We start from the raw sequence: 115,343 nt of genomic DNA on the forward strand, positions 1-115,343 counted from the left end.
AGGGCGGGGCGTCGACCCGCCGCCCTGGCATGTCGCCTCAACGCGGCGACCTACAGCGGACGCGTGCGGAGGGGTATTGGATCAAAAACGAATAATGGTTCGCGCCCATTCCACTCCTCGCAGGACAGTGTCGGTTCCGAGGCAGCGCTAACCCGACGATCGGTTCGAAACATCGCGAACCAATTCAAGACCACCGGTGAAGGAGTTCGAAGGCTATTCTAATAAGGATTCCTAACCCTGACCTCCAGACGGATTAATAAGTTTTCCGCATCGCCGTCTCCGCGCAATTTTAGCGGGCAAGCATGCGTAACGCCCCTTGCCTACCATGCTTCCAATTGCCGCCGTACTACTCGCCGTCGTATTCCTCGTATCCATTCTAGCCCTACTGGTGCTGATATGGTCGATTTCCTCCGGACAGTTCTCCATGGGACCCGGAAACTCTTCCGTCATCTTCCACCGCGACGAAGCCGGAAAGGTGGAAGATCCGGCGTCCACGCACCGAAAACGCGACCAGCTGCAGCAGCTCCTAGTCGGCTCATCGCGCTACACGACACCGCAACCTCCACCGGAGGAGGACGATCCCAATTCCCGTCGTCAGAGCGACGAATCGACCGCTCGCGCCACCCGCTACCTTCTCGGCTCCGCCTGTTTCTGGCTAGTGCTCGGCTCATTCTTCGGACTCGCCGCCTCGCTGAAATTCAATTTTCCGGACTGGCTGAACCAGGACTACGAATTCACTTTCGGAGTCTTCCGTTCCCTGCACCTGAACCTCGTCATCTACGGCTGGGTTTCCATGGCCGGCATGGGCGTCTGCCTCTGGCTCATTCCACGGCTTCTGAAAACCACGCTTGGCAGCGACCGCTTCGCTCTCATGGGGGGACATCTTTGGAACGCCGGGCTCGTGCTGGGCTCTCTAGGCCTGTTCGCAGGCAAGAGCGACGGGATCGAATGGCTGGAGTTTCCTTGGAAAACGGATCTTCTATTCGCGTTTGGCGGAGCCTTGATCGGACTTCCGATTCTGTCCGCGATCAAGCGGCGCAAGGTTAAACACTTGTACGTTTCGGTCTGGTACATCGGAGCGGCGTTCGTTTGGTTTCCTTTTCTTTTCATCGTCGCGAATCTTCCGATCTACGACGGAGTGCAGCATGCGATAGTGAATTGGTGGTACGCCCACAACGTACTTGGATTATGGATAACTCCTTTCGGCCTAGCAGCAGCGTACTACTTCATTCCAAAGGTGATTGGAAAACCGATACACTCCTATCAGCTTTCGTTGCTCGGCTTCTGGGCGCTCGCTTTGTTCTACAGCCAGGTGGGACTGCACCACCTCATCGGCGGGCCGGTACCGACCTGGCTGGTTAGCCTCTCTATCGTTAGCAGCGTCATGATGATCGTCCCCGTGGTCGCGGTCGCCATCAATCATCACAAAACCATGTGGGGACATTTTGCGGCTCTGCGGCTATCGCCGACCTTGCTCTTCGTCGTCTCCGGAGCCATCATGTACACTCTGGTCTCGCTGCAAGGATCCCTGCAGTCGCTGCGGGCCGTCAACACCGTCACCCACTTCACGCATGCGACTGTGGCCCACGCCCACCTCGGCGTGTATGGCTTCGCCTCGTTCGTGCTATTCGGATCGATCTACTTCATCTTCCCGCGCCTTAGCGGCAGAAACTGGATCTCTCAGCGCCTTATCAGCCTTCATTACGCTCTGTCTCTGATCGGCATACTGCTTTACGGCGGAGTCTTCTTCTACGGGGGCGTCATCCAAGGCATGCAAATGCAGGATGCCAGCGTCCCCTTTTCCCAAATCGTAGCGGACACCAAGCCCTACCTTTGGGTACGCACCGTGGCTGGCGCCCTGATGACCTTGGGGCATCTCGTCTTCGTGGGCCATATCTGGTGGGTTTGGTACGCTCCCAAGTCCAAGCGAAGCTTCGTTCCCATCGCGAAGGAGGAGGTGGCGCGATGAGGAGAACTATCGGATTCATCGTGGCGGCGATCGGCATTCTGGCCTATGCTACACTTCTCCTCGTAGGTGTTCCTTCACTACAGCTCGACGATTTGGAGCTACCGGTAGAACACCCCTCGAACGACGAACAGGTGAATCGTGGGCGAGAAATCTACATTCAGTCCGGTTGCATCTACTGCCACACGCAGCAGCCTAGAGACGTCAACTTCGGACCTGATCAGGAACGCAATTGGGGTCGATTCTCGATTCCAGCTGACTACGTGGGGGATCGTCCCCATTTGCTGGGCACGATGCGCACAGGTCCCGATCTGCACAACATCGCAGCGCGACAACCGAGCGAGGACTGGCACCTGATTCACCTATACCAACCACGAGCGGTTCTCCCAAATTCAGTGATGCCGTCCTATCAATACCTTTTCACTCACGTGAACGAGGTTCCTCTAGGCTCCAAGGAGGTCAACGTACCCAAGAACTGGCTACCTGAGGGAGCGAAGGTCATAGCGACGCAAGAAGCGCTCGACCTGGTAGCTTATCTGAAGTCTCTCGATCACACCTACTCGGTCGAGCAGGACAGCTCGCAGATGCCATAGAATGTTCGAGGACAAAGAGGAAATCCTAAACCGCGAAAAAGCGGATCCTAACGAAGGAGATCGACCTTGGCCGCTCGCCATGTGGCTTTTCGTTCTGACGATGAGCTGTTTCGCGTTCGGCTACCTGCTTGTTTTCTCAGGCGATGGCAAGGTGGGAGCTGGCGACTTCAGGGCGAACCAGCTCGCGCCTTCGAACCAAGCGAGCGGCACCTCCCAGCCCATCGAAATCGATCCCGCCGTCGCCTTTTTCGAGCAGGGCCGCAAGACCTATCAGTCGCTTTGCGCCGCCTGCCATCAAAGCAACGGGGCCGGCATCCCAGGAGCGTTTCCCCCGCTAGACGCCTCCTCCTGGGTAACCGGCGACGCGTCTCTCCCCGCCCGCATCGTGCTGCACGGGCTCTCGGGACCGATCGAGGTCAAGGGCCAAACCTACAATGGAGTGATGCCCGCATTCGGATCCCAACTTTCAGATCAGGAGATAGCCGCGGTGATTTCCTACATCCGCGGTTCCTGGTCGAACGAAGCCAGCCCTGTGGATGAGGAAACCGTAGCCTCCCTTCGCGAGGCGTCGGGAAACCGCCCAGCATGGACCGCTGATGAACTCCTCGCCCCCTAGCCAACTCTATCAGGTGACCGGGCTCTGGTGCACCTCCTGCGCCCACGCACTGCAACGAGCCGTGTCGCGACTACCTGGCATCTCCGACTGCTCCGTCGATTTCGCCACCCACACCTTGAAGGCGACCGGCAGAGATTCCCGTTGCTTCGACAAATTGCAAAGCCTCACCCGTGGACTCGGCTACGAGCTCGCGCCCTATCGCGATGTTCGGGAAACGGTCGAGCGCAGCGCGACCCAGCTGAACGCTGAGTTCCAGCGCGCTTGCGTGCTCACATTTTTCGCGACTTGGACCATGGGACTCGCTTTGGTCGACTACACTGAAGCTGCAGGCCCGCTCGGCTTTCAGGAATTCCGATGGCTCGCCCTTGCGTCCGCTTTCTTCTCGGTCAGCGGCATTGTTTTCGGAGCAAAAAAGGTATACACCATCGGCCTCATCGGCCTGGTTCGGGGCAAACCAAGCATCGATAGCCTACTGCTGATCACCTCTCTCGGGTGCCTTTCGCTGTCCTTCCTCAACCTACTTCACGATCGGCGCGAGCTATATTTCGACTCGGCCATCATGGTGCTGACTGTCGTGGCGTGGATACGATTCGCCTCAAGTCGCCTAACACACCGACAGCTAAACGTCATTTTCGAGTCGCTACACACCCCGGACGAACTGCTGCGTCTACTCGATGAAAACGGAGTCTACGAGAACAAGCCGATCAGTTCAGCTCGCGTCGGATCTAAGATTCGTGTGGAGGCCGGAGAAACTGTTCCAATCGATGGATACGTCGAAGCGGGAAAAGGAAGGCTGCAGATCGCTCTCTTCACGGGTGAATCAGATCCCTTGCCCATTTCAGCCGGGAACAACGTTGTCGCAGGCGAAACGCTCGTTTCCGGCTCGATCGATATTGTGGCCACGAAACCGTACGGAATGCGCTACATCGATCAACTGAGTCGCGAAACCATCGAGTCGTTTCACGATCAAAAAAGCGAAAGCAGACTCGAGAAAACGCTGGGTTACTCAGCGCCAGTCCTGCTCGTGAGCGCCGCGCTTTTCCTGCCGTTCTCTCTCGGCCTCACCGGCTCTCTTGAGGTGTCTCTTGTATCCACATTTTCTTTACTCGTCGTTGCCTGCCCTTGCGCATTGTTTTTCGCAGCCAACATACCGCTTATCCGATCACAGGAGTGGGCAAGGGAAAGCGGCATCATCGTCTACAAACCTCGGTCCCTAAGAAAACTCGACGAGATCGACACGGTAGGACTTGATAAAACCGGCACACTCAGCCATCGGGCGCCTTGCTTGAGCCTAGCGAAAAACGACACAGACATCCCCGAGCATCGGCTTTGGGCCGTACTGGGAGCGGCGGAGAGAAACTGCCACCACCCCATCGCCAACGCGGTGGCGCAGCGCTGCGCCGAAGTGGACGGACCGCCGGAGAAGGTTGAACGGGTGAAACTTGAAGCCCGCGCCATTCGCTTCGAATGGAGCGGTCAGCCATGGCGATTCGGGGAGTCGAACCAGCCGGATCGAAGAGACCAGCTTCAGTTGGTTTCTCTGCAGGACCCTTCACTGACCGCCTTCTTCACGATCGAAGAGGAGTCTCCCAAAACGGTGCATGACCTAATCGCGGCCTTCCGACAAAGAGGCGAGCTCCACCTGCTTAGCGGCGATTCGGCATCTCGCGTTGACGCGTTCGCAAAGCGCCACTGCATCGGATCCGCCCGTTCGCGATTGAGTCCAGAAGACAAGGCCAACCATCTCTCAAGCCTTCACCGAAGAGGCCGTTCAATCTTGTATTTCGGTGACGGATACAACGACATCCCCGCTCTAAAAGCTAGCCAGTTCGGGCTCGTACCTCCGCATGCAGCGCCTGCGGTGAGATTGGCCGCAGATGCTCAACTGCTTAGAAACGACGCAGAGGCATTGAAGCGACTCTTCGCAATCGGGCGAACCCTCACCATTCGCGTACGGCAGAACGTCGTACTAGCAGCGGGCTACAACCTAATCGCAATCCCTGCCGCAATCTCAGGTCAACTAACGCCAGGACTAGCTGCTGCCGCCATGGCAAGCGCCATCGGAGCTGTGGCATTGAACTCCATGCGAGCGTAGGGCGAGCCGGGTGGACATTCAGTCCGCTAGCTTTCCCGTCGCCCAGTCGATGAAGCTTTGCATGTTGCTTCGGTCTTCGTGACCACCCCGGTGCTGTCTCCAGGCGAGTTCGCCTTCCAGCAGTCCTACTGCTACCGGCGGCATCTGGGCTGATCTCCATGTATCCAACTCTCCCATACCTTCCGCGCCCAGCAATTCGAAAACCGGCTGAGCCGCTACCGTCGCCATGTAACTGCCTTGCTGATCCAACCAAAGAGCGTCGCCTTGCTCCGGGATGCCGTAGCTCACAAAGGTCAGCCGCGGAGCGCACAATGCGAGCAACTGATGCGAATCGACGGGAAGATCGCTCGCATCCATACGGCCGTAGGCCCCCGTTTCCGCAGCGTATTTCAGATAGTTGCCCGCCATCCAGTGATAGCCGCCGCCACCTGTCAAATTGGAGACCTGCTCTCCAAAGCGCCTTCGATGCAGCGCGACGCCACCTTTTCCCGATGAGCCAATCAACCCCATGACAAAACGCGGCTCGAAGGCCAGGGAGACCAAGGCTGCCTTTCCATAACGAGATACTCCTTCGATGCCAGCTCGAGTGACGTCGACCAACGATTCATCCTCCAAGTAGTCCAATGCCCGAGAGGCTCCCCAACTCCAAGCCCGCAAAGCGCCCCATTGATCTGGCTGGCGCGGCTGGCCCCTGTTTACCAGTCCGATAATCCCCTTGGTCAACCCAGCTCCGTTGTCGGGCTGAACGCTGCTCGTATTCAAAAAAACATACGCCCATCCGTTACGAATCAGTGTGACAGGCGACGGTGGCACATCGGTCTCCGGCATCGGCCATGGCATCTCCGGGATGAGCAATCCTTGGGCGTTAGGCAAATCCCATTCGAAGGGAGTTAACATGATCAGCACCGGAGGCGCTTTCGAAAGCCCTTGGGGCACGACGAGACTCATTTCAATCGCCACATCGATCTCGTCGAACTCCGAGTTGTCGACGTGGCCACGTAGCCGTTTTCCAAACACAGGGATTCCATCCACCACTCCCGAATCGCTGGTCTCGAGAACCTCCCACCTCACTTCCGGCACGTTTTCGGGGATTCTTCCGTACACTTCCCTTTCAAACAGTTCAACGATCTCCGGACGCCGCTGGATCCACCAGATGCTCGAATTGGTCACCGGCTTTCCACTCTCAAGCACGAGTGGATCTGGCAGTTCCGGAAACGGGTTCGCCAGTTCCGGATCATAGTTCGCCGCGCCCGGTTCTCCTTCCTGAGCCCATCCATCTGCGCCGGGACGCAGCTCGGTGATGCCAAGCTGCTGCATCATGTTTCGGTGATCGTCCTCGGTCGTCCAGTTGGAGGTATCCGCCGCATGAAGAAAGGGCATCAGAGCTCCGGCGACGATCAGGCGTAAGAAGGAAAGGAACGAAATTGGTGCAAGCAGTCGGGCGTTTTTCATCAGGGTAATTTTCAATGGCAATCGTATCCAGATCGAGGCTCCGGGCGCAAGGCGCCAATTAGCGCTAAACAGTCCTCACTATAGCCAGCTGCGCCGCTTCCACTAGAGGAAATCCGTGAAACGGATACACCTCGACGCTGAAAGACTGGGAGAGCTCTTTCTGAAACCATCGCCACTGCAGGGTCTTGTTCAACGGGTGTTCAACGCGGTCTAAGAGGAAAAATCGCCCTGCTCGACACGTATTCTCTTTCTACTGACGGTCGTTGCGCCTAGTAGATTTATCGATCCATCTCTGCGTCCCTTTTTCTCCCAGCCCATCCATGAATCTGAAACCTGACATAGTGGTTCTGCCCCCGTCCTGGTACGTCGGTCTGCAAACGCGTTTCATCGCCACGGGCACGGAGCAAGCGAACACCATGATCGTCCTGCCGGAGCTCTGGAACGAATTTTTCCGGAGGGCTAGCGAAATCTCCAGCATAGCGGCCGACGGGGCGTTTTTTGGCCTGAGCGACACGCCGGAGTCTCGCCAGCTCGAAAGACGTCATCCGGACGAAGGGATCTATCTCGCCTCCGCTCAGACCTCTCAGGGCGCCCACCTTCCGCCTGATATGAATCGATGGTCCATCCCCGGTGGCATGCACTTGAAGTTCGAACACCATGGACACGTCTCGAAACTCAGCGGCACCATCACCCGTATTTACGACGAATGGTTTCCCAACAACACCGCTGAGCGAGCCCAAGCTCCTACTATCGAGCGCTACGACCATCGATTCGATCCCTTCAGCGACAATAGCATGCTGGAGATACTGGTGCCCATTCGCATGGGCTGAAACGCTTCGCGCGTCGAAGCGTGAGCGGATAGCCAAAAAGGCGCAAATGATCAAGCGCGAGCCGCTTCGAATGGGTTAGTATTCGTTCCATGCATACAGTTCGCTCCATCCAGAAATCTCTCGACTTGATCGAAGAAAGGCTCGCCGAGCCAGTTTCCCTGCCTGAACTTGCCCAAGTCGCCGCCATGTCGCTGCGACACTACCAGAGAACCTTCAGCGCCTTGGTGGGCGAACCGGTGGGTCGCTACCTGCGGCGCCGACGCATCGCCGCGGCAGCGAAGCGTCTCTTCGACCATCAAGGGACGCTGCTGGATCTCGCGTTGGAGTTCCAATTCGAATCGCACGAAGCCTTCACGCGCGCGTTCAAGGCGGAACTTGGCGTCACGCCCAGCGACTGGCGAGAGGGGCGCGGGTCCATCCGGTTTCCCCGGACTCCGGAAGCGCTCAGCTCCGAAAGCCTCCACCAACGCTCCACCGCTATGACCTATCTGCCAGAAATCGTGCCGCTCCCACCGCGCGTCTTCATCGGCCTGCAGTCCCGTTTCATCGCTTCCGGAAGCGACGAAGGAAACCCCATGCAAGTCATTCCGCAGCTCTGGGACGACTTCGCCCAGCGCATCGGCGAACTCCCCAACGCCGAGGCGGGAGCGAACTACGGTCTGGGCGACGTCCCGGAGGCCCACGGGCTGGAAAGGACCCACCCAGACGAGCTTCTCTACCTGGCAGCGGCGCGGGTGGACAGCGACGTCGAGCCGCCGGAAGGGATGACTCGCTGGCGTTCCCCTGGCGGGTCCTTCGCTAAATTCGAGCACCATGGCACCTCCTCGACCATCGGCGACACCATGGCCTACATCTACGGCGAGTGGTTTCCCCAAAGCGATTACGATGGTTCGGAGGGACCGGACTTCGTACGCATCGACCATCGCTACGACCCAACGCGCGTGAATTGCATGATGGAAATCTACGTCAGTTTGCAGAAACGACCGCCCGAGCGGCGACTCGACAGTTGATTCGCGGGAATCGGACGGCGAAACTCGTTTCCCTTTCATGAGGAAAACGAAGCAACGCCATCCGACCCACTCCCAACAGACCAACGCAAGGCGATGGCTGTACCTGAGTCTCAGCGCGGCATTCCTGGGGATTGGGCTCGTCGCAGGGGCGGCGCTCTACCCGGGGCCTTACGATTGGCAGTACACCGTGGTGTCCGCCTTGGCATCTTCGAAACACAACCCGCAAGGCGGGGTGTGGTTCTCGAGCGCTCTGGCCGTGTCGTTCGGATTTCTTTGGCCATTCGTGAGCTCCATCCAAACCCAAGCAGGCTCCGCTCCTCGACTAGCCCGAATCGCTAAAATCTCCTTGCGGGTGGGCATCGTGTGCGGCGTCCTGATGGGCATCGAGTCGATCTCCACCTCGGTCCTCCCGGAGCGTTGGGAAAAGACTCACGAGGCCTTGGCGCTGTTCTCCTTTCTCAGTTTCTACCTCGGCTTGCTGGCGCTCTCCAGCTCGCTGGCCTCCAAAAGCAAACCCGCCTTGATCGCCGCCCTGGCCATCGCTCTCCCGCTGCTCTGCATCGGAGCGAGCCAACTCGCCCTCTACCTCGACCAACGCGACCTGGGCTGGGTCGACCAAAGCTGGCGCGACCTGGGCGTGCCGCTCTGGAAGAGTTTCGCCTTTTGGCAGTGGATCGCCTTCCTGTCGCTCTGGCCGAGCTTAGCTGTCCTTGGAGCGAGTCGGTTCGCCGAGCCGCCAATGACGCCGCCACTCTGCCAAAGCTGCGGCGACCCGCTAGCGGAAGCTAATCGTCGCTTCGGCTTCTGCGATCGCTGCGCCACCGAATCCAGCTCCGCCTGCTGCTCCATCGATCGCTCGTTTGGCCCGGACTGAACAACTCCGCTCGGGTACGGCCCCCGATCGCTCTATCGTGAGAGCGCCTCCGGATCCGATTTCAAATTGACCTCTTGCCACCGTGGCGGGAGAAGAAAATCGAGCTGCGGCCTAGCCCGGGCCACCCCTAGCGGTATCCCTCTTACCTAGCGCAAAGCGCTCCCTACCCCAGAACCCCTTTCCCCTTCGCTCCCCTGAAAATTCCTAATCTTCGCGTTTTACAATCGACGAGTTTTGCGTTAAATCATCGAACTTTCCCTAATACAGCCCCTTTCACGAAGACAATTATGGACTCCCCAAACATAACACGGCTTAGCAGTCGTCGCGCGTTCCTGAAAAAAGGCGCCGCCGCAGCAGCGACCTTGTTCGCAGCTCCTATGATTCTTCCCGCTGCCACCTTGGGCCGCGGCCAGATCGGCCCGAACAGCCGGATCAACATCGCTTTGATCGGCAACGGCTTGATCATGCAATACCACCGCGAGTACTACCGCAGCCGCCCCTATACCAACGTCGTGGCGGTGTGCGACGTTCGCCGCGAGCGAGTGATCGCGGGCGTCGAGGAGTGCAGCCAGGAGTTTCCCGACTGCAAGGGCTACGAGCACTACGAAGAGGTCCTGGCCCGTCCGGACGTCGACGCCGTGGTCATCGCCACTCCCGACCACTGGCACGCCGCCATCACCATCGCCGCCATGCGAGCGGGCAAAGACGTCTACGTGGAAAAGCCCATGACGCTGACCATCGAGGAAGGCAAGGCGGTGGTGGCCGCCCAGAAACGCTACGCCCGCATCGTTCAGGTCGGTTCGCAGCAACGCTCCGAGCACGCCTTCCGCAAAGCGGCCGAGATCGTACGAAATGGCTGGATCGGCAAGATCAAGGAGGTCTATTGCGGACTGGGCTCCTTCCCAGCGCCCTCCGTCTATCCAGAGCAGCCCATTCCGGAAGGCTTCAACTACGACAAGTGGCTCGGCCCAGCTCCATGGGAGCCCTACAACCACGCTCGCGTAGAGAGCAACTACAGCGGCGGCTGGAGAAATTTCTGGGAATATGGCTCCCGCAAAAACGGCGACTGGGGGGCCCACCACTACGACATCACCCAATGGGCCTTGGGCATGGACGACAGCGGCCCGGTCTTCTTCGCCCCCGTGGACTACGACCAGCCCTATCAGTATTTTGAATACGCGGATGGCGTGCGCGTCATTCGCGATTGGGGCGACCGCAAAGGTCACATGATTCGCTTCGTCGGCGAAGAAGGAGAAGTCATGGTTAGCCGCGAAGGCCTCATAGACACCACACCGGTGCCGCTCGCAGGGAAGCCTTTGGGACCAGGGGACATCCGACTATACAAGAACTTGGACCACCGAGGAAACTGGATCGAGGGCATCTACACCCGCAAGCAGACCATCTGTCCGACTTCCATCGGGCACCGCTCCGCGACCGTTTGCCAGCTCGCGGGCATTTCCGAACGACTCGATCGCCCAATAAAATGGGATCCGAAAAAGGAGGAAATCGTCGGCGATCCGCTCGCCGCGCGTTGGCTGGACCGTCCGCGCCGAGCGGGATACGAACTGCCTGCCTGATCCGTCACGAAAAAACGAATACAAGGATTCAGAATATGAAAGATTTCCTCAACAAGACAACGATGGCCTTAGCTTGCGGGCTCGCTCTAGCCGGAGCGCAACTCGCGAACGCCCAGATCCCCGAGCAAGCGCTCGAAATGATAATCGACACCTTGGAAGCCGAGGACTACTCGGCCCGGCACGCCGCCCGCATGGAGCTACAGGACTTCGTTTCGGAGGCCAGCGCGCCTGGAAACGAGGCCCAGCGTTCCGCGGTGCAAGCCCAGTTGCTCGACCTCCTCGACGATGACCTGGCGGTGACCACTCGCTTGTGGCTGCTTCGCCAGATCGTGTCCATCGGCGATGAAACCGCCGCGCCCTCCGTCGCGGCCCTGCTTTCCCATCCAAATCCGGAACTCGCGGACGCGGCTCGCATGACCCTTGGCGAGCTCCGCTCGAAAGAGGCGATCGACCTGCTCATCGAGAAACTGTCGAACGCGACGGACAGCGAGGCGCAGCGAGGTCTCATCGATTCGCTCACTCAGCTTGGCTCTGCGAAGGCGATTCCCGCAATTTCGAAGCTGCTAGCCAGCGACGACGAGGCCGTTGTTTCCGCGGCCGCGAAAGCCCTTGCCAAGATAGGAGGCTCCAAAGCGGAAAAGGCCCTTTACCAAGCGCTGGACTCGAAAGCGACCAGCATTCAACTCGCCCTCGTGGAACTTAGCGGAAAACACAAGCGGCTTAGCCAAGTGGCGCTGGAAGGCTCCAACCGAACCGTTCGATCCGCCGCCCTGCAGAAATGCGTGCAGCTGAACGCCAGAAAATCGGCCGCGTTGCTCGAAACCCTTCTGCAGGACGCCAACGCGGAGCTGAAACTCGACCTCTATCGCATCGCCCTCGAATCCGAGTCTCCGCTTCTGGCGAAGCCTCTTCTCGACGGGCTCGCGAGCGCAGATCCGGAACTGCAGGTGGTGATCCTGGGAACGCTCGACTCACCCGCCTTCCGCCCTCTCGAACCGACGGTCATCGCATTGGCAAGCAGCGAAAACGAGCAATTGAAAATCCAAGCCATCGACGCCTTGGGACGCATTGGCAGCATCGACTCTCTGCCAGTCCTGCTCGAAGGCATTCAAGCGAGAGGAAGAGACGTTGCGGACGCCGCGGCGGACGCGATCGCCAGCGCCCCGGATTCCGCCATCGACGATCAGCTTCTCGCCTCCGTCAAGGCTGGCGAAGAGGAGGCCCGCATCGTGGCCATGCAAGCCCTCGCCATCCGGGCCAGCGACGGAGCTCCGGAGCTCGTGACCGCCCTAGCCTCCGACCATACCGAATCGATCGCCATTCGCGATGCCGCCATCGAAGCCGTTGAAGAGATCGGCACTACCGACGCCCTGCCCGTGCTGGTTTCGCTTATCGTGGAAACGGACAACTCGAAGCTGCGTCGAACCGCCCAGAAAGCGATGAAGCGCATCAGCCTGCGACTCGAGGACAACGAAGCCACCTGGAACGCTTTCGCCGACGGTTTCGAAGCCGCGCAGGGCGATGAGGAAGCCACGCTCGCCTTGGTGAGGATTCTCGACTCCGCCGCTACGCCTGAGTCCATCGCCTACGCCAAAGAGCTTTGGAAAAATGGAGACGAAAAGCTCCAGAACACGGTTATCAAAGTGCTCTCTTCTTGGAGAAACTGGGACGGCGGGTTCGCCCTGCTCGAAATCGCGAAGGCTGAGTCCGACGATCCGAAAACGGTCGATCTCTGCTTCTCAGGCATTGGACGGCTCATCCTCGGCAGCGACTACAGCTACGACTTCCAGCAGAAATTCGATTTGACCGATGCCGCTCTGAAGCTCGCGACCACGCCGGAGCAACGAAACGACGTTATCAATGGTTTCCGTTACTCGACCTGGCGCGAGATGGTGCACGTGTCGGAAAACAAGGTGGATCCGCAACTGAAGGAGGCGGTGCTGAGATTCACCGGCAGCTGAGCTGCAAACGCCTTTCGAACGAACCAGCCGCGGCCTTTGGCCGCGGCTTTCTCGTCGGGAGCCCCAGCGCTTCCTGCCTTCGCTCGTCGAACAAAAGGCTCGGCTAAAGTATCCTGTTTTTCCATACTTCGACGATATGCTGCGCCTCTTCCATCGCTGCCTCGCCCTTTTGAGCTTCGCGACGGCCCTAGCCGGCGAGCAGACCGTCTTCACTCCCCCAACAGCCGCCGAACGCGTCGAGGCCATCGGCGAGCTCTCTGCACTGCCGGAGGAGATCTGGCCTGCCTTCCTGAACCTAGACGCTTTTCAGCCGCTTCCCCGCCCCGGCCCGATGGACTGGCTTTCAGTGCGCAAGGAAAGCGGCCAAAGCGTCTCGCAGTACCTGAACGACCCGAACGTCACCCTCCCGAGCGACGAATGCGGGCTCATCTATATCCAGCCCATCGGAAAAGAAGTCGAAAGCTCTATCGAACTCCCGCTTCTTTCGAGCTATTGCACCCAGTTTTTCAATACAGAAGCCAAGCTTCTTCCCATGATCAATTGGGAAGACCGCTCGATTTCTACGCGCACGGGGCCTTTTGGCGACGGGACGCAATTGAACGCCAGGGACATTCTCCAAGCGTTGAACGCGGAAAGGCCGGCCGACGCCTACGCGGTGATCGGCATCACCATGATGGATCTCTATCCGGACGATAGCTGGAATTTCGTATTCGGACTCGCCAATACGCGCAGCGGCGTCGGCGTCTTTAGTTTCGCCCGCTACGGAAGTCCTGCTGCGAACCAGACGCTCGTTCTGGAGCGAACGTTCAAGGTGATGACGCACGAAATCGGCCATATGTACGGCATGAAGCATTGCATCTACTTCCATTGCTTGCTCAACGGATCAAACGGACTCTCCGAGACGGACGCCGCGCCGCTACACCTTTGTCCTGTATGCCTGAGAAAACTACACCTCGCGACCAGCTTCGACCCCCTCATACGCTACGCGACGCTGAACAGGTTTTACGTCGAGTCAGGACTGGAGTCGGCGGCAGACTTCACGAGCGAGCGGATGCGCTGCCTGCTTCGACCGGCGAAGTGAAGCCATGACCACCATGGTCGAGGGCTTGTCGCCTATTTCGATTCTCGCCAATCGACCAGCTCGATCTGAAGGGCTTTTTTGCGACCGAAGGTGTTCCACACCAGCCTGTATGCGATATCTACATACCGATCTGTAGGGGGCATCCGATCCGCCATTTTCCAAGCGACGCCCGAGATGATCTGCCCGTACTTGTTGCTCAAGGTGAAGCGGAAATGGATATCTTTGAACACGGTGGTCTTTCCGGTGAATCGAACGCGCTTGGTGCCGAAAACTGGCTCCGGGTTCCCCTGTCCAAAGGGCTCCATCTTGCCCAACTCGGCCATCAGCTGGGCGTTGATTTCTTCGATGGTCAGCCAGCTCGAAACCTCCAGAACCTTTTCGACGTCGTGCGTGGCGAGGTAGTCGCGCATGGCGTTTTCAAAGAATTCGGAAAACGCCTCCACCAGCTCGACCTTCATGGAGATGCCCACCGCCATCGGGTGGCCGCCCCAGCTTTCGAGCTTGTCGGAGAACGGGGCCAGCACCTCCACCAAGTTCACCCCCGGCACGCTGCGGCCGCTGCCTTTTGCGAGCTCTCCCTCGCGGCCGAGCACGATCGCGGGACGATTGAAGGCCTTGGAAACCCGACTCGCCACGATACCGACCACGCCCGGATGCCAGTCGTCTCCGTAAACCACCAAGCCATGGGCCTCGCCGTGGCGCGAGCGAATCTGCTGCATGGCGCTTTCCGCCATCTCCCGTTCGATATCCTGACGCTCCCGGTTGAAGGAATCCAACTGCAGCGAGGTTTCGATGGCGAAGGACTCGTCGTCGCTCAGCATCAGCTCCACCGCTACGGCGGCGTCAGCGAGACGTCCGCTGGCGTTGATGCGCGGACCGAGGCGGAAGGAAACGTCGATCGGATTCACGCCTTGCTGAGGCGACACGCCCGCGACCTTCATCAAGTTTTTCAGGCCGATGCGACGGGTCTTGGATAGGACCTGCAAGCCGATGCGGGCGAACGTTCGGTTTTCCTTCTTGAGCGGGACCATGTCCGCCACCGTGCCCATGGAGACCAGATCGAGGAAGCTGCGCAGCTTGATCTCGTAAGCCCTCGGATCCTTCTCCTCCCGGCGCACCTTGAGCAGACCATGGGCCAGCTTGAACACCAGCCCAACCGTGCAGAGCTGGCAATGGCAGTCGTCCTCGCGGTCCTCCACATGGGGATTGACGAGTATGACCCCGTTCGCCTGCCGCTGCTTGGCTTGGTGGTGATCGACGATGATCACATCGCAGCCGCTATCGATGATGTGCTGGGCCTCTTCGACGGAATTGGTGCCGCAATCGAGAGCGATGAAGAGATCCGGCGAATTCGCCTTGTCCAAGGCCCGCTCCACCGCTTTCTGCGACAGACCGTAGCCCTCCTCCAGGCGTAGAGGCACGATGTACGCCGGGTACGTTTCGAACTCCTGCAGAATCGCCACCAGCAAGGCGGTGCTCGTGACCCCGTCCACGTCGTAGTCGCCGCAGATGACGATGCGCTGGCGATTGCGGATGGCCTGAGAGATGCGCTGAGCGGCATCCTTCAAGTTGGGGATCTCGAACGGGCATTCGATTTCCCCCAGACGCGGCTCCAGAAAGCGCTTGGCTTCGTCGATCGATTCGAAGCCAAGCCGAGCGAGCAATTCGGCGACAGTCGGACCTACTCCGAGTTCTTTTCGATAGTCCCTAGTAAGTTCGGCTGGGGGCGGATTGTATCGCCACTTCGTCAAAACCTTCCCTATTCCGCTGTTGAACTAGAGGAGGTGGACACTTTCGAAGACGCCTGCCAGTCGTACTCCGGAGCGGTATCGTGGCTGGACTCCACGCTGCGACGGTCACCCTTGTGCCAGAAGAAGAAGACTGGGCTGGCGATGAAGATCGAAGAGAAGGTACCGGTGATGATACCGATGGTGAAGGTGAAGGCGATGTCGTTGATCACGCCCTTGCCGAAGATCATCAGCGATAGCGACGCCAGCAAAGTGGTGATACTGGTGAGCAAGGAGCGGGAGATCACCGCGTTGATTGCGATGTTGATCACCTCGCGCAGCTTGCTGGTCGGTCGCAGCGTCAGCTCCTCGCGGATACGGTCGAAAAGCACGATGGTATCGTTGAGCGAGTAACCGACGATCAAGAGGATCGCTGCCACCATCGGAGCGGTAAACTGATGCCCGGGCACCAGGACGAATACGCCCAGGGTCAGCAAAATGTCGTGAATGGTCGCGACCACGGCGCCCACTCCGTATCCGATCTCGAAGCGGAAGGCGATGTAGAGCAGAATGAGGCCCAAGGAAATGCCGATGGAGAGGAAGGCGTTTTTCTGGATTTCAGCTCCGACGGAAGGCCCGATCTCGTTTTTCCCGACCACTTCGAAACCGGCTTCGGGATGGGCCGACTGCAAGGCCGCAACCACCGCGTCTCCTTTGTTGAAGCCTGCCTGGATGCGCAGCACTTCATCCGCGCCGCCGAGCTGGGTCTGATAAAGCGGGATAGACTCGCCAATGTCCGCTGCCGCCAACGTGTCGCGCACTTCCGCTTCGTCCAAACGGTCCTGGAAACTGAGAATCACTTCGTCGCCACCAGTGAAATCGATGCCGTAGATGCTGTCTCCCTTGGTGGCAAGAACCACCACGCCGATGATCACCAAGGTCCAGGAGGCGATGAAGGCCGGTTTGCGGAACTTCAGGAAATCGATCTTGGGATCGTTGAGAATGGATAGCGTGGTGAACTTCTTCAGGGCCCCGCTTTCGAAGATCAGCTCCATGAGCACTCGGGTCACCACCAGAGCGCAGAACATGGTGCTCGCCACACCAATCGCCAGAGTCAATCCGAAGCCCTTGACGGGTCCGGTACCGAAACCGAGCATCACGATCGAAACCAGCAAGGTGGTGACGTTCGCGTCGAAGATGGTGGAAAACACCTTGGAAAAGCCGCCTTCGACCGCGGTCTTGAGCGTCTTGCCATTTCGCAGCTCTTCGCGGACACGCTCGAAAATCAGGATGTTCGCATCCACCGCCATGCCGACGGTGAGGATGATACCGGCGATGCCCGGCAGGGTCAGCGTCGCGTTGAAGCTCGCCAGCACGCCCAGCACGATCAGAATGTTGAGGACGACCGAGACCAGAGCGACCAAGCCCCCGACGAAAAAGTAGATGATCATGAAGCTGGCCACGGCCACCACGCCGATCTTGGAGGCGGTGATCCCGGACTCGATGGAGTCCTGCGCCATGGAGGGTCCGACTTCATACATCTCCACCACTTCGAGCGGAAGCTCCAGAGGGTTGTTGAGCGTGTTCGCCAGATCGATGGCCTCGCGTTGCGTGTAGCGACCAGTGATGCTGGCGCTGCCGCCGCGAATCTCCTCGCGCACCGTGGGAGCGGATTGTAGTTCCCCGTCCAATACGATAGCCAGACGGCCGGGCGCGCCGCCGCCGTCAGCCTGAGCGGCGAGTTCGCGAGTCACGTCTGCGAAAAGGTCCGCTCCTTCGTCGGTCAAGCGGAGGATCACTTCGATACCGCCCATTTCGGTAGAGCGAGGAAAAGCGTCGGCCACGTACTTTCCGGTCAAGGAAGGAATGCGCTTCACGTACAGTTCCACCTCGTACTCCTGTCCGCTGGATTCCTGGATCATGGTCATCGCTTCGTAACCCACGGGACGTGGATCCACGCCGGGACGAGCGGTCGGGTGGACTTCGCGGAAGTCGAGGCGGGCTGGCTTCTTCACCGTATCCAAAAGATCGGGATTGTCCTTGGTGTTCACCCCAGCGAGCTGCAGCTCGATACGATTTTCGCCGATGGGGCGAACGATCGGCTCGGTGACGCCATAGCTGTTGACGCGGCGCTCGATGATGTTGATGGCGTCGGCCAACTTCTCGTTTCGCTCCGCCTGCGGCACTTCCGCCAAGGCGGCGGGATCGACCTCGAAAGTGACCGAAATGCCTCCTTGGATATCGAGACCGCGCTTGAGGTTGGACTTGGATTCCTCCAGCAGCACCGGCAGCAGAATGTTGTTGCGCTTCTGCACGTTGGTCAGGTTCGCTTCCAAGCGCATATCGGGGAAGTACTGGCTCAAGTCGATGCGTTCCTCGTTGGCGATGCGCTTGAGCGCCATGTAGACGCTGAGCGGGGTCTCGCTCGTTTCCGAGGCTTCGACAGCTCGATCCAAGAGCGCGTGAAACTCGCTCGATTCGGTGCGTTCGCGCATGGCCTCCGCAAAGTCGGTGTCCTCCAGCGGGATCAGGTAGGAGAGGCAGAATGCGACGAGAATGCCAGTGATGGCCAATTTCCAGATATGCTTACCAGACATCAGGATGAGGGGTTAAGAGACGGTCTTTTATAATAGCGATGCCACGCCCTCGCAGGCGTGGCTCAAATTCAGTGAAAACGCTTCTTTTCGGTCGACGAAGCTCCTAGGAATCGGAAGAACTCACTACGCTCGTCACGGCCGACTTGAGAATTTCGATTTTCGTATTGTCGGCGATCTTAAGAACGAAGCGATCGTCCTTCACGTTGGTGATGGTTCCGTAGATCCCCCCCGAAGTGATGACCTCCGCTCCGCTCTTGAGCTCGGTGATCATTTTTTGATGCTGCTTTTGCTTCTTGCGCTGGGGGGCGATGATGAGAAACCACATCGCGGCGAAGATCAGAATGAAAGGCAGGAATTGCTGCCAGCCAGGTTGGGCTTGGCCTTGAGCGGCCTGAGCGAGAACAGTCGTTACAAAATCCATCACAGAATCGAGAATATAGCTCCAAAAGGGTTCTTGAAATTAGAAGGGGCGTACTCAATCTAGCGGCTTTTCAAAAAGCAAGCCAGAACCTAAAGCCCCATTTACCATTGAGCAGCAACGCGAAATCCCGGTGGACCATCTCTGAAGCGGAACGACTTTACGGCTTCAACCGCTGGGGCAGCCCCTACTATTCCGTCGACAAGGAAGGCTACGTCTGCGCCCATCCGGCAGCGGACGAGCGCACGGTCCGCATCGACGACGTCATCAAAGAAGCAGCCACCAAAGGCATCAAGGCCCCCATGGTGATTCGGTTTCAGGATCTGCTGCGTCACCGCGTGGAACGCCTCAACGAGGCCTTCGCAAAGGCTATCGAGGAAGAGGAGTACGCCGGCAAGTACCGAGGCGTCTTCCCGATCAAGGTCAATCAGCTGCGCGAGGTCATCGAGGAAATCCAGGACGCGGGCAAGGACTATGGCTACGGCCTCGAGGCGGGCAGCAAACCCGAGCTGCTGATCGCCATGGCCATGCATCAGTCCTCCACCGGATTGCTCATCTGCAACGGATACAAGGACGAGGACTACATCCGCCTCGCCCTGCACTATCGCCGCATCGGCAAGGACATCATCATCGTGGTCGAGCAGCTCAGCGAGGTCGAAAAGGTGATCGAAATTTCGCAGGAGCTCGGGGTGGAGGCTCTGGTGGGCTTGCGGGCGAAACTGGGCACGCGCGGCGAGGGCAAATGGGCCATGTCCACCGGCGATAACGCGAAGTTCGGCTTGACGCCTACCGAGATGCTGGAGGCCTGCCGCTTGCTGGAACGAGCCAAGATGCAAAGCAGCCTGCGGCTGCTGCACTTCCACATCGGCTCCCAGGTCCCCAATATCATCACTTTGAAAAACGCGGTGGTGGAGGCGACGCGCTACTATTGCCAGCTGCAGAAGCTGGGCTTCCCCATGGGCTACCTGGACGTAGGCGGCGGACTCGGCATCGATTACGACGGCTCACGCTCCAACTACGAAAGCTCCGCAAACTACTCGCTGGAGGAATACGCCCGCGACGTGGTGTACAACGTCAAGCAGATCTGCTCCGCCATGGAGGTGGACAGCCCCGACATCGTTTCGGAAAGCGGACGAGCCATCGCGGCGCCGCACAGTATTCTCATCACCGAGGTCTTCGGACGCATCTCCAAACGGGAGTCGCTGCTGACCGTGAAGAAGGACGAGATCAAGGACCAGGTCGTCGCGGATCTTCACGAAATGCTGCATGGCCGAGTGCGCTACGGCCAGCTCGAGATGTACCACGACGCCTTGCAGAAGAAGGAGGAAGCGGACTCGCTCTTCAACCACGGCTACCTCGACCTGCGCGGCCGAGCCCAGGCCGATTCCCTGTTCTGGCAGATCTGCAACCGGTTGGAGAAGAAAACGCAGACCACCCGCGGCTACCAGCCCGAGGAGCTGATCGGTCTCTCGGAGATCCTAGCCGACCAGTACGTCTGCAACTTCTCGGTCTTCCAGTCCTTGCTCGATCACTGGGCCCTCGACCAGCTGTTTCCCATCACCCCGCTCGCTCGTCTCAAGGAACGTCCTTCAGTGAACGCCATCCTGGTGGACATCACCTGCGACAGCGACGGAAAGGTCTCCAAGTTCATCGATCTGGAGGACGAAAAGGAGTACTTGCCGCTGCACCCGCTCAAGAAGAACGAGCCCTACTACCTCGGCATCTACCTGGTCGGAGCCTACCAGGATATCATGGGGGACAACCACAATCTGTTTGGCCGCGTGAACGAAGTTCACGTCTTTCTCGACGAGGACGAGGAGGACGGCTTCTACATCGAGGACACCATCCAGGGCTACCGGATGAAGGACGTGCTCGAAGGGGTGCAGTATCGAGCCGAAGGTCTGTGCCAGCAGATGAAAAAGCAGATCGACCGGGCGACCAAGAAGGATCTGGTGAAACCGCGCGACGGGGTGCACTTCATGGAAATCTACGAAGCCCAGATCCAACAGAAATCGTATTTGGCGATCGACTACAAGCGCAAGCGGCGGACCGCTGCCAAGCGGGCGAAAAAGCCCTAGAAATACGAATCGGACCAGCGGCGCTCACCCCTCGTCGCGGACCCAACGCTCCTTGGGGAAGTGGAGGGAAAACGTCGAGCCCTGGCCCAACGCGGAGTCGATGGTCACGCTGCCCTCGTAGTGCTCCATGATCTTCTTTACGATCGCCAGGCCCACGCCTGTGCCCTCCTTCTTCGTATTCAACCGTTTGAACACCTGAAAGATTCGTTCCTGCTGTTCGATCTCGATTCCCTCGCCGAAGTCCCGCACGAAAAGCGTCACGCCGCGGACGTCGCTCGCAGATCCGATCTCGATTCGCCCTCCATTTCCGTTCTCGTTCGTTCCATACTTCAAGGCGTTCGAAATCAGGTTTTGCAGCAGCTGCCAAAGCCGCTTGCGATCGACCCGCAGCACGGGAAGATCCTTGCCAACGACGACCTCCCAATTCGAGTGACCGGTTTTCGTCAGGAGACCTTGTAGCACGTCTTCCACGACATCGGCGCTTCGCACGGACTCGATGTTTTCGGATGCGTGGCCCACTCTGCTCATCTCGAGCAGGTCCGTGATCAAGTCCCCCATGTGGCTGGCCAGTCGATCGATCCGTTGCACGAAATCCTGGTTGGGATCCCCGTCCGCGCCACCGCGGGCCTGAAGGATCTGGATGAGGCCTCGAATGGAAACCAGCGGAGACTTCAAGTCATGCGAGACCGCGTACATCATCTCCTCCATCTCACGATTCTTGGCCTCCACCGCTTCCTTGGCCGAGCGCACCTGGTCCTCCGCATCCTTGCGAAACTGGATGTCCTGCATCGAGCCGATCATCGAGGTCCTACCGGCCGCCTTGTCGTGGACCGCCACTCCCGCTCCGTAGAACCAGCGGTATCGCCCATCCTTGCGCTTGATGCGATAGTCGATCGCGAAGGCGTCCTCGCCAGCTACGCAGCGCGACACCAGGTCGAAGGTCCGCTCGCGGTCCTCAGGATGCAGCAGCTCGCGAAAGGTGTCCGCATGAGCTTCGATTTCCCCCACTTCGAAGCCGAGGACCTGATAGAACGAGTCCGACCACCATTGCTCAGGACTCTCCACGTCGATCCAATGCCAGATGCCGACCCGGCCTCCCTTCACCGCCTGCTGGAATCGCAGCTCGCTTTCCTCCAAGGCCCGGCGCGCGGCGATGCGTTCGCTGACGTCGAGCACGGAGGCGATCACGAATCGACCTTCCGGGGTCTCGAAAGGATTCAAGCCCACTTCCACCGGAAACAGGCTGCCATCCTTGCGCCTGCCCTCCAGCTGGCGTTCCGGCCCCATTGCCCGCGTCTGAGGGTGGGCGTGGTAGTTTTCTCGCAAGCCCTGATGACCGGAGCGCACCTGTTCCGGCACGAGCATTTCCACGCTCCGACCGACCAGCTCGGACTCCGCGTAGCCGAAGATCAGCTGCAACTGGGTGTTGGCCTGCACCATCTTTCCCTGGCTGTCTACGATCAGCATCCCGTTCGCTGCGGCCGAAATGGCCGCTTGCGCCCGGGCCGCGTTGATGTCGCTGCGCATCAAGGCCTCGCTCGCCTTCTCCTCGAGACTTCGCTTCAGAGCCGCCTCGGTCTGATAGATCTCCGTGCGGTCGAGGTAGAAAAGCACGAAAAGGCTCTCGGTGGGGGCCAGGCGAAAACTGAAAAACCGCTCTTTGCCCTCCTCATCGGCGAACAAACGGTCGCCTGCGATGGTCCTGCCGGTGCGCGAGGCCTCTTCGAGATCCGCCTTCAAGGCCAAGGATCTCGCGAGCGGCATGGCCAACTCGATGTCCATGCCGGAAGCTTGTTCTCGATCCACCGCCAGCTCTTGGGCCGCCACTTCGTTGAACTCCGAAAGCAGGTAGCGCGCAGTGTCCCCTTCACCCCTCTTCTCGATGGTCAGAAACCCGTCCACGCCCGCCTTCAAAATGGTTTCGTAGAGCCGCTCGCGTTCTCCCAACCGATCCTGCACCGCCCTCATTTCCTTCGGGAGCGGGATACGCAGCAGCTGCGGCATGGCCCGGATCAGGTAGATCGCAGTCGCCACCGAAACCAATCCCGTGGCCAGCTTCATCATGCCCGTCAGCCGGTAGGCCCCTTGCCAGACGCTGTAGATTTCGAGCAAATGCGTGCAGCCGCAGAAAAAGATGAACAGGCTGAAGAGCCAGAACGCTCCGCGAAACCGAAGCCCCCTGCGACGCTTCACGAGAAAAACCAGACAGACCGGGATCGCGAAATAGCTCAGCGTCACCAACGAGTCCGATATCACGTGCAGCCAAAGAATGTCCGGCCTCCACATATAGCAGTGCCCATGTGGCATGAAATCAGCATCGAACAGCTGCGAAAAAAACGAGCGGAATGCGTAGAGAACGATCAGGACCAGAGCGGTCGCCGACACGAACAGGCCGGCTAGAAGTACTCGTCTATCGTGGCGGGGAGTGTCTGCGTCCATTCGCGGGCAATCAAACGTATCCCCAGCTCGGGAGCAAGCGATGGATCCGATTTGCCGCCAGCTCGCTAAAATTTGTTGAAAAATGCAACCTTCGCAAACGCGTCACATTCTTCACGAAACCTTTTTCGTAACGAATTGGAAAAACTTCGCTATCTTCCGGCTTTCCGGAGTCGCCGCGAATTGCATTGCTGGCGAGCTATGCTACCTTTCGCCTCCAAGTTCAACCGCGCAACATCAAGAAAAATAGCAGCCAAGCCTCGCCACCTTGCGTCTGATCGAACACCTCGCAGACTATGCCATTCAATCCAAGCTTGGAACGGATTCTTCCCAAGTCCGATTCACGATCGGTCCTGCTCGTCGAGGACGACGACATACATTTCGAGCTGGTCAACCATGCCGCTCACGCCTCTCCCCATCTGAACGTACAAATCGAGCGCGCCGTTTCGCTGGGCGAAGCCTTCAGCGTTATCGAAAGCAGCCCGCCGGACATCATCGTGCTCGATCTGGGCCTACCTGAATCGGAGGGACTGCAGACCTTGGAGACGTTTCTCAAACGCGGGATCCCCATCCCCGTCATCGTGCTCACCGCCATGGCCAATCTGGAGCTGGGGGAACGGGCCATCCAGATGGGCGCCATGGATTTCCTCGGCAAGGACGAGATTTCCGACCGCTCGCTAGCCCGCTCCATTCGCTACTCGATCGAACGCTGGAAGCAGAAGACCACTCTCGACGCCACCATCGCGGATCTGGAGCGGTTTGGGAACGCCGCCGCCCACGATCTGGTCTCCCCCTTGAACGCCATCCAGGGCTTCACTCGCCTCATCGAAATCGGCTTGGAGAATACCGAAGTGAGCAAGGACATCCACGAGTGCCTCCATCTGCTGGAAGTGAGCTCGCAGAGAGCGGCAGACCTGGTGACCGATCTGCATAAATTCGCCAAGCTGGGGCGACACTCCATTTCGCGGGAGGAGACCGACCTGAGCGAGTTGATCGAGGAAGTGGAATCGTCTCTGCAACCCATGATCGGCGAGCACGAAGGTTCGCTGGTGGTAGGCAGTCTGCCGAAACTGAACCTGGACCGCGGCCTGTTCGTGCACGTTTTCCAGAACCTCATCAGCAACGGCTTGAAATACCACCGCAAAGGCACCCCGCCCATCGTGGCCATCGACAGCTGCACCGTTGACGGCCGACACGTCATCAACGTGCGAGACAACGGCATCGGCATCTCGCCCTCGGACCGACAGCGCATCTTCGCGCCCTTCGAACGCGTGAAGATCGACAAAGCGGTCGACGGCACCGGCATCGGCTTGTCCATCTGCAAGCGCATCATAGAAGCCCACGACGGCGTCATCTGGGTGGAGTCCGAAGTGGGACGCGGATCGGCCTTCAATTTCTATATCAACGAATAGGGATCGCCACTCCGCGCCACTAGCGCTGGATCAGGTATCGGTCTTTCATCAGACGAGGCATCCCCTTGCGCATACGAATTTCGGCGAAGGCTCTACCGAGCCAGTCGCCTCGTCGAGCGAAAGCGCTTTGGATCCCGGAGCTAGACCCGGGCGAAGCAAAACAGCTGCCACCGCCCGTTCGAGAGCCTATTCCCATTCTCGCGGAGCTGCGACCTCTAGTCTTCGAAGACCTCCGAGCGATCGGAGAAGCAGATAAGCCGAAAGTCTCCCGCGATGCGTGATGCCCGCCTGACATGCGTTTTGCACGACTCTGTAGCCGAATCTCTTCCTAGGATGCGTAAACCTGGCCGGCATCGGAAGCTGGCGCAACCTAAGCAGTGTCCGGGGCGGAGGAAAGTGATTATGAATTTTAGACGAATGCTTCTCATCGTTTCGCTGTCCGCGCTCTGCGGGCTTTACCAAACCGCCATCAGGGCCGCCGAATCGACCCAGGACAGCGACAAGTCCGACTCGGTGATCGGGGCCGAAGTCGTAGGAGAGGAAGGCTATTCTCGGATCGGAACGGTTGTCGGCATCGCCCGCGGCGGCGAGGGCGGCCCGGCTAAGCTGTACGTGGTGAAGTCCAACGCGCTTTTCGGCGGGCACGGCCTGATCCCGCTTTCCCACGTCATGGACGAGTTCAAGGTCCCGAACAAAGACGGGAGCCAATCCTATCGCATCAAGGTAGCGATCAACAAGGCGACCTTTCGAAACATCGCGAACTGGGACCACAGGAACGAACCCATCTCCGTCTACCTGAATCGAATGGAATCGATCTTCAGCACCCTCTTTGGCCTCGAGTCCTCCACCATCGAATCCTTCGCTCGCAACCTCGTGGTGGACCACGGCTCCGGAGCAACATCAGACGAAGCGGAAGTGGCGAAGCTTTAGCCTGCCCTGCGACTCTTGGCCAGCCTTTACGTAACTAGCGTGCTGTCAAGGACCGCCATTCGCCACTCCTTCGCCACGCGAACGTTCCACACGTTCTCCAGAAGTGGCAGCCTCGCAGGGATGGGCGCCTGCGGCTTTGTCGTCGCTGCGCTCTTCGGAACGAACCCCTTCGGGTCTTCTCGTCCCTGCTCTAAGTCAAGGACCGCCGTTCGCCACTCCTTCGCTGCGCGAACGTTCCACACATTCTCCAGAAGTGGCAGCCTCGCAGGGATGGGCGCCTGTGGCTTTGTCGTCGCTGCGCTCCTCGGTACGAACCCCTTCAGGTCTTCTCGCCCCTGCTCCTAGGTCAAGGACCGCCGTTCGCCACTCCTTCGCTGCGCGAACGTTCCACACGTTCTCCAGAAGTGGCAGCCTCGCAGGGATGGGCGCCTGCGGCTCTGTCGTCGCTGCGCTCCTCGGTACGAACCCCTTCGGGTCTTCTCGTCCCTGCTCTAAGTCAAGGACCGCCGTTCGCCACTCCTTCGCTGCGCGAACGTTCCTCACGTTCTCCAGAAGTGGCAGCCTCGCAGGGACTCGAACCCCGACAGATGGAACCAGAATCCATAGTGCTACCATTACACCACGAGGCTGTCAGAAAGCGGCACGTTACGATGTCGTTTCCGGAAATCAATGATAATTCCACGCTTTTTTCGGTTTGAGACGCCAGCTGCCTGACCGGAGGTTTTCGCAGCTCGAAACTAACGCTTCAACCCCAGAACGACGGCCTCGCGCAGCGCTGCAATCATGGAGCCGAGTCGATCGGACGGTGCTTAAAATCCGGCTTGCGCAAGCGCTGGCGCCTGAAATGGTCACCTACGTGAGCGATCGTATCATCCCAGAACACTTCCAGTACTGCCCGAGTTGCGGTACCGACCAGATTTCCATTTCGGCCCAGCAGGAAAACAAGGTGGAATGCGCCGCCTGCGACTTCACGCTCTACTTCAACCCGTCCTGCTCCGCTGGAGCTCTGATCTTCGACGGTCAGGGACGGCTTCTGGTCGTCGAGCGGGCCCGTGAGCCGTCTAAGGGAAAGTTTGGCATTCCGGGCGGCTTCACCGATTTCGGCGAGCGCCTCGAGCACGTGGTGGTTCGCGAGGCGAAGGAGGAAACCAATCTGGACTTGGAAAACGTGCGCTTCTTCGCCTCCTTTCCCAACCCCTATCACTACAAATCCGTGATCTATCCGGTCACCGATACCTACTTTCTCGCTTCTGTCGATTCCTTCGATCGGATGGAAGCGGAGAAGAGCGAAGTATCCGGTATCCATTTCGTGGATCCGAAGGAAGTTCCTGAGGAGCAGTGGGCTTTTCCGTCGCTGCGAAACGTGATCAAGCTCTACCTCTCGACCAAGGCCTGAGGCCCTACTTCGGAAAACGGATGTCCATCCAGACCGGGCGATGGTCGCTGCCGCGGAAGAAGTCCTCATGCCAGTACACGCCTCCGTTCAAGACGGCGACCGCCTCTAACCCCGGAGAAACGAGGAGGTAGTCGATTCGCGAATACTCCGCCCCCTTCTCGTAGAAGTGAGTCCAAATCTGCTTCTGGTGGTCGCTATGATCCTGCAAGCGACTGATCTGCACCTCGCCCTTGCTGAGAAAGCGCCTCACTGCGGAGGAGTGAGGACCATCATTCAGATCCCCCGCGATGACAAACATGTTTCGCGACGGTTCAGAGCATCGACGCAATATCCGATCTCGAGCCGCTTGCGCCTCGCCCGCTCGTCTGAGCGAGGACTGCGGGTCGCGCTCGTCGTCGGTGTATTTGCTTTTCAAATGCAGAGCGAACAAAGCCAACTCCTGATCGGTCGACGCTATCCGCACGCGCAGTTCGAGCATGCCCCGCTTCACTCGGCTCGCTTCGCCGAAAATCGTGAAATCGAGATCGACATGCTCCAGCGACTCCACCGAAAAGCCTCGGTCCTCGCGCCAAAGAGCTCCCACCATGCGGGATTGGTCTTCGCCCCGAACAAGGGCCATTCCGTGATAGACCAACCCGTCACGAGCCAAATCCTCGCGCAGCTCTCGTAGAAAGTCTTGGGATCCGACTTCCTGCACCGCGAGCACATCGGCTTCCAGCGCCAGGATCGTCTCCCGCACCACCGCCTTTTCAATCTCCCGTTTCGGATAATCGAGCCGATATCGGCCCTCCACCAGACGATCCATGCTAAGGTAGTTGCGGAGATTGTAGGTCGCCACCCGCAATCCCTCCTTTGGGGGCGGTTCAGGCAGCTCCTCCGGGCGCAGAACAGCGACGAGAGAGAGGCAGAAAAGCCAAGTCAGCCTACGGAACCGTTTCATCGCCCACGCGCCAGGATCTCGTTCGCTCAGTCCCCTCTCATCGAATGCTCGCGCTCCAACAAGGTCGGATGGCTGTAGTGGAAACCGCTGTACGCAGGGTGTGGCTGCAGATTGCTCAGGTTCTTTTCGCTCAACTGGCGCAAGGCCCGGCTGAGAGGTTTCCAGGACCCCACGATGTCGCGAGCGAAGGCGTCGGCCTCGTATTCATGTTTTCGAGACATGACATTGAAGATCGGGGTCAGCCAAAACGTGAACAGTCCGCCGATAAGCCCGAAGAGGAGGAAGGCGATGCCGATGTCGGCGCTTTGCGGATCGAATCCGAAATCGGAGAAGAACCGTTCGCTGCGAGCGAGGTAGCCGACGATCCAGAACCCGGCGAGCATCATCAGCCCCGAGGTGATCAGCATTTTCGGGATATGCCCCTTTTTGTAATGTCCGATTTCGTGAGCCAGCACAGCTTCGATCTCCTCCTCCCCGAGCTGTTCGATCAACGTATCGTAAAGCACGATACGGCGGAATTTTCCGAAGCCTGTGAAGTAGGCGTTTGAGTGGGCCGAACGCTTGCTGCCATCGATGACCTGGATGGCGTTGCACTTGAAGCCAGCCTTGTCCGACATGGCCATCAACCGCGTTTTCAGCGGCCCGTCCTCCAGGGGCGTCAGCTTGTTGAAGAGAGGGATGATGAGCATGGGATAGAGCACCATCATGACGAGTTGGAAGACGAACATCACGCCGAAGCCGACCGCCCACCAGAGCGGACCGATCCAGTCCACAAGGCTGATGAGCACCCATAGTAGCGGAAATCCTATGATCAGACCCACCAAGGTCCCCTTCAGCTTGTCAGCGAGCCAAAGCCCCACGCTGCTGCGATTGAAGCCAAACCGCGCCTCGATCTTGAACTGAGACCAGTAGTCGAATGGAAGACTGGGTAGCCCAGCGACCACCATCGCCACTACCAGAAAAAGGGCCGAGCTCCAGGCCGCGTTTCCAAAGGTCGCCGACCACGTCTCGAAGGCCGCAGGCAGCACGCCGGAAAGCACGATCGCCGCCACCACCAGGGCGTCGAAAAGAAGCTCCCAGGATCCGAAACGGCTTTTCGCGAGGGTGTAGCGGTTGGACTTGTTGAAATTTTCCTCGCTCATCACGCCCTCCAGCTCGGCAGGCAGCTTGCTGGAACGCTTCGCCACGTGGGCGCGGTTCAGGGCTTCGAGGACCAGTTCCGCCCCGAGTTTCGCTAGGAGGGCGACTAGAAAGACCACTTCAAGGGGTGTCATATCCCCAAGCCATCTCTAAGATCCGAGGGCCTGTCCAGCGCGGAGTTCCCTGAGGGTGGATCGGGGCGATGCTGAAGCTCGGTCCACCTGAGTGCCCCGGTCTGCGTCGCGCGCCGATTTCGTGCCTTGAACTCCAAGCCGAGCCTCGCATAGTGCACCCTTCGTGAGCGCCAAGAAAAAGGAAACGATCGCCAGTTTCGAAGAGGGACTGGAAAAGCTGGAAGCCATCGTGCAGGAGATGGAGGAAGGAAAACTGCCGCTGGAAAAGCTGATCACCCACTACGAATCCGGTTCGAAGCTGCTCGCCGAATGCGATCTCAAGCTCAAGGAAGCGGAAAAGAAGATAGAAATCCTGCGCTCGAAAAACGCGGAAAACCCGGTCTTCGAGGATTTCGATCCCGATCAGTAGCCGTTTATAGACTCAAAACGATGGACAAGAGCGAGGCTTTGCCCTCAGCTACGCGCCTCTCATTTTACGCCTTGAAAGACCAGTCACAGAAATCCTCCTCGCCCGCCGGCAGCGCCTATCCTCTCCTCAGCCAGATCAAAGGGGCTTCCGACCTAAGAAAGCTAAGCAGCGTCCAGCTCGAATCGTTGGCCGAAGAAATCCGACAGCGCTTGATAAACGTCACCTCGGTCAACGGTGGCCATCTGGGGCCGAATCTCGGCGTGGTGGAGCTGAGCATCGCCCTGCACCTGGTGTTCGACACTCCCGCGGATCAGTTCGTCTTCGACACCTCCCACCAGGGCTACGTGCACAAGCTGCTCACTGGTCGCAACGGTCCCGACTTCGAAGGCATCCGCTCCTCCAAGGGTCTGAGCGGATTTCTCGCTCGCGACGAGAGCGAGCATGACGCGTTCGGGGCGGGTCACGCCGGCACGGCGCTTTCCGCAGCTCTCGGCATGGCGACGGCCCGCGACGTCCTCAAGTCCAAGGATCATGTGGTGGCGGTCTGCGGCGACGCTTCCTTCACCTGCGGCATCACCATGGAGGCGCTCAACAACGTGGCCGCCTCCACCCAGCGCCTGATCATCGTGCTCAACGACAACGAGTGGTCCATCGCCAAAAACGTCGGCGCCATATCGAAGTACCTCAATGAGCTCATCACCAACCCGATCTACAACCGCTTGCATCACGACGTGGGCACTCTGCTGAAGAGCGTGCCGGGCGGCGACCAGCTGGTGAAGCTGGGCAAGACCGCGGAAAAGGGCTGGAAGAGCATGGTGCTGCCCTCCTCGCTTTTCGAAAAATACGGCGTGCGCTACCTGGGGCCGATCGACGGCCACGACCTTCCGCTGGTGAGGCGCTACCTGGAGTTCGCCAAGGAATCCGACGAGCCGGTCATCGTGCACGTGGTCACCAAGAAGGGCAAGGGCTACAAGCCCGCCATCGACCATCCGGAGCGTTTTCACGGCACAAGCCCATTCGCCATCCCTTCCGGGCTTCCTTCAAAGAAGACGAAAACCCCGCCACCCGCCTATCAGGACGTCTTCGGCAAAGCCATGGTTCGCTTCGCCAAAGCCAATCCCAAGATCGTCGGCATCACCGGGGCCATGCCTTCCGGCACCGGCCTGATCCACTTGAGCGACGAAGTTCCTGAGCAGTTCTACGACGTGGGCATCGCGGAGGAGCATGCCGTCCTATTCGCCGCGGGCATGGCCACACGCGGTCTGCGGCCAGTCTGCGGCATCTACAGCACCTTTCTACAACGGGCCTTCGACCAGATCATACACGACGTCTGCTTGCAGAAGCTCCCGGTGGTCTTCTGCATGGACCGAGCCGGCTTGTCGCCAAACGACGGCCCGACGCACCACGGCCTTTTCGACATCGCCTACCTGCGCATGGTGCCCAACCTCATCTTCATGCAGCCCAGCAATGAGGACGAGCTGGTCGACATGATGCAAACCGCGTTCAGCCAAAACCTGCCGGCGTTCATCCGCTACCCGCGCGGCTCGGGCGTCGGGGTTGAAATGAAGACCGATCCGCAGGCCTTGCCGATCGGCAAAGCGGAAGTCGTGAAAAACGGCAGCGAATTGGTTATCTGGGCCTTGGGACCGATGGTTCAGGACGCTTTGCAGCTCGCGCAGACGCTGGAAGCGGAAGATGGCGTCAAGGTCGGCGTGGTCAACGCCCGCTTCATCAAACCGCTCGATCGGAGCCTCTTGCTAGAACAGGCCGACACGGCCACGCTGCTTGTGACCATGGAGGATGGCGTGCTTTCCGGCGGTTTCGGCAGCCTGGTGGCGGAGACCCTGGTCGACAACGGTCTCGCTACGCCCTTGCACCGCATCGGCTGGCCGGATGAGTTCGTCAGTCACGGCGACAGCGTGGCGGAGCTCCGAAGCCGCCACGGCCTCTCTCCCGACGATATGCTGCGAGGTATCCGCTCAAAGCTGAAGACGCTACACGCCTAGCGTTTTCAGATCCTTGACGAGAAGCCCGCCCATTTTGCAGACCGCCTTGAAATGCTGAAGCTCGACCGGCTGGATCGAGAGTCTTTGCCCACGCTTCACCACCAGCATTTCCTCGAGCTCGGGCGTTTCCTTCATCTCCTTGAGCGAGACCAGACGCTTGAAGGGCAGCGCATACTTGAAGTCCACCATCAGCCAGCGTGGCTCCTCTGGCTTGGACTTCGCATCGTAATAGTCCGACTTCGGGTCGAACTGCGTGTGGTCCGGATAGGCTGACTCGCTGACGACCTCCGCCAAGCCGACAGCTCCGCTTTGCGGACCGGCGTTGGAGTGGTAGAACAACGCGATGTCCCCCTTCTTCATGCTGTCACGCATGAAGTTTCGGGCCTGATAGTTCCGAATCCCATCCCAGTGCTCGGTCTGTTTCGGACAGGCCTTCAGGTCGTCGAAGGAGAACACATCCGGTTCACTCTTAATCAGCCAAAGATTCTTCGCCATGACCTCACCAAGGGTACAAGCTGGACCCTCCTCAAGCAAAAACCGAAGGCTACTCCCAGCCCTCAAGCCCCAGGCCGAAGCCGGGCCATGCGCGCGTTCAAATACAATTTTTCGTCAAACGCCTCACCCCGCATCAAGAATCTCTGAGAGTCGTCGAATATCGAGTCGGAGGGCTTTCGATCTCCTTCCGCCCACGAACAATCGCCCACGACACCCCATGCTCAATCGACTAAGCCTCAATCTGCGTATCACTTTTCTGGGCACTGCCGTCATCCTGGCATTCTCGCTGGTTTCCGCCGCATTGTATCCGAAACTGAAAACCCAGTTCTTCGGAGAGAAAAAGGCCAAAACCCAAAACCTGGTGGAAAGCGCCGCGGGTATCATCGACTTCTACGTCAACGAAAGCCAAAGCGGCCGCATGGGAAAAGAGGCCGCCCAGGAAGCCGCCAAGGCGATGCTGGCCACCCTCCGCTACGACAACAGCAACTATTTCTGGGTGAACGACCTGCATCCGAACATGATCATGCACCCGATGAAGCCTCAGCTCAACGGGCAGGACCTCAGCGAGCTCGCAGACCCCAATGGCAAGCGGCTTTTCGTGGAAATGGTCAAGACGGTGCAAAAAAACGGCAGCGGATTCGTGGACTACGACTGGCCCAAGCCAGGCAAGGAAAAGCCTGAGCCCAAGATCTCCTTCGTCACCCTCGAACCGACTTGGGGTTGGGTCATCGGCTCGGGCATCTACGTGGACGATGTCTACGCGCAGCTCCGTTCGCTGTTCCTCTTCCTCTATGGAGCGATCGGCATCCTCGCCATCCTCTCCACCATCGCCTTCCACTACCTCGCTCGCAGCATATCGACGCCAATCGACCGCACCATACATTTGATCGAAAAGGGCTCGCGCCAGATCAACGGAGCCACTGGACTCGTATCCAACAATTCGACACACCTCGCGGAAAAGTCGACCGAGCAAGCGAGCTCCTTGAACATGACAACCGCCGCGATCGAGCGGATGCGCGATTCCACTCAATGCAACGCCGACAACAGCGTGCGAGCCAACGAGCTGATGACTACGAGCAACCAAATCCTCGTCGAAGCGGAGCGCTCCATGCAGCGGCTCACCGCTTCCATGAAGGATATCACGCAGTCCAGCCAGGAGACCTCCAACATCGTGAAAACCATCGACGAAATCGCCTTCCAGACCAACATCCTAGCCCTGAACGCCGCAGTCGAAGCAGCCCGGGCCGGCGAGGCTGGAGCTGGTTTCGCAGTGGTGGCTGACGAGGTCCGCAGCCTCGCCCAACGCGCCGCAAAAGCCGCCCACGACACCGGAGTGCGTATCGACGATACCGTGGCCAAGATCAACGAAGGCGCGGCGCTCGTCTCCCACACCTCCAGCTCCTTCAATCTGGCTACGGAAAAGAGCAACGAGCTGAAGGAATTGCTCTCGGAGATCAAGGACGCCTCTCAAAGCCAAGCCGATGGTATTCGCGATATCGATACATCGATAAGCAGCCTCGACCGAATCACGCAAGAGAACGCGGCCAACGCGGAGGAATCCGCTGCCGCAGCCCAGGAGCTTGGCGCCGAAGCGCAGCACCTGCTTTCACTCGTCGACGACCTCACCGCCATCGTGGACGGCGCGAAGGCGATCGCGAGCCAGCCAGTCCCCCAGCCCTTTCGTGCATCGGCTCGTGGCGATTTCGATTCCATCTCACGAAAGGGAAAAAGCGTCTCCACCTCGCCGCAGGACTGGAACAGCTTCAACTAGCCGGCTCCCGAAGCAGCCGTCAGCGCTGCGAACCGACGCTGTCTGGCAAAGAAGCCATGGCGACCACGCCGAGCCCGGAACCCTGGCAGGCATCGAGCACCGCGACCGTTAGGCTCATCGGCACCGCATCGCTCACCTTCAGCCGCGTCGAGGACACCCCGCGAGCTGCCGCCTTCTCGATCGCCAGAGTCAGTTGAGCAAGATCCGTCGCCTACCCATTGACCGTCACCATGCGTCGCGAGTCGATGACTAGCTCCAGGGCCTCAGGCCTGGCATCGACCTCCCCGGAGCTTGCGGTGGCCGCTTCCAATCCAGTCTCCTCCACGAAGATGGTGGTCACCACGAAAAAGACCAACAGGATGAAAACCATGTCGATCAGAGGCGAGATATCGATGCGGGCCTCCGCCATGCACCGCTTGTATTTTTCGGAACTCTTCATGTCCTACACTTGTAGTACTTTTATCGAATAGTCAAACGCGGGCGCCCTTTCTGCTGTCAGCCAACGCTTTCAGGCGGAGCAGTGGAAACATAGTCTTGATTCGCCGGTCATTCGACGGTGTCCTGCAGCCTTTCCCGCCAGCGTTTGCCTGGCTCCGTTTGCCAAATCCCACAACGATAACAACCATTTATGAGCAGCTGGTCTGAACGCGTCAGAAACGAAGTCGGAAAAGCCATCCTCGGACAGGAGGAGATCGTGGAACGCATGCTGGTCGCCCTTCTGGCGGACGGTCACGTGCTTCTTGAAGGAATGCCGGGTCTGGCCAAGACCCTCTTGATCAAGAGCCTCGGCACCGCCCTCGGACTCGAATTCGAACGCGTGCAGTTCACCCCTGACCTTCTGCCCAGCGACGTCATCGGCACCATGGTCTACCAGGCTCAGTCGGGACAGTTCGAACCGCACAAGGGTCCGATCTTCGCCAATCTGGTGCTTGCGGACGAAATCAACCGCGCCCCGGCCAAGGTGCAAAGCGCCTTGCTGGAAGCCATGCAGGAGAAGCAGGTCACTCTCGGCCCCACCTCGCACAAGCTTCCCAAGCCCTTTTTCGTCATGGCGACGCAGAACCCGGTGGAGCAGGAAGGCACCTACCCGCTGCCCGAAGCGCAACGGGACCGCTTTCTCTTCAAGCTGCTGGTCGACTATCCGAGCCACGAAGACGAATTCGAAATGATGCGACGCTGGGGACAAGTCACCGAAAAGCCGGAGCTACGACCCGTGGCCTCTGGCGAGGAGCTGCTGCAGCTGCGCAGCGAGGTGGACGCAGTTCACGTGGCCGAGGAGATACAGGTCTACATTCTGGAACTGGTCCGCGCCACCCGAGAGATGGCTCAGTCGGGCCGACCCGAGGATCGCCTGCTTTCCTACGGCGCCTCGCCTCGCGCTTCCATCAGCCTCTATCAAGCCAGTCGAGCCCTCGCTTGGCTGCGCGGCATGGATCACGTTTCTCCCAGCATCGTGAAGGACATTTTCCTCGACGCGATGCGACATCGCGTCGGTCTCAGCTACGAAGCGGAAGCTGAAGAGATTTCCGCAGACGAAGTGCTGAAACGCATATTAGACTCCACACCCATGCCATCAGGCCGCGTCGCCCACCGCTAGAGCGGTCTTCCGGCGATCGAGCGTCCAGCTTCGCCGCGAGGCCGCCATCGTTCGCCTTCAGGCTACCGTTTCCCATGTCACCTTCATCGGACAACTCCAACCACCTTTCCAACCTTTCGGCGACCGTCGCATTGCTTCGGCGACTCGAATGGCGGGCTCGACTGGTGGTGCAGAGCGCCCTCGGAGGCGAGTACAAATCGAGCTTCCGCGGCAAGGGCATGGAATTCGACCAGGTGGTGAAATACGAGTTCGGCGACGACGTGCGCGACATCGACTGGAACGTCACCGCCCGCCTTGGCGAAGCCTATAGGAAAAAGTTCGTCGAGGAGCGCGAGATCACCCTTTTCCTGCTTTTCGAGGATACCCCGTCCCTCCAGTTCGGCTCCGGAGAAACGAGCAAACGCGACGCCCTGCTGGAGCTTGCGAGCTTGCTGATGCTGCTCAGCGCCGTCAACGGCGACCGCATTTCCCTGCTGCATGCCACGCCACAAGGCTATACGCTGAGCAAGTCCGCCACCGGTCGTGGGCGCATCATGAATACAGCGGCAAACCTCATGGGACATCCCGCCCCGCCAGCCCTCGGCGAGCAGCAGGCCCAGATACCCTGGCGCTACCTTACCAAAGCCGCCCCGCGTCACAGCATTTTCATTTGGCTAGGAGACTTTCCCGCCCGTCCCGCTCCGGAGGCCTGGCCGGTTCTGCGGCGACGCTATCAACCGGTGGGCTTCCGCATCTCGGATCCATGGGAAATGCAGCTTCCGAAAACGGGCCGTCAGCCAGTCTACGATCCGGTCAGCGGCGAGCTGTTCACCCTAAATGGCGGCTCCGCCTCCCAAAGAGCGGCGCATGCCGATTGGAAGGAAGCCCGCGATCAGGGATTTCAAGCGCTCTTCCCGCAAAAGAGCGATCGCCTCACCCTCGTCGCTGGACACGACGCCATCGAGGCCGTCACCGAATTCTTTCACCAACGCATGAAACGGTTCGCTAGGCTATGATCGAGATTTTGAATACGCTCAGATTCGAGTCTCCCTATTGGTTTCTGGCCCTGCTGCTGCTGCCCTTGGTGGCTTGGCTCAGAGGTCGACGTTCCGTGGCCGCTCTCATCCTTCCTTTCGCCGGTTCCTGGAAACGACAGACCTTCGTCGGCAGTTCCAAACTTCCCACGCTTTTCGCCTTCCTCACTGCCCTGGGAATCATCGTCGCTCTGGCCCGTCCCCAAAGCGTGGCTACGGAAAAGCACTCCAAGAGCCTTGGCTACGACATCATTCTGGCCATCGACCTATCCGGTTCCATGGAGGCTGAGGACTACGTGGTGGACCGCCAGAGGGTCAACCGGCTGCAAGCGGTCAAACCAGTGCTCAGCGCCTTCATCAACAAGCGGGAAAACGATCGCATCGGCATCATCGCTTTCGCAGGACGGGCCTACACCGTCGCCCCCTTGACCTTCAATCACGAGTGGCTGGGAAAGCAAACCGAGCGTTTACAGATCGGCTTGATCGAGGATGGCACCGCCATCGGCGACGCCATCGCCGTGGCCTCCTCCCGCTTGCTTGAAGGAGCAAAGGAGCGAGCGGGCGAGCGCGAAGGCGCTTTCATCGTCTTGCTAACCGACGGCGAGAACACCGCCGGTATGATGGAGCCGATGGAGGGAGCGAAGCTGGCCAAAGATGCCAACATTCGCGTCTACACCATAGCCGCTGGAAGAAATGGATACGTGCCCTTCCCGCGTCGCAACCAGGCAGGAGAACGCATCGGAACCACCCGCCAGCTGATGCGTGTCGATATCGAAACCCTGCAAAAAATCGCCGGTGAGACAAATGGCGAGTTCTTCCGTGCCGAAGATTCGGATACCATCGAGAGCGCCTTCAGCAAGATCGACGAATCCAGCAAGATCGAGTTCGAGGTGCAGCAGTATTCCGTCGTGACGGAGCTCTTCCCATTCGTGCTGATGTTTTCAGGAGCATGCGCGGTACTTTCAGTGGCGACGAGCGTTCGCGAGTCGAAGGAGGCCCTAGCATGAGTTGGGGCAGCGAACATTGGCTCTGGGGGCTCGCGCTGCCACCCCTGGTTTTGCTGTGGGACCTCTTTCGTCACAGCCGCTCCGCCTCGAAATCCAAACACGGGAAAGCGCTTTACGCGAATACCGCCTTCGGGGGACTGCAACTGAGCAAACGTCGACACAGCCGTCCGCGCAAGGTCCTGCTCTGTCTCGCCCTTTCGCTCCTCGTCGTATCCATGGCTCAACCACGCTGGGGCAGCGAAAAACGAACCACCTTCGAGCGAAGCCGCGAAGTCATCATCGCCATGGATCTCTCAAAAAGCATGCTCGCCGAGGATCTGAAGCCGAACCGCTTGGAACGAGCCAAACTTGTTGTATCCAGCATGCTCGATACGCTCAATGGCGAAAGCGTTGGACTGCTGGTTTTCGCCGGCACCTCCTTCCTGCAAAGTCCGATGAGCCCTGACTACCAGATTCTGCGCAGTTTTCTAAAGGACTTGAACCCTGACTTCATCCCCCAAGGTGGCACCGACTACGCCGCAATGCTAGAGACGGCTCTCGAATCCTTCGAGCAATCCGATGGTAGAGCAGATCGCTTTCTCATCGTGATCAGCGATGGCGAGAGCCTGGAGTCGAATTGGCAGGCCGCAGCCGAAAAGCTGCGGGAAGAAAACGTGCAGGCGATCTGCCTCGGATTCGGCACCCAGGAAGGCGGCTTCATCCCAGATGGTTCCGGCGGATTCCACAAGGACCCGCAAGGCGCCGTGGTTCTCAGCAAGCTCGAACGTTCCACCTTGGTCGAGCTGGCCCGCATCACCGGAGGAGTCTATCGAGAGGCAAACGTGTGGATCGACCTCGCTCAACTGGTCGAAGATACGGTGAAGAAAGGACAAGCCCGCCTCAAGGAGCGTGAACGCGAGGAAAGCGAGATCGAACGCTACCATTATTTTCTCGCTCCCGGCCTGGCCCTGCTCCTGCTCTCGATCTATTACGAATTCCCCACCATGCCAAGAGCGAGGAATCTCAAAGGAAAGGCTGCAGCATGAATCGTATCCATCTTTTCACTTCGATCGCTTTGGTGTCATTCGTTTCGCTTCTGCCCGCTCAGGATCAAGTCTCCACGGAGTCGCCCAAAGCCAAGGAAGAGGGACAAAGCTATCAGGATATCGTATCCGAAATCGCGAACAAGGACGACCGCGACGCTCGCGACTATGCCATCTTCGCTGCTTCGACTTGGGAGCTGGGACGCAGAGCCAAGCAAAGCGGCGAGGCCATTCCCGACTCCTCGATCCACGACGCAATCGACGCTGTCGAGGAGGGACGCCAGCTCGATGCCGCGGAGACGGACTGGGACAAGCTCCGCGAGGAACTCGAAGCTTTGCTGGTAAAGCCAGAGCAGCAATCTCAACAGCAGCAGGACGCCCAAAACCAACAGCAGCAGCAAAACCAGGACGGCCAGTCCCAAGAAGGACAGCAAGGACAAGGAGAGCAACAGCAGTCCCAAGATCAAAACGGAAATCAGCAGCAACAGCCCAACTCTGACAAGCAACAGCAATCTTCGCAAAACGCCGACCAGCAGTCAGACCAGGAACAGCAAGCAGGCGAAAAAAGCCAGGAGGCTCAATCCGATCCACAGCAAGGCAGTGACGGCGACGCGTCCGAGCAACGTCAAGATGGGGCGCAGATGGGCGATCTTTCCGAACAGATCGATCCGCAGAACCTGAACTTCGCGGATGGTGGCGAAGCCTCCGCCGACATGGATCAACCGCAAAACGAAATGCAAACACTAGGCGGTCAACAAGGCGAAAAGCAGAAGGTCGACGCCGACAAGGCTGCCGTGATGCAAATGCTCGATCAGCTGCGCCAGCAAGACGATCCAGGGAAACTCTTTATGATCCTCCAGGAAGCCCAATCGGGCGAAAAGAAACAACAGCAACCCAACGCCAAGGATTGGTAATCATGCGTTCGACTTGCCGGCTCCTCAGCTTCATCACCGTAATCCTTTCTATCTGCGTATCCACGACTTGGGCGCAGAACGTATTCTGGAGCCCTAGCGGCGGGACCTTCCAGGAGGGCAAGGGAAATTCGCTCGATTTGGTCTTCGACGGATGCGAGCCCGCTGGCGAGCTTGCGCCACCCGATGTGGACGGGCTCAGTCTCACCTTTCGCGGCACCTCCTCATCTACCAACATCGTAAACGGCAGGGTCACACGAAAGGTTATCTATTCCTACCAAGCGGTGCCAAACCGCCGCGGCAGCATCGAAATCCCAAGCTTCACCGTCGATACGGACAAGGGCGACGTTCAGGTCCCGCAAGCTCGCTACACCGTCGTGGAAGCCACCGTAGGATCTTCAGGAGCCAAACCGGAAGACGTATTCCTATCCAGATTTCAACTACGCGATGGCGAGATCTACGCAGGCGAAGTTTTCGAGCTCGACTACTACGCAGGAGCGAAACAGGACTACCAGCTAGTCGATCTTTCTCCCCCCGAGTGGGAGACCAAAGGCCTGGTCACGAACGGCCTAAAGGAAGTGCAGGCGGGCAGCCTGGACCTCGAAGGTCAGCGCTACACCGCGAAAGCCTACAAAGCTCGAGCCATGGCTACCGAAAGCGGCATCCTCGAATTGCCGGGCACCAAGCAGGAAGCGACAATCGTGGTCGGACGAAGGCGCGATTTTCTCTTTCAGGAACCAGTCTACGATTCCTTCGCTATCGAGTCGGAGCCATTTTCCCTGGAGATCTTGCCGCTGCCTGACAACGCCCCGCCGAATTTCTCTGGCGCAGTGGGAGACTTCGAACTGGAATCCCGCGTAGTGCCCGATCAAGTACAAGTCGGCGAACCAGTCACCTGGACGCTGAAGCTGAGTGGCGAAGGCAACTGGCCGGAGGGCATCAGCGTTCCTCAGCGAACGGTTTCCAACAAGTTTCGAGCCATTCAGCCGGAGATCAAAACGGAGTTCGAGCAAGGCGACCTCTTCAAGGGCAGTCAAAGCGAAGATATCGTGCTCATCCCGACCGAAGAAGGCGTATTCAATTTCGGCCCGCTGAGCTTTTCCTATTTCGACCCAAAGCAGGGAGAGTATAAAACCATCGAGATCCCGTCCCAGCGCATCACCGTTTCGCCCGCGGCCGGCAGCCCCGCTCAACCAAGCGCGCCCTCTCCAGCTGGTGACGCCGCATCCACCTTCGCCCCACCCAGCGGAGCCGAAACCTACGACTTCAATCTGGCTGGCGAAAACACCGCTAAGCGCGCTCCCGAGCTGCCCCAGGAACCGCTCGCGAGCAAAACGACGCTCCCCGCTCCGAGAGCTCACTTGTCACTCCTTCCCTACACTTTGGCCGCAATACTAGCCCCGCTCGGAGTCTGGTTCATTTTGGCCATGATCCGCAGTGTAGTCGACGATCCACTACGCCCACGACGCCAAGCGCTCCGAAGATGGAGGAAGCTGACCGATGAGGCGACCGCGAAAGGTGGCGACGCTCTGATCGAGCTGCAGCGGCCGTGGCGACAGGCCCTCGCTGGCTACCTCGGTCTGCAAAACACCGAACCGTCCGCAGAAGAAGTGCGCCTTGCCGCTCTCCAAGCCGGGAACGACGAATTCGCCCGCGAATTTCAATCCCTTTGGACGCTCTCGGACCAGCTTCTGTACGGGGCGAAAAAAACCTCCAGCAGCGATTGGGCTGCCTTGGCGAAGCGATTGGCCAACGCCGCGAAATGCCCGCGCTATCGCCTCGGGCAACTGTTCACTCGCCAGGCTTGGATGGGGGCCGCGGCCGCGCTTTGCCTGCTGCTGGCGCCAGCGACGGAGCTGAGAGCGGACCAGGGAGCTGACGCCTATGAGAGCGGCGATTTCGCGACGGCTGAACAGGCTTGGGTTTCCAGCATCAACGCCGAACCCTATGTATTCGAGCACCGTTACAACGCGGGATTGGCTGCGGCCCAACAACAGGATTGGGGAAGGGCATGGGCCTATTGGGTGGGAGCGTTCTGCCTGAATCCTCACGAACCGCGACTGGAGTGGAACCTGAAGCTCGCCCACGGACATACCGACGCGTACGATCCTGTGCTGCAATCGCTTCTCGAAAAGGATGGCATCCACCGGGTCATCCGCATGCTCTCTCCGGCCGGTTGGCAGCGCCTCGCGATCGGTTCGCTCTGGTTCGCCGGCGGCTTTCTGACGCTGGCAATCCTGACGCTTCACCTCACGCCGTCTCGCCGGTCCTCTTTCCTGCTGTTTCTCGCCTTCGCCCTGTCCGGCACAAATGCCTACTTCAGCAAATGGGCGAGCTCCGAGTACGGCTCCCTATCGGATACGGATGCCCTGCTGGTGACCGCTAGCGTGCCGCTCAATTCCATTCCATCCGAGCTCGACGCCGAACAGATCAGCTCCGCGATCAGCGCCGGAACCATCCTGCGTCCCACCAGAGATTTCTTGGGTTGGCTTAAGGTTACCCTCCCCAATGGCGATATCGGATGGATAAGGCGGGAAAACGTCATGCCTCTCTACGGTCCTATCGATTCCGCTCCCTCCGAGCAGTAGACGGACCAAGGGGACTTTTAGCGCATTGAAGCGCTTTAGGCGTAATTACGCGAAATCACCTCCGTAACAGAGCCGTTTCTCAGGCATACCCAAACGAAACGTATGGAATTTCTAAAGCGACATTGGTCTACTCTCATCCTCATTGTCATATTGGCAGGCTGGCTGGGCATTCGCATGGGCACCGACCGCTGCCCGAGCTGCGTGGTGACTGACATCGCCCAGGACGCGGTCGGAGACGAGGGAAGCCCTGCCGCAAAGTCGGAAGTCTCTCGCCTGCCGAAGCTTGCGGACTGGACCGCGATCGATACCGATGGCGAAGTGGTTGGCAGCGAGTCTCTCAAAGGCAAGGTCGGCGTGCTGGTCTACTGGGCGACCTGGTGCGGCGGGTGCAAAAAGGAGATCCCTGATCTGGTCGCTCTTCGCGAAGAGTTTCCAGAATCAAAAGTGGAGATTATCGGTCTCTCCGTGGACGAGGCCCACAAGGATCTGGAGGCATTTGCCAAGGCTGCGGGCATAAACTACCGAATCGCCCGCGTAACTGAATCAGTCGACAAGGCGATCGGCCCCGTCGATTCGATCCCCACGATCATCCTGATCGATCAGGACGGTCGCGTGCAGTTCCGCCACTCCGGTCTCGTGGAAAAGGAAGCTCTGGCCGAGCGCGTCAGGAGCCTGCTGGTGGAAAAGCCGAGCAACTACGCAGGAATCTAAGCGACCGACGCAAGAGCCACCTCCTTCGATTCACGCCTCGCGGCGAGGCGCCGCACCTATTCCGTCGATAGCGAATCGAAGGCCATCCTTAGTCCGTCAACTTGAGCACGAGGTCCGCCGACTTGCTCATGGCCCCGTCGCCTGCCGCTGTATCAGCGATGAAGATACGGCTAGACTCGATCTCACCGTCGTCGGTGAGAGCTTTCTTAACTGCCAACATGCGCTCGTGACCGAGCTGCCTGATCCACTCCGGATCGAGTTCCAATCGATCTAGACGCTCCAGTACGTAAGCGAATTTTTCCTCAGCGGTGGGTTCCGGCTCCTCTGTCGGCTCCGGAGCTTCGCTGGTTGGCTCGGCCTTGGCGGAAACGGCCTCGCTCGCTTGGGCTACGCCACTATCGGCTTGATCGCTTTTCTGCGAATCATCGCCTCGTTTCAGGCCGATCAAGCGGGCCAAGCGTGTGAGTAGGTTCACCTTTTCCCTCGTTTTCAACGCTTCGTCTGCATCCGCCTTGCTCTTGGGATTCACCTCCGGCTGCTCCGTCTCGATCTCGCTACGCGAATCAGCGATCTGCTGTTGCGCCTCCTGCTCCTTCAGCTGGTCGTAGGAAAGCTCCAAGCCCGCTTGAAAAGCGCTTTGATCGTAATCCGCCAACAAGTCCACCACGCTATTCGGCTCGAAATCCGGATTCGCCAGCACATGTCGGGCGTAGCGCTTTTTTAGATACGCCGACTCCTCATCCATTTTCGTATTTTCAATCAGCTCCAGCCGTAGAGCTGGTCGCTGATTGAGGATTTTCACCAACGAATCCACCTTGCTCCGAGTCTCCCCAGAAATAGCAATGGAACCCGGGTCGAAATGAATCGTGTCCAAATCCTCGCTTCCGCCAACCATGCCAGCGAGGAATTTGAAAGGTGAGGTGGCCGCTTTGAGGACCAAGTTTCCAAACGTCTGCAGAATCAGACCGCCGATGCTCACGTTGGGACTGGAGAGATCCCCGCTGACCCTAAGCCCGTCATAGGAAATCATACCGCTAGGATCCTTGAGGAGACTGATAGCGAAGCCCACAGGCAGATTGATCGCTTCCGAGCTTTCCACGCGATCGCCCAAGGTAAGCTGATCGATTCGAAAGCTATTGGTTCCTTCAAGTTGGCTGTTTCGTATCTTATAGGTGGATACGATTTCAAACTGGCCTTTAGCAAGCTTGCGACCAAGGTAGGTCTCCCAGTACGGACTGATCGCGGTCATGTCGAATCCGTTGACGGTGAGCGACAGATCGCTCTGAGCTTCGGGATCCGCCAACTGGAAGGCACCCTCACCTTTCATCCGGCCTCCTTCGTCGACCTCCGTTGAAATGGAAAAGTTAGCCACTTGAAGCGGATCGGTCGAAAGGTTCTCCACCAGCAACTCGAAATCCGTCAACCGCGTGCGCAGCGTAGAAACCAGTGTACTGTCGGAAAAGTTCAAACCGCCCCCTCTTACAAGAAAGCGATCGAGGCGAACGCTCAGATCTTCTTCTCCAGTGGTCTCGCGAGCGACTTCCACCTGTTTTTCGAAATCCTCCTGTATCCGTTTTTCAATTCTATACAGGTTCAAATCCTCCTCGTCCTGCCAGACGCTGAGACCTGGATCAACCACCTCGACTTCCGCGACCGCCAACTCCTTGCCATCGAAGCGGGCAGATTTTATCGAAAGGCTGGCAAGATTGAAGAACTGCCTTTCCTCATCGAGATGGGCAACCTGGAGATCGGTCAAATCCGCATTGCTCGTCACCGTGATCGATCCCTTCAGGTCGAAGCTCCCGGTAGCGTCGAAGCGAATACGGCCCTTTTCCAGCAAGGCGTTCGCGGCTTCGCTGACATAGGGCTGAAACTGGGAAACATCCAACCCGTTCGCGGAAACGCTGAAATCCCCCCCTTCTTCGAGAGACGCGAGGGCGCCGGAGAGCGACAAAGAACCGTCGAAGGCGCTCAGGTCCACCTGGGCCAAAGCGGAGGCCGAGAGCTCTTCTCCGCGCATCATCGCCGATATTTCTCGTATCGAAATTTCAATGTCACGAAACTCAGTCGAAAAACTGCTCTCCAACGAGCGGTCTTCGAAACGCGCCGCTCCCCCTTCGGCGTTGAATTCCGCCAGCTTGAGGCTGAGGTTGCCCGCTTGGCCTCCGGCTCCGCTTGAGCTAGCCGTCGCGGCGGTAGATGTCTTCATCTGAGGCAAAACCGGAGTCCCTTCTTCGCTCAACGTCAGATCGAGAAACGGATCGAGCAAACCGATGCGGGCGATTTCGATCTCCATCGAGCTGAGTCGCGCCATCAGTCCGCTGAGCGAAAGCGATTGGAATCTAAGGTGTTCCTTGCTCTCGTCGCGCAGCGAAAACCTCCCCAGCCGCGCTTCGCCAGTGACGACGATCTCCGGCGCGGTCTCCCCTTCCGCGGCCATAGTGACATCTACGGCCAGATCGAAACCGGCTTCTCCAGCAAGCTCCGCTAGCATGGTCTCCGAAACGTACGGCTGCAGGCTGCTTAGCTGGACGCCTTGCAGCGAGCTGGAAACCGATAGCGACCAAGGCTCCAAAGACAGGGCTCCGCCCTCCATTTGAAGGCTTCCTCCCGAAGCGATTCTCAGCAAAGCGTCGAAGGTCCAATGATACGCTGAACCATCGCCTCCTACGCCCTCGGTCTCAAGCTCCTTCATTGGCACCGTGCCGAGATTCGCGCCGGTGAGCGACTCGAGCACAAGCGTCTCCTCGTAGGGCGCTTCCAAGCTAAGGTCGCGAAAGTGGATCGTCACGTTTCTGATGTCCGTATCGGAAATTCTTATACGCATCGGTTCACCGCTTGGCTCCGTTTGCTCCTCCTCACCGGACATCTCAGACAGCGAAGCCAGCACATCGTCGAAGCTCATGCTTCCGCCTTCCGTGATCGCGACTCGGGCAGTCACGTCGGAAAGCTCCACTGACTTGATTTCGATTTGTCCGAACACGCTGACGATTTGCGGATTGACTGAAGCGCGTCCGACTTCCAGCAGGGGCTCACCATCTCCCGACACCTGCAGACCATAGAGTCGGGTTTCCAGCGTTAGCGGATTGAAGCTCGCCTTCTCCACGGCGACCTCTCGCCCCAGCATTGCAGGTCCGCGCCTTTCCAGCTGCGATTTCAAGATAGCGGGAACTCCCCAAATGCCAAAGCACAGGTAGAGCGAAAACAGGACCAGCGCGGTCACGATCACGCGTTTCAGCCAAGGACGTTTTACAAGAAAGGAAGCACTCATGTCTCGGGAACAACCTGTTCCAAAGCCCGAATTTTGGCAAGGATTGGGGTTGAGATAAGCTCGCTTTTCCGTCTCAACCCAAAGCGTGATTTCAAATCAGACCTTCGACGCGGTTGTCTGGGACATGGACGGCCTTATCTTTGACACGGAGCGACTGTCCTTTCTGGCGTGGCAGCACGGGGCCAAAGCGCTTGGGCAGACCATCGACGAACCGATGTTCATCCGCCTCATCGGCATGAATGCGGCGCGCATCAAAGCGTGCTTGAAGGAATGGCTTGGATCCTCGGTGGACGTCGAGGAGCTCACCCTCGAAGCCAGTCGGCGCTACGACGAGCTCATCGCCAATGGACCACCCTTGAAGCAAGGCGCCATCGACTGCCTCAGGTTTCTTAAGTCGCAATCCGTACCGCAGGCACTGGCCACCTCCTCCTCGCGGCGCTACGCGGAGCGAAAGCTCGGACACCATCAGCTTCTGGATCTATTCGACACTCTCGTCACCGGCGACCAGGTCGCCCACGGCAAGCCCGATCCAGAGCCTTACCTGACCGCGGCCCAGCGTCTTGGCGTCGATCCCGAGCGCTGCATCGCCTTCGAGGATTCGGTCAACGGAATCCACTCCGCTCACACTGCCGGCATGTTCACCATTCTCGTGCCGGACATGGCGCCGCACGACCAAAGCTCGCTCTCAAAGGTGAAAAAGCAGTTCAGCTCGCTGAGCCACGCCTTGCCCTTTCTGCAGGAGCTGTTCACGCCCTGAACGACACGGCCGGCGAAGAACGGCTAGCGCAGGCGATCCGCTAGCGGGTGCCCCATCTCGCGCAAGGCTCCTGCAAACAGCTCCGCATGAGCCCTAGCCCCCGCCTCGTTTAGGTGGGTGTCATCGCTCTTGCCGTCCGGATAGTTCTCATGCTCTCCCGGCTCCAGATGTAGAAACAGCTTTCGGGATTTCTCCGGTCCGAGTTCGAGCAGCATGTCTCGCGTCAGCGCCTCCATATCGATGTAAGCCGCCTCTACATCCCTAGCCACAGCCTGAGCCGCGTCCGGATATTCCCCATGCGTATCCTGAAGCGTGCCGTCCTCGTTGAACTTGCGGCGGCAAATCGAGCTCAGAATGATCACTTCGGCCCCTTTGGCTTGGGCTTCTTGAGCGAAACGGCGTAGATTGCTCGCATAGCCGTCCCAAGGAGCGGCGTAGCGCGAGGGATCGTGGCTCTTCTGGTCGTTGTGGCCAAATTCCACTATCAGAACGTCGCCTGCTTCAAGCTCCCCCAACGCCTCCTGCCAACGACCTTCGTCGATGAAGCTCTTGCTGCTGCGACCGTTGAGGGCTCGATTCGAAACGGAAACTCCGTCTTCGAAAAACGACTGCAACGCTTCGGCCCAACCGGTTTCGGGACGCCGATCGGCCTCTTTCTGGGCAGCGGTGGAATCACCGATCACCACAATGGAAATCGGATCGGCCTGCGGCTTGGCCTGAAGACCTTGGACGCCCATCAAGCACAATGACGCAGCGAGGAGAAAAACGAACCTGAGCAATGGCATGAGCGATAGCTTGGCAGGCTTTTCCCCAACGCGCCAGCACATCGTTAGAAAACGAAACAGGCGCGGCTGACGCCGCGCCTGTTCACTACGAATGAATAGAATCTATAAAAGACCTACTAGAACAAAAAGTCGTTGATGATCTGTTCGTAGCGTTCCTGCTTGCCGCTGATGAGCTTTGGCTCGCCACCGTTTTTGCCGATCTCGTAAACGTCTTCCAAGGTGAGCTCGCCCTTTTCGAAAGCGGCGCCCTTGCCGGAGTCGAAGCTCGCGTAGCGTTCCTTGCGCATGCCCGGAAGCTTGGAATCGTTGAGCACCTTCTCCGCGATCAGGGCAGCGCGAGCGAACGCGTCCATGCCTGCGACGTGAGCGATGAAGATATCTTCGAGATCCGTGCTGTTGCGACGGGTCTTGGCGTCGAAGTTCACGCCACCGCCTTGCAGACCGCCAGCGCGGAGGAATACCAACATCGCTTCGGTGAGCTCGTTGATGTTCATGGCGAACTGGTCAGTGTCCCAACCGTTCTGGTAGTCGCCGCGATTGGCGTCGATGCTGCCGAGCAATCCAGCGTCCGCAGCTACCTGCAGCTCGTGCTCGAAGGTGTGGCCAGCGAGGGTCGCGTGGTTCACTTCGATGTTGATCTTGAAGTCGTCGAGCAAGTCGTACTGACGCAGGAAGCCGATCACGGTTTCGCAGTCGAAGTCGTACTGGTGCTTGGAAGGCTCTGCTGGCTTCGGCTCGATGAAGAAGGTTCCCTTGAAGCCGTTCTTGCGAGCGTAGTCGCGAGCGAGCGTCAGCATGCGAGCAAGGTGCTCCTTCTCGCGCTTCATGTCGGTGTTGAGCAAGGACATGTAGCCTTCGCGGCCGCCCCAGAAAACGTAGTTTTCACCACCGAGAGCGATGGTCGCGTCGATCGCGTTCTTCAGCTGAGCGCCTGCGTAGGCGACCGTGGCGAAGTCCGGATTGGTGGAGGCGCCGTTCATGTAGCGCGGGTTGCTGAAGAGGTTGGCGGTACCCCAGAGCAGTTTCACGCCAGAAGCGGACATCTTCTCTTTCACGTACTCGACGGCAGCCTTCAGATTGGCTTCCGACTCGGAGAAGGTCGCGCCCTCTTCCACCATGTCGACATCGTGGAAACAGAAGTAGGGAGCTCCAATCTTCGTGATGAACTCGAACGCGGCGTCGGCCTTGTTCTTGGCGCGCTCCACGGCGTTTGCGCCTTCAGACCATGGGAAAACCTTGGTGCCAGGGCCGAAGGGGTCTCCACCCACTCCGCAGAAGGTATGCCAGTAGGCGATGGAGAACTTGAACAGGTCCTTCATCTTCTTGCCGCAAACTTCCTGATCCGGGTTGTACCACTTAAAAGCGAGCGGATTGTCGCTGTCGCGACCTTCGAACTTAATCTCCCCAATGCCTGGGAAGTACTCTTTGTCTCCTGTGATGATGCTCATATGCGATGATGATTTGTTAAATCGATGGGGGTTTGAAGGTTAGGTTTCTTAAGAGAGTTTTGCGTGCAGCGCCGACTTCCAGCGCTCGTAGGCTTCGGAGTAAGCTCCGCTTTTCGGCTCGATCGTTCCGACCTGCTTCAAGGAGGAGAACGCTTCCTCCAGCGATCCGTAGACGCCTGCTCCCACGCCCGCTCCGCGAGCAGCTCCCAGGGAGCCATCCGTCTCGTAAAGCTCGATCCCAGCTCCGCTCACGCCGGCCAGGGTTTCGCAAAATAGCGGACTGAGGAACATGTTGGCCTTGCCGGCCCGAATTTTGGTGATGTCCAGCCCAAGCGGCTTCATCAGCTCGATGCCGTACTGGAAGGAGAACACGATGCCCTCCTGCAAGGCCCGGCAAAGGTGACCGCGTCCGTGGCGATTGAAATCGAGTCCGGCCATGCTGGCGCCTGGATTGCGGTTGCAAAGCACGCGCTCGGCTCCGTTGCCGAACGGCAAGGCGGTGAGGCCTTCGGATCCCACCGGCACCGCTTCCGCGAGCTTATTCATCTCGGGATAGGAAAGCCCGCCAAGCATGCGGCGTGTCCACGAATTGAAAATGCCAGTGCCATTGATGCACAGCAGAACGCCCAAGCGCGGCGCCTCTGCGGTGTGATTGACGTGGAGAAAGGTGTTCACGCGGGACTGCGGATCGTATTTCACCTGGTCGGTGACGCCGTAAACGACACCGGAAGTGCCTGCGGTCGCGGCGATTTCGCCAGGTTGCAGCACGTTGAGCGACAGAGCGTTGTTAGGCTGATCGCCCGCTCGATAAGCGACTGGAGTGCCTGCATGTAGACCGAAGTCGTCCGCCGCCTTCTTCGTAAGCTTCGCTTGTACCGAAAATGTGGGTACGACCTCGGGAATGAGATCAGGGGAAAACCCGGACTGCTCCAACAGAAAATCGCAGATCTGATTGTTCTTGAAATCCCAGAAAATTCCTTCCGAGAGGCCCGACGCGGTGGTCTGCGCCTCGCCCGTCAGCTTCATGGCCAGCCAATCGCCCGGGAGCATGACCTTGTCGATCTTAGCGTAGATCTCCGGCTGGTTCTCCTTAACCCAAGCCAGCTTCATCGCAGTGAAATTGCCGGGAGAGTTCAGCAAATGCGCTAGGCACTTTTCGCCTCCGATGGCATCGAACGCGGCTTGTCCATAGCTGACGGCGCGACTGTCGCACCAGATAATAGCGGGCCGAAGCACTTCCTTCGCCTTGTCGACGCAAACCAGGCCATGCATCTGATAGGAGATACCGATGCCTTCCACGGACTCGCCAGTGATGCGGGCAGCGGTCATCGCCTCGCGAACCGCGATGCGGGCGTTGTCATACCAGGTCTGCGGATCCTGCTCGGCGAAACCCGCTTGCGGGGATTCGATGACCAGCTCCTCCTTGGGAGCGAACGCGTCACCTACGCAAGCGCCAGTCTCTATGTCTAGCACAGCGGCCTTCACGGAAGAGCTGCCAACGTCGATACCAATCAAATAAGCCATGTCGGGAAGTGAATCTGGGTTAACTCGTAAAATGGGGAGGGTCGGGAGTATCGCATGATTCTCGAAATTTCGCCTTTAAAATCCGCTCAAATACTAGCATTATTTTCTCACTCTTTCTTCTGACGCAAAAATCGAGCCGCTACGTTTTGTCTTTCAACATCTTACGTAGCGCAAAAAACTCGTAAGTTCGCGTACTAAAGGAAAGACCGCAGCGTAAATGGAGGAACAGAAGCATTAAGAACCCATCAACCGAGTTAATTCAAGGTATTGTCGCGGAGGGAATTAACTACTTCGACGATCCGCAGTACCCCCTCACCGCGCGCCGCGTGAAATCTGGGCAGGAGCACAAGATCACCCACGAGCACGACCTCACGGAGGTCCGGCATACGCACGACTTTTGCGAACTCGCTCTCATCACCAAGGGAAGCGCCATGCATTGGCTCGAAGGGGCGGAGTTCCCCATTTCGGCTGGCGACGTCTTCGTGCTCCAAGGCAAGCAGGCCCACTACTACTACGACCTGCAAGGGCTGGAGATGATCAACATCATGTACGATCCCAGCCAACTGAACCTCCCTGAGAATCGTCTCAGAAAGATCCCCGGCTATCGAGCCCTCTTCTTGCTCGAACCGCTTTTTCGCAAGCAGCACAAGTTCACCAGCCACCTCCACCTCCGCCGCTCCTCGCTGGCCCATTGCGAGCGCATCGCCAGCGAGCTGGAAACGGAAATCCACGAGCAGCAGGAAGGCTACGAAGTAGCGATGTTCAGCAAGTTCGTCGAGCTGGTCGTCTATCTGTCGCGCTTGTACCACAAGTCGGAATCCACCAACGCGGAAGCCCTTCTGCGCGTGGCGAAGGTGATCGGATCCATCGAAGACGAGTTTGCGAGGCCTTGGAAAATCGAGGACTTCGCCGCCATGGCCCACATGTCGCGCAGCAACTTCATGCGCGTCTTTCGCACCGCCACCGGACAGACGCCGATCGACTACTTGCTCAATCTGCGCATCCAAAAATCAACTACGCTGCTCACTCGCACGAACCGACCCGTTTCCGAAATCGCGTTCGAGGTCGGCTTCAATGACAGCAACTACTTCTCGCGTCAGTTCAAACGAGCGCATGGCACCTCGCCTTTGAGCTACCGCAGAGCTCACTAAAAAGGCGCTCCCTAAAAAGGGCGCCCGATGGGATCGAAGAGCTACGCGACGCAAACTAGGCGTTGCTGTCCTGCTCGATCCTTTTGCGCAAGCTGGACGGCACGAAACTATCCGCGAGAAATCCAAGAGCTCCCTTAGCGTCCGAAAGAACGTACTCGATCTCCTGATCCAGCGGATTCTTCCAACCGGCGCCCATCTCCAGCAGGTTGTCGCCTAAGTCCTCCACCGTCTCGACCGACGCGTCGTCCGGCAACGCTTGCACGATCTGGGTGGCGGTCTCCACGTCTTGACGATGGCTCATCCAGTTCTGCACGGCATAAATGGCGATGGCGCAGGCGATGGCTCCGGACCCGATGGATCGAACCCACGGAACCCAAGCGGAGGAAGCTGGGGCGTCCTCTTCCTTGCGAGCGAGTTCCGCAGCATAGTCCTCCCGCGTGATTTGCGTCATCACGCGATTCGCCATGCCTTCGCATTCCCACGCCGTATTCGACGTTTCGCTACGCTTTCGCAAGCAGCGAGTCAGCTCGTCACCGCGGCGAAGCTCCTCCTCGAGCGCATTATCCTTAGAGCAAGCGGCTCGCAGCCACTTCGGCAGCGGCTTGTCGCTCGCCTGATACCAGTTGATTAGAAATCTGTTGATCGCTTGTTTCATACCTGTTCCTCCCTTCCGGCGGACTTTCTCATCTTCTTGAGCTGGTTTCGGGCTCTGAAGAGGATGATCTTAACATTGGTCTGGGACTTTCCCAGAATGCGCGAAATCTCCTCGATCGAAAGGTCGTCGACGTATTTCAGGGTCAAGGCCTCTCGAAAAACCGGTTTCAGCGAAGTCGCCGCCTCCCAGACCCAGGAAAGTTCGTCCTCCTGCGAGGCCTCCTCGTCTGGCGTCTGCGACGTTTCGACTAGATCGTACTCCAGCGACTCGGTCGGCTTGGTATCGCGGAAATGGTTGTAGGCGGTGCGGCGGGCGATGGTGTAAAGCCAGGTGGAAAAGCTGTAACGATTGTCGTAGCGGTGCAGGTTCCGGTAAGCCTTCACAAACGTATCCTGCACCAGATCCTCCGCATCCTGGCGGTTCCGAGTGTAGCGATAGAGGAAGTTGCACAGCCGCGCCTGATGCTCGCTCACCAGAGCGGCGAAATCGGAACGCGTCATCACGTCTCCGTTGGGAGTCGTGCTTCGTTCGCTTACGTTTTGAGCAGCGCTGGCCACTGGTTCGATTCCTGTCAAAAAGCTGGCTACGTCGTTCATGATCCGCGGGCGCTGCACTCCTGGCAACACTCGATCGCGGATCGCGCGAGTTCTTGCGTAGGTGCGATACGCGTTTCCTGGTTTGACTTTGCGGGCGCGGAGCTGGAGCGCGGCTGGGCCTTCTCCTGAGGCGCCGCTTGCTGATGGCCTTCCTGAGCTTCCGTAGGCCGTCCGGCTCCATGGGCCTTGCCACCCTTTTCCTGGATGATGTCCGAAAGCAAATCCCTCACCTTCTCCACTGGATACCTAAAATCGATCGATACCCAGCTCCTACCCTGCTCCACCTGCACGCGATTCACCACATCCATCAGCCCTTCGTTCTCTACTTGAGCGAATGAAGCCAAAGCCAGCATGCCTTGCACGATTCGGTAGAGCTGCGTCGAGACCTCTGGTCCGGAGGTGGATAGCACGAGATTGGCTCGAAAATCCTCCTTGTCCTCGCCGATGGAGAGCTGGCCGCCCTTGGTCTTCTGCAAAATGCGAGCCTGCGGCGGCATGTTTTTCAGTCCATCGAGCCCGGTTGCCGTGGCGATGAGAAAGAAGCCCTCCTCCTCGTTCAACAGCAGGCCGCTCGGATCGTTCTCCAGACTGGCCGATTTTCCTTGCACCACCTGATAGGCCGCTTCGATCTGCTCGTACTGCTTGCTCGCGATGAGCAGCTTCTTGTTCGGAAAGGCGAAATAGAGTTCCTCGTCGAGCACGTAGGAGGCGAACGGGCGGTCTTCCACCCGCTTGAAATTGATCTCGGAATCCTCCTGCAGCTCTTGGTGCGCGATGAATCCATCGAAAATAGTCTGCAGGCGCTCGCCGGTCTCCACCAGCAGCACCCCATCAATCTCCCCGCTCTCCACTCCCAAGGTTTCGCCGTAGGCGGTGACGGAATGGATCTCAGCGAGCAGTTGGTCGATATCCACCGTCACCGATCCCTGATTGTTCCGGGCGATCTCCTCCTTGAGATGACCGATCGCCATCCCGCTGAGCGATGCCTTCATCACTTGCTCCATGTCTATGTGGGCGAGCCACTTAGCATCCTTGGCAACGTTAGATTTCTCGAGTGGCGCCGCGATGATTGCTTGAGCCGCAATACAGGCTCCCGCGAAAAGTCGTCCTACTAATTTGATGCTAGTCATATTCGTTTGGTGTTATGTCCGTTTATTCACGAACACGTAGCATTCGGTTACGCCCTTTTTGAGAAAGCGGCTGCTCATCCTTCCTTGTCTCCGCCTACCGAATAAACCGAGCGCAAAAAGACGAAGGCTCCCAGCAGCAGGGCGACAGCTGAAATGATCGCCATGGCCAGCAAACTCCCTCCCAGCGCCCCGAAGGCGGCCGAAAGCTCGCTATAGCTTACCGGAGTGAGCACGTCCTTCACGTGGGCGGATACCGCAAGGCCGCGGGCGCCGGTGGGCAAGGCTCCCAGTCCAAGCTCCACGAAGGAAAAATAGAAAAGTCCGAATACCACATACTTGGCGGAAAACGCGCCGACTCCGATTGCGATGGCGGTGAAAGCGAAAGCCGCTCCCAGACCGCAGACCCAAAGAAGCGAAAGATCCAGAAAATCGACCGCTACCCCGCGGGCGAACGCCACCAAGGAAAGAGCGAGCAGAAAGCCCGCGACCTGCACCATGACCTGCAGCAAGCTGCTGGCGTAGAACGCTAAATACAAGCTCCCCTTGCTGGCCTGACGAGTCCAGAGGTATTCGATGGTACCCTCCTTCAACTCGGACCGCAGCGTCTCGCCACCCTTGGTCAGGCAGTAGACCGGAAGGAACTTCAAGGCGAACACCGAAATCGCGACCCACCAGAAGCGCTCCGTATCGCCAGGCCTGATCACCATCCAAAGAATCGCGAGGGCGATGGCGAAGGAAACGGCCAGACGCGTCAGCGAAGCCCCCGTGGAGAGCTCCCTGATTCGCATCAGCAGCAGCGCCCGCATGGCTTCCGCCAATCCTGCAGATCCAAGGGTTTGCCGCGTCATCGTGTCATCCTTTCGAAAATGCTGCTCAATGAGCGGTTCTTGTTGCGCAGAGAATAGATTTCGATCGTCGAGCATTCCGCCAGCAAGCGCGGCCAGTCCTCGAAAAACGACTCCGGACGCTTCACCCATACCGTCAGTTCGTCCTGCTCGCTGAGATAGCCACGGATCGCCCCGCTTTCCTGCAGGTGGGAGGCGAGTCGAATCGGATCGCTGCATCGGATGGAAATCTCGTCCGACCATTGCGTCATCGCTTCGCGTATCTCCAACTGACTCCCAGAGGCCAGCACGCGCCCCCAGTTCAGAATCAGAAAGCCTCCGCAGAGAAACTCCAGCTCGTGCAGGATGTGGCTGGAGATCAAAATGCTCGCCCCAGACAGAGAGAGCTCTTTGAGGATCTCCCCAAACTCCGCACGTCCCATGGGATCAAGACCGTTCATCGGTTCGTCCAGTATGACCAGCTCCGGATCATGCATGATGGCTTGAGCCAGCTTCACCCTCTGCTTCATGCCCTTCGAATAGGCTCCGATGGGCTTGCTCCAATGCGACGAGTCCAGTCGCGCTCGCTCCAGAGCCGCTTCCGCAGCATTCTTCGTATCCTTCCAACGGATACCGGAGAGCGACGCCAACGACCTCAGCCAGTCGACAGGTTTTAGATCCTTTGGAACCTGCTCGCGCTCAGGGCAGTAGCCGATGCGTTTCAACAGAGCTGCATTGTTGCGCGGCGACTCGCCAAAGACCGACAGTTCTCCTGACGATGGCGCGAGCTGTCCCGTCACCAGCTTGATCAACGTGCTCTTACCCGCTCCGTTCGGCCCCACCAATCCGGTAATGCCGCTAGAAACGTCGAAGGTGACGTTGTTCAATCCGAGAACCACGCCGTAGAAGCAGCTCAGTTCCTTCGCCTCGATGATCGCGCTCATGACTGACGTATCCTCTTGTTGACGACCACGATGCTGGCGACGCTCAAAAGCGAGAGAACGATGATCGGCACCAGAAATTCGCCGTTGGTTAGCGGCAATTCCTCCAGCTCCATGTTGTCGGTCGCCCCGGCAAACAATCCTGGAAAAAACGGGAGCATTCCCTGAGCATCGCTGATTAGATCTGGGATGCGATAAAGCGAATTGGACAGGCTCTCCAAGGCGTCGAAAGGATCGATATAACCTAAAACTGGCGAGACCAAGCCGACCGCGTCCGAAATGATGTCGAGCACGAGCAGCCCCAAAATCCAGTAGACCACAGCGGTTCCCGTCTTTTTCGCTAAGGAGGAGACCATTAGGGTGAAGCAGCTCAGCGTGACCACCGCCACCAGCCCCAAAGCGAGCCCACGGAGCAGCGAAGGAAACGAATGGTAGAAAAAGCTCCAGTCAGGAGCAAGGGCGTTGCCCACGACCCAGGAAACCGTCACCGGCAACAACCAGATGACCGAAAGAATGCACGCGACTACCCCGAACTTGCCAATGATGTAGTCCCAGCGGGTTAGGGCCTTGCTGCTGTAGATCACGATAGCCTGACTCGCTAGATCGTTGGCGATGAGCTTGTGAGCGAAAAGAGCCACCACCACCACCGAAATGAACGGACAGCTGTAGCTGAGCAAGAAGAACATGACTCGGTACAAGCCGTCGACACAGATTTCCGGATACAGCAAAGCCCAGGAGGTGATCCCGTTTAGAAACCTAGTCACCTGCGTTCCACCTACCGATTCCAGCCAAGCGATCAGTGAACTATCGGGAGCCACCAGTTGTCCGAAGAAAAAGAATACGCCGATCAAAATCAACGACTGCGCAAGAGATAGAATGAGAAAAGCCCGCATGATTCGACCGCTCAACGCCAGGCGCAAGCCATAGCGAGTGATCGAAAGGCGACGTTGCCAGACACTGACCGAACGCCCCTTCCATCGCCTGTATTCGGCATTCCACGACGCGTCCTTCACTTTGATCCTCCTTCCTCCAACGCCTGTACGAAGAGCTCGCTTAGCGCGTTAGGGCTCTCCCGAACCTCCTGCGGAGCGATGCCATTCTCATGCAGAACGCGAATCAACGGGTTGAGCGACGGCTCGCCATGAGCCACCTTGATGTTGCCATTGCTGAGCTTGCTGCAACTCCAGCCGAGCGATTCGAAGACAGCCATTGCGGTTTCGTGTTCGCGCGACAGCACCACTTCCGCCTCCGCCTTGCGCCGTTTCTTGAGCGAGTCCAAGGTATCATGAGCCACGATGCGTCCTTGAGCGATGATCACGATGCGATCGCAAATCCGGTCCACATCATGGAGCAAATGCGAGGAGAGCACCACGCTGATCCCACACTCCTGCCAAATGCGTTGGATGAGCTCCAAGATCATGCTCTGGCCCTTGGGATCCAATCCATTAGTCGGCTCATCCAAAAACACCAAATCCGGATCATGCACCAAAGCCTGGGCGATCTTGATCCTCTGCTTCATCCCAGTGGAATACGTATCCACTTTTCGGTAGCGCTCCTGCCCCATTCCCACGAAATCCAGCATTTCGTGAGCGCGCTGACGAGCCGCCTCGAACGGCATGCCGGACAACTCGCCGCAATAGGTGACGTATTCGCACCCGATCATGCCAGGGATGTGGCAGTCTTGCTCGGGAGCGTATCCGATTCGCCGCCGCGTCTCCCGACCGTGCTCGTCGATATCCTTGCCCAGTAGCGAAACCGTCCCACCGTCCTTGCTCTGTAGTTGGAGCAAACATTTGATGAAGGTCGACTTGCCTGCTCCGTTCGGTCCGAGTAACCCGATCGATCCTGCAGGAAGCGACAGGTCCACGGCGTCCAGCACCACTTGGGCGCCAAAGAGCTTACGCAACCCGCGGGTTTCGATAACAATTGATTGAGCGACAGGCATAAAGGAGGAGTTACCCGGGCAACTACACTATCCATCATAGGGAAGTTACAGCTTTTTTCGTTTTTCCCGAGCGGCGCCACCCGGCGCGAGCCGGTGACGAGGAGCCGAAACGCATCGCTTGTCACCTCTCTGTAAAAACGTTCGTTCAACGTTTCCCTCGGTTTCCCGATGCCGAATTAGCAATAGTTGCCCCCGCACGACCGTCACCCCATCGGAGCAAGACCGCTGCAAAACCACACTCACCAACCCCCTGCGCGAACACAGTTCAACTATCCATGATTCGACTAAAACAAGCCATCACCACCCTCTCTCTTTCAGCAAGCCTAGCCATCGCCTCCGGATCGCTAGCCGAACAAAGGTCGGAACCGACCCTCAAGGAAGCCCTCGAAGGAAAGTTCCTTGTGGGAGCGACGCTCAACGGATGGATGCTAAGCGACAGCGATCATCCCGCCTACGACCTGATCGAAACGCACTTTTCCAGCATCTCGCCCGCCAACTCCATGAAATGGGGACCAATGAATCCTCAACCGGGCGAATACAAGCTCGAGCAGGCCGACGCCTTCGCCGCCTATGGGGCGCAGCAGGGCCTCGACATGATCGGTCACACCTTGTTCTGGCATAGTCAAACTCCCAACTGGGTCTTCGAGGACTCCGAGGGAAATCCCCTCACGCGAGAGGCTTTGCTCGCTCGCATGCGCGAACGGGCCCGCATGATGGCAGAACGCTACGGCGATCGCATCAAAACCTGGGACGTGGTCAACGAATCCATCGAAGGCGACGGCTCGTGGCGCAAATCCAAGTTTCAGCAGATCATCGGCGACGACTTCACCGAGCAAGCCTTCAGAATTGCCATGGAGGAACTCCCGGCAGACGCAAAACTGCTCTACAACGACTACAGCATGACCGATGAAGGACGCCGCAAAGCCGTGGTGGCCATGGTTAAGGACTTTCAAGAGAAAGGCGTACGCATCGACGGCATCGGCATGCAAGGACACTGGGGGATGAGCTATCCCAGCGCCCAAGAAATCGAAAAATCCATTCTCATGTTCGCTGAAACCGGGGTGCCGGTGCACATCACGGAGCTGGATATCGACTTGCTGGGCCGCGACCACTTTTTCGGAGCCAACGTCGATATTGGAAGAATCCAGGCCAACGAAGAGAACAATCCCTACGCCGACGGCAAGCTTCCGGCGGAAGAGGAGGAACGATTCGCCGATCGCTACGCCGAAGTCTTCGCCGTCCTGCTCAAACACTCGGATAAGATCGAACGGGTGACCTTCTGGGGCGTGACCGACGAGGATTCATGGCTCAACTTCTGGCCAGTGCGCGGCAGAACAAACTTCGCTCTGCTCTTCGATCGCGACTACCAGCCCAAACCCGCATTCTATCGCATCGTGGAGCTGGCTGCCAAAACGAACTCGGAGCCGACCGCCGAGTAGCGAAAGGCGCTACGTCACCCGCATAGCATCGTATTCAGAAAAACACGCGGCGTTCTCCTGGGGTGTTTCTGAAAAAGTTGGCTTTGCCAGCCCAAATTCCGCGAGAATGCCGCGAATCAGGTAAAGCGCAGCCTCCTACGTCCGTAGGCATCTACGCAGTCCGCTCACTCTGGCGCGACTGGAACAAAAAGATGTCTAAAATGAAAACCGTAATTCGTATTACGATAGCGGCCGCATGCTTGCTGCTATCCAACCCTATCGCAAACGCCGAGACCTTCGCCCTCGCATCCGGCGAACGTATCGAAGGAGTGGTGACAACGGTCCGTAGAGGACAAGTCACCTTTCAAACCGATTCCGATCAATCGGCCACCCACGCTCTCTCCGCTCTCGATGACGCGTCCAAGGAGCAGGTCGAACGCTGGATGGAAAACAATCCCGACAAAGTCGATGTCTACGAGGCATGGGACGTGAAGCCGGTGGTGCTTCGAAGCAAGGCCGCCGTGACGCCTCCCAACCTCTGCACCCCGGGCTTCAAGGGAATCGTCAGCATGGAAGTCACGCTCGACGAACAGGGGCGCGTCATCCATTCGAACGTATCCAAATCCACGCATTCCGACCTCGATGAAGCGGCCCAGGACGCCATCAAGGATTGGCAGTTCAAGCCAGCGAAAATAGCGGGCGAACACGTCAAGGCCAAGATCGCCATCAGCTTTCAGTTCAAAGCTTAATCTCCCGTACGGGCGGCTGGTGTCCTGCTCGGTTGCCAGTCGCCCAACACCGCTTCTTTCGCAAATCGATCGAGATCCTTTTCGTCCAGACGAATGGACCATTGCACGCGTTCCTTCAACGCCTTCGGGTCGTCCACGTATTCAGCGTAGAACACAGTGCTGCCAGGATCGTCGAGTCCCCAATCTCCCCATCCAAAGGAAGCGATGGGCGCAGTGTAGTTGCAGCTTAAATACACTGTCTTCGCGTGCGGCCGCCAAGGCCGACCGAGCACCACTTCGGTCAGACCGTGACTTGCGGTTAGTCGGCATTCCTTAAATACGAGCCCGTGCTCAGCTCCAGCGGGCGTCGATGCGGCAGTGATGAAGGAATCCGCCTTGCTCATGAGCTCGCACGATTGGAAGAACGCCGTAGCCGCTCCGAAGACGTAGTCGGTCGTGCCTTCGATGTAGCAGTTTTCAAAATACTGGCGAGAACCTGAGCCGGCCACGTAGAGCGTGTCCTGGTTTCCCAAAATGCGACAATCGAAAAAGGCGCAACGATCGCCCTCCACCCGCAAGGCGATGGCTTGACCCACTGGCCCGGCGCCGTTCTCGATGGTCAGATTGCGGGCCGTGAAATCGTCGGCCAACACTTCGAGCGTAGCGGTGAAAAACGTGCTGTTGCGCCCCCGGTCGACCTGATCGAAAAACGAGTCGTTGCTGATCACGACCTTGCCCTCTCCCACCAAATTGATCTTAGGATTCCACGGATGGACCGTGACCTTCTCCGCATAGCGCCCTTGCTTGATCGTGATGGTGATTGGCAGATCCGGGAAGGACTTGCAGTCGTCGATAGCATCCTGGATCCGCTCGAAGTCACCCGAGCCGTCCGCCGCCACCACCAGCGAGGTCCGGTAGGCGGCGTGACTGGAGCTTGCCACGAAAAACACGAGGAGCAGGAGGGCGACGCGAAAACCAAGCATAGGAGGCATAGATCGGCTCATAATTCGGCTAGCAGTCTCCCTTCTTCGCCCGAAAGATCAAGTCCCGGATGGCTTCCGCTCAGCCTCGCGAACCGCATCGCGCCGAAGGGCCGCAGCGGTTTCGGTGATCCTTTTCGCGGATCCTAGTAGGAGACCTTCCAGACTCGGCCACCTTGATCGGAGCCGATGTACAGCGCCCCGTCCGGTCCCACCGCGACTCCCATCGGCCGATAGTCAGCTTGGCCCGGGCTGACGATACGTTCCTTGCCTATGAATCCATCCGCGAAGACCTCGTAGTCTCCGGTGGGCAGGCCTTGATCGTCAACCGGTATGAAGCATACATTGTAGCCCTTCTGCACTGGGGCCCGGTTCCAGGAGCCATGAAACGCCACGAACATGCCTCCGTGATACTTTTGCGGAAAGGAAGTCCCTCCGTAATAGGCCATCTGCATGGGCGCCCAATGGGCGGGAAACGCCACCGACGGCTCCTGAAAGCGGCCCGCCTCAGGCTGTTTCTCGCCATCGCCTCCGTACTCCGGCGAGAAGAGACGCACCTTGTCGATCGGGTCATAGTAGGTGTAGGGCCAGCCGAGGTTCGATCCCTGGCGCAGCACATGCATCTCTTCGGCGACGCGTTCTGCGTTGTATTCGACGCTGAAGGTCGGATCGACTACGTTGATCACATCGCGCCCGTTCTGCACCACGAACAATGCATCCGCCTTAGGCTGCCAGTCCAAGGTGAGCACGTGGCGATGCCCTGTCGAATAGTGGTATCCATCTTCCTGAGACTGATTCAAAGTGTTGGGATCAAAACGCCAGATTCCACCAAATTGAGAAAGAGCCTCCCGCACTGCTTCATCGCTCAATCCTTCGGCTCCGGGAGCCCGATCCGGCTCGCCGAGCGAGTTCGAGGGCGCGCCGACTTCGACATACAGGTTGCCAGCGGGATCGAAGGTGAACATCTTGGATGCGTGCTGCTGCCGGTCAACCAGTCCGCTGACCACAGTCTCGGCCTTCCCCGAAGGCATCAGTTGCCCTTTGGGCAGCTTCATGCGGTGGACGGAGCTGTCGGTCGAATAGTAGAGAAAGCCATCGTGAAAACCGATGCCGCTGCCCTGCTCAGGCGTACCGGGTACCGTTTTCACCACATCGGCATTCCCGTCGCCATCCTTGTCCTGCATTGCGACGACTCCCCGACCTCGGACCTTGCCATACACGTTCCCATCCGGGGAAACCGCGAGACCTCGAATGCCATCCAGGCCATCTGCGAATACCGACACCGAAAAGCCTTCGGGAACAACGATTTGGGCTGAGGCTCCGGCGGCGAAAGCTCCGGAGATTGCGATTGCGACGAAAGTGGGTCGAAGGGTCATAGAGCGAACACGGGTTGGAGTTGTAGGTTTGAGGCGCTTCCGGTACCGAAGCTTAGGGAAAGACGCATTCTAGGCTCGCTTGATCGCCCTGTCCACCCTGGAAGCGAACTCCTCTTATGGAGGAGTTCCTCGAGGAGACTGACAAACGGCTTGCGACTTGCGAGTTGACGAAATCCAAACCATACTAAGTTCGCACCATGAGACTTACCACCCTACCCCTCGCAGTCGGCGCCTTCATCGCAGCGAACCTGTTTGCCGCCGACGACCATCCGCAGCCTTTGGCGCTCGGCGCCCAAGCCCCCAGCTTCACGCTTCCAGGCGTCGATGGAAAAGACTGGTCCCTCTCCGACTTCGATCAGTCCGAGCTCCTAGCGGTCATATTCACCTGCAACCACTGCCCCACCGCTCAGTACTACGAGGAACGCATCAAAGCTCTGGTGACAGACTATCAAAACCGCGGCGTGGCGGTTGTCGCCATCAGTCCAAACGATCCTGATTCCGTAAGGCTCGACGAGCTCGGCTGGGCCGTGCGCGGCGACACCTTCGAGGAGATGAAGGAACACGCGGAGGAGCGCGGCTTCAACTTCCCGTATTTGTATGATGGAGACACTGAGGCGGTTTCTCGCCAGTACGGACCACTGGTAACGCCGCACGTCTTCCTTTTCGATCAAGAACGCAAGCTGCGCTACGCGGGAGCGATCGACGATAGCGAGCGTCCCCAACATGTGGAGACGCGCTACCTCAGGGACGCGATAGACGCCTTGCTCGCAGGGGAAGAACCGAACCTCGCTCAAACCAAGGTGGTCGGCTGCTCCGTCAAGTGGGCCGGAAAGGCCCATCTGGTCGAGGACTACATGAAAAAGCTCTCCCAGGAAGAGGTCGCGCTCGAGATGGCAGATCAAGAAACCCTTGCGGCCTTGCGAGCGAACGATGGCACCGGGACGTTCCGCCTGGTCAACTTTTGGGCCACTTGGTGCGCCCCTTGCGTAGCGGAGTTCGACGAGTTCGTGACCATCAATCGCATGTACCGCCACCGGGATTTCGAGTTCGTCTCCGTTTCGATGAACCGACCCGACGAAAGCGACCGCGTGCTGGCATTTCTGAAAAAGAAACAAGCCTCCAATGCGAACTACCTTTTCGCCCAGAGCAAGCGCGACCCGTTGATCGACGCCTTCGACCCCGATTGGCAGGGCGTCGCCCCGTACACCGTGCTGATCAACCCCGAGGGCGAAATCGTCTACCGCGAGATCGGCAGCATCGATCCAAGAGCCCTCAAGAGAATCATTCTGCGAGAGTTGAACGCTCGCAACCCATGGTGAGCAGCCTCCCGAATCGCGCCTGAGAAAGGGAAAGGCGGGAGTCTCCTCCCGCCTTTCGTCTGCTTCAACCAACCCAACCTACCACAGTCGGGCTGGACTCCGGAGCTCAAAGGCGACCTGGCAGGCCGACACGGGATCCGAGGTCCAGCGCTATTGGCAAGACCACCCTAGAAATCGAAGTTGTTGGGATCGCCTCCCCAGCGCATTCCGCGCTCCAGGTCAGCGATGCGTCGCATGTCGGAGTCCGAGAGCTCGAAATCGAAGACGTCGGAGTTCTCCACCATGCGAGAGGCCGTTTGAGTTTTGGGAATGGTGGCAACTCCCGTCTGTAGAATCCACCTCACGATGACCTGGGCAACACTCTTCTGATAGCTCTCCGCGATCTCTGAGAGCGTCGGGTCCCGCAGTATGCCTCCGCCATGCATAAACGGACTCCAAGCCTCCACTCGTATGCTCCGTTCTTCGCAATAGCGTTTAAGATCGAGGCTTTGCAAATACGGGTGATATTCGATCTGATTGACCACCGGCATCTCATCGCAATTCGTTTCTATCTCCTCGAGATGGCGAGGCAGGAAGTTGCTGACTCCGATGGCTCGGATGCGCCCTTCGCGATAGAAACGCTCCAGCGCGGTCCACGAAGCCACGATCTTACCCTCGATGGGCCAATGCAGCAGAAAGAGGTCAACGTAGTCCAATCCGAGGCGCTTCATGCTCTCCTCGAAAGCCTGCTCCACGCGATCCGAACGCATCTCCGTATTCCAGACCTTGGACGTCACGAACACCTGCTCGCGCGGCAAGCCGCAGGTGCGAATCGCCGCTCCGACCCCTCGCTCGTTTCCATACAGCGCGGCGGTATCGATAGACCGATACCCGCGTTCGATGGCTTGGCGAACGATGGTCTCAGTCAAATCATTGTCGTCCACCTCGAAAACGCCCAGCCCGAGCCAGGGCATTTCGACCCCATTGCTCAACGTCACGCAGCGGGACAATCCCTCCTCCCTCGTTTCGCAAGTACCCTCGAATCTTTCCATAGCGTTTGATCTGTTCTCTATCGGCTAAACTGCATGCTATCTTCCGTATACTCCATCAGCTCGACGGGGTTACTATCGGGATCCTTGATCCAGCATTGATAGGAGTGGTCCATTCCCTGGATGATTTCCGTGACCTCGACCCCCTTGTCCAGCAGCCGTTGACGCTCCTCCTTCAGACCTTCGACTTCGAAACACAAGTGGCGATAGGGCGTGCGGCTATTCTGCTTCAGAGCGATCACGTCGCCGCCCCATTGCTTGACCGCCCCTTTCTGATCGAAGATCTCGATAAACGTCCGGTTCCCGCAGTCGAAATACCAGCCAAAGGGCGTGCCGTCATCATGCTTCATATCGAAAACGAAGGGGAATCCAAGCAGGTCCCGGTAAAATGCCTTCAGCGGTTCGGGTTGGTCAGTGAAAAAGCAGACGTGGGCGAGGCGCGTGATCATAGGGAGAAACCGTTTGAGTTTGACGAAGAGCGATTTGAAAAGAGGCAGCAGCCCTACTCGGAAAACAGCTCTTCGCGTTGCGTCTATCAGGCCGGAAGAGGCCGGGGACGATTCGCCACCCTACGCAATCCGCAGAGCGGAGGTCAACCGGGTCCGGAAACCGCGTTGATCTAACAAAAGAAAACGGGCGGATTAACCGCCCGTTTGACGCTCTCACTCCCTGGTTGATTCATTGACAGAGCCAGGCATCGCGTCCTTGTTTTCTATGCGAGAACTGTAGGACAGAGAAGCGGCCACGTCAATGGAACTCGGAGCGATTTCGCGCATTTTACCAAGGAGTTCCGGCTGCAGCTCGATTCACGAAAAGCGACGAAAACCCGGCGCTGCGAAACGACTAAACCAACTCTATAAAACTGAGAAGACCGGGCGGTCCCACATCCGCCCGGCCAAGCAACGACTCAGTTTTGGAACTAAAACCTGACTACTTAATCTCGCTAAAGTGTTTAGGTGATTTTCGTCTTTTCGTGTTCCTCACTCGTTTTTGAGTGTGCGTAGAGAATAACAGATCCGGGCGTTTTCGACAATCCGTGAAGCATACCGAATGCGGCGTGGAATTCCGCATTTTCGCTGAGCTCAACCCGCAAATACCCGGACGGTATCGCTCCCTGACGCTTTTTCAGGCTTTTTGGGCGGTTTGCGTAGAATTGGAGTGGACAGATGCCCACCTCCGACTAACACCTTTGGGAGCTATGTCCAAAGTGCTTAAAGTAACTCCTAAGTCGATCGCCATCGACCTGCTCCTCGTCGCCGTCGTTTTCCTTGGCTTCACCGTCTGGTTCCGTCCTCACGTACCGAGCGAAAACGAAAGCACCATATGGCTGGTAGCCATGTACACGGCCCTGCCCGCCGCTGGCACCTTCTGGCTTTGCTTGCAGATGTTCAAGGTCACCCTCGCCCACCAGCGCAAGCTGAAGGCGGAGAGCAAATAGGGCTGCTCTCCCCAGTCGAATTTCCAAAACCGGTCGCTCCCAGAAGCGTCCGGTTTTTTATGCGACCCACGGCATCCCGAAAGAGGAAAATCGCTACCAGTCGCTCGTCCGCCTCGCGGGAAGGATCGAGCGAGACCGCTTTCGCTCTAAAAGCCGAACTCCTCCTGGGCCTCGTCGCAGGCGCTCGCTCCTTCCAGCAGCTTGCGCAAAAACAATGGGCGATGGATCGACGTCGCCCCTTTCTCCAATATGGCCGAGCGATGAAGCGCCGTGGCGTATCCTTTGGAAGAAGCCAGGTCGTAGTGAGGAAACTCGCAGTCCAAGGCCATCATGATCCGATCTCGCGTGACCTTTGCCACGATGGAAGCCATAGCGATGCAGAGGGCCTTGGAATCGCCTTTCACCAAGGCCTCGTGCGGATAGCCAAGCAACTTCATCGGCTTTCCATCCACCAGAATCAGCCACTGCGATAGCGTTTCCACCGCCGCGGCCTCCGGATTTCCCATGGCGAACAACGGGTCGGGATCGTGAGGAGAGATTTCCGCCTTCTGCAAGATCTCCTCCACGGCGCGGCGCATAGCGGTCTGTGTCGCGCCGAGAATGTTCTGGTCCTCGATCTCCTCCACCGAGCCTCTTCCCACTCCGATCACTAGCCGTCCCTCGCGCTCCAGCCAGCGCAGCTTGCCGTAGAGCTCCTCGCGCTCGTCGAAGCTCAACAGCTTGGAGTCGTTGATGCTGGAGGAGTGGCGCTTGCACCATTCGCTGTCGTAAAACGATTCCCTTGCCGCCACCGCCGCCGCGACCACCGGCCCCGCCAGGGCCCCGCGACCCGCTTCGTCCACCCCGATCAATCCGCTCACGCCTCGCCGAATCTGCTTCCGGTCAAACGCTCTGAGACGATACGACTTCACGACGGGCCCTCCACGCTACTTTCCGAATGTGTACTCCTTGGGCTTCTTCAGCGGCAGTCGATCCAGCATGCCAGCCTCCTTGACCACCTCGTAGGAGGTCTTGAAGTGAAGCTTCGCATAGGCGCCCAGCTCCTCCGGTCCATACTTCTTTAGAATTTCCATCGCCTGGGCTTTCGCAAGCGCGCTCGCCCCCTTGAGCAGCTTGTCCCCAAACTTCTTGGACAAGCCATCCATGTAGCGCACGTATTCCGCACGAGCCACCACCGAAGCGGCCGCCACGACGGGATCCTCCTCCGCCTTGGTCTGCATGCGCAGGTCGAACGACGTATCCTTAAAATAACGACCGACCAGGTCCTGCTTGCTAAACTGGTCCAGCATGCCCCATGGCACCCGCTTCTTGGCCAACGCCGCCGTGAGCGACTTGGAATGCTGCCAAGCGAGCAGCAGATTCAGATTCGCCCGCGGCTTTCCCATGAGCTCGTTGTACTTGCGCATGCCGCAAAAGCAGGTCTCCACAGAGACGCCTTTGGTCTCTCGAATGATCTTATCCAGTTTTAGGATACGCGGGTCGGAAATCTTCTTGGAATCCCTTATGCCTTCCTTGATCCAGGCGTCGATGTGGACCTTGTCGGCGATGACGCAGGCCGTGACCACCGGCCCAAACAAGTCGCCCTTGCCGCTTTCGTCCATTCCGGCATGCGACTCGAACCACTCCGGATGATAGACCTCGTCGTAGCCGAAACGAGCCTCCCCCAAAACTTCCGGTTCCAAGGTGTTGATAACGAACTCCTCCGTCTCCTTGCCCTGCACCACCAGCTTGCCACTTTTGTAGCCGACCACGTTCACCTTGTTTCCCTTGAAAGCGAAGCTTGCGTGATCGACCTCGTAAGGCTCCCACATCTTCATCTCCAAGATGTGCCGCAGCTTCTGCAGCTGATCCGCAGTGAGCTTGTTGGTGTACATGCTCTTCTTCTTGGGCGCGTCAGGATCGACAACTGGTTTCTTTTTTCCTCGGGCCATCAAAAAATCGTTTCTCCCACAGCAAGGCAGAGCCGCAAGCGTTTGGAAACGAAAAAGTAACACCATCGCCAAGACCATCGCTCGACTCCGCTCCATCGCACAAAATCCTCCTGCGCGCTTGTGTCGCGCGACCAATGGCTTATGCCCTTGCCCAACCAATGCCCAAGCCCCTGACCGACAAAAAGACCTCCTTTCGGAAAACGCTCATCCACTGGTACGACGCGAACGCCCGCGACCTGCCCTGGCGACGCTCCCCAAGTCTATACAAGACAGTCGTTTCCGAATTCATGCTGCAGCAGACCCAGGTCAAGACCGCGCTGCCCTACTTCGCCGCCTGGCTGGAAGCCTATCCGGACTTCGCCACCCTCGCAGCCGCGAGCGAAGAACAGGTCCTGAAAAGCTGGGAGGGACTGGGCTACTATTCACGAGCCCGAAACCTACATAAACTGGCTCGCGAGATAGCGGAAATCCCGGCCCCCGACCTGCCGACCGACGCGAAGAGCTGGCTCTCGTTTCCAGGTGTGGGCCCCTACGCCGCAGCCGCCATCTGCAGCATCGCCTTCAACGCCCCGTCCGCCGTCATCGATGGCAACGTGGTGCGCATCCTCGCTCGCCTCACTGCAGACGAGCAGGCGTACAAAAACTCCACCGACGCCGCCAAATCCTACCGGGGCCTGGCGGACGCGTTGTTGAATCGTCAACGTCCGGGCGACCACAACCAAGCCATGATGGAGCTCGGAGCCACCGTCTGCTTGAAGAAGAAGCCGAACTGCCTGCTCTGCCCAGTGCGCGAGCTCTGCCAAGGCTACGCCCGAGGGATCGCGGAACGGCTGCCCGCGCTCGCGAAAACGAGCTTCGAGTCGAAGACCGTCGAGCGCGCCTGGGTGAACGGTCCCGCCGGCATTCTGCTGCATCGCATCCCCGACTCCGCCAAGCGCATGAGAGGCTTGCACGAGCTTCCGGAGCTAGGCGAGCTCGGGCTCGAGCCGACCCGCGACAAAGCGCTGCTCGAGCGCAAACGCGGCATCACCCGCTACCGCATCACCGAACGCTTCCACAGGTTCGCTCCCGAGCAGCTGCCTGATCAGCTGCCCGTCAACTACCTCTGGGCCAGCCCCGAGCAGGTCCAGAAGCTTCCATTCTCAGGCCCGCACCGCCGTTGGATCGAAGAGCTGATGAAGCTCGACTGAACGCGCCGCACAAAGACCGACCTGCTCGCCGCCTGCGCAACCGATATTCGCAACGTGGCAAAAAAGAGTTGCGCCTTTCCCTACCTGCTCGGAATCGGAACCGCGAAAAAAAAGACCCGCCGTTTCCGGAGGGTCTTACGAAAGGTGATACTGAGAAGGCAGGAGTCGACTAGTTGTCGTACTTGCAGCGGATCATGTTGTTGAAGGCTGCGACCTTCTTCTGACGGCGCTTCGCTTGGGAAGGCTTTTCGAAGTAGCGATTCGCGCGCACGTCCTTGATGACGCCTTCGCGATCGAGCTTCTTCTTCAGGCGGCGGAGAGCACGTTCTACTGGTTCGTTTTTGCGGATTTTTACTTCGATTGCCATAACGGGAAAGTGAAAGAGGCGTAACAAGGACCCTTTGCCTCTGGTCGTCAACCCTTTTCTAAGAATAGGGTCACTCTAGATGCAGCAGCTTTCGTCCTCAACCTCCTGCAAACGACCTTCAAGCGCTCGCTCCAGCATTTCCGCCAGGAGCTTCTTCTTGATCGGCTTGGTCAGGTAGGCATCCATTCCGGCGGCGAAGCACAGCTCTCTATCCCCTTGCATGGCGTTGGCGGTCAGGGCGATCAGAGGCATTCGAGCCCCCGTGCCGGACTCCTCCTCCGCTTGACGCAGCTTACGGGCAAACTCGTATCCGTCCATGCGCGGCATGCGACAATCGAGCAAGATGACGTCGTATTCGTTGTCGACGCACTTCTCCAGGGCTTCGAGGCCATCCTCGGCCTGATGGCAATCGTAGCCGAGCTTGCCGATGATGTGAGTGACCAGCCGGCGGTTCACCGCGTTGTCCTCCACCACCAGCACTCGGGCTCGAGGCGGCTCGCAACCCGGCGCCGCATCCATATCCGAAAACGATTCTTCATCAGAGTCTCCATCGCCCGCGGAGCCCATCAGCGCATCCAGACAGCGATCGATCTGGCTGGGCTTCACTGGCTTGCAGAGATGAGCCCGCTTGCCGCTCTCATCCTTCAACTCGCTCCCGTGAGAGGAATGCAGCACGATGGCCGGCCGGCCTTCCAGTTCCCCTTCCTCTAAAGTCTTCAAATAACGCTCGTCCACCACCGCGAGATCGTAGTCCTGCCGACAGGCTTCGAGCGAACGGCTGTAGGAGACATCATAGCCGCGGTAGGCGAACTCGTCGGCAAGCACCTTGGCCACCTTGGAATTCTCCGCTCGGAGCAGCACCCGTTTGCCCTCTCCGCGATTTCGCGCCAGGTAGGGCTCGCAGGTTTTTTCGCATTCGGAACACTGAACGGTGAACCAGAAACGCGAGCCCACCCCCTGCTCGCTTTCCACGCCGATCTCCCCGCCCATCGCTTCGACCAGCTGGGCGCAGATCGCCAACCCCAAGCCCGTTCCGCCAAACCGACGGGTCGTGGACGAATCCGCCTGGGCGAAGGGTTTGAAGATGCGTTTCTGGGCCTCCGGCGAAATCCCGATCCCTGAATCCTGCACTGAAAAGCGAAGTCCCACGCACTTCCCGTCGCGGCAATCCCTGCTCAGCGTCAGCACGATTTCGCCTCGCTCGGTAAACTTCACCGCGTTTCCCAGCAGATTCGCCAGAATCTGACGGATCCGCCCGCTATCAGCCACGATGGTCTGCGGGACATCCACCCCGATCTCGCAAACGACCTCGAGCCCGGACTCCTGGGCGGACTCCGCCATCAAGGTCAGCACCGACTCGGCAAGGGCCCGCACGTCGAAGCGCCGAGGATCCAGTTCGATGCGTCCCGCCTCGAGACGCGAAAAATCGAGTATGTCGTTTAAGATCAGCAACAAGGCCTCCGCGCTATCGCTAGCGGCGTGAAGCAGCTCCTTCTGGTCGCGATCCAGCTTGGAATCCGCCAGCAGAGTGATCATGCCGAGCACGCCATTGAGTGGAGTGCGTATTTCATGACTCATGACAGCGAGAAACTCCGACTTCGCCCGAGCCGCTTGCAATCCGCGGTCGCGCGCGATCTCCAGCTCCTGATTGGAGCGAATAAGCTGATTCGTGGTCCGCTCCAGAGCCACCTGCCTTTCCTCCAAGTCCTGCACTTTTTCGCCCAGCAACCGGCTTTGCAGCTTCACCAGCGTTCGCGTCTTCAGCAGCCCTAGATACGCCCCGGAGCGATCAGTCACGACCACATCATGCCAAAACTGCTCCTCGTCGCGGTCGAAGGCGCGATTCAGGATGTCCACCAGCGAGTCATCCACCCGCACCACCAGCGACTCCGGCACGAGAAAGTCGCGAAGGGTGGATCGAGCGTTGAGGGCATAGCCGAACCGAGTGCCGAGCACCGTGCCGATGCGCCGCTGGCTGCAAAGCCCGATCACTCCACGCTCCGATTCCACCGCTGCGTAGCGACATTCGGCGCGATTGAGAAAAGTGAACGCATCTTCGATGAGCATGGAGGCTTTCAATGCCGGCAAAGGGGAAAGCATTGTCCTCAAGTCGATCTCATCGATCGCGCTTTGAATTCGAATAACAGGATCCATAGTCTCCCCAAAACATCGACCAAGCGCTCTCGCCAATCCAGCTTCCAGTGGTTACAGTATTGCGACAAGTTCGCAACGAAACGAGCCGTCGGCTATCGATCAACACGAGGTCGGCCTGCGAACCCCTCTACCCCACTTAAAAAAAGACGGCTCGGGCGTTTGAAACGCGAGCGGTCCGAATCGAAAGACGACCGTCTATTGCGTATAACCGGTTTTCGGATACGACGACTTGCCGTTGTCTCGCGAAACGCCAACCGACCCCCGCCTTTCCACCACGGTCTCCGACCGACTCTCCATCGGATCATCTCCCTTCGCAAGACTATAGCTCACGGCAGTTCGCTCCGAAGCCTGCCTGTAGCGCAGCGCCTTTTCGCTTCCTCCAACGTGGGCGCTTGACTGCTTCTCAGCCAACCTCTCCCTCGCCTTCGGCCCGTCCCCCCGTTCCGAAGAAACTTGGCCTCCTTCGCTCGCTGCCACCGCGGCCAAAGCCGCTAGGGCCATGGCGATCCCTCTTATCGTTTTCATATTCCCTCCTTCTCCCTTCTTCGCCAATCGCTTGGCGTTCAGATGTTATTTGTTTTTTGATTACCCTTTCTACAGCGAAGGAACCGGGCGCTTCGACTGCGCCCTTTCTCAGAGCTCGTCATTCCCGATGGCGCATTAGGGCGACCCGACCCGAGACCGGGGCGGTCTGAACAACCCGTTAATAACCGTGGAACAACCCTGTGAATAATCGCTAGCTTCTTTCCTTTGAAAAAGCTGCCAAACGGGCTTTGCTTTCCCGCCATGCCAAATCCCGCCGAAGGACCCTTCGTCCACCTTCACAACCACACGCACTACTCGCTGCTCGACGGATGCGCCAAGCCCTCTCGAGCCGCCCAGCGCTGCGTGGAACTGGGCATGCCGGCGCTGGCCATGACCGACCACGGCAACCTCTTCGGAGCCATCGACTTCTACCGTTCCTGCAAGAAGGCCGGCATCAAGCCGCTCATCGGCTGCGAGCTCTACCTCGTTTACGATCACAAGATGTCGGAGCGGCCCCGCCGGGAGCGAAAGCGCACCGATGACATCGGCGACATTCCGGAGGACTACGTGCCGCCAAAGGAAGACTTCCCTAAGTTCCAAATCCACCACAAGGGAGTCATCGCCAAGGATTTCGAAGGCTACCAGAACCTATCGAAGCTCATCTCCAAAGCCCACACCGAAGGCGTCTACTACAAGCCACGCGTCGATGTGGAAACCCTCGCTCAATACTCAAAGGGACTTATCGGGCTCTCCGGCTGCATCAACGGAGTCGCCTCCCAGTACCTCATCTACGGCGACTACGAAAACGCACGCAAGGCCACCGCCACCTTCGTGGACATCTTCGGCAAGGAAAACTACTTCATCGAAATTCAGGACCACGGCATGCCGGTTCAGCGTCGCATCATCCCGGGACAGCTCGATCTCGCGAAGGAGTTCGGCCTGAAGGTAATCTGCGCCAACGATTCCCACTACGTTTACAAGGAGGACGCTCAGCCGCACGACGCCTTGCTCTGCATCCAAACCGGCAAGATCATCTCTGACGAAAGCCGCATGAAGTACCCTTCCCAGGAGTTCTACCTCAAGAGCCGCCAGGAAATGTACGAAATCTTCAAGGAAGTCCCGGAGTCCCTCGACAATACCGTGCACGTCGCCGAGATGGTGGACCTGGAAATTCCATTTGGAGAAAACCACTACCCGATCTTCGAATGTCCTCCAGAACTTGGATACAAGAAGGACGACGACGCATTCGACCGGATTCTCGATATCTACGAGCGTGAGAAAACCAAGGTGAACAAGCAGAACGGAGACGACACGATCTGCAAGCTCACGCCCGAAGAACGCGCCGCGCATAAGAAAAACGGATACATCCTGCTCGACCTTTGCAAAAAGGGTCTCAAGGAACGCTACGGCGTGGACTACGACAATCCTACCGCTTACACGCCAAAAGAGGACGAGCGCGAGGATTTCGCCCAGTTCGTCTGCGACCAGATGGATTTCCAGCTGGCCATCATCACCGGCACCGGCTTCGTGGACTACTTTCTCATCGTCTGGGACTTCATCAACTTCGCTCGCAGCAAGGGCATCCCCGTCGGGCCAGGTCGCGGTTCCGGCGCTGGCTGCATCATCGCCTACGTGTTGAAGATCACCGATATCGACCCGTTGCGCTTCGGCTTGCTCTTCGAGCGAATGCTCAACCTGGAGCGCGTTTCGCCTCCCGACTTCGATATCGACTTCTGCATGCGCAGACGCGATGTAGTGGTAAACTACGTACGCGAAAAATACGGTCATGACTCCGTGGCCAACATCATCACTTTCGGTACCTTCGGGGCGAAGATGATCGTGCGCGACCTGGCTCGGGTGAACGATCTTCCTTTCGCGGAAGCGGACAAGATCGCCAAGATGATCCCGGACGAGCTCAACATCTCGCTGGATGACTCGGTCGAGAAATCCGCGGATCTACGCGGCGAAATCGGCCGCAACCCAGTGGCCAAAACCATCATAGAGCACGGAAAGGTCATCGAGGGCATGGTGCGCAACACCGGCAAGCACGCCTGCGGCATCATCATTGGCGACCAGCCGATTCACAACCTCGTCCCAGTCACCCTCCAGGAAGGCGACTTGACCACCCAATATCCAAAGGGTCCGTCCGAGGATCTGGGCTTGCTCAAGATGGACTTCCTGGGTTTGAAGACCCTCACCGTCATCTCCGACGCCCAGGACAACATCCGACGGACGCGGGAGCTGCCGGATTTCGATATCGAGAAAATCTCGCTCGAAGACCCGAACACCTACGCCCTGCTCAATGCCGGCAACACTGTCGGCGTCTTCCAGCTCGAATCCGGCGGCATGCAAAACCTCTGCAAGCAGATCGGCCTCTCCGTCTTCGAGGAGATCATCGCGTTGATCGCCCTGTACCGTCCGGGACCGATGCAGTTCATCCCGCAATTCATCGAAGGAAAGCGCGATCCGAAAAAGATCCAGATTCCGCACCCCTTGCTCGAGGAGCTTGTATCCGAAACCTACGGCGTGCTGGTCTATCAGGAGCAGGTCATGGAGTCCGCCCGCATCATCGCCGGCTACACGCTTGGGGGAGCGGACATGCTGCGTCGCGCCATGGGCAAGAAGATCAAATCCGTCATGGACGCCCAGAAGGAGGTCTTCGTGGAAGGCGCTGCAAAAACGCATGGCATGGGGAAAAAGCAGGCATTGGAGATCTTCGCCATCCTGGAAAAGTTCGCCCAGTACGGATTCAACAAATCCCACTCCGCCGCGTACGCCATGCTCTCCTATCGCACGGCGTATTTGAAAGCCAACTACCCGGTGGAGTTCATGGCGGCGCTGCTTTCCGCCGAGCTCGGCAACGCGGACAAGGTTTCCCACTTTATCGACGAAGCCAACAACATGGGCATCCGCGTACTCAGTCCGGACGTGAATCAGTCTAACGAATTCTTCACGCCATCCGTCGAGGAAGCCGACGACGACAGCCCCGGCTCCATTCTCTTCGGTCTCGCCGCGATCAAGGGCGTGGGGGACTCCGCCGCAAAAACCATCATCGCGGAGCGCGAGCAAAACGGGCCCTACGAGGGACTCGACGATCTGCTGGAGCGCATCGATACCAAAGCGGTCAATCGCCGCGTCCTAGAGTGCCTGATCAAGACTGGCGGTTTCGACTTCACCGGCGAGCCGCGCGGCTGCCTCTTCAGTCGATTGGAGGAGGCGATGAATTTCGCTGCCGCTCAGCAGCGCGATCGCGAAGCAGGGCAGAACTCATTCTTCGACATGCTGGCGGAAGAGCCATCGTCAGCTTCGGGGGATGCCTCGCGTCCCACCGCTCCTCAGTGGGATCCTCGAAAGCGCTTTCCGAAAGGCGAAATGCTGCAGTACGAGAAGGAGCTGCTCGGATTTTACGTTTCCGGGCATCCGCTTGATGAATACAAAGGCATCGCCGAAGCCCTGACCAATTTCGACTTGGACAAGGTCGACGAGCTTGGCGACCGCGTCGAATTCCAGGCCTGCGGCGTCGCCGGTGGCGTGGTCAAAAAGCTCTCGCGACGCGACAACCGCCCATGGGCATTTTTCTCGCTGGGAACGCGCAAGACCTCACTGCAAGTCAATTGCTATGCGGACGCCTTCGAGGAATACGGCCACAACCTGGACAACGACGCTCTGGTGCTGATCAAAGGCACCGTCATTCGCCGCGACGGCGAAGTGCGCCTCAATGTGCTCGAGATTCACCCGCTGGAAGCCTACATGCCGGGTCAGATCAAGCACGTCACCTGGGTGCTCGATCCGGACAAGGACACGGACAGTTTCCTCTACGCGTATCGAGAAACCTTGGACAGCTCCAGAGGCAACACCACGAGCGATCTCGCCTTCCGCATCAGCGACACCTGCATCGCCTCCGCGCCAACCGCAAACAGCCTCGGCTGGCGAGTGAACACGAAGGACTGGGTGAAGCTTCGCAAGAATCCGGCGGTCGTGGGCTGCATCGTTCAAACCGAACCGGTCAAAGTGAAGCAGCGCGAGCGACGTTGGGCAAGCAAGGCGAGTTAGACGAAACGACTCGCCCCTATCGCCCGAACTGAGCGTAGCTTGGATTGAAGATAAAACGCTGTCTCAGCTTCGTCACTACAGGCTGCCCTGCCTTGGTAAGCGGTTCGAATCTCCATTGCTCAAGCGCGTACTGCGCGGCGGAAGTGACCAGCGGAGACACGCCCTCTCCCTTTTCGAGCAAGGTCGGCATGCGAACGTTTCCCTCCTGATCGACGTAGAATTCGAACACAGCCTCCTCGCCCGAGCAAGAGGCCTGCTCGGCCGCCGGTATTCGCGGCTCGACCCCGAAAAGAAGAGTCGGCGCTTCGTCGAGCTCGCTCGCGTTCGCGAATACGATCGGGTTTAACCGATAGCGCATGGCCGGACTCATGCTGGGAACGTCCTGGAAGAAGTCCGATATCGAGAAACGTCCTTTAGTTCGTTTCCGGCCTTGTCCCCCAGCATCGCTAAAGTAGATCGGCAGCATCTGCTCCGTATAGAAAGGGATCCCGCCGCGCTTCGCAGGCTCGAACGTCCAATAGTCAATCACTTCGGCCACCGCTAGAGCGAACTCCCGATCCGTTGCCTCCAGCACCAGCCAATCGGTCAGGTAGCCGAGTTCATCGACGCTCAAGGCCACCACAACGCTGCCCGTATGGATCCCTTTCGAGAGCAGCTTGCTCGGAAACGTCGGCATCGGTTGGGCCTTCACCTCAATCGCCTTCTGTGAAGCCGACTCCGCATCGGCTCGCGCGTTCGTGTCGCTGGAGCCCCCTGCCATCAGGCACGACATGCCTAGGGCAAGAAGTCCCTTAGTCATCTTGCTTCGTATTTTCATTTCCCTCTTTTCAGTTTGAAACTGAAACCGCCTCAGCTGCCTTCATGCCAAAGCATACGTAGTCCTCCCCATTCAACGGGTTTCAAGCCACCCGATCCGCTTGACAGTAAATTGCCGCGCAAAATGCAAAAAGACTCTTTCGGACCAATGAGAAACGAGAGAACTGAGGAAACCACACCAGACGGCCCGAAGCGATGTACCGGTCCGGAGCTGAGGCGTTCCTGGGAATTCGCGTAAATGGAATACAAAAGGTATCCAATGTTGTCCTACATCATCAAGATACAGGTATAGTGAGCGATCAAGCGAAACGAGCTCCTCAACCGCTTGGAGAAAATCGCAACGACCAATCGCCACGCTATGCACCTCACCTACACCAAGAAAACCACCCTCGCTTTCACCGCCCTCACCGTCTTATGCGTCGCTCTCGGGACAGTCGGCATCTCCGCCAGCAGGAGCATCCTCGATCGACTGGAGCTCTTTTCGAGCAACATTCTGCCTGCCACCGACTATCTGCTGCAGCTCGACCGGGACATGCATCAGGCCTTGGTCGCGCAGTTGAAACTTGGAGACGCAACACCCGAAGGCTACGCGGAGCAGATCGACTCGGCGAACGAGAACATCGCTCAGGTGAGCGAGCGCTTCGCTCTGTTCAGCAGCGCGGTCAGCAAGTACGCAACGCCACAAGTGGAACAGCTGCAAACCGAGTTCGTGGACTTGTACGAGGAATGGAAGCGGCTCAGCGAACGCTCGCTCGCCCTTCTGACAAGCGATCAGCCATCGCAACGAGAGGCAGGGCTGGAGCTGGTGAATGGTGAGACCATCGCCGCCTTCGACGCCGCGCGGGACCGCGTCGACAAGCTGACCGAGATCCTCGAAATCGAATCGGAAAAGATCAGTCAGCAAGCAAGCTCCACTTCGAAAACGGCCACCGTTCTCCTAGTATCTTTCGTGGCGCTCAGCATTCTCTGGGGCTTCTTCACAACCTGGTCTATCGGCATTCGTATCGGCCGAAAGCTGACCCGCCTGTCCAAGGACCTCGCCCTCAACGCGAACCAGACCGCGAACTCGGCGAACCAGATCCACAGCAGCAGTCAAAGCGTCGCCGACGGGGCTTCGCGCCAAGCAGCCACTTTGGAGGAAACCAGCGCCTCGCTGGAGGAAAGCGCCGCAAAGATCCAGTCAGGCGCCGAGTCGGCCCACCGCATCAAGCGCGTTTCAGAAGCGACCAACGAAGCAGCGAAACAAGGGCACAAGGAAGCAGCGGAGATGATTCAGACCATGCGTCTGATCGAGGAATCCAGCGCCAATATCGCTACGACCTTGAAGACCATCGACGAGATCGCTTTCCAAACCAACATTCTTGCCCTCAACGCGGCCGTGGAAGCGGCTCGAGCAGGCGAAGCGGGCGCTGGCTTCGCCGTGGTGGCGGACGAGGTGCGGGCGCTGGCTCAACGCTGCGCCACGGCAGCGAGAGATACCTCGAACCGCATCGAGGAGTCCACCGCGCGCAGCGCCATGGGGATCGAGGCGACCGAACGCGTATCCAATAAACTGAGCAGCATCCTCGACAAGGCGACGGAGATGGATCAATTGCTCGCAGAAATGGCCAGCTCCGCTCAAGAACAGTCAAGCGGCATTACCCAGCTCAATTCCGCCATCGCCGAAATGGACCGATTCACGCAGAGCAACGCCGCCGCATCCGAAGAGACAGCGAGCGCCGCGAACGAGCTGGACACACAGGCCAATCAGCTGCGCTCGATGGTGCTGGATCTCTCGCGCGTGCTGGGAGTGGAAAACCATGAGATCACCCGCCACCGGGCCAAAAGCGCCGCGACCTCGGAGGATTTTTCCGCGCCGAAATCGTCATCGGCAAGCAGCTTCCAATCCGAAAAAGCGGCAGACTCCAGCTGGAACGCCCCGAAACGTCAAGCGGCAGCTGTCTCCAGCGCGAGCTCCAGCGACGACGACCTCGACTGGGAGCAGTTCTAGCGAGCCCATATTCTCAACGACTAAAAAACACACCTAGACTATCATGGTATCCAAAATATCACGACTTGCGCTCGTCGCAATCGGCTGCTTCGGCGGTCTTCTCTCACATGCCAGCGAAGGCACTGCCGTTTGGCTGAGCGCTAGCGCTCCCAGCTACGAACTGACCGACAAGACCAAAACGAAAACGGCGGTCGAGCTCAGGCTTCCCGACGCTTCCGAGCTCACCTACTACCGCATCGGACAGCAGTTTTACACCTCGCTCAACTCCGACTGGCAGCTTGGGTCTCACCTCTCGTTCGAAAACAGCAAGAAGGCCAGCGACTGGAACCACACCATCCGGCTCGAGCTGGAACTGAATCCCAGCAAGATTTCGCTCGGTCAGAACGGTCCGGACCTGAGCATGCGCAACCGCTGGGAGTTGCGGTGGAAGGAAGACAAGGGCAGCGAGATCTTTCATCGTCTCAGACACCGCAGCAAGGTCACGTGGAAGCTGGAGAACGGCCCTTTCAGCTCCTTCTCGATCGGCGACGAAATTTTCTTCGAGGAAGACAAAGGCAAGATCACCATGAACCGCTTCTACCCGGCGATTCTCACCGCGAAGCACGGCGACGGGATCAAGGGCACCTACTACTTGATGTATCAGAGCAAGCGAGCCGGCACCTCCTCAGACTGGAACGGCGAGTACGTGCTTGGCATCGGTTACTCATTCTAGAAACGCGCTGCTTTCCTCGCCCATCGGGCTGCCCGGACCGTTTTCGCCTGGCAGCTCGAAATGCTGGTCCAGCTTGACGAAGATCTGCCCCAGGCACTTGGACAACACTTCGCGGTGCGTCTGGTCGTAGTCGTCACGCGAATACCCGAGGCGCAGCGTTTCGCGTTCCGTGAACACGCCCAGCTTGTTGCGTTCGCCATACGAGGTGAGGGTCGCATGGAAAACGCCTTCGATCTCTCCCATCTGAGTGTGCTCCCAGCGCAGGGCGAAGATTTCCAGCACGGGGTGACCCCGCTCCGGTTGCTCGTGCTCCTTGAGAATGCGATAGTCCATCGGCAGATTGATGGCCGCCACGTAAGGCGTAATGGTTTCCATGTAATCGCGATAACGAGCGTCGCGCATCTGGTCCGCCACGGTGGGCATGGAGAACTGCAAGCTCGGGTCCTCGTTGTAGTGAAACTTGATCTGCAGCGTATCCGCCGTGTCGAGATAGATGAAGCGCGGCTCCTCCTTCTCTCCGAGAGTGGAGCAAGCGGATAAAAGAAAACTGACGCCTGCCAGTAGTAGTCCGTTACGGAAAAGCCCTGTCGTTTTGCTAAGATTCATAGTGTCCTTAACAGAGATACGAAGCAGGCGCCTTTCCGGATTTATGTAATTGCCAAGCAGAGCTACCGCGATTCGTCTGCGGCCTTGAACACTTGCCAAGTGTGACTGGCCAAAAAGAGCATCACCAGGATGTTGAAGAAAGAGCGAGTCGACAACCAGAGAGCAACCGCTAAGAAGCCGATGGTGACGAAGCTGATGATGCAGCTCAGCTTCAATCGAGAAGGTCCCAAGGCAGCCAGGAGGATCTGACCGCCATCCAACGGCATGATGGGCATTAGGTTGATGATCGACCAGAAAATGTTGATCATCACCACCACGCCGACGAAGTACTGGAGGACGAGCTGGAAGTAGGTGCGGCCTTCCCCACCGCCCACGAGCACGAACTGCCCGATGAAGTAAAACAGTACCGCAAGCCCAATGCTCGCCGCTGGACCAGCTGCCGTCATGAGGATCCTGCCCTTGCGTCCGAAATGCGCCCCTTCGAAGCGAGCCAGGCCGCCCAAGCTGTGCAACATGATCTGCACCCGGGGGGCGCCCAGTCGCAAGCCGGCCAAGGCGTGGCCAAACTCGTGCACCAGAATCGAAAAGGTGGCGGCGAGCATGAAAGTGAAAACCAGGATCCACTCCTCCTGCCCGCGGGCGTCCAGAGCCCCACCGAGAAAGGCGCTCAGCACCCAAAACATCCAGTGAATCGAAATGGGAATTCCAAATAAGCTAAATCGTATCATGCGTAAGGGATTGGCGAGGGCGCCGAGGATTGAAATGGCGCCCGGCCCAAACCGCGACCATGCCGATTCATTCGATTCGTGAAAGAAAATTCGGCATTCGCTGGGGGCGAGTTCTGCTTTCCTACCGGTCGAATTCCATTCCCTGGGCCACTCCCCTGTCCAGCAACGCGCTCTCGATGCGATACTGGATGGCGGTCTTAGGCAGGTCCCAGTTGGGGGCGATAAGATCGTCGAAATCGGCGATGCCAAAGAGTCGCTGCACCACAATGCTCGGGTCGAGTCGAGGCAAAAAGCAACTTAACGTGTCGATGTAGCTCTCGAGGCTGTGCAACGGAAACGGCTTCTCTCGGTATCGTTTCGCTAAGATGGAGCCCCGCACCACATGCAGGTGGTGCAGCTTTACGAATGCGATCGGCAGGCGATTCAACGTTTCGGCTACCGCCGCTCCGTCATCGTCGAACTCTCCCGGCAAACCGAAGATCGTATGGGCGCACACATCGAAACCGAAGTCCGCGGTCATTTTCACCGCCGCCTCGAACTGGGCATGCGTGGTCCCGCGATTGATGCAGCTCAAGGTGTCATCGTTTACCGATTCCATGCCGTATTCGATAGATACGTACAAGTCGCCGAACGCTCGCTTCAGCATGCTCAGCTTCTCGCGGTCGATGCAATCCGGACGGGTGCCGATGGTCAGGCCCACGATATCCGCATCCACCGACTCTACGGCCTCGCGATAGATGCGCTCCAGATCCCCCACCGGAGCGTAGGTATTCGTATTCGGCTGAAAATAGATCATGAACCGCCGCGCCCCGTAGCTTCGGCGAGAGCGCTCGATCCCTTCGACCACCTGCTCCCGCACGGTCGGCAGACTGCGCGTGTGCCTCGGCGTGAAGGATTCCACGTTGCAATAGGCGCAGCCGCCGTACCCAGCGCTGCCGTCGCGGTTGGGACAGGTAAATCCCGCGTCCACAACCACCTTGAAAACCTTGGCCCCGAAACGCTCGCGAAGGTAGCGCCCGTATCCGCGATAGGGTTTCCCATGAAAGCGATCCCATAGGGCTTTCGCTTCAGGACTGGCTTGGCTGACGGATTTCATAAGGCCGCAAATACTTACCCTTTTGTATTTATTCCAGCTCAAACGCAGGAAACGCTACACGTCGGGACGCTCGCTCTTGCCATACGAGATCGTTTGCCTTTCAAACCGCCCTGCGAAATGAGCGGCGACCCCCCACACGACACACTCTGCCAGAAATTCATGGATACCTTGATCCGATCCACCGGAGCACGGGCAGCGCATGAGATCGAAACCCTGCAAACCCTCTGGAGCGGCTATGGAAAGATCGCTCGCTACGCCCTCGAGGATTGCGAGCTCGACTCCGTCATCGTGAAACGAATCAAACTCCCCACCCGCACGCTCCACCCGAGGGGGTGGAACACCGATCGTTCGCACCAGCGCAAGGTTCGCTCCTACGAAGTCGAAACGGCTTGGTATCGCAACGCGAACAACCGGTGCGACGCCAGTTGCCGCACCCCGAAATGCTACGCGGTCGATTCGCATGGGGAAGAAACCCTGATCGTTCTGGAGGACCTCGATGCTGCCGGATTCACCGAGCGTCGGCAGCAGGCGTCCCCTGAGGCCAGGGATGCGTGCATCGATTGGCTCGCTAGCTTTCACGCCCGGTTCATGGGCATGAAGCCCGAGGGCCTTTGGCCCAAAGGAACGTATTGGCATCTGGATACAAGACCCGACGAACTGGAAGCGCTCGAGGATATCGAACTGAAACGCGCCGCCGCGAAGATAGACGCGCTGCTAAGCTCGAGCCCTTTTCAGACCATCGTGCACGGCGACGCCAAAATCGCCAACTTCTGCTTTTCCGCGGACGAACGCTGCGTCGCCGCGGTCGACTTTCAATACGTGGGCGGGGGATGCGGCATGAAGGACCTCGCGTACTTCATCGGAAGCTGCCTGAGCGAATCGGAGTGCGAACGATTGGAAGAGCAGCTGCTCGGACGCTACTTTAGCGTCTTGCGTTCCGCCCTGAGCCGACAGCAAAGCGAGGTGAACGCCGACGAGCTGGAGGCGAACTGGCGCGCCTTGTTTCCCTTTGCCTGGACCGACTTTCACCGTTTTCTCAAAGGCTGGAGCCCTGGTCATTGGAAACTGAATACTTATAGCGAGCGACTTGCGAGGGCAGCGCTCAAGAAACTGAACAAATGAACCTTTCGGAAAAACACCTCTACGCCTTCGACGACTACGCAGTCGAGGCAGCCAAAAAAGCGGCAAAGATCATCGTCGAGAAACGAAGCAACGAACTGCAGGTGCTCTCCAAGGAAGGAGGCGACACCCTAGCGTCCCAAGTCGTCACCGAAGTCGATCGTCTCGCTCAGTCAGCGATTCTGGATACGCTCAGGCCTTGTTTGAAAGAGCTCGACCTCGGGCTGCTGGCAGAGGAGAGCTCCGACGACGGCAGCCGTTTCAGCAAGGATGCCTTTCTCTGCATCGATCCGCTCGACGGCACCTTGCCCTACATCAAAGGGACGGGAGGATTCGCTGTATCCATCGCCATCGTGCGTCGCGACGGAACCCCGCTCTATGGCCTCGTCCTAGAACCGCTCACCGGGAAACGCTATCAAGCGATCTCCGGGATGGGAATTCGACGCGACGCGAAGCCATGGAACCCGCCGACCGCTTCGGGCTCCTCGTTTCACTTTTACGGAGACTGCAGCTTTATCGATCAGCCTGATTCGACGCGGATTCTGGATACCGTAGCCAACGAACTCTCCCAACTTGGCTACACCTCGTTCGAAAAGGATTTCCAGTCAGGCGGCGTCATGAGCGCCTGCCACGTCATGGAAAACGCCCCGGCGTGCTACTTCAAGTTTCCCAAGGAACAGCCGGGCGGCGGCAGCCCTTGGGACTTCGCCGCCACCGCATGCCTTTTTCACGAAGCAAATCGCGTGGCAACCGATATTCATGGCGATCCTCTCGACCTGAACCGTCGCGATAGCATTTTCATGAATCACCGCGGCATTCTTTTCGCGACCGATGAAAACATCGCGCATTGCATCCAAAACGCCTACGCGAAATTGAGGCCATAGAAAGCGAGGCTGGATCAGTCTCCGCGAACCGGATTGCTCAGTTCGCCAATTTGCGAAATAGAGACCTCGACTACGTCTCCATCCTTTAGATACGACGGCGGACTCATAGCCGCTCCCACGCCCCCTGGCGTGCCTGTGAGGATGACTGTACCAGCAGCTAGGGTCGCGCTGCGACTGAGGAAGGACACGATGCGCGGGATGCTGAAAATCAAGTCGCTGGCATCTCCCTGTTGGCGCAACTCCCCGTTCACCCGCGTGGAAAGCTGCAAGACGGAGGGGTCCGGCACTTCGTCTGCCGTGACGATCCATGGTCCCAAGGGACAAAACCCATTGAAGCTCTTCCCGCGACAAAACTGGCCGCCGCCCCACTTCTTCTGCCAATCGCGAGCGGAAACGTCGTTGGCGCAAGTGTATCCAAGGATATAGTCGAGGGCGTCCTGCTCGCTCGCATCGCTGCAGTCGCGTCCGATAACGACCGCGAGCTCGCCCTCGTAGTCGACTTCCGAGCTGTAGTTCGCTGATGGCAAACGGATCGGATCTCCATGCCAGCATGCAGCAGTGACGTTCTTCATGAAGATGAGCGGGTACTGCGGCAGCGGGGTTCCTGTTTCCTCCGCATGCTTGCGGTAGTTCAGGCCTACGCCGAAAATCTGAGTCGGTCGAAAGGGCAGCAGCGATCGCTGAGCATCAACCTCTTCCTCCGTGATGGAAAACCCGCCGAAGAGGTCGCCTTGCAGCTTTCGGAACGGGCCAGACCCGGATTTTGCCGCGAGTCCGGATTTCCCTTCCGTATCCAAATATCGAATAATCTTCATCGCCTTGCTACGCCAATGGACACGCTATCGCCGAGCGAGCCTCGCGCCATCATGAGGTTCTGGCCGATTTTGCCCGGATTAGTACTGGCGACGAAGGTTGCTAGGCAAAATGCCCAGCTCTTCACGGTATTTCGCCACGGTTCTGCGAGCGATTTTTATATCCTTCGCTTGCAGGCGAGAAACGATTTCCTGATCGCTCAGCGGTTTGGCTGGATCCTCTCCCGAAATGAGATTCTGGATCATGTCCTTAACACTTGTGTTGGAAATCGATTCGCCGTCAGTGCCTTGATATCCCGGGGTGAAGAAGAACTTCAGCTCGAACAATCCGTGAGGCGTTTGGATGTACTTGTTGGCGATGGCGCGACTCACCGTCGTCTCGTGCACCCCAACGATCTCCGCGATCTGCGTCATGGTGCAAGGACGAAGCTTGGAGACGCCTTCCTCCAGAAAGTCGGCCTGGATCTTAACGATCTCGTTAGCGATGCGCTCGATGGTCTGCTGGCGCTGCTCGATGGAGTTGATCAGGAACTTGCCGGAGCGCATCTTCTCCTGGATGTATTCCTTTTCCTTCTTGGTGATCGCCCCTTTGGCGATCATCTCCTTGTAGATCGGGCTGATGCGCAGACGCGGAATGTAGTCGGAATTCAACGTCACCTTCCACTTGTCATCATCCCACTCCACGATCACGTCGGGCATGACGGAACGGTTGTTGTCCTCCGCGAAGCGACGGCCCGGGGCCGGATCCAGCAAAGCGATTTCCGCGATCGCCTCCTGCACCTCCTCCACATCGACCCCAAGACGACGAGCGATATCGGGGATGCGACGGCGAGAGAGCAGCTTGAAGTGCTTCTGCACGATTTCGTAAGCGTAGGATCGTGAGCGGCCCTTGGCTTCGAGCTGCATGGAGAGGCAATCCTGCAGGTCGAAAGCGGCGATTCCCGCCGGATCGAAACTGCGCAGGATCTGGTGGGCCTCCTGCATTTGACCGAGCGAAAGTCCTGAGAGCAGGGCTAGATCGGAAAGCGAGGTGGACAAAAAGCCGTTGTTGTCGATGCTGCCCACCAAGTATTCGATGGCTTCCCGCTGCACCGGCTCGATATCCGACAGCGACGCCTGCTCGAGCAGATGCTCCTGTAGCGAGGTTTCGGATACAAGCGAATTGAAAAAATGCTCACGCTTCTCAGCGTCCTCGCTAGTATAGGTCTGAGCCCCGCCCGCCTGGGACATGTAGTCGCGCCAGTCTTCGTCGAGCTTGTTCAACACCTCGAAGTTCTCCCCGAACTCCAGCTCTTCGGCATTGGAATTGGAATCCTCGGAACTGCTCTCCGACTCGGGAGCGGGTTCGTCGAGGCTGGGCGTGTCCATGGAGAGCTCCTCCAGCGAGGGATTGGTCTGCAGCTCCTCCTGGATGGTCGCTCTCAAATCCATCTGAGCCACCTGAAGAATCTTTAGGGATTGCCGAAGCTGAGGGGCCAGTACGAGCGACTGCGTCTGCTTTAACCGCAACTCCTGATTGAATCCTTGCGCTGCCATGGGTGTCGTTTGTATCAATAAAAGGGTTTTAAGAGGAAAACAGGTTGGCTCGCCTTAGCCAATCGGCCTGAATATGCACCAGTGAAAGCATTTTTTTTGGTAAATGCAAGACCCTTGAGCGTTCTTAGCACGATTTATGCTTTACCCTTGAACCATCCGGCCGCCTCTGATTGGCGACCGCCTATTGACAGGCGCCGCGGCGCGTGTAGAAGCTGAAGCTATGATAACGCTTACACCAAAGGCTGCTTCTAAGATCCAAGAGCTGCAATCCGATGCGGGAGAGGGAAAACTTCTCCGCGTCTTCGTGGAATCCGGCGGCTGCTCTGGCTTTCAGTATGGCATGTCCTTCGACGAGAAGAAGGAGTCCGACCAGCAACTCGAAAGCGCTGGCATCTGCTTTCTGATGGACGAATCCAGCCTGGCCTACATGGAGGGCAGCACCATCGACTTCGACGACGGCCTGCAGGGCAAGGGTTTCGAAATCAAGAACCCGAACGCTCAAAGCACCTGCGGCTGCGGAAAGTCGTTCTCCTAGCCCGAACGGGAGCTGGCCGCCTCGCTTCCCGAACGCCCAAGGACGAGACCCCGATCCTCTCCCATTTCTGGGAACAGAATCGGGATCTCGCCCCGATGCATTCAGTTGTTCTAAAGAGACGGACTCCGCGCCGAGTGAAACAAGCGGTCCGGATGAAGACCTGTTGGATTCTTTCGCTGGGCGCCGCCGCGAATCGAAGACCCAAGCCGGTTGGCTCGTTTCCTCGCTCTTAATAATTCGTCGGACTAATGGACAACTTAACCAGTTTTTATAGGGAAAACGTCCCAGAGCCAACTAGGGAACCCAAGTGGACTGAACTGAGGTAAGCGGAACAGTCCGGAAATTCCCTTTGCCACGCTCGGCCCGATGCATTTTCTGAGCCTCCATGGTAAACACTCCTGAGCGCCTCGCCCAGCAAATGGCCTTCATCATCGAAGCCGACAAGCTGAAGTCCATATTCCGACAATCCTATATCAGCGACAAGACGCGGCGAGAAAACGATGCGGAGCATTCCTGGCATCTGGCCCTGATGGCCATCACATTGTTCGAGCACGCGAACGATCCGCAGCTCGATCTCCTGAAAATCCTGCGCATGGTGATCATCCACGACATCGTGGAGATCGATGCCGGAGATACCTACATCTACGACGAGGAGCACAAAAAGGATCAGGAGCGGCGCGAGCGCCTGGCGGCCGATCGCCTCTTCGGTCTTCTGCCAGAGGATCAGGCGATAGAGTTCAGAGCGCTCTGGGACGAATTCGAGCTCGGGGAAAGCGCGGAAGCGCGTTTCGCCAAGGCGATCGATCGACTCCATCCGATGCTGCTCAACTACCTGGCGGACGGGAAGACCTGGCTTGAGCACGGCGTAGTGGCCACTCAAGTACGGGAGATCAACCAGAAGATCGAACGCGGCAGCGCCAGCTTATGGACCTATGCCCAAGGCCTGATCCAGAACGCCATCCAAAGCGGCATCCTGCCGGCAAAATAGGATCCCGTCGGCAAGCGGCGGCGAATCCGACCCCAAAACCAACAACGCTTCCCCACTCAACGAAGCGACGCAGAGACGCTGGCTGCCTCCGCCTAAGCCGGTGGTCTATCTCCGGTCACAATTCCGCCTGTTCCTTTCGATCCGCTTGAATCGTGAAGTTGAAGGTGGTGCCCTTGCCCGGCTTGCTGGTGACCCAGATAGTACCGCCCATGGCCTCCACCAGCATCTTGGAAATCGCTAGCCCTAGTCCGGTGCCTCCGTACGATCGACTGGTACTGGCATTGGCTTGACTGTAGAACTTGAAAAGCCGCTCCGCCTCGTCCTCGTCGAAGCCCACGCCCGTGTCTTCCACGGAAAACATCAGGTTGGAGGACCTGCCGTCCGCGCTGGCCGCCTCCTTCACCACGACGTTCACCCAGCCCCGACGCGTGAACTTCACCGCGTTGGAGAGCAGATTTATCAGCACCTGGCGCAAGCGCGTCTGATCCCCGTAAACGATTGGGGAAACCGATTCCGCGATGCGCGTTTCCATCATCAGGCCTTTCGAGCTCGCCGAGTACGAGGCGATATCCACCGCCTCCTGCACGCAGGTCCTCAGATCGAAAGGACCATAGTTCAGCTCCAGCTTGCCAGCTTCGATCTTGGAAAAGTCCAGCACGTCGTCGATGATTTCCAGCAAGGCCTTGCCAGAGACGTTCACGATCTCCGTATAGCGTTTCTGCTCTTCGTTGGAGACCTTTTGGTTCAGCAGGTTCGTCATGCCGATGATCCCGTTGAGCGGGGCCCTGATCTCGTGGCTCATCACCGCCAGCATTTCGCTTTTTTTCTCCATGCTGGCTTCGGCATGATCCTTGGCCTCCTCCAGTTGGGAAACGGTCAGCTCCAGCAAGCTTATCTGACGCCCGATCTTCTCGATCATGGTATCGAAGGCCAATCCCAGCACTCCCACCTCGTCATTCGCTCGAATGCTGGCGCGGGTGGAAAAGTCTCCTTGGGCCACCTTTTCAGAAACCGAGGTCAAGCGCTTGAGCGGCTTCAACGACCGATGCAACGCCCAAACGAGCCCGGAAAAGAGAACGGCGCCGCAAACCAACAAACCGTAGAGAACCGCCAGCAGGGCGTCCACCTTTGAGGTGGCCTCCGCTTCGAGCGAGCTCACGATGGCGTTCGCCTGCTCCAGCAAATCCGTGTTGGACTGCACGATCGCTTCCTTCGCTCGAACGAAGCGCATCGCGTCCGCATCGTTCGACACGAGTTCTTCGGCCCGCTGCCGATAGTCCCTCCATGTCTCGCGCAAACGCTCCAGCTGCTCGGCGAGGCGACCCTCCGCTCGATCGAGGCCCCGGTTCGGATCGCCGTACACCAAGCCATTGAGCAGCGACTCGTACTCGTTCACGGATTCCATGAGCTCGCCGCGGGCGAACTCGTCTCCATCCGCGATGAGCAGACTCGCCTTGGCCACGCGCTGGCTGAGCATGCGCAGCTTTCCGCAGTCGTTGATAGCCGCCGAGCTGGAATTCTGGGTCGAGTTCATCACCAGCACGATGGCCACCGTGGCCACGAACAAGGCCAGCATGACCGACAAGCCACCGAACATGCGGGCGCTGATGCTCCGGCTAAAATGGGCGAACAAGCTTTTCATCAATAAACGAGAGGGGTGTGATTTCGCACGTCGAATACGCGCAAGTATCTAAAGACTCTTTGCAAATCGCGCAAGCCGTCACGCCACTCTTTCCATGTATGAGAGGTCGAAAACCCTAAACTCCCCCATTGCCCTTTGCCGCTCGCTCCGTTTACTTCAGTCAACCAATCAAGAAATCCCATCGCATGAAACTCTCACTCGCCAGCCTCAGCAAATTCGACTTTTTCGGAGTCCTCGTCCTCCGCCTCGGAGCAGGCGCTCTCGTCGCCTTTCACGGCTTTCCCATGCTACTGGGCGGAGCGGACGCGTGGACCGAAGTCGGCAGCGGAGCAGCCATCGCTCGCCTTCCAGAAAGCCTTTTCCTCGTAGCGGGACTGGCCGCCTGCATCATCCAAGTCTTCGGCGGCCTCCTGCTAGCGCTAGGGCTTTTCACGCGTGGAGCGGCCCTCTTCCTCACCATCGTCTCAGCCTTCGCCCTGGCAAACGTGATTCAGAGCGGCGACTTCCACCTCACCTTTTTCGCTCACCTGCAGGTGACGCTTCTTTTTTTCGGTCTGCTATTCATCGGGCCAGGACGCTTCAGCCTGGATCGCAAGGGCATCTAGTTCGCCCCTCCCTTGCCCCCCCAAAAAAAAGCCCCGCATGGACCGCGTCTACCGGATCGGATTCTATCTTCTGCTTGCGGTGTGCCTTGGCTTGGGGTTTGCCCTCATGCAACAGCAGCATGAGCGTCCGCTCTCGATCAGCGACGCGACGATCGAGGAGAGTTTCGAGTACTTCGGCGTGAAGCAATCGGACGAAACCATCGTCAGGCGACCCGAGCTCGTGCCGAGAGACGATCCGAATCGATCGATCCCCTTCTTTCAGATCTTCGAGAGACGGAAATACGACGGCTGCAGCAATACCTCCCAAAGCCAGTACTCGAGAACTGATTTCCTTCAGAAACGCTATCCGGTCATCGCCACCCTCCTCACCGAGGAGGACCTGCTCAACCTCGAAGAAACGCCCAAGGAGGCTGACGCGCGCTAGAGCGCGGCGCCATTGCCAGAAAACGTCATGACCTGGAAACTCGAGCAACAGAACGGAATCTACCTGCCAGACCTCGACTGGCATCTCGACGCTCGCAAGCCGGTCGCTCGCTCCTTCGTCTCCCACGCCCATTTCGACCACATGGGCGATCACGAAACCATTCTTTGCAGCGCCCCTACCGCCCAGTTGATCCGCGACCGTCTGCCAGGCGAGCGCCAGTGGCAAGTCCACGCGTTCGGCGAAGCCTTCGAATTCGCTCCCGGCGTCACCGGTACCCTCCACCCGGCGGGGCACATCATCGGCTCGGCAATGCTGCGCCTGGAACGCGACGGCCAATCCTTGCTCTATTCGGGCGACTTCAAGCTCACCGCTGGCATCTCCGCCGAAGCGTGCCAGCCCGTCGCTGCCGACACGTTGATCGTGGAGACTACCTACGGCGTGCCGCGCTACACCTTTCCTCCGGAAAGCGAGGTCATCGCCGACATCATTCGCTTCGCCCGCGAATCCATCGAAAACGGGGAGACGCCGGTGCTGTTCGGCTACAGTTTGGGCAAAAGCCAGGAGATCCTGCGGGCCCTCGCCGATAGCGACCTCCAGGCCATGCTGCATCCGCAGAGCTACAAGCTCACCGAAAGCTGCGCCACCCTCGGCTGGGAGTTTCCCGATTTCCAGCCCTTCGACCCATCCGACCATGAAGGCAAGGTGCTCATCTGCCCGCCGATGGCTCGCAACGCCTCATGGCTGAAAAAGGTGCGCAAACCGAAAACCGCCATCATTTCCGGCTGGGCCATCGATCCCTCCGCAGTCTACCGCTACCAATGCGACAAGGCCTTTCCGCTCTCCGACCACGCCGACTACCTCGATCTGCAAAGCTTCGTCGCCCAGGTCGCCCCAAAAACCGTCTTCACCGTGCACGGGTTCGCCCAAGAGTTCGCCGCCACGTTGCGCGAACAAGGCTACGAAGCCTGGGCCTTGGGAAAGGAAAACCAGCTCAGCCTCGACATCCCCGAAGAAAAGCCCGACCTCAGCGACGCCTTTCCCAACAGCGACCCGCTGGATCCCGATTCCCTACCGCTGGACAGCTTCGCCAGACTCGCCGCCACCGCCGCCACGCTCGGAGAAACCGACAGCAAGAACAGGAAGGTGGAAATCCTCAGCGGCTACCTTTCGAAACTGGATGTCGACTCCGCCGCCTTGGCCTCGCTTTTCCTCACCGGACGCCCCTTTCCCCAAGCTTCCAGCCAACGCCTCAACATCGGCTGGTCCCTGGTGCGACAATCCATCCTGCTCGCGAGCGGCTCCAGCGAAGCCGACTTCAAAACGCTCTACGACAGCCTAAGAGACAGCTCCGAGGTCGCGGCTCGCCTGCTCGCCAAACTCCAGGTCAAGCCCACCCGCACGCTGACCCAGATCGCCTCCTTCTTCGACGGGCTCGCCGCCGCCCCCAGCCCGGCCTTTCGCCAGTCCCTGCTCAGCGAGGAGTTTCGCAAACTGACCCCGGAAGAAGGCAAGCTGCTCATGAAGATCATCAGCGGCGACCTGCGCATCGGACTGAAGGAGGGCCTAGTGGAAGAAGCTCTTGCAGCCACCTACGGGCTCGACAAGGAGGAGCTCCGCAAGGCCAACCTGCGCAGCGGCAACCTGCTGACCGTGGCGCGACACGCAGCCCGCGACGCCCTGCAGGAGATTCGCCTCACGCCCTTCCACCCGCTGCAGTTCATGCTGGCCAGCCCGGAGGCCAACGCGGAGGCGATCGTGGCTCGACTGGGCGACGCGGTCTGGACCGAGGATAAATACGACGGCATCCGATGCCAGATCCACAAGGTCGGCGAGCGGGCGGAGCTCTACAGCCGCGATCTTAATCGCATCACCCACCAGTTTCCCGAGCTCGCCGAAGCGGCCCGCCAGATCCCGCAGGACTTCATCGCGGACGGCGAGGTGGTCGCTTGGGGCTACGAGCGGCCGCTGCCGTTTTCCGAGCTTCAAAAACGCCTCGGACGCAAGGGCGAAGACCTATTCCTCGGGGAGGAAATTCCGGTGATTCTCTGGCTTTACGACCTGCTTTGGTTCGAAAACGAGGACTTGCTCGACGCGCCCTTGGAAAACCGCCGCAGGAAGCTGGACACCTTTTCCGTGAACCCCAAAGCCCGCATCGCTCCAGTCAGCATCCTGTCATCGCCCCAGGACATCGAAGCTGAATTCGCAGCCGCCCGAGCCCGCGGAAACGAAGGACTGATGCTCAAGGACCCTTCCAGCGCCTACCTTCCCGGCAGACGCGGCCTCTCCTGGCTGAAGCTGAAGAAGGCCTACGCCACCATCGATGTCGTGGTGGTGGCGGCGGAATACGGCCACGGCAAGCGCAAGGACGTGCTGTCAGACTACACCTTCGCGGTACGTGACGAGTCCGACGGCTCGCTGAAAACCATCGGCAAGGCCTACACCGGTCTCACCAACGCCCAGATCGACTCCCTCACCGAACGCTTTCTGGCCAACACCATCGAAGACGAGGGACGCCTCAAACGCGTGGTCCCGGACACCGTGCTGGAAATCGCCTTCGACAGCATTCGCGAAAGCAAGCGGCACGATTCCGGCCTCGCCCTGCGCTTCCCTCGCATCAAACGCATCCGGACCGACAAAACCGTCGAACAAATCGACACCCTCGCTCAATGTCGCCGCCTGCTGGAAGCCGGGCAGCAAGCCGACGCAGTCCATCGCCCCGAATAACCGTTGGGAAGGCTGTCGGAGCACCGCCCCTCGGCCACGAGGCGACGCTTTTTAACAAAATCTGCAGGTCGCCGCGCCGAGACGGCAAACTCCAGCGTTCCAAATCAGCAATTTCCCTGAGTACTCTTCCCCCTAAACGCATTCAAACTCGGTCATCGCAGCGTGCCGAAACGGTAAAACTTCGCGCAAAGCTCCTATCTAAAGCCTCTGGGGAACTCTTACCCGTTGCGCTCATCCTAATTGTCTCCTAGCTCTGAACCAAATTTCCCTTTATCGAACATGACTTCAACGATCCCAGACAGACGACTTTTCGCCCGCTGGACCATCGCAGCGCTCCTGCTCCTCGGATGCGCGTCCGCTAGCGCCGGCATCAATGGCGACGAGTTCGACGAATCAACCGAGCCCGACGTGCCGGACGAGATCGAGTGGCCGGAAGCCCGTTTCGCCGATCCCATGGAACGCGGACGGGCCTTCCAGCCAGGAAACGAGTTTCTCTTCCGAGCCCAATGGGGCATCTTTCGCAAAGCGGGCTCCATCGCGATCACCGTGGAAAGCGCCAGCCACTCCGACCAGGAAGAGGAAAGCCTGCAGGTGATCATGGAAACCGCTTCCGCCGGCGTCATCCGCTCCTTCTATCCTATGGATCTGGAATCGAGAACCAGCCTCGATCCACGCGAGTTTCGCGTCGTGCGCGACGAAGTCGACGGGATCGTGCGATCCAAAGAGAGCCGCACCGTCGCCCTCTTCGACTACGACGAAGGAAAGGTCGTCTACACCGACGAGCTCGAACCGGAACGCAACAAGATCAAAAAGCTGCCCTACGACGTCACCCTCGACTACGCCAGCTGCATCCTCCAGCTGCGCAGCTGGGATCTGGCCGTCGGCTCCCGCTATCAAATGTGCGTCAACTCCAAGGGCAAATTCTACTTCGTAGAGCTGGAAGCAGTGGAAAAGGACCGCATCCGCACCGAATTCGGGGCCCGCGACTGCTTTCGCATCGAACCAGTGCGGGTCTTCCCCCAGAGCAAGACCTTCCGCGAAGGCGGCAAAATGGCGATCTGGATCACCGACGACGCGGAGCGCATCCCCGTGCGCGTGGACGTGAAAACCAGCTTCGGCACCGCCCGCATGCTGCTCGAGGAGTACCAGCTGGCAGATACCCAAGAGCTTGCAAAGAAGTGAGCGGCAGACCAAGCCTGCTCCCTCGCTCCGCCGTTTCCGACCAGACCGGCAAACGCCACCGCCATCACCTTCGCTACTAATCTTATATTACTAAGGCAATTTACTTGCATTCAAACTTCGCCTATCTAAAAACGCCCGAATCATGAGTTCCGCTGACGCCACCAAAAAGCTCGCCAAGAACGAGTATCTAAAAGAGGAGAGCAACAATCTCCGCGGCAACCTTATGGAGGAATTGGCCGACAGCAGCACTGCCGGCATCACCGACGACGCTGCCCAGCTCACCAAGTTTCACGGCATGTACGTTCAGGACGATCGCGATGTGCGTGGCGAGCGACGCGTCAAGAAGCTGGAGAAGGCTTACTCCTTCATGCTTCGCGTTCGCCTGCCTGGCGGCGTCTGCACGCCTGACCAGTACCTGGTGATGGACCAGCTCTCCAGCGATTACGGAAACAACACCATTCGCCTGACCACGCGCCAGACCTACCAGCTGCACGGTCTGCTCAAGGGCAACCTGCGCAACGTGATCCGCAAGATGGACAGCGTGCTCATGGACTCCATCGGGGCCTGCGGCGATATCAACCGCAACGTGATGTGCCAGCCGGATTTCAAGAAGAGCCACGCGCACGCCAAGGTCTACGAAGTGGCCAAAAACGTTTCGCTCCACCTCCTGCCCAAGGGCAAGGCCTACCGCGAAATCTTCATCGACGGCGAAAAGTTCTCTGGCGAGGTGGAAGAAGAACCCATCTACGGCACCACCTATCTGCCTCGTAAGTTCAAGATAGGCGTTGCCATCCCGCCCACCAACGACATCGACGTCTTCTCCCAGGATCTCGGCTTCATCGCCATTTTCGACGGCGAAGAGCTTCTCGGCTTCAACGTCACCGTCGGCGGCGGACTTGGCACCACTCACGGAAACGACAAGACCTACCCGCGCGTCGCCGACATCATGGGCTTCTGCGCGCCGGACCAGGTGAACCAGGTCGCGGAAGCGGTGGTGCTTGCTCAACGCGACAACGGAAACCGCGTCGATCGCAAGAACGCACGCCTCAAGTACACCATCGACCGCATGGGCCTCGCCGCCTTCAAGGCCGAGGTGGAAAAACGAACCGGATTCGCCCTCGGCGAAGCCAAGGACTTCGAGTTCACCACCATCGAGGACGACTACGGCTGGAATCAGGATATCGAAGGAAACTGGTACTACGTGCAGTTCATCCAGTCCGGTCGCATCGTCGACAAGGACGGCGTGAACCTGCGCACCGCCTTCCGAGAAATCGCCAAAATCCACAAGGGCGACATTCGTCTCACTCCTTCCCAAAACCTCGCTTTCTGCGGCATCGCGGAGAAAGACAAGGCAGCCATCCAAGCGATTCTCGATCAAAACGGCGTCGCCGGTCCTGAAAAGCTCACCGGCCTGCGCAAAAACGCCATGGCTTGCCCGGCTCTTCCGACCTGCGGCCTAGCCCTCTCCGAATCCGAACGCTTCATCCCGGAACTCCTAGACGGATTCGAGAAGGTGCTCGACGAAGCCGGCCTCAGCGACGACGCCATCAGCATTCGCATGACCGGTTGCCCGAATGGCTGCGCTCGCCCGTACCTCGCGGAAATCGGCCTCATCGGCAAGGCTCCAGGAAAATACAACCTGTATCTAGGAGCCAAATACAACGGCATGCGCCTCAACACGATCTACAAGGAAAGCATCAAAGCCGACGAAATCATTCCCGCTGTCGAACCGCACCTGAAGGCCTACGCCAAGGAGCGGCAAGAAGGCGAAGGCTTCGGAGACTTCTGCGTTCGCACTGGCGTAGTGACTCCACCAACCAAATACACCGTCGGCCAAGACTAAGAGCTTACGATCATTACAACTTTCCAAAGCGGACCTAATTCAGGTCCGCTTTTTTTGAATACCTATCGCCCAACCTACAGACCATGCTAGTCCCACCTGACAAACTCAGCCTCTTCGCTCTCGCCTCACTCATCATGGTCCTCACTCCAGGACCCAACATGCTCTACCTCATTTCTCGCTCCCTCTGCCAAGGCCACAAAGCTGGTCTCATCTCCCTCGTCGGCGTTGTCATTGGGTTTCTGTTACACATGTTCATGGCTGCCTTTGGCCTCTCAGCATTCTTCCTCGCCATCCCCGCCGCCTACGACGCCCTCCGCCTCGCCGGAGCCTGTTACTTGCTGTGGCTCGCCTGGAAAGCCATCCGCCCCGGCAGCGACTTTATCCCATCACCCCAAAATCTCAAAAGCGACTCCACGCACCGCCTTATCAGCATGGGCTTCCTCACCAACGCCCTCAATCCCAAGATCGCCGTCTTCTACCTCTCCATCTTCACCCAGTTCCTCGACCCCACCCACGGCTCCCTCCTCCGCCAAAGCATCGAGCTCGGGATCACCCAAATAACCATCAGCGCTGCCGTAAACGCCACTATCGTCCTTTCTGCCTCTGCGGTTTACGCTTACCTTGGCCGCGGCCGCCTTTGGCCCCGCATCCAACGCTGGTTCATGGCCACCACCCTCACCGCCCTCGCCACCAAACTCGCCATAGACACCCGCCGCTAACCAACTCAAGTCCTCCAGCCGTCATCAGACGGCTCACACTAGGTTTGCCCATTCAGCGAACCTTCTAATTCAAGCATTTGTGGGCAACCCCAACACCTCCCTCAACACCCTAACCCCCCTCTCCATCGCCTCCTCCCCAAACGACGAGAACCCAAACATCAACCCATTCCTTTCCAGCTGCGCGTCCGCCACCCCGTACCGACTTATCGGATACACCACCACTCCCTTCTCGCCCGCCAACCTCGCCACGAGCTCCCCATCCACCTCGCTCCGAAAATACCCAACGAAATGCAGTCCTCCATCCGCCACCCCTAGTTCCAGCCACTCTCCCAATTCTCGTTCCACCAGCTCCGCCAGCCACCTGCACCGCCTCGCGTAGAGCAAACGCATCTTCCTCAAATGCCGCTCAAAATCCCCCGCCTCGATAAACTCCGCTAAAGCCGCCTGCATCGACACCGGCGGATTCATCGCCCCCGCCTTCCATAGCGTCAGAAAATCCGGATACACAGACTTAGGCACTACAAGGTAGCCAATCCGAACATCCGGAAACATGGATCGAGAAAACGTGCCCAAATACAGAATACGCTCGTTCGGCGTTATCCCCTGCATCGCTGGCAAGGGCTTCCCCCGAAAACGAAACTCGCTGTCGTAGTCGTCCTCCAGAATCCACGCCTCCTTCTCCCGAGCCCACTCCAGCAACTCCGCCTGACGCCCCACTGGCATCGCATACCCAAGCGGAAACTGTCGAGCCGGCGTCGTCACCACCACCCGCAACGCCTTTCGCATCCGTTTCAATTCCCCCACCCGCATCCCCAGCTCATCCACCGGCACCCCACACACCTCCGCCCCGTTTAGCCGAAACGAATCCACGATCCCCCGAAAACAAGGATTCTCCGTCCCCACCCGATCTCCCGGCTTCACCAAGGCCCGAGCCACTAGCTCGATTCCCGGCTGGCTGCCGCTCAAAATCAAAATCTGCCCCGCCTCGCAACGCACCCCGCGCTGCGTCCGCAAGTGTCCCGCGATCGCCTCCCGCAGTCGCCCGTACCCGCCATCCCCATGACCGTAGGTGTTCAGCGAATACGTCGATCCCCGCAAATACTTCGCGTAACACTTCAACCACCGCTCCACCGGAAAGGCATCCAGCGCCGGACACCCCGACAAAAACGCCGGCTGCTCGACGTACCGGCTCGTCCCCTCTCGAATCCGCACCCTCGCTCCGTTTTCATCTCCACCCGCTCGAAAAAACCCTTCCGGCAGGGCCTTCGCCACAAAGGTCCCCGCCCCCCGCCGCGTCTCCAAATACCCTTCCGCCACCAGCTGCTCATACGCCTGCGTCACCGTAATCCGAGCCACCCCATACCGCGCCGCCAGCTCCCGACTCGACGGCACCTTCCGCCCCCCAGACAACTGCCCCAGCCGGATCGCCTCCCGAAACGCCTCATACACCCGCCGATACCCAGCCTCCCGACCTCCCCTCAATTCCGGCACATAAGTGGCTCTATCAATTTCCATAAAAGTGGCTCTATCGATAAAACCACTTACCCACTATCCTCCAGCCTCAAATTCAACAGAAACGACAACCGGCATGAGCCGTTTCCCATCCACGTTTGGCATTGCCAAACGTCCCGATCCTAACATCCGCGGTTTCAAAACCCACAACCCTCCCTCCCATTCACCATTCACCCTTAACGCTTCGCCATTCGCAACATGTCCTGTCCCTTCGCCCAATCCCCCCGCTCCACCCCAAACCGCATTCCCAAGCGCTCCTCCTCCGAACGCGATTCCATCTACGAAGTCATCGACGCTGCTCCCCTCTGCCACGTCGGTTTCACCCAGCAGGAGCAGCCCTTCGTCATCCCCACCCTGCACGCCAGGTCGGGCGATACGCTTCTGTTTCACGGCTCCACCCAAAGCCGCCTCCTGCAAGCCATCGCCTCGGGACGGCCGATCTGCTGCGTCTTCACCTTGCTCGATGGCATCGTGGCGGCTCGATCCGCCATGCACCATTCCATGAACTATCGCTCAGTGGTGGCCTTCGGCACGGGGCGCCTGCTCGAGGACGAAGCTCTGCGGCAACAAGCCTTCAGGCTGACGACGGAAAAGCTGCTTCCAGGCCGCTGGGAAACCTGCCGCCAACCGAACGAAGCGGAAGCCAAAGCCACCGCGATCGCTGCCTTGATGATCGAAGAGGCCACTCTGAAACAAAGAAGCGGCGGTCCCAACGACATAGAATCCGACCTTTCCGGTCCATTCTGGGCAGGCGTTCTGCCCATACAGACCGTCATCGGAAAGCCGATACCAGCGGACGATCTGCCGCCTGGCGTAGAGATTCCCTCGCGCATCGCCTCGCTGACTACATCCGGGTAACGCAAGGCGGTTTTGGGTCTTTCTCGAAATCCGATGGGCGCCTGCCGCATTTCAGTCTTTAAACCTCGGCGGCGATTCGACAGGTAGAAGCCATCAACTTTCTAAAACATCCATCTCCTACCGTCGTTTCCCTGATTGTCGTGAACGCTTTGCTATTCGTGGCGACCTACATCGTAGGCGACAATCAGGAGCGCTTGCTCTCGCTCTTAGCCCTGCATTTTCCGCAATCCGACGACTTTCGCGCCTGGCAGCTGGTCACCCACATGTTCATGCACGGAAGCCCTACGCACATCCTGTTCAACATGTTCGGCCTCTACACCTTCGGCGGGGTGCTCGAGCGAATCTGGGGAGCGCGGCGCTTTCTCGTGTTCTACTTCGTCGCAGGCGTCGGCGCAGGCATCATCTTCACCGCCGTAAACCTCTATCAGTTCAGCAGCATCTACGACACTCTCCTCAGCAATGGCGTATCCACAGGATCTATACAGAACTTCCTCGATACCGCTATCTCGAATCGCGACATCGCTAAAACGCTCGATCAGGATAAAGCCCTTCACTTCCTGCAGATCTACCACGGCAGCGTGGTCGGAGCATCCGGCGCCATCTACGGGGTGCTGGTGGCCTTCGCCATTCTCTTTCCAAACGCTAAGCTGGCTCTCATCTTCCTTCCGGTTCCCATCGCGGCGAAATTCTTCGTACCTGCCATGCTCCTGCTGGACCTCTTTTCCGAATTCACTGGCTTTTCGCTCTTCGGTGGCGGCATCGCCCACATGGCCCACATCGGCGGGGCCCTGATCGGATTTCTGCTTATGCTCTACTGGAGGGATGCCGCCAAGAGACGCTCCCGCGAGGATCCGGAAATCGATTCCGAATTTTCCTGACGCACTCCAGTTTGCGAAACCGATACCGGCTTCCGCGACAGGCCTACAAACCTAGGTAGCGCTGGATCGGCCTCAGGTCGATATGGCGTTCCAGCGCATCCGCCATCGCGTCATAAACGCCGAGCCGACGCTCGCGCCAGTTTCGCTGGCAAATGCCCGCCTCGACTCCCGCGAGCTCCGCCACTAGGCGCTCGCGCATCGCTGGCGAATCGAACAAACCATGTTGGTAGCTGCCCCAAACGGATCCGCACCGAATCCCTTCAGGTTCGAACGAGCCGCCTGCGAGGGGTTTGGTCTTAATCAGCGGTTCGGTATCCACAGAATCACGACTCGGTATCGTCATTCCGGTGTGAATTTCGTAGGTCTCCCACTCTTCGTTCGCGAAGCGGGCTATTCTCCGCTCCACACGTTTTTCCGTTTGAAACACGGTTCGCAGCATCAAAAGCCCTAAGCCGGACTCCTCTTCACCCCAAACGGGGTCCAGCAAGGCTTCGCCCAGCATCTGAAATCCACCACATATCCCTACCACCGGCAAGCCTTTGGCCGCCCGCTCTCGTATCGCTGCGAACAACCCTGTCGCCTTCAGCCAGCGCAAGTCTTCCAGCGTATTCTTGGATCCGGGTAAGACGATCGCTCTCGCATCCGACAAGTCATCCTTTTCGTCGGTCCAAACTGCATCAATCCCTTCGTCCTCTTTCCACGGCCCGATGTCATGAGAATTCGATACACGAGGATACTTGATCCACGCGATGTAAGGCGATCCGGACTTCGGCCTCTCGGATACGGCGTTCAAGCTGTCTTCGTCGTCGATACGGAGCGACCCATCGAAAGGCATCACGCCGAGATACGGCAACGCCAGGCGCTTCTCAAACGCTTCTCCAGCCTCGTCGAACAAGCTCAGATCGCCGCGGAATCGGTTCACAAGAAACCCGAGCCCGCGAGCTTGCATCTGTTTGGGGAGCAATTGCCAGGTACCAATGGTTTGGGCGAACACGCCGCCGAATTCAATATTCGCTGTCAGTATCCATTTTCCACCGACGTATTCGATGGGGCGAAGATTGACGATATCGCGCTGCATCAGGTTCAGCTCGACCGGACTGCCCGCCCCTTCCATCACCAGCGCCTCGCATCGATCCCTCCAGCCGTCCAAAGTTTGCCGCACGATCTCCCACGACGCCTCGATGCTTTGATAATAGTTTCGCGCCGCGATGGTTTCCCCAGCCTTGCCAAGCCGCACGATCTGAGACCCGTCAGGGCCGTTGGGCTTGAGCAAGATGGGGTTCATCTCCACCTGCGGCTGCAACCCGCAAGCCTCCGCCTGCACCGCTTGCGCCGTGCCGATCTCGCCCCCATCCCAAGTGGCGAAGGCGTTGTTCGCCATATTTTGAGCCTTGAAGGGAGCCACCTTGACCCCTTGTCGACGCAGCCAAGCGCACAGGGCGGTCGAGACCCAACTCTTGCCGGCGTTGGACGAAGTCCCCAAGACCGAAATCGCTTTCATCCCTTGGCCGCCTCGACTGCGGGACGCAGGTCGCAGAACCCGAAAGTAAACCGATGCCCCGGATCGTCAAACTCACGTATCACAGGTTTGGATACTTCGAATGAAACCGGGAACCGAAACTCCGGTCCGTCATGGACAAATGTGTGAAACTCTCCATTCTCGCCGCACGGATCGACGCCCTCGGGAAGCTCCGACAAAAGCCGAGAATCGTAAGCTCGGCCCGCGTAGCCCATGTCGAGCTGCTTGGTATTCACGCAGGTCAAGATGGCTTTGCGACCGCTGGATATAAACTCTTCAGCTAACGACTGGGTATCCCTTTCCCAAAGCGGATAGATGCACTCGAGACCGATTTTTCGATGCAGCTCATCGCGCCACTTTTTGATATCCCCGAGAAAGAGGTCACCGTAGCAGACCTTCGCGACGCCGTTCGACCGCTCATCGGCGAGCGCGGCGCTGACCGCCTTCTCGTAAGGGTTCGATGCGTTGACCAACACCTCCCGCAACGGAAGGCCAAGGGCATCGGCCTGTCGACGCAACAGCTCTCGCCTCACTCCGTGAACGCTGACGCGCCGGTCATCTCGGACCACGGTGACCAGCGACACGACCTCGTAGCCCAGCTCACGGGCCCGAGCCAGGGCGAGCATGCTATCTTTTCCAGAGGACCAGGATATCGCGATCGGGTCACCACTCATTGGATACACTCGCTCTGAATTCAGGATTTCTTGCGCTCGGGACGAAACAAACGCCAACGATCTTCGACGATGCCATTTCGATGCAGCTCCTGGCGGGACAGCTTAAAGCAAAGATCGGACAGGCGATTGATGAACTGGAGAATGCTCGGGGCCACCGGATCGATCTGATTCAGCGTGACCAGACGGCGCTCCGCCCGTCGTACCGTGGTACGAGCCAAATGGCATAGAGCGGAGACCTCGTTTCCCCCTGGGAGGAGAAAGAACTCCGTGGCATCGGTCATCTCCTCCTCGATGTCAGCCATCCACTGCTCCAGCCAAAGGGACGATTCCTCTGGCAACGGCACGCTAGGCTGCCTCGGGGAATTGGAAGGCGTCGCCACGTGCCCCATCAGATTCATCATTTCGGTCTGGATTCGCTTCAGACCGGCCTCCCAATCGTGCTCGGGCGGGAGCTTGCTGCGCAGCAAGCCCAGCACACAGTTGGCTTCGTCGAGATCGCCTAGCGCTTCGATGCGCGGGTCGTCCTTGAACACACGGTCTGGGCCGCCGGTTCCGGTTCGGCCCTTGTCTCCTCCTCGGGTTGAAATCACTCCTCTTGGCATAACGGTATCACTGGGGTTGCGGTTGCATGTCGACTGGCTGCGGATCTTCGAATCGTCCGCGCCACTTTTCAGAAAATCCTATGGAGAAGCAGCAATGTATCAGCTCCAAAAATACGTTCCTTTCGATTCCGATGGCTTGCTCTCCGATGGCCTCTAACACGATTTCGCTCACGAGCTCCTTTCCGCTGACCACGGATGCGATGCGGACCAGGTGCGGCACCATGATTTCCCTCAGGCAGCTGAGAGGGAGCACGCCCCAAACGAATTGATCCCGCAGATGAACCAGGGCCTGAATGCAGGAAACGGTCACGGGATCGTGATTGGCAGCGAGAAAATTCCGCTCGAACAACCCCGCATCCGACTCCGAAAGCCCGCTCTTCACGCCAGCGATGAAGCGCTCCTGAGTTTCCCCCAGACGCTGCAGGGCGACGATGCTGGATCGCCGCGAATCAGGGGTCATGCCCGCTTGCAAGTTCAGCGCTTCGAAGAGCGAGCGACGCAGAACGGTCCCTATAAGCTCTCCCAACTTGCTGTGCTTGTTCGCATCCGTATGACGGATACGGGTACCGATGCGCGAAGCGATGCCGATCTGGTCCGTACCGGTGCCGGTGGCGATGCCCTCTGAATAGCGAGACGGAGTCGAGAGCTCCTGCAGGACGCTGGCTTTTGCCTCAGCCATCACGGTGGACGCCACCACCAGCGCCCCTGGGCTCAGTTCCTCGCTAACGAACAGCAATGAATTGATGGTACCGGCTTGCGGCGGCAAAGCGGAAATCGGTTTGGCCCCATCTTCAGATTGATAGTACGACGCTGGGTCGCCAGCGCGGCCTCCGTTTCCCCCGACTCCAGCCGTGGTGACGGCCACAACCTCCAGGTCCAGGAACTGCTCGCGAGCGATGGCGGCATTGTGCATGTTGGCCGCGGTACCGAGCGAAGCGGACTTTTCATAGGGGATCCCCGCCTTGCTGGTGATGCGCTCCTGATACCGAGCCGGGTGCTTGACCGCCACATGGCAAAGATCGGTGCCCGTGTGATTGGCCGGCTCGCACGACTGGTGATTGTACAGGTACTCCAGATCCTCGCGCAGCCCGCCGTTGAGCCGGCATGTCGAGAGGACGCGATGCGGGACCAGGAACTGCGCGTACGCGATCTTTTCCTTCCGATAGAAGTCTACCGCTCCGTAGAAATTGCCAATTTTCATGTATTCAAAACCTTCTTGTCGGAACCCGCTGCGTGGGGAAGCGTTTTCAGATAGCTGATCAAAGCTGCTAGGTCAAAACAGTGTTTTTCCGATTTGCCGCGGCGCACGATCCAGCTCGCAGCGTCGGCATCCCCGACGACCTCAACCTGCAGACCTTGGCAAGAGTCGAGTTCCACGACCTCGTAGCCGATGCGCGTCAAGGCCCGCCTCGTCCAAATCGTGGCCATGCCCTCGCCTTTCAGGGAAATTGCGGAGCAGGCGTGGCGGTGCATGCGAAAGGATCCATGATCCGCATCCCAGTCCAGCTCGTCGGAGGCGAACACCGTCGCCATGCGACCATCCATGGCCAGCTGCTCGGGCTCCCCCGTCTGAATGTCACCTTCCTTGGTTAGCAGCCAGAGCTTGTCGGCGCTGCGAAGGGCTAGGTCCAAATCGTGCGTCGAGAGCAGGATGCTTAGATTTTCCCGACGGGCCAGATCGCGCAACGTCCGCATTAGATCGACCCGGCGCGGAAGATCGAGAAACGCGGTCGGCTCGTCAAGCAGCATCACGGACGCTTCCTGGGCGAGGGCTCGGGCGATCATCACTTTCTGGCGCTCTCCGTCGCTGAGCTCTCCGACCTGCCGATCGGCGAGCGATTCCGCGTCGACCGCCTTCAAGGCCCACTCGATGCGGTCGCGATCGCCCTGGCTCAAACTGCCCGTCCAGCTCGTGTGCGGATGGCGACCGAGGGCCACGACCGAGTAAGCGGTGAACATGCCCGATGGGGCGTTGTCGGTCAAAACAACGCTGATCGATCGGGCTCGTTGACGCGGACTCAGGTCTCGCGTGTTCGTACCAGCGATTTCAATACATCCTGAAATGGGTGACTGAATCCCCGCCAAGGTTCGAATGAGAGTCGACTTCCCCACGCCATTCGGCCCTAGCAGGCACACGAATTCGCCTTGCCTGAGCTCCAGGTTGAGCGGCTGGCTCACCACGTGAGAGCCGCCTCCTTTTTTCGCATACCCTACCGTGAGCTCTCGGGCCGACAGATTTCCTCTCAGCTCGTCCCTCATTAGCCGAACGCCTTTTTGAGGTTTCTTTGCCGCAGCAAAGCCACGATGATGACGGGTGAACCGATCAGAGCCGTGACCGCGTTGAGCGGCAGCGAACCGTCGAATCCCGGTCCCTTGGCCGCCAAATCGGCAGCCAGAGCGATGATCGAACCAGCCATGAGGGACGCCGGAATCAAGATCCGGTGCTCCGATGTGCGAAACAGGTAGCGGCATAGGTGCGGGGCGGCGATTCCCAGGAACCCGATCGGCCCGCAAAATCCGGTGACTGTTCCGGCGAGAAGAGATGCCAATCCCAGCGTCAGGACGCGGGTGCTTTTGACTCGGGTCCCAAGACTGGCCGCAAAGCCTTCTCCCAGCAACATAGCATCAAGCGGCTTGGACAAGAAGAATACGGACGCCATCCCACTGAGCAAACAGCTCGCGAATATCTTCATCTGCGTCCAGGTCACGTTGGCGAACGAACCATAGGACCATGAAAAAAACGACTGCACCCGCTCCGCCATGCTATAGAACATGAGTATGCTGACCACGGAACCGACCGCGTAGCTCATCATCAAACCGAGTATCAGCAATGACATGACATCCACGCGCTGAGCGAAAAGCATCACCACCAGCAGCACCGCGGCGGCCCCAGCCGATGAGGCGAAGACCACTAGCACATGTCCGGAAAAAGCGAGGTTTTGCGTCAAGGCGACGCCGCCAGGCGCCAGCACCAGCAGCACGATCGCAACGCCCAAGCTGGCCCCGGAATTCACCCCGAGCACGAATGGATCAGCGAGCGGATTCCGAAAGATCGTTTGCATCAGCAAACCGGATACGGAAAGAGCAGCTCCAGCGAAGAGGGCGGTGGTGGCCCGCGGAAGACGGATATCGACTACGATCTTCTCCATGATCAGATTCCCACCATCGCTTCCGATCAGAGCCCTCCAAACGTCGCCTAGGGGAATCACAGCCGATCCGAGACATACGTTCGCTACGAAAATCGCCAGCAACGCGCAGCCCAATAGAGCGAACAGCGATGCGGGATTCCGCTTGGAGACAGTTGCATGTTTCGTTTCCCTCATCTACTTCAACTGCTCGTAGAACACGAACTGATGCTGCGGAAGCAACTCCGGATGGAAAATCTTTATCAAATCCGCCAGCACTTCGTCAGGCCTCGACACGCCTCGCTCGTAGATATCGTTGCCGCCATGATCGTTTACCCGTAGGGTGTTGTTGAATACACGCCCTTCCTGCACCGCTTCGAAGTTTATGAAGCGCTCGTCGGCGCTTATCAGTTCCGCTAGCGATTCGTAGTGGCTCGGGTGAAGCCAATAGTCCGCGTCACCCGCTCGTTGCAGGATGACCTCGAAATCGGTGGGCACCCCTCCGCGCGAATCGTTGTCCGCCCAAAGGTACTTGGCCCCAGCGCTCGCGAACGCCTTGGCGGTGTAGCTATCCCCTCCAGGCACATGCCAGACGCCGCCATAAGGAGCGTTGGAGAAGACCGTTGGGCGCGTCTTCGCGGTCGCTGCCAACGCTGTCAGCTCCTCATAGCGATCGGCGACCCGATCGAAAACCGCTTTGGCCTCCTCTTCCTTGTCGTAGAACGCGGCGATGAACTTTATCCACTCGGTCCGTCCCAAAGGATGGTCCTCCATGTATCCAGCGGTCACTACAACCGGAAGCCCCGCGCGGAGCATCTGCGGATTGGTGTCGAAATTCGGATTTCCCGTGGTGCTGGTCAAGATGAGGTCCGGCCGCATCATCAGCATGGATTCGACGTCCATAGCGGCGCCGGACTGGATCGGCTTCGCGAGCCCCTTCGCGACGCGCTGGTGAGCTCGCTCGTCGTTGGCCCAATCGAGATAGGCGATTCCAACGAGAGAATCGTAGAGATCCAAATCGCGTATCGGGCCGAGAAATACAGTGGCCATGATAGCCAACCGCTCGACAGGAGTGCGGATGACGATGGCCCCATCCGGCAGTGTGGGCAGCTTGTCCGCCGAGCGTGGCACGAGAGCGTAGACCTGCTCGCTATCGCCCGCTCCGACCCAAGTATTGCGCACGGTCAGCTGCTTGTGCGTGGGGAAGATTTCGATGGCGAAGTTGTTGGCGTAGCGCAGTTCGACATCTGCTCGCAGGGCGAAACAGGCCGAGGAAACGAGAACGAGAATGAAAAGACGAAACATGGTGAAAAGTCGCAAGCGAGACGCCAGACGGCGTCCCGCTCGCTTTGATTAACCTAAAACTTGAAACGAACGCCAGCCTTGTAGTTGGCGCCTGCGGTTTGGTAGCCCGCGATCTCCTGGTACTCCTCGTCGAAGAGATTGCCAATGCGCATCCAGAGTTCGCTCTGCTCGTTGAGCTCATAGCGGGCCGCCAGATTCACTACGTTGTATCCCACGTTCTTTTGCCCCGTGGCGCGACCGCCGCTGCTAGAGTACTGGCTGGAGACGAACAACGCGTCCGCGTTGATGCTCAACTTGCCATCCATGCCGATCCAATGTCCTCCCAAGGACACGATGTTTCGCGGTACTCGCAAGGCTTCCACTCCGCCTTCTTCCGCATCGCTGTAGGTATGGGACGCATGCACTCTCAGGTCTTCGGATACGTGGTAGCGAGCGCTGGTCTCGATGCCCTTGCTTTGGTATTCTCCTACATTCTGATACACGCCGTTCCAATTGATCTTGTCCGTGATGTCGTATCCGAAGATGGAGCTCGAAAGGAAAACGCGTCCGTCTACGAAGGTCTTCTCGATACCGAGATCCCAGCCTTCACCCGTCTCCGGGTTCAAGTCCGGATTTCCATAAAACCCGTTGTACAGCTGATAGAACGACGGGGCTTGAAAGGAGGTGCCATACGAGCCGCGAAGCCGCGCATCCACCGGATCGATACGATAGCTGAACGTCGCGCGATAGGTCGTTTCCGTACCGTAGGCGCTGTTGTCATCGTAGCGGGCGCCCAGCGTCACGTCGAGATCTTCGCTCGCCGAAATGACGTTTTCCATGAAGACCGAGGTGTCGTCGCGATCGCCAACGTCGCTGCGATTGTCTTCGATCTCATGCTCGGCTCCAGCGACGAATCGCCAGTTCTCGCTCATCTGTACAGTGTTCTGCCACTCGATCTGATAGCGATCTCCATTGGAGAAATAGCGGTCGTCGGTGGCCGCGTTGTTGTCGTCGGAAACCGACATGTAGTTGACATTTGAGTACGCAACGCTGGCCACGCTCGTCCAGTTATCGTTGACGCGAAAATCGGTCCCCGCCTTGGCGAAGGTCGTCTCGTTTATGGCGTAGTTGTCGCTCTTGGGTTCACCCCAGACCCATGACGGATCCCCTGGATCGAATTCGGAATAGGCGTCGGAGTAGTATGCGGAAAAGAAAACGCGAGCGTCATTCGGCAGGTTGTACTCCAAGGCGGAGGACAGCGCCTTGTTGTCGTAGGAGTCTTCATCCGCCCAAGCCGGTCCGTAGGCGGGATCTTGGGCAGAGAAGCCTTCAGATTCGTAGATCATGCCATCCACCGACCACTTCAACGGTCCGGACGAGCCGCTGTGACCAAGGCTGTATTCATAGGTATCATACGATCCATAGGCGATACCAGCGCGTGCGCCGCGCATATCAGGACTCAGCGTATCGATAGCGATCACCCCTGCCAAGGCATCCGCCCCGTAAAGCGAGCTTTGAGCCCCCTTTAGGATTTCCACGCGGGAGGTCGCCCCGGTGAAAAGGTTGCCAAGATTGATCATTTGACCGGAAGCGGGATTGCTGACTTCGATGCCGTTGAGCAGCACCGTCGGGCGATTCCCGCTCAAGCCGCGCGTGGTCATGCCGAAGGAGCCGCCGGGGCCGCCGTTGTTGCGGAGATAGAAGCCTGGGATCGCGCGCAGGCTATCGGAGAGGAAAGTGGCCTCATTCGCTCCGAGCTCAAAGTCGTCTAGCACGATGACGGAGCTTCCGACTTGTTGAATGGGCAGTTCCATGCGGCTGGCCACCGCTACCACGGCGTCGAGCTCGTGATAGCCGAGATCCGCTTCTTCCTGAGAACGCGCAGGAGCAACGAAGCTGGCAACGCCAATACCCAGCGCCAAAGCGGCGTGGCTATTCTTTCGGTTTATGTAGTTAGATAGTGGTTTCATTGAGTACGATGTCTAAGACGTCCCTCTCTCAAGAAAGGGCCGACATCGCACCGTAATGTAAAACCGACTACAAACGGCGATCGAAGTGACTTCGAGCCGTAGGACAGGTTTCGCAAACGCTGGTCTCTCTTTGCCTTCTTGTTCGAGCGACAAGGGAAGCGCCTCCACGCGCTGTGCGTTTCGGCCGGGCAAGATTCGTAGGCAGCGGTCGGACTCCAAGTTTTCATCTCCATCGGAGGAGAAACCTCACCCTATCTCGGCGTGCCGAGACTCGAGAATTTACCATCTTTCTCGAACGGGGTCGTTACTTGATACCGTAGCGCGACTGTCGCCGGTTCTCACGGCGTTTCCTGTCTGCGAATCAGTTTCGATCTAAAAAGAACAGCCCCGATAAGGCCGATTCTTCGAGGCTTAGCAAGTCAATTACGTACAGTTTAGTATTCGATTTGAATTGGTTCAAGGGACACGTCGCCTCCGTCTGCGAAGAGCTAGGCTGAAAACAGGGCCATAGCTCCCCAATAGAGCGCCGCCAGAGCGAGCACCTTCAGGTAGGCCCGCCCCATCACCTCTGTGAGCCGGCGGATGTCGTCCCGGTTGGGCTGGCGAGCGCCTTTATTCATCTCCTTAGTCTGCACCAGTTTGCCGCCTTCGTACATGCGCCCTCCGATGACCACCCCGAGGGTTTTGGCCATAGCAGCCTCCGGCCAGCCGGCGTTGAAGCTCGGGTGCAGGTTGGCGTCCTCTCGCAATCGAGGGGCCTGGGCAATCAGCTTGAACGGCAGGATGGCCAGGCAACAGAGCCGGGCGGGGATAAAATTCAGGGCGTCGTCGATACGGGCCGAAACCTTGCCGACCTTTTCGTAGCGCTCCGTTCGGTGCCCTACGATGGCGTCCATGGTATTCGAAATCCGGTAGATCAGGAAACCGAGCGGCCCCAGCAAAGCTCCCCAGAACAATGGAGCGATCACCGCGTCGCTGAGGTTTTCCGCACCGCTTTCCACTGCGGCACGGCAAACGTCGTCCTCCTGCATGCGGTCCGTATCCCGGCCCACTATCCAAGAAACGCGGGATCGTCCCTCCTCCAAACTGCGTCCCAAGGCGTCCTTGACCGCCAGCACATGCCTCACCAGATCGCGATAGGCGACGCATTGGAAAACGATCAGTCCATCGAACGCGATGCGCGCCCACGCGCTCCACGAACCGAGCCAGCTCGCCACGAACCAGTACACGTTTACCACCACCGCCGCCACCAGGAGCCACAGCAGCAAGCCGCCTAGGACGCTGCGGCCAAGAAGGCGCGTCGCCAGCTTCTCGAAGACTTCGCTCAGCCAGCCGACCAAGCGCACGATGTGGGGCATCCCGCGCGGATCTCCCAGGAGGAAGTCCAGCAGCAATCCGATACAAATGGAAACGATCAGGTAGGTCGACATTGCATCGAACTACTTAATCGCCTCAGCGTAAGCTACAAGACGATAAGTGCTTATCGATGGGCGTGGCTCTCCGGCGCCTCCTAGAGCTCCAGTCGGGCGTAGGGTCCGAACATGGCCCCGATGAAGCCCCAGGCTCTGGTTGTGGTGAGGACGGTCGCGTCTTCGTTCTCGACGATCACACGTCGCTCGCCGTTTGGAAGAACCACATAGAAATCGACCTCCGAAGTCTCGGCCGACATGCCGAGGGTCACCCATCGCTCCGACTCCAGACCGCTCAAAACGGTTTCTGCGACCACTTGCGCCGCTCCTCCGTCGGCCTTTTCCAAAAACGCCACCAGCTCGTCGCCCACGGTTTTCACCCCGAAGTAGAAATAGTAGTCCTCGCGGATGAACGCGCCGATGCCAGCGGAAACGTCAGCGTCCGGAACGCTGAGACGGGTCTGCGCATCGTAGCTGCTATGCTGCTGCCGCCGCGAGAGGAACGACGGGTTTTCCAACTCGCTCAAGCTATGCACCTGCGGCTGGATGAGCAGCTCGCCTTTCTCGTTGTCGACGCTGGCCCAATTGCCTTTCGGCGTGCGAAGGAAAACCCATTCGTATCCAAGGGTTGGATTCAGAAAATCGTCTTTCCAGGCGAAATTTCCGGTGGTGGGTTGCGAAGCTTCGTCCGAAGCGGGAAGATCGGGTTTCGGCAAGGTCCAAGGAATCTCCTCTCCCTGCTCCAGGAAAATGGGCCAGCCATCGTCCGTCCACTCGATGGGCAGCAGATAGGTCTCGCGTCCAGTGTTGTAGAAACCGCCTTCATAGGGACGGATGGCCAGGAACGTGGCCCACCAGTCGCCATTGGGCAGCTCCAGAAAATCGGCGTGTCCCGCCGCCACGATGGGATTTTCGCGATCCGCGGGAAGATCGCGCTGCGTGAGGATAGGATTGTTTTCCCAGGGAATCCATTCCCCATCCATGCTCTCGGCCCGGAAGATGACCTGGGAGTGGTTCACGCTGGTGCCGCCCTCGGCGCAGGTCAGGTAGTACCAACCGTCCTTCTTGAAAACGTGCGGCGCTTCGATCCAAACCGGCTGCTCGGAGAGATCCACGCCTCCATTGATGATGATCTCCCCCTCGCCTATCGGCTGATTGGTTTCCAGATCGATCTCCCAAAGCCACACCGCTCGGTGTCCCTCGTAGAGGCTCTTGTTTTCCGGCGGAGGACCGTTGTGGGTGATGTAGACCCGGCCATCGTCGTCGAAAAAGAACGACGGGTCGATTCCGTTGATCCAGGGGAGCAGCTTGGGCTCCGACCAGGGCCCGGCAGGATCCGTCGCGGTCAGATAGAAGTTGTTGATCCCGTCGACGTCGGTCACGATCAGGTAGAAGTTCCCGTCGTGATGGCGGATGGTTGGAGCGAAAATGTTTCGCGACGCCCGAAGACCGCTCGCGTCGAGCTGGCTGGGGCGATCCAGAGCATGCCCGATTTGGGTCCAGTTCACGAGGTCGACGCTGTGAAAGATCGGCAAACCGGGGAAAAAGCCGAAGGTCGAGGTGACGAGATAGAAATCGTTGCCGACTCGGCAGGAGCTTGGATCCGGGTAGAATCCGGCAAGGATCGGGTTCTGGAAGTGCCCTGGCGGCACCTCCGCCTCGAAAATGGCGTCGTTTCCTTGATAGCTGAACCAGTCGAAAGCGACCGGGTCTGGGGCGGAATAAGCGGAACCTGCAAAAGCAAGTCCCGCGATCAGTGCGAGAGAACTCTTTGGAGCGAACATGATGGTGATACGAAAATTCGGTTTCTACCGCTTGATGAAATCGCGGACTGCGTAAACCTCTACCCATACAGCCTATTCGGAAAGATGCAGCGACCGGAACGGGTAAACGTTTACATCCTTAACCCTGTCTGAGCTCGATTTCAAAGCGCATCCTAATCTCTCGGTCGCAAACCGTTGAGACCTCGCGAACCCCTCGAGGTTCGCTCCCTCACCCCAGACCTCATTTTCACAATCGCACATGCTATGACCAAACCAAATCGCCTTTCACCCTTCCGTCGTTGGATCCGGGGAGCGAGCGCCCTGATGATCGCGCTTGTATCCACTTTCACAGGATACTCCCTCGGAGAGGAAGCCTACGTGGAAACGAACGATTCGCCCGGGGCCCTCGCTCTGGCATCCGATGGCAAACTCGCGACGCTCTACGTGGACGAAAACGATCACTGGGGCCTGGCGCGAGCGGTAGAGGATCTTCAGGCCGACTTCGGCCGCGTGACCGGCGTCGAACCGAGGTTGCTCAGAACTCCCAAAGGCATCGGCCCCAACGCGGTCATCGTAGGCACTTTGGGCAAGTCTCAGCTGATCGACCAGCTGGTCGCCGACGGAAAGATCGACCCAAGCGGCATCGCCGACACTTGGGAGGGGTACCACATCGAGCTGGTGGAGAAGCCGATCGATGGAGTCAAGCAGGCCTTGGTCATCGCGGGCAGCGACAAGCGCGGGGCCATCTTCGGAGTCTACGACTTGTCGGAACAAATCGGCGTTTCCCCCTGGTACTGGTGGGCAGACGTGCCTGCAAAGGAATCGGATACGCTCTTCATCAAGCCAGGCACCCGCATACAGGACGCCCCAAAGGTCAAGTATCGCGGCATCTTCCTCAACGACGAAGCCCCGGCCCTGTCTGGCTGGGTGCATGAAAACTACGGCAACTTCCCGCACGAGTTCTATGTTCATGTATTCGAACTGCTGCTACGCCTGAAATCGAATTTCCTCTGGCCGGCCATGTGGAACAACGCCTTCGCCGACGACGATCCTCAAAACATGATCCTCGCCCATGAGTACGGCATCGTCATGAGCACCTCCCATCACGAGCCCATGATGCGCGCTGACAAGGAATGGGATCGCTATGGCGAAGGGCCTTGGGACTACGCCCGAAATCCAGATCGTTTGGACGAATTCTGGAGAGAGGGAGCCGAGCGCAACAAGCCCTACGACAGCATCTACACCATCGGCATGCGCGGACAGGCCGACACTCCGATGTCGGAAACCGAGGACATCGATTTGCTGGAGAAAATCGTCGACGCGCAGAGAGAGATCCTGACCGAAGTGTTCGACGATCGCGACGTCACCGAAGTACCGCAGGTCTGGGCTCTGTACAAGGAAGTCCAGGGCTACTACGAGAGCGGCATGCGCGTGCCTGACGATGTCATCCTGCTCTGGTGCGACGACAATTGGGGCAACATTCGCCGCCTTCCTACCCCTGAGGAACGCGAACGCGTCGGCGGCGCCGGCGTGTATTATCATTTCGACTACGTGGGCGGACCGAGATCCTATCGCTGGATAAACGTCACCCAACTAGCCAAGGTTTGGGAGCAGATGAATCTGGCCGACAAGTACGAAGCCAACCAGATCTGGCTCACCAACGTGGGCGATCTGAAACCGATGGAATACCCCATCACCTACTTTCTCGACCTCGCCTGGGACATCGACGATTGGCCGAAGGAACGCATCACCGAGTATCCAACCCTCTTCGCCGAGCGGAACTTCGGTCCCAAATACGCTCAGGAAATCGGAGAGCTGCTCAGCGGCTACAGCAAGCACAACGCCCGTCGCAAGCCGGAACTGCAAAGCTCGGATACCTACAACCTGCTTCACCACAAGGAGGCGGATCGCATCCTCGCGGAAGTCGAGGCGATGACTCAGCAGGCGGAAAGCCTCTACGAAAAGATCGATCCGAAGTATCGCGACGCGTTCTTTCAACTCGTGCTGTATCCAACCAAGGCCAGCGGCGTCATCACCCGTATGTACGTCGCCCAAGGTCTCAATCATCTCTACGCCCAGCAAGGACGGGCTTCCACCAACGAAATGGCGGACAAGGTGGAAGAGCTCTTCGACCTAAATACGGAACTGGCGGAGATGTATCACAAGGACATCGCAGACGGAAAATGGAATCACATGATGTCGCAACCACGCATTGGATACACTCACTGGAACAATCCGCCCGCTGATACCCTGCCTCCCGTCATGCGAAACCGGCCAGCTCCGGTAGCAGATATGGGCGTCGCAGTGGAGGGTACCGCCGAAGCGTGGCCACAGGAAGGCGTCTTCTACCGGCTGCCTGAGTTTCACCGCTACGGCGACCAGAATCGCTTCATTGAAGTTTTCAACAAGGGCACTCAGCCCTTCATGTACACCGCTGAAGCGAGCGAGCCATGGATACAAC

The 115,343-nt window shown here is 58.5% G+C and carries 94 protein-coding genes and 1 tRNA gene (1 of these 95 running past the window's edge); 47 read left to right on the forward strand and 48 right to left on the reverse strand.

Going from position 1 to position 115,343, the window contains the following annotated elements:
• Positions 1–325 precede the first annotated feature (325 nt).
• Genes QEH54_RS08475 through QEH54_RS08490 form a run of 4 tightly spaced genes read left to right on the forward strand, consistent with a single transcriptional unit; the run spans position 326 to position 5,270 of the window.
• Positions 326–1,969 (forward strand): cbb3-type cytochrome c oxidase subunit I, encoded by a 1,644-nt coding sequence (locus tag QEH54_RS08475; RefSeq protein ID WP_309018227.1) that lies wholly within the window; start codon positions 326–328, stop codon positions 1,967–1,969.
• Positions 1,966–2,559: a cbb3-type cytochrome c oxidase subunit II gene (locus QEH54_RS08480; RefSeq protein ID WP_309018228.1), complete on the forward strand. Its 594-nt coding sequence runs from the start codon at positions 1,966–1,968 to the stop codon at positions 2,557–2,559. Before QEH54_RS08475 ends, QEH54_RS08480 begins: the two co-directional genes overlap by 4 nt.
• Before the next feature lies 1 nt (position 2,560).
• A complete protein-coding gene (locus QEH54_RS08485) occupies positions 2,561–3,175 on the forward strand; it encodes a cytochrome c (protein ID WP_309018229.1) in 615 nt (204 codons plus the stop codon).
• Entirely contained in the window at positions 3,156–5,270 is a 2,115-nt protein-coding gene (locus QEH54_RS08490) for an HAD-IC family P-type ATPase (RefSeq protein ID WP_309018230.1), read from the forward strand. Before QEH54_RS08485 ends, QEH54_RS08490 begins: the two co-directional genes overlap by 20 nt.
• Positions 5,271–5,288: 18 nt before the next feature.
• Here QEH54_RS08490 and QEH54_RS08495 read toward each other — a convergent pair whose 3' ends face one another.
• Entirely contained in the window at positions 5,289–6,722 is a 1,434-nt protein-coding gene (locus tag QEH54_RS08495) for a hypothetical protein (protein ID WP_309018231.1), read from the reverse strand.
• A 320-nt stretch (positions 6,723–7,042) separates the two neighbouring features.
• Between QEH54_RS08495 and QEH54_RS08500 the strand changes: the two genes are divergently transcribed.
• From QEH54_RS08500 to QEH54_RS08525, 6 genes are all read left to right on the forward strand, one after another.
• Positions 7,043–7,552, forward strand: a complete 510-nt coding sequence (locus QEH54_RS08500) for a GyrI-like domain-containing protein (protein ID WP_309018232.1) — start codon at positions 7,043–7,045, stop codon at positions 7,550–7,552.
• Between the two features lie 89 nt (positions 7,553–7,641).
• Positions 7,642–8,562 carry an AraC family transcriptional regulator gene (locus tag QEH54_RS08505; RefSeq protein ID WP_309018233.1) on the forward strand — a complete coding sequence of 307 codons (921 nt, stop codon included), beginning with the start codon at positions 7,642–7,644 and terminating at the stop codon, positions 8,560–8,562.
• A 37-nt stretch (positions 8,563–8,599) separates the two neighbouring features.
• On the forward strand, positions 8,600–9,436 hold the full coding sequence (locus QEH54_RS08510) for a hypothetical protein (RefSeq protein WP_309018234.1): 837 nt from the start codon (positions 8,600–8,602) through the stop codon (positions 9,434–9,436).
• A gap of 377 nt (positions 9,437–9,813) precedes the next feature.
• Entirely contained in the window at positions 9,814–11,013 is a 1,200-nt protein-coding gene (locus tag QEH54_RS08515) for a Gfo/Idh/MocA family oxidoreductase (protein ID WP_309018235.1), read from the forward strand.
• Positions 11,014–11,048: 35 nt separating this feature from the next.
• Complete coding sequence (locus QEH54_RS08520; RefSeq protein WP_309018236.1) at positions 11,049–12,974, forward strand: HEAT repeat domain-containing protein; 1,926 nt, start codon at positions 11,049–11,051, stop codon at positions 12,972–12,974.
• Positions 12,975–13,110: 136 nt separating this feature from the next.
• Positions 13,111–14,055, forward strand: coding sequence for an archaemetzincin (locus QEH54_RS08525; protein WP_309018237.1), 945 nt, complete (start codon positions 13,111–13,113; stop codon positions 14,053–14,055).
• 32 nt (positions 14,056–14,087) lie between these two features.
• On the opposite strand, the gene recJ is transcribed toward QEH54_RS08525, so the two are convergent.
• The 3 genes from recJ to yajC all read right to left on the reverse strand — a co-directional run bounded on the left by recJ (position 14,088) and on the right by yajC (position 18,800).
• Complete coding sequence (gene recJ / locus QEH54_RS08530) at positions 14,088–15,806, reverse strand: single-stranded-DNA-specific exonuclease RecJ (RefSeq protein WP_309018238.1); 1,719 nt, start codon at positions 15,804–15,806, stop codon at positions 14,088–14,090.
• Between the two features lie 8 nt (positions 15,807–15,814).
• On the reverse strand, positions 15,815–18,379 hold the full coding sequence (gene secD / locus QEH54_RS08535; protein WP_309018239.1) for a protein translocase subunit SecD: 2,565 nt from the start codon (positions 18,377–18,379) through the stop codon (positions 15,815–15,817).
• A 103-nt stretch (positions 18,380–18,482) separates the two neighbouring features.
• On the reverse strand, positions 18,483–18,800 hold the full coding sequence (gene yajC, locus QEH54_RS08540) for a preprotein translocase subunit YajC (RefSeq protein WP_309018240.1): 318 nt from the start codon (positions 18,798–18,800) through the stop codon (positions 18,483–18,485).
• Positions 18,801–18,907: 107 nt separating this feature from the next.
• On the opposite strand from yajC, the gene speA reads away from it, so the two are divergent.
• On the forward strand, positions 18,908–20,875 hold the full coding sequence (gene speA / locus QEH54_RS08545; protein WP_309018241.1) for a biosynthetic arginine decarboxylase: 1,968 nt from the start codon (positions 18,908–18,910) through the stop codon (positions 20,873–20,875).
• Positions 20,876–20,899: 24 nt separating this feature from the next.
• Here the strand turns inward: speA and QEH54_RS08550 are convergent, their stop codons facing one another.
• Positions 20,900–23,314, reverse strand: a complete 2,415-nt coding sequence (locus tag QEH54_RS08550; RefSeq protein WP_309018242.1) for a PAS domain S-box protein — start codon at positions 23,312–23,314, stop codon at positions 20,900–20,902.
• A 293-nt stretch (positions 23,315–23,607) separates the two neighbouring features.
• On the opposite strand from QEH54_RS08550, the gene QEH54_RS08555 reads away from it, so the two are divergent.
• Together QEH54_RS08555 and QEH54_RS08560 are read left to right on the forward strand one after the other, a co-directional pair.
• Positions 23,608–24,723: a hybrid sensor histidine kinase/response regulator gene (locus QEH54_RS08555; RefSeq protein WP_309018243.1), complete on the forward strand. Its 1,116-nt coding sequence runs from the start codon at positions 23,608–23,610 to the stop codon at positions 24,721–24,723.
• Between the two features lie 402 nt (positions 24,724–25,125).
• Entirely contained in the window at positions 25,126–25,653 is a 528-nt protein-coding gene (locus QEH54_RS08560) for a hypothetical protein (protein WP_309018244.1), read from the forward strand.
• Between the two features lie 555 nt (positions 25,654–26,208).
• Here QEH54_RS08560 and QEH54_RS08565 read toward each other — a convergent pair.
• Positions 26,209–26,282, reverse strand: a tRNA-Gln gene (locus tag QEH54_RS08565).
• Positions 26,283–26,497: 215 nt separating this feature from the next.
• Here QEH54_RS08565 and QEH54_RS08570 point away from each other — a divergent pair.
• Positions 26,498–27,049, forward strand: coding sequence for an NUDIX domain-containing protein (locus tag QEH54_RS08570; RefSeq protein ID WP_309018245.1), 552 nt, complete (start codon positions 26,498–26,500; stop codon positions 27,047–27,049).
• Between the two features lie 4 nt (positions 27,050–27,053).
• Here the strand turns inward: QEH54_RS08570 and QEH54_RS08575 are convergent, their stop codons facing one another.
• Positions 27,054–27,989, reverse strand: coding sequence for an endonuclease/exonuclease/phosphatase family protein (locus QEH54_RS08575; protein WP_309018246.1), 936 nt, complete (start codon positions 27,987–27,989; stop codon positions 27,054–27,056).
• Positions 27,990–28,015: 26 nt separating this feature from the next.
• Positions 28,016–29,263, reverse strand: coding sequence for a M48 family metallopeptidase (locus QEH54_RS08580; protein WP_309018247.1), 1,248 nt, complete (start codon positions 29,261–29,263; stop codon positions 28,016–28,018).
• A gap of 163 nt (positions 29,264–29,426) precedes the next feature.
• On the opposite strand from QEH54_RS08580, the gene xseB reads away from it, so the two are divergent.
• Complete coding sequence (gene xseB, locus QEH54_RS08585) at positions 29,427–29,672, forward strand: exodeoxyribonuclease VII small subunit (protein WP_309018248.1); 246 nt, start codon at positions 29,427–29,429, stop codon at positions 29,670–29,672.
• Positions 29,673–29,743: 71 nt separating this feature from the next.
• Positions 29,744–31,678, forward strand: coding sequence for a 1-deoxy-D-xylulose-5-phosphate synthase (gene dxs / locus QEH54_RS08590; protein WP_309018249.1), 1,935 nt, complete (start codon positions 29,744–29,746; stop codon positions 31,676–31,678).
• Here the strand turns inward: dxs and QEH54_RS08595 are convergent.
• Positions 31,667–32,173 (reverse strand): EVE domain-containing protein, encoded by a 507-nt coding sequence (locus QEH54_RS08595; RefSeq protein WP_309018250.1) that lies wholly within the window; start codon positions 32,171–32,173, stop codon positions 31,667–31,669. The two genes, dxs and QEH54_RS08595, sit on opposite strands and share 12 nt — an antisense overlap.
• 217 nt (positions 32,174–32,390) lie before the next feature.
• Between QEH54_RS08595 and QEH54_RS08600 the strand changes: the two genes are divergently transcribed.
• Positions 32,391–33,944, forward strand: coding sequence for a cache domain-containing protein (locus QEH54_RS08600; protein ID WP_309018251.1), 1,554 nt, complete (start codon positions 32,391–32,393; stop codon positions 33,942–33,944).
• A 211-nt stretch (positions 33,945–34,155) separates the two neighbouring features.
• Here QEH54_RS08600 and QEH54_RS08605 read toward each other — a convergent pair whose 3' ends face one another.
• Positions 34,156–34,383, reverse strand: coding sequence for a biopolymer transporter ExbD (locus QEH54_RS08605; RefSeq protein ID WP_309018252.1), 228 nt, complete (start codon positions 34,381–34,383; stop codon positions 34,156–34,158).
• A 189-nt stretch (positions 34,384–34,572) separates the two neighbouring features.
• Here QEH54_RS08605 and QEH54_RS08610 point away from each other — a divergent pair, with 189 nt between their 5' ends.
• From QEH54_RS08610 to QEH54_RS08640, 7 genes are all read left to right on the forward strand, one after another.
• Positions 34,573–35,541, forward strand: coding sequence for a MoxR family ATPase (locus QEH54_RS08610; protein ID WP_309018253.1), 969 nt, complete (start codon positions 34,573–34,575; stop codon positions 35,539–35,541).
• A gap of 74 nt (positions 35,542–35,615) precedes the next feature.
• The gene (locus QEH54_RS08615) at positions 35,616–36,536 is read left to right on the forward strand and encodes a DUF58 domain-containing protein (RefSeq protein ID WP_309018254.1); all 921 of its coding nucleotides are present in this window, start codon (positions 35,616–35,618) and stop codon (positions 36,534–36,536) included.
• Between the two features lie 8 nt (positions 36,537–36,544).
• Positions 36,545–37,561: a VWA domain-containing protein gene (locus QEH54_RS08620; RefSeq protein ID WP_309018255.1), complete on the forward strand. Its 1,017-nt coding sequence runs from the start codon at positions 36,545–36,547 to the stop codon at positions 37,559–37,561.
• Entirely contained in the window at positions 37,558–38,586 is a 1,029-nt protein-coding gene (locus QEH54_RS08625; protein ID WP_309018256.1) for a VWA domain-containing protein, read from the forward strand. Before QEH54_RS08620 ends, QEH54_RS08625 begins: the two co-directional genes overlap by 4 nt.
• Positions 38,583–39,497: a hypothetical protein gene (locus tag QEH54_RS08630; RefSeq protein ID WP_309018257.1), complete on the forward strand. Its 915-nt coding sequence runs from the start codon at positions 38,583–38,585 to the stop codon at positions 39,495–39,497. The genes QEH54_RS08625 and QEH54_RS08630 overlap by 4 nt, the downstream gene beginning before the upstream one ends.
• A 2-nt stretch (positions 39,498–39,499) precedes the next feature.
• Positions 39,500–42,082 (forward strand): BatD family protein, encoded by a 2,583-nt coding sequence (locus tag QEH54_RS08635; protein ID WP_309018258.1) that lies wholly within the window; start codon positions 39,500–39,502, stop codon positions 42,080–42,082.
• A gap of 102 nt (positions 42,083–42,184) precedes the next feature.
• Positions 42,185–42,793 (forward strand): TlpA disulfide reductase family protein, encoded by a 609-nt coding sequence (locus QEH54_RS08640; protein WP_309018259.1) that lies wholly within the window; start codon positions 42,185–42,187, stop codon positions 42,791–42,793.
• Positions 42,794–42,881: 88 nt separating this feature from the next.
• On the opposite strand, the gene QEH54_RS08645 is transcribed toward QEH54_RS08640, so the two are convergent.
• Positions 42,882–46,064: a DUF748 domain-containing protein gene (locus QEH54_RS08645; RefSeq protein ID WP_309018260.1), complete on the reverse strand. Its 3,183-nt coding sequence runs from the start codon at positions 46,062–46,064 to the stop codon at positions 42,882–42,884.
• Between the two features lie 85 nt (positions 46,065–46,149).
• Here QEH54_RS08645 and QEH54_RS08650 point away from each other — a divergent pair, with 85 nt between their 5' ends.
• On the forward strand, positions 46,150–46,821 hold the full coding sequence (locus tag QEH54_RS08650; RefSeq protein WP_309018261.1) for an HAD family phosphatase: 672 nt from the start codon (positions 46,150–46,152) through the stop codon (positions 46,819–46,821).
• Between the two features lie 23 nt (positions 46,822–46,844).
• Here QEH54_RS08650 and QEH54_RS08655 read toward each other — a convergent pair whose 3' ends face one another.
• From QEH54_RS08655 to QEH54_RS08665, 3 genes are all read right to left on the reverse strand, one after another.
• The gene (locus tag QEH54_RS08655; protein ID WP_309018262.1) at positions 46,845–47,606 is read right to left on the reverse strand and encodes a rhamnogalacturonan acetylesterase; all 762 of its coding nucleotides are present in this window, start codon (positions 47,604–47,606) and stop codon (positions 46,845–46,847) included.
• A gap of 116 nt (positions 47,607–47,722) precedes the next feature.
• Positions 47,723–49,054: a xylose isomerase gene (gene xylA / locus QEH54_RS08660; RefSeq protein ID WP_309018263.1), complete on the reverse strand. Its 1,332-nt coding sequence runs from the start codon at positions 49,052–49,054 to the stop codon at positions 47,723–47,725.
• Positions 49,055–49,102: 48 nt separating this feature from the next.
• On the reverse strand, positions 49,103–50,578 hold the full coding sequence (locus tag QEH54_RS08665; protein ID WP_309018264.1) for an FGGY family carbohydrate kinase: 1,476 nt from the start codon (positions 50,576–50,578) through the stop codon (positions 49,103–49,105).
• 326 nt (positions 50,579–50,904) lie between these two features.
• On the opposite strand from QEH54_RS08665, the gene QEH54_RS08670 reads away from it, so the two are divergent.
• The gene (locus tag QEH54_RS08670) at positions 50,905–51,729 is read left to right on the forward strand and encodes an AraC family transcriptional regulator (protein ID WP_309018265.1); all 825 of its coding nucleotides are present in this window, start codon (positions 50,905–50,907) and stop codon (positions 51,727–51,729) included.
• Positions 51,730–51,784: 55 nt separating this feature from the next.
• On the opposite strand, the gene QEH54_RS08675 is transcribed toward QEH54_RS08670, so the two are convergent.
• From QEH54_RS08675 to QEH54_RS08705, 7 genes are all read right to left on the reverse strand, one after another.
• Positions 51,785–52,384: a hypothetical protein gene (locus QEH54_RS08675; protein WP_309018266.1), complete on the reverse strand. Its 600-nt coding sequence runs from the start codon at positions 52,382–52,384 to the stop codon at positions 51,785–51,787.
• Positions 52,381–52,980 (reverse strand): RNA polymerase sigma factor, encoded by a 600-nt coding sequence (locus QEH54_RS08680; protein WP_309018267.1) that lies wholly within the window; start codon positions 52,978–52,980, stop codon positions 52,381–52,383. The genes QEH54_RS08675 and QEH54_RS08680 overlap by 4 nt, the downstream gene beginning before the upstream one ends.
• Positions 52,977–54,110 carry a hypothetical protein gene (locus QEH54_RS08685; RefSeq protein WP_309018268.1) on the reverse strand — a complete coding sequence of 378 codons (1,134 nt, stop codon included), beginning with the start codon at positions 54,108–54,110 and terminating at the stop codon, positions 52,977–52,979. Before QEH54_RS08685 ends, QEH54_RS08680 begins: the two co-directional genes overlap by 4 nt.
• A 74-nt stretch (positions 54,111–54,184) precedes the next feature.
• On the reverse strand, positions 54,185–54,958 hold the full coding sequence (locus tag QEH54_RS08690; RefSeq protein WP_309018269.1) for a hypothetical protein: 774 nt from the start codon (positions 54,956–54,958) through the stop codon (positions 54,185–54,187).
• A complete protein-coding gene (locus QEH54_RS08695) occupies positions 54,955–55,878 on the reverse strand; it encodes an ABC transporter ATP-binding protein (protein ID WP_309018270.1) in 924 nt (307 codons plus the stop codon). Before QEH54_RS08695 ends, QEH54_RS08690 begins: the two co-directional genes overlap by 4 nt.
• The gene (locus QEH54_RS08700; RefSeq protein ID WP_309018271.1) at positions 55,875–56,888 is read right to left on the reverse strand and encodes an ABC transporter permease subunit; all 1,014 of its coding nucleotides are present in this window, start codon (positions 56,886–56,888) and stop codon (positions 55,875–55,877) included. Before QEH54_RS08700 ends, QEH54_RS08695 begins: the two co-directional genes overlap by 4 nt.
• On the reverse strand, positions 56,885–57,781 hold the full coding sequence (locus QEH54_RS08705; protein WP_309018272.1) for an ABC transporter ATP-binding protein: 897 nt from the start codon (positions 57,779–57,781) through the stop codon (positions 56,885–56,887). The genes QEH54_RS08700 and QEH54_RS08705 overlap by 4 nt, the downstream gene beginning before the upstream one ends.
• 314 nt (positions 57,782–58,095) lie before the next feature.
• Here QEH54_RS08705 and QEH54_RS08710 point away from each other — a divergent pair, with 314 nt between their 5' ends.
• Positions 58,096–59,259, forward strand: a complete 1,164-nt coding sequence (locus QEH54_RS08710; protein ID WP_309018273.1) for an endo-1,4-beta-xylanase — start codon at positions 58,096–58,098, stop codon at positions 59,257–59,259.
• Positions 59,260–59,459: 200 nt separating this feature from the next.
• Positions 59,460–59,987 carry an energy transducer TonB gene (locus QEH54_RS08715; RefSeq protein WP_309018274.1) on the forward strand — a complete coding sequence of 176 codons (528 nt, stop codon included), beginning with the start codon at positions 59,460–59,462 and terminating at the stop codon, positions 59,985–59,987.
• Here QEH54_RS08715 and QEH54_RS08720 read toward each other — a convergent pair.
• The gene (locus QEH54_RS08720; RefSeq protein WP_309018275.1) at positions 59,984–60,958 is read right to left on the reverse strand and encodes a pectinesterase family protein; all 975 of its coding nucleotides are present in this window, start codon (positions 60,956–60,958) and stop codon (positions 59,984–59,986) included. The genes QEH54_RS08715 and QEH54_RS08720 overlap by 4 nt on opposite strands.
• Positions 60,959–61,092: 134 nt before the next feature.
• On the reverse strand, positions 61,093–62,322 hold the full coding sequence (locus QEH54_RS08725) for a PQQ-dependent sugar dehydrogenase (protein WP_309018276.1): 1,230 nt from the start codon (positions 62,320–62,322) through the stop codon (positions 61,093–61,095).
• Positions 62,323–62,519: 197 nt separating this feature from the next.
• Here QEH54_RS08725 and QEH54_RS08730 point away from each other — a divergent pair, with 197 nt between their 5' ends.
• Complete coding sequence (locus QEH54_RS08730) at positions 62,520–63,641, forward strand: redoxin domain-containing protein (RefSeq protein WP_309018277.1); 1,122 nt, start codon at positions 62,520–62,522, stop codon at positions 63,639–63,641.
• Positions 63,642–63,808: 167 nt separating this feature from the next.
• Here QEH54_RS08730 and QEH54_RS08735 read toward each other — a convergent pair whose 3' ends face one another.
• Entirely contained in the window at positions 63,809–64,672 is an 864-nt protein-coding gene (locus QEH54_RS08735) for an aldo/keto reductase (protein WP_309018278.1), read from the reverse strand.
• A gap of 17 nt (positions 64,673–64,689) precedes the next feature.
• The gene (locus QEH54_RS08740; protein ID WP_309018279.1) at positions 64,690–65,118 is read right to left on the reverse strand and encodes a VOC family protein; all 429 of its coding nucleotides are present in this window, start codon (positions 65,116–65,118) and stop codon (positions 64,690–64,692) included.
• 749 nt (positions 65,119–65,867) lie between these two features.
• On the opposite strand from QEH54_RS08740, the gene QEH54_RS08745 reads away from it, so the two are divergent.
• The gene (locus QEH54_RS08745) at positions 65,868–66,107 is read left to right on the forward strand and encodes a hypothetical protein (RefSeq protein WP_309018280.1); all 240 of its coding nucleotides are present in this window, start codon (positions 65,868–65,870) and stop codon (positions 66,105–66,107) included.
• A gap of 146 nt (positions 66,108–66,253) precedes the next feature.
• Here the strand turns inward: QEH54_RS08745 and QEH54_RS08750 are convergent, their stop codons facing one another.
• Positions 66,254–67,018 (reverse strand): ribonuclease HII, encoded by a 765-nt coding sequence (locus QEH54_RS08750; RefSeq protein WP_309018281.1) that lies wholly within the window; start codon positions 67,016–67,018, stop codon positions 66,254–66,256.
• Between the two features lie 15 nt (positions 67,019–67,033).
• Positions 67,034–68,038 (reverse strand): ribonuclease HIII, encoded by a 1,005-nt coding sequence (rnhC, locus tag QEH54_RS08755; RefSeq protein WP_309018282.1) that lies wholly within the window; start codon positions 68,036–68,038, stop codon positions 67,034–67,036.
• A gap of 158 nt (positions 68,039–68,196) precedes the next feature.
• Here rnhC and QEH54_RS08760 point away from each other — a divergent pair, with 158 nt between their 5' ends.
• Entirely contained in the window at positions 68,197–69,228 is a 1,032-nt protein-coding gene (locus QEH54_RS08760; RefSeq protein WP_309018283.1) for an A/G-specific adenine glycosylase, read from the forward strand.
• 169 nt (positions 69,229–69,397) lie between these two features.
• Here the strand turns inward: QEH54_RS08760 and rpsU are convergent, their stop codons facing one another.
• The 3 genes from rpsU to QEH54_RS08775 all read right to left on the reverse strand — a co-directional run bounded on the left by rpsU (position 69,398) and on the right by QEH54_RS08775 (position 72,274).
• Complete coding sequence (rpsU, locus tag QEH54_RS08765) at positions 69,398–69,595, reverse strand: 30S ribosomal protein S21 (protein WP_309018284.1); 198 nt, start codon at positions 69,593–69,595, stop codon at positions 69,398–69,400.
• A gap of 75 nt (positions 69,596–69,670) precedes the next feature.
• Complete coding sequence (locus tag QEH54_RS08770) at positions 69,671–71,695, reverse strand: ATP-binding protein (RefSeq protein ID WP_309018285.1); 2,025 nt, start codon at positions 71,693–71,695, stop codon at positions 69,671–69,673.
• Positions 71,696–71,944: 249 nt separating this feature from the next.
• Positions 71,945–72,274: a hypothetical protein gene (locus QEH54_RS08775; RefSeq protein WP_309018286.1), complete on the reverse strand. Its 330-nt coding sequence runs from the start codon at positions 72,272–72,274 to the stop codon at positions 71,945–71,947.
• Between the two features lie 261 nt (positions 72,275–72,535).
• Here QEH54_RS08775 and dnaE point away from each other — a divergent pair, with 261 nt between their 5' ends.
• On the forward strand, positions 72,536–76,327 hold the full coding sequence (gene dnaE / locus QEH54_RS08780; RefSeq protein ID WP_309018287.1) for a DNA polymerase III subunit alpha: 3,792 nt from the start codon (positions 72,536–72,538) through the stop codon (positions 76,325–76,327).
• A 16-nt stretch (positions 76,328–76,343) separates the two neighbouring features.
• On the opposite strand, the gene QEH54_RS08785 is transcribed toward dnaE, so the two are convergent.
• The gene (locus QEH54_RS08785) at positions 76,344–77,126 is read right to left on the reverse strand and encodes an energy transducer TonB (protein WP_309018288.1); all 783 of its coding nucleotides are present in this window, start codon (positions 77,124–77,126) and stop codon (positions 76,344–76,346) included.
• Positions 77,127–77,501: 375 nt separating this feature from the next.
• Here QEH54_RS08785 and QEH54_RS08790 point away from each other — a divergent pair, with 375 nt between their 5' ends.
• Positions 77,502–79,133 carry a methyl-accepting chemotaxis protein gene (locus QEH54_RS08790; RefSeq protein ID WP_309018289.1) on the forward strand — a complete coding sequence of 544 codons (1,632 nt, stop codon included), beginning with the start codon at positions 77,502–77,504 and terminating at the stop codon, positions 79,131–79,133.
• 43 nt (positions 79,134–79,176) lie between these two features.
• Positions 79,177–79,845 (forward strand): DUF2490 domain-containing protein, encoded by a 669-nt coding sequence (locus QEH54_RS08795; protein WP_309018290.1) that lies wholly within the window; start codon positions 79,177–79,179, stop codon positions 79,843–79,845.
• Here the strand turns inward: QEH54_RS08795 and QEH54_RS08800 are convergent.
• From QEH54_RS08800 to QEH54_RS08810, 3 genes are all read right to left on the reverse strand, one after another.
• Complete coding sequence (locus QEH54_RS08800) at positions 79,837–80,451, reverse strand: hypothetical protein (protein WP_309018291.1); 615 nt, start codon at positions 80,449–80,451, stop codon at positions 79,837–79,839. The two genes, QEH54_RS08795 and QEH54_RS08800, sit on opposite strands and share 9 nt — an antisense overlap.
• 62 nt (positions 80,452–80,513) lie before the next feature.
• Positions 80,514–81,179 carry a site-2 protease family protein gene (locus QEH54_RS08805; RefSeq protein ID WP_309018292.1) on the reverse strand — a complete coding sequence of 222 codons (666 nt, stop codon included), beginning with the start codon at positions 81,177–81,179 and terminating at the stop codon, positions 80,514–80,516.
• Positions 81,180–81,300: 121 nt separating this feature from the next.
• The gene (locus QEH54_RS08810; protein WP_309018293.1) at positions 81,301–82,275 is read right to left on the reverse strand and encodes a TIGR01212 family radical SAM protein; all 975 of its coding nucleotides are present in this window, start codon (positions 82,273–82,275) and stop codon (positions 81,301–81,303) included.
• Positions 82,276–82,392: 117 nt separating this feature from the next.
• On the opposite strand from QEH54_RS08810, the gene QEH54_RS08815 reads away from it, so the two are divergent.
• Positions 82,393–83,397 (forward strand): phosphotransferase, encoded by a 1,005-nt coding sequence (locus QEH54_RS08815; RefSeq protein ID WP_309018294.1) that lies wholly within the window; start codon positions 82,393–82,395, stop codon positions 83,395–83,397.
• On the forward strand, positions 83,394–84,278 hold the full coding sequence (locus tag QEH54_RS08820) for an inositol monophosphatase family protein (RefSeq protein ID WP_309018295.1): 885 nt from the start codon (positions 83,394–83,396) through the stop codon (positions 84,276–84,278). Before QEH54_RS08815 ends, QEH54_RS08820 begins: the two co-directional genes overlap by 4 nt.
• Positions 84,279–84,292: 14 nt before the next feature.
• On the opposite strand, the gene QEH54_RS08825 is transcribed toward QEH54_RS08820, so the two are convergent.
• Positions 84,293–85,093 (reverse strand): fumarylacetoacetate hydrolase family protein, encoded by an 801-nt coding sequence (locus tag QEH54_RS08825; protein WP_309018296.1) that lies wholly within the window; start codon positions 85,091–85,093, stop codon positions 84,293–84,295.
• Between the two features lie 78 nt (positions 85,094–85,171).
• Positions 85,172–86,626: an RNA polymerase factor sigma-54 gene (gene rpoN / locus QEH54_RS08830; RefSeq protein WP_309018297.1), complete on the reverse strand. Its 1,455-nt coding sequence runs from the start codon at positions 86,624–86,626 to the stop codon at positions 85,172–85,174.
• A 220-nt stretch (positions 86,627–86,846) separates the two neighbouring features.
• Here rpoN and erpA point away from each other — a divergent pair, with 220 nt between their 5' ends.
• The gene (gene erpA, locus QEH54_RS08835; RefSeq protein ID WP_309018298.1) at positions 86,847–87,161 is read left to right on the forward strand and encodes an iron-sulfur cluster insertion protein ErpA; all 315 of its coding nucleotides are present in this window, start codon (positions 86,847–86,849) and stop codon (positions 87,159–87,161) included.
• A gap of 385 nt (positions 87,162–87,546) precedes the next feature.
• The gene (locus QEH54_RS08840; RefSeq protein ID WP_309018299.1) at positions 87,547–88,149 is read left to right on the forward strand and encodes an HD domain-containing protein; all 603 of its coding nucleotides are present in this window, start codon (positions 87,547–87,549) and stop codon (positions 88,147–88,149) included.
• Positions 88,150–88,264: 115 nt separating this feature from the next.
• Here QEH54_RS08840 and QEH54_RS08845 read toward each other — a convergent pair whose 3' ends face one another.
• Entirely contained in the window at positions 88,265–89,791 is a 1,527-nt protein-coding gene (locus QEH54_RS08845) for an ATP-binding protein (RefSeq protein WP_309018300.1), read from the reverse strand.
• Between the two features lie 185 nt (positions 89,792–89,976).
• Here QEH54_RS08845 and QEH54_RS08850 point away from each other — a divergent pair, with 185 nt between their 5' ends.
• The 6 genes from QEH54_RS08850 to QEH54_RS08875 all read left to right on the forward strand — a co-directional run bounded on the left by QEH54_RS08850 (position 89,977) and on the right by QEH54_RS08875 (position 97,288).
• On the forward strand, positions 89,977–90,396 hold the full coding sequence (locus QEH54_RS08850) for a DoxX family membrane protein (protein WP_309018301.1): 420 nt from the start codon (positions 89,977–89,979) through the stop codon (positions 90,394–90,396).
• Between the two features lie 37 nt (positions 90,397–90,433).
• Positions 90,434–90,820 carry a hypothetical protein gene (locus tag QEH54_RS08855; protein WP_309018302.1) on the forward strand — a complete coding sequence of 129 codons (387 nt, stop codon included), beginning with the start codon at positions 90,434–90,436 and terminating at the stop codon, positions 90,818–90,820.
• Positions 90,821–90,847: 27 nt separating this feature from the next.
• Positions 90,848–93,544 carry an ATP-dependent DNA ligase gene (locus QEH54_RS08860; protein ID WP_309018303.1) on the forward strand — a complete coding sequence of 899 codons (2,697 nt, stop codon included), beginning with the start codon at positions 90,848–90,850 and terminating at the stop codon, positions 93,542–93,544.
• Positions 93,545–93,823: 279 nt separating this feature from the next.
• Positions 93,824–94,726: a DUF3108 domain-containing protein gene (locus QEH54_RS08865; RefSeq protein ID WP_309018304.1), complete on the forward strand. Its 903-nt coding sequence runs from the start codon at positions 93,824–93,826 to the stop codon at positions 94,724–94,726.
• Between the two features lie 142 nt (positions 94,727–94,868).
• Positions 94,869–96,569, forward strand: a complete 1,701-nt coding sequence (locus QEH54_RS08870) for an NADPH-dependent assimilatory sulfite reductase hemoprotein subunit (RefSeq protein WP_309018305.1) — start codon at positions 94,869–94,871, stop codon at positions 96,567–96,569.
• A gap of 83 nt (positions 96,570–96,652) precedes the next feature.
• On the forward strand, positions 96,653–97,288 hold the full coding sequence (locus QEH54_RS08875) for a LysE family translocator (RefSeq protein ID WP_309018306.1): 636 nt from the start codon (positions 96,653–96,655) through the stop codon (positions 97,286–97,288).
• Positions 97,289–97,357: 69 nt separating this feature from the next.
• Here the strand turns inward: QEH54_RS08875 and QEH54_RS08880 are convergent, their stop codons facing one another.
• Positions 97,358–98,803: a PLP-dependent aminotransferase family protein gene (locus QEH54_RS08880; RefSeq protein WP_309018307.1), complete on the reverse strand. Its 1,446-nt coding sequence runs from the start codon at positions 98,801–98,803 to the stop codon at positions 97,358–97,360.
• A gap of 195 nt (positions 98,804–98,998) precedes the next feature.
• Between QEH54_RS08880 and QEH54_RS08885 the strand changes: the two genes are divergently transcribed.
• A complete protein-coding gene (locus QEH54_RS08885; protein ID WP_309018308.1) occupies positions 98,999–99,658 on the forward strand; it encodes a pyridoxamine 5'-phosphate oxidase family protein in 660 nt (219 codons plus the stop codon).
• Positions 99,659–99,798: 140 nt separating this feature from the next.
• Entirely contained in the window at positions 99,799–100,536 is a 738-nt protein-coding gene (locus QEH54_RS08890) for a rhomboid family intramembrane serine protease (protein ID WP_309018309.1), read from the forward strand.
• A 43-nt stretch (positions 100,537–100,579) separates the two neighbouring features.
• On the opposite strand, the gene QEH54_RS08895 is transcribed toward QEH54_RS08890, so the two are convergent.
• The 10 genes from QEH54_RS08895 to QEH54_RS08940 all read right to left on the reverse strand — a co-directional run bounded on the left by QEH54_RS08895 (position 100,580) and on the right by QEH54_RS08940 (position 112,903).
• Positions 100,580–102,037, reverse strand: a complete 1,458-nt coding sequence (locus QEH54_RS08895) for a cobyric acid synthase (RefSeq protein ID WP_309018310.1) — start codon at positions 102,035–102,037, stop codon at positions 100,580–100,582.
• Entirely contained in the window at positions 102,034–102,729 is a 696-nt protein-coding gene (locus QEH54_RS08900; RefSeq protein WP_309018311.1) for a hypothetical protein, read from the reverse strand. Before QEH54_RS08900 ends, QEH54_RS08895 begins: the two co-directional genes overlap by 4 nt.
• Before the next feature lie 20 nt (positions 102,730–102,749).
• Positions 102,750–103,331 (reverse strand): cob(I)yrinic acid a,c-diamide adenosyltransferase, encoded by a 582-nt coding sequence (locus QEH54_RS08905; RefSeq protein WP_309018312.1) that lies wholly within the window; start codon positions 103,329–103,331, stop codon positions 102,750–102,752.
• A 7-nt stretch (positions 103,332–103,338) separates the two neighbouring features.
• On the reverse strand, positions 103,339–104,532 hold the full coding sequence (locus QEH54_RS08910) for an adenosylcobinamide amidohydrolase (protein ID WP_309018313.1): 1,194 nt from the start codon (positions 104,530–104,532) through the stop codon (positions 103,339–103,341).
• Positions 104,529–105,590 carry an ABC transporter ATP-binding protein gene (locus QEH54_RS08915; protein ID WP_309018314.1) on the reverse strand — a complete coding sequence of 354 codons (1,062 nt, stop codon included), beginning with the start codon at positions 105,588–105,590 and terminating at the stop codon, positions 104,529–104,531. The genes QEH54_RS08910 and QEH54_RS08915 overlap by 4 nt, the downstream gene beginning before the upstream one ends.
• Positions 105,590–106,654, reverse strand: a complete 1,065-nt coding sequence (locus tag QEH54_RS08920; protein WP_309018315.1) for an iron ABC transporter permease — start codon at positions 106,652–106,654, stop codon at positions 105,590–105,592. The genes QEH54_RS08915 and QEH54_RS08920 overlap by 1 nt, the downstream gene beginning before the upstream one ends.
• A complete protein-coding gene (locus tag QEH54_RS08925; RefSeq protein WP_309018316.1) occupies positions 106,655–107,761 on the reverse strand; it encodes an ABC transporter substrate-binding protein in 1,107 nt (368 codons plus the stop codon).
• A 53-nt stretch (positions 107,762–107,814) separates the two neighbouring features.
• The gene (locus QEH54_RS08930) at positions 107,815–109,710 is read right to left on the reverse strand and encodes a TonB-dependent receptor (RefSeq protein ID WP_309018317.1); all 1,896 of its coding nucleotides are present in this window, start codon (positions 109,708–109,710) and stop codon (positions 107,815–107,817) included.
• Between the two features lie 488 nt (positions 109,711–110,198).
• Entirely contained in the window at positions 110,199–111,140 is a 942-nt protein-coding gene (gene cbiB, locus QEH54_RS08935) for an adenosylcobinamide-phosphate synthase CbiB (protein WP_309018318.1), read from the reverse strand.
• A gap of 80 nt (positions 111,141–111,220) precedes the next feature.
• The gene (locus QEH54_RS08940; protein ID WP_309018319.1) at positions 111,221–112,903 is read right to left on the reverse strand and encodes a glycoside hydrolase family 43 protein; all 1,683 of its coding nucleotides are present in this window, start codon (positions 112,901–112,903) and stop codon (positions 111,221–111,223) included.
• Between the two features lie 243 nt (positions 112,904–113,146).
• Here QEH54_RS08940 and QEH54_RS08945 point away from each other — a divergent pair, with 243 nt between their 5' ends.
• On the forward strand, positions 113,147–115,343 hold the 5' portion of the coding sequence (locus tag QEH54_RS08945; RefSeq protein WP_309018320.1) for a glycosyl hydrolase 115 family protein. It continues 707 nt past the right edge of the window; only the first 2,197 of its 2,904 coding nucleotides appear in the window; the start codon lies at positions 113,147–113,149; its stop codon lies beyond the right edge, outside the window.

Source organism: Pelagicoccus sp. SDUM812003 (genome assembly GCF_031127815.1).
Taxonomy (GTDB): Bacteria; Verrucomicrobiota; Verrucomicrobiia; order Opitutales; family Opitutaceae; genus Pelagicoccus.

What these genes read in the sequence shown, in the direction of transcription:
- QEH54_RS08600 (WP_309018251.1), top strand. Translation starts at nt 32,391, where the DNA reads ATGCTCAATCGACTAAGCCTCAATCTGCGTATCACTTTTCTGGGCACT.
- QEH54_RS08770 (WP_309018285.1), bottom strand. Translation starts at nt 71,695, where the DNA reads ATGCTTTCCCCTTTGCCGGCATTGAAAGCCTCCATGCTCATCGAAGAT.
- yajC (WP_309018240.1), bottom strand. Translation starts at nt 18,800, where the DNA reads ATGGATTTTGTAACGACTGTTCTCGCTCAGGCCGCTCAAGGCCAAGCC.
- QEH54_RS08805 (WP_309018292.1), bottom strand. Translation starts at nt 81,179, where the DNA reads ATGATACGATTTAGCTTATTTGGAATTCCCATTTCGATTCACTGGATG.
- QEH54_RS08610 (WP_309018253.1), top strand. Translation starts at nt 34,573, where the DNA reads ATGAGCAGCTGGTCTGAACGCGTCAGAAACGAAGTCGGAAAAGCCATC.
- QEH54_RS08920 (WP_309018315.1), bottom strand. Translation starts at nt 106,654, where the DNA reads ATGAGGGAAACGAAACATGCAACTGTCTCCAAGCGGAATCCCGCATCG.
- QEH54_RS08515 (WP_309018235.1), top strand. Translation starts at nt 9,814, where the DNA reads ATGATTCTTCCCGCTGCCACCTTGGGCCGCGGCCAGATCGGCCCGAAC.
- QEH54_RS08635 (WP_309018258.1), top strand. Translation starts at nt 39,500, where the DNA reads ATGCGTTCGACTTGCCGGCTCCTCAGCTTCATCACCGTAATCCTTTCT.
- QEH54_RS08910 (WP_309018313.1), bottom strand. Translation starts at nt 104,532, where the DNA reads ATGAAAATTGGCAATTTCTACGGAGCGGTAGACTTCTATCGGAAGGAA.
- QEH54_RS08735 (WP_309018278.1), bottom strand. Translation starts at nt 64,672, where the DNA reads ATGGAAAGATTCGAGGGTACTTGCGAAACGAGGGAGGAGGGATTGTCC.
- QEH54_RS08625 (WP_309018256.1), top strand. Translation starts at nt 37,558, where the DNA reads ATGAGTTGGGGCAGCGAACATTGGCTCTGGGGGCTCGCGCTGCCACCC.
- QEH54_RS08915 (WP_309018314.1), bottom strand. Translation starts at nt 105,590, where the DNA reads ATGAGGGACGAGCTGAGAGGAAATCTGTCGGCCCGAGAGCTCACGGTA.
- QEH54_RS08575 (WP_309018246.1), bottom strand. Translation starts at nt 27,989, where the DNA reads ATGAAACGGTTCCGTAGGCTGACTTGGCTTTTCTGCCTCTCTCTCGTC.
- QEH54_RS08745 (WP_309018280.1), top strand. Translation starts at nt 65,868, where the DNA reads ATGTCCAAAGTGCTTAAAGTAACTCCTAAGTCGATCGCCATCGACCTG.
- QEH54_RS08655 (WP_309018262.1), bottom strand. Translation starts at nt 47,606, where the DNA reads ATGCCATTGCTCAGGTTCGTTTTTCTCCTCGCTGCGTCATTGTGCTTG.
- QEH54_RS08685 (WP_309018268.1), bottom strand. Translation starts at nt 54,110, where the DNA reads ATGACTAGCATCAAATTAGTAGGACGACTTTTCGCGGGAGCCTGTATT.
- QEH54_RS08595 (WP_309018250.1), bottom strand. Translation starts at nt 32,173, where the DNA reads ATGGCGAAGAATCTTTGGCTGATTAAGAGTGAACCGGATGTGTTCTCC.
- QEH54_RS08605 (WP_309018252.1), bottom strand. Translation starts at nt 34,383, where the DNA reads ATGAAGAGTTCCGAAAAATACAAGCGGTGCATGGCGGAGGCCCGCATC.
- QEH54_RS08720 (WP_309018275.1), bottom strand. Translation starts at nt 60,958, where the DNA reads ATGCCTCCTATGCTTGGTTTTCGCGTCGCCCTCCTGCTCCTCGTGTTT.
- QEH54_RS08740 (WP_309018279.1), bottom strand. Translation starts at nt 65,118, where the DNA reads ATGATCACGCGCCTCGCCCACGTCTGCTTTTTCACTGACCAACCCGAA.
- QEH54_RS08860 (WP_309018303.1), top strand. Translation starts at nt 90,848, where the DNA reads ATGACCTGGAAACTCGAGCAACAGAACGGAATCTACCTGCCAGACCTC.
- QEH54_RS08775 (WP_309018286.1), bottom strand. Translation starts at nt 72,274, where the DNA reads ATGAAAACGATAAGAGGGATCGCCATGGCCCTAGCGGCTTTGGCCGCG.
- QEH54_RS08870 (WP_309018305.1), top strand. Translation starts at nt 94,869, where the DNA reads ATGAGTTCCGCTGACGCCACCAAAAAGCTCGCCAAGAACGAGTATCTA.
- QEH54_RS08725 (WP_309018276.1), bottom strand. Translation starts at nt 62,322, where the DNA reads ATGACCCTTCGACCCACTTTCGTCGCAATCGCAATCTCCGGAGCTTTC.
- QEH54_RS08875 (WP_309018306.1), top strand. Translation starts at nt 96,653, where the DNA reads ATGCTAGTCCCACCTGACAAACTCAGCCTCTTCGCTCTCGCCTCACTC.
- xylA (WP_309018263.1), bottom strand. Translation starts at nt 49,054, where the DNA reads ATGAGCATCATCACAGGAGACAAAGAGTACTTCCCAGGCATTGGGGAG.
- QEH54_RS08640 (WP_309018259.1), top strand. Translation starts at nt 42,185, where the DNA reads ATGGAATTTCTAAAGCGACATTGGTCTACTCTCATCCTCATTGTCATA.
- QEH54_RS08615 (WP_309018254.1), top strand. Translation starts at nt 35,616, where the DNA reads ATGTCACCTTCATCGGACAACTCCAACCACCTTTCCAACCTTTCGGCG.
- QEH54_RS08580 (WP_309018247.1), bottom strand. Translation starts at nt 29,263, where the DNA reads ATGACACCCCTTGAAGTGGTCTTTCTAGTCGCCCTCCTAGCGAAACTC.
- QEH54_RS08760 (WP_309018283.1), top strand. Translation starts at nt 68,197, where the DNA reads ATGCCCAAGCCCCTGACCGACAAAAAGACCTCCTTTCGGAAAACGCTC.
- QEH54_RS08490 (WP_309018230.1), top strand. Translation starts at nt 3,156, where the DNA reads ATGAACTCCTCGCCCCCTAGCCAACTCTATCAGGTGACCGGGCTCTGG.
- QEH54_RS08790 (WP_309018289.1), top strand. Translation starts at nt 77,502, where the DNA reads ATGCACCTCACCTACACCAAGAAAACCACCCTCGCTTTCACCGCCCTC.
- QEH54_RS08665 (WP_309018264.1), bottom strand. Translation starts at nt 50,578, where the DNA reads ATGGCTTATTTGATTGGTATCGACGTTGGCAGCTCTTCCGTGAAGGCC.
- QEH54_RS08630 (WP_309018257.1), top strand. Translation starts at nt 38,583, where the DNA reads ATGAATCGTATCCATCTTTTCACTTCGATCGCTTTGGTGTCATTCGTT.
- QEH54_RS08865 (WP_309018304.1), top strand. Translation starts at nt 93,824, where the DNA reads ATGACTTCAACGATCCCAGACAGACGACTTTTCGCCCGCTGGACCATC.
- QEH54_RS08840 (WP_309018299.1), top strand. Translation starts at nt 87,547, where the DNA reads ATGGTAAACACTCCTGAGCGCCTCGCCCAGCAAATGGCCTTCATCATC.
- QEH54_RS08785 (WP_309018288.1), bottom strand. Translation starts at nt 77,126, where the DNA reads ATGACTAAGGGACTTCTTGCCCTAGGCATGTCGTGCCTGATGGCAGGG.
- QEH54_RS08710 (WP_309018273.1), top strand. Translation starts at nt 58,096, where the DNA reads ATGATTCGACTAAAACAAGCCATCACCACCCTCTCTCTTTCAGCAAGC.
- dnaE (WP_309018287.1), top strand. Translation starts at nt 72,536, where the DNA reads ATGCCAAATCCCGCCGAAGGACCCTTCGTCCACCTTCACAACCACACG.
- QEH54_RS08730 (WP_309018277.1), top strand. Translation starts at nt 62,520, where the DNA reads ATGAGACTTACCACCCTACCCCTCGCAGTCGGCGCCTTCATCGCAGCG.
- QEH54_RS08695 (WP_309018270.1), bottom strand. Translation starts at nt 55,878, where the DNA reads ATGAGCGCGATCATCGAGGCGAAGGAACTGAGCTGCTTCTACGGCGTG.
- QEH54_RS08555 (WP_309018243.1), top strand. Translation starts at nt 23,608, where the DNA reads ATGCCATTCAATCCAAGCTTGGAACGGATTCTTCCCAAGTCCGATTCA.
- QEH54_RS08485 (WP_309018229.1), top strand. Translation starts at nt 2,561, where the DNA reads ATGTTCGAGGACAAAGAGGAAATCCTAAACCGCGAAAAAGCGGATCCT.
- QEH54_RS08940 (WP_309018319.1), bottom strand. Translation starts at nt 112,903, where the DNA reads ATGTTCGCTCCAAAGAGTTCTCTCGCACTGATCGCGGGACTTGCTTTT.
- QEH54_RS08880 (WP_309018307.1), bottom strand. Translation starts at nt 98,803, where the DNA reads ATGGAAATTGATAGAGCCACTTATGTGCCGGAATTGAGGGGAGGTCGG.
- QEH54_RS08680 (WP_309018267.1), bottom strand. Translation starts at nt 52,980, where the DNA reads ATGAACGACGTAGCCAGCTTTTTGACAGGAATCGAACCAGTGGCCAGC.
- QEH54_RS08570 (WP_309018245.1), top strand. Translation starts at nt 26,498, where the DNA reads ATGGTCACCTACGTGAGCGATCGTATCATCCCAGAACACTTCCAGTAC.
- QEH54_RS08500 (WP_309018232.1), top strand. Translation starts at nt 7,043, where the DNA reads ATGAATCTGAAACCTGACATAGTGGTTCTGCCCCCGTCCTGGTACGTC.
- QEH54_RS08715 (WP_309018274.1), top strand. Translation starts at nt 59,460, where the DNA reads ATGAAAACCGTAATTCGTATTACGATAGCGGCCGCATGCTTGCTGCTA.
- secD (WP_309018239.1), bottom strand. Translation starts at nt 18,379, where the DNA reads ATGTCTGGTAAGCATATCTGGAAATTGGCCATCACTGGCATTCTCGTC.
- rnhC (WP_309018282.1), bottom strand. Translation starts at nt 68,038, where the DNA reads ATGGCCCGAGGAAAAAAGAAACCAGTTGTCGATCCTGACGCGCCCAAG.
- QEH54_RS08475 (WP_309018227.1), top strand. Translation starts at nt 326, where the DNA reads ATGCTTCCAATTGCCGCCGTACTACTCGCCGTCGTATTCCTCGTATCC.
- QEH54_RS08480 (WP_309018228.1), top strand. Translation starts at nt 1,966, where the DNA reads ATGAGGAGAACTATCGGATTCATCGTGGCGGCGATCGGCATTCTGGCC.
- QEH54_RS08525 (WP_309018237.1), top strand. Translation starts at nt 13,111, where the DNA reads ATGCTGCGCCTCTTCCATCGCTGCCTCGCCCTTTTGAGCTTCGCGACG.
- QEH54_RS08815 (WP_309018294.1), top strand. Translation starts at nt 82,393, where the DNA reads ATGAGCGGCGACCCCCCACACGACACACTCTGCCAGAAATTCATGGAT.
- QEH54_RS08795 (WP_309018290.1), top strand. Translation starts at nt 79,177, where the DNA reads ATGGTATCCAAAATATCACGACTTGCGCTCGTCGCAATCGGCTGCTTC.
- QEH54_RS08550 (WP_309018242.1), bottom strand. Translation starts at nt 23,314, where the DNA reads ATGGACGCAGACACTCCCCGCCACGATAGACGAGTACTTCTAGCCGGC.
- QEH54_RS08510 (WP_309018234.1), top strand. Translation starts at nt 8,600, where the DNA reads ATGAGGAAAACGAAGCAACGCCATCCGACCCACTCCCAACAGACCAAC.
- QEH54_RS08505 (WP_309018233.1), top strand. Translation starts at nt 7,642, where the DNA reads ATGCATACAGTTCGCTCCATCCAGAAATCTCTCGACTTGATCGAAGAA.
- QEH54_RS08925 (WP_309018316.1), bottom strand. Translation starts at nt 107,761, where the DNA reads ATGTTTCGTCTTTTCATTCTCGTTCTCGTTTCCTCGGCCTGTTTCGCC.
- QEH54_RS08855 (WP_309018302.1), top strand. Translation starts at nt 90,434, where the DNA reads ATGGACCGCGTCTACCGGATCGGATTCTATCTTCTGCTTGCGGTGTGC.
- QEH54_RS08885 (WP_309018308.1), top strand. Translation starts at nt 98,999, where the DNA reads ATGTCCTGTCCCTTCGCCCAATCCCCCCGCTCCACCCCAAACCGCATT.
- QEH54_RS08810 (WP_309018293.1), bottom strand. Translation starts at nt 82,275, where the DNA reads ATGAAATCCGTCAGCCAAGCCAGTCCTGAAGCGAAAGCCCTATGGGAT.
- QEH54_RS08645 (WP_309018260.1), bottom strand. Translation starts at nt 46,064, where the DNA reads ATGAGTGCTTCCTTTCTTGTAAAACGTCCTTGGCTGAAACGCGTGATC.
- QEH54_RS08690 (WP_309018269.1), bottom strand. Translation starts at nt 54,958, where the DNA reads ATGACGCGGCAAACCCTTGGATCTGCAGGATTGGCGGAAGCCATGCGG.
- rpoN (WP_309018297.1), bottom strand. Translation starts at nt 86,626, where the DNA reads ATGGCAGCGCAAGGATTCAATCAGGAGTTGCGGTTAAAGCAGACGCAG.
- QEH54_RS08675 (WP_309018266.1), bottom strand. Translation starts at nt 52,384, where the DNA reads ATGAAACAAGCGATCAACAGATTTCTAATCAACTGGTATCAGGCGAGC.
- QEH54_RS08560 (WP_309018244.1), top strand. Translation starts at nt 25,126, where the DNA reads ATGAATTTTAGACGAATGCTTCTCATCGTTTCGCTGTCCGCGCTCTGC.
- QEH54_RS08845 (WP_309018300.1), bottom strand. Translation starts at nt 89,791, where the DNA reads ATGAAAAGCTTGTTCGCCCATTTTAGCCGGAGCATCAGCGCCCGCATG.
- QEH54_RS08895 (WP_309018310.1), bottom strand. Translation starts at nt 102,037, where the DNA reads ATGAAAGCGATTTCGGTCTTGGGGACTTCGTCCAACGCCGGCAAGAGT.
- QEH54_RS08930 (WP_309018317.1), bottom strand. Translation starts at nt 109,710, where the DNA reads ATGAAACCACTATCTAACTACATAAACCGAAAGAATAGCCACGCCGCT.
- cbiB (WP_309018318.1), bottom strand. Translation starts at nt 111,140, where the DNA reads ATGTCGACCTACCTGATCGTTTCCATTTGTATCGGATTGCTGCTGGAC.
- QEH54_RS08520 (WP_309018236.1), top strand. Translation starts at nt 11,049, where the DNA reads ATGAAAGATTTCCTCAACAAGACAACGATGGCCTTAGCTTGCGGGCTC.
- QEH54_RS08800 (WP_309018291.1), bottom strand. Translation starts at nt 80,451, where the DNA reads ATGAATCTTAGCAAAACGACAGGGCTTTTCCGTAACGGACTACTACTG.
- QEH54_RS08825 (WP_309018296.1), bottom strand. Translation starts at nt 85,093, where the DNA reads ATGAAGATTATTCGATATTTGGATACGGAAGGGAAATCCGGACTCGCG.
- QEH54_RS08495 (WP_309018231.1), bottom strand. Translation starts at nt 6,722, where the DNA reads ATGAAAAACGCCCGACTGCTTGCACCAATTTCGTTCCTTTCCTTCTTA.
- rpsU (WP_309018284.1), bottom strand. Translation starts at nt 69,595, where the DNA reads ATGGCAATCGAAGTAAAAATCCGCAAAAACGAACCAGTAGAACGTGCT.
- QEH54_RS08905 (WP_309018312.1), bottom strand. Translation starts at nt 103,331, where the DNA reads ATGCCAAGAGGAGTGATTTCAACCCGAGGAGGAGACAAGGGCCGAACC.
- QEH54_RS08820 (WP_309018295.1), top strand. Translation starts at nt 83,394, where the DNA reads ATGAACCTTTCGGAAAAACACCTCTACGCCTTCGACGACTACGCAGTC.
- erpA (WP_309018298.1), top strand. Translation starts at nt 86,847, where the DNA reads ATGATAACGCTTACACCAAAGGCTGCTTCTAAGATCCAAGAGCTGCAA.
- QEH54_RS08850 (WP_309018301.1), top strand. Translation starts at nt 89,977, where the DNA reads ATGAAACTCTCACTCGCCAGCCTCAGCAAATTCGACTTTTTCGGAGTC.
- QEH54_RS08900 (WP_309018311.1), bottom strand. Translation starts at nt 102,729, where the DNA reads ATGAGTGGTGACCCGATCGCGATATCCTGGTCCTCTGGAAAAGATAGC.